The following is a 100,498-nucleotide window of genomic DNA, read 5'->3' as shown; positions in this document are numbered from 1 at the left end:
GGGGGGAAGAACTGCGGCGGTGGGGTTTTTGGGGGGGGTTTTTTCTGTTCCAAACCAAAACCCCCACCCACGACCAACCCGACCGAAGCCCAGCCCGACCGAAGCCACACCGGACGGCGCTACGGCTCACTTCCGCCAGAACTTGATCCCGCTCCAGGTCACTTTCACCGGACCGGCGCCACTGGCCGTCCGGTAGGCGCCGAACTTGTCGTAGTAGCTACCGCCGCTGCTGCTCACGGTCTGCTTCAGCGAGCCGTTGATGTACACCTTGTGCGTGCTCCCGACCTGGTGCACGGTGTTGACCCGCACCGACGTCCCGACGGTCGCCCCGCTGCCCAGCGTCTCCCCGCCGTGGACCGCGTAGAGCCGCCCGCCGCGTTCGACCGCGAGCATGAAGTACGGTCCGGCGGTCGGCGCGTCACGGAAGGTCTGTTTCAGGCTGATCCGGGTGCCCGCCATGCTGGTGATCCGGAACGAACCCTCGAACTGCCGGGTCCCGCCGGTGTAGGTCACGTAGCGCCGTTCGGCCCGCTGGTCACCGCTCCCGGTCGAGCAGGTCAGTTCGAAGTCGAGCCCGTCGACGTTGCCGCAGCCGCGTTCCTGGACGTTGAACGAGGGGTTCTCCGCCGTCCACGGCCCGGTTCCGACCTGGGCGTTCGCCGGCATCGCCGACGCCACCAGGCCGAGAGCGGCCGCCGCGACCACCCCTGCGGTCCGAAGTCGTCTCCGCATCCTGCCTCCTGCACACTCAGGGCGGCGGTGGTCCAGACCAGGACCAGGCTGCGACTGTACGAGCACGAACCGTCATCGGACAAGATGTTGACGCTCCGCCGTCCCGCTGATTGGGTAACGACGGTGATCCTCTCCATGACGGTCCTCGAAGGACTGGCGGCCGGGACGATCGACCTGGCGTTCCGGCGCTGGTCGAAACAGAACGTCCATCCCGGTGACGTCATGCGGTTGGAGGCCGGGGTGATCGAGGTCGATTCGGTCGAGATCGTCGATCCGGCCACCATCACCGACGCCGACGCCCGCCGCTCCGGGGCGGACTCGGCGAACGCGGTCCGCGGGACTCTGCGCGGCCCCGCGGACGCCCCGGTCCACCGCATCCGCTTGCGCTATCTCGGCCCCGATCCGCGGCGCGCGCTCAGCGCGGAGACCGAACTGTCCGAAAAGGACACCGAGGCCATCGGCAAACGACTGGCCAAGATGGACAGGCGCCGCTCATGGACCCGCGAAACCCTGCGGCTCATCAACGACAACCCCGGGCGCCGGGCCCAGGAGCTCGCCGGCCTTCTCGGCCGTGAGAAGGAAGCGTTGAAGGTCGACATCCGCAAACTCAAGGACCTCGGCCTGACGCTCAGCCTCGAAGTCGGCTACCGGATCTCCCCTCGCGGCGCGGCCTACCTGCGGCTCACCGAGGATCGCGGTAGAACGCGCTGAGTTCCGGGACGAGCCGCTCCGGCGGGACACTGTGGAACTCGCCGTCCAGCTCCACTTGCCTCGCTCCGGGGATCGCTTTCGTGACGGCGAGCGCGGCGGCCTTCAGCCAGTCCGTGCTGCCGTTGCTGTTCACCACGAGAACCGGTGCCGTGACCGACTCCAGCCCGCCCGGCACCTTCGAATCGCCCATCACCCGGGCGTCGTGGACCAGAGTCGGCGCGAACGACCGGAGCTCGGCCCACATCGGTGTCGCCTTCGCCTCGGCGACGGCCTCCGCGGGCGAGCCGACCGCGGACGTCATGAACAGCGCGACGGCGTCGTCCCACCGGTCCGCCGCGACCAGGTCGCGCATCTCGTCGGCGTATCCCTCGGGGACATCTTCCGCTTCGCCGCGATACGGCGGCTCGAAGACCGAAAGCCGTGCCATCGGCACTCCCGCCGCGGCGGCGAGGAAGGCCAGCGCGCCGCCGGACGAGATGCCGTGCACGATCACCGGCTCACCGAGCGAAGCCACGACCGCGGCAAGGTCTTCGATCTCGCGCTCGACCGCGTACGGCTCGACGTTCCCGCTGTCGCCCCGGCCCCGCCGGTCGTAGGTCACCACGGAGTACTCGGCCGTCAGCTCCGCGACCAGCGGCTCGTCGCCGTGACGATCGTTGGCCGCGCCTGCCACGACGACGACCGGCGGACCCGCCCCGCGCCGTTCGAGCGCGATCGGCGTTCCATCCGCGGACGTGACTGTGTCGATCATGGGGACCATCGTGCCCCGCCTTCCCGGCGGGCGCAGGTCAGTTTTTCCCGGCCGGGTCCTCTCGCGCCGCGACGCTCCGGGCTTGCCCTTCGTGGATGTCGCTCACCCACTCCCAGCCGGGCTCGGCCGAGGAGCCGATACGCGGGTCATCGGGTGTCCGGGCGTCACGCAGGGCGTGCACGTACGCCCGGTCCTGCTCGATCCGCGCGCGTACCTGGTCACCCCTGCCGACGGATCCGTGGCCGGGAACCACGACGGCCACGTCGTCCGCTATTTCTTCGAGCAGCCGCAGCCCGACGAGATACTCCTCGACCGGGTCATTGGTGCTCTTGAAGTTGTCGAGCATCGGGACGAAGACATCGGAGAGCATGTCGCCGGCGGCAAGCACCCCGCGTTCCACGATCAGCAGCGCCGCGTGGCCCGGGGAATGCGCCGGATGTTCGACGATCCGGGTTTCCGGGCCGTTCCAAGGAATTCGCGCGGTTCCGGCGGGCAGACCGGTGATGAGGCCGAACAGGTCCAGCGGCGTCTCCCCGGCGATTTCCGGTGGCAATCCCTCGGCCGCGCGAGCCTTCCAGTCCGCGTCCGACCGCAGATCGCGCATGTCGGCGGCGCAGCGGGCCGTGCCGTAACGAGGCACATCGCCGAGTTCGGCATGCCAGAGCACGTGATCCCAGTCGGGATGCGTCGAGAAACCCGCCACGACGGGCTGGCCCAACTCACGAAGATCATTCGCCAGACAGACCATTTCCCCGCCGGTTATCCCGGCATCGACGAGCAGCACACCATCCTCGCCCTGCACGACAACGGTGTTGTTCCGGAGCAGTTCGCTCTGGTGGACCAGCACGCCGTCCGCGACCCGCTCAAGCATGGGACTCCCCCCGTTCGTGATCGGAGGCCGGAGCTTAGCGTATTCACCCGGCTGTCAACCGGCGAAAGACGGTGGCGTGCCCTGAACCCTCGTTGCAAACTGTCGCGTTGAGGTGAGCCATGACCGAGAACGACGAATTCGCCGAGGCTCTGCGGACAGGGCCGTTCTGCCGCGCGTTGTCGATGGCGGTGCAGGCCCGAGGCCTCAGCCTCCGGCAGTTGAACTACCGCCTCCGTGCCCGAGGCGCCTCGGTGAGCGCGATGACGCTGAGCCATTGGCAGAGCGGCCGGAGCGTGCCGGAACGCGAGGAATCGCTTCGAGCGGTGGAAATCCTGGAAGAAGTGCTCGCCTTGCAAACGGGCTCCTTGCGCAGGCTGGTCGGTTCCCGGCGACCACGAGGTCGCGGTGTGCGATCCGCGGTACCGCTCCATCGACGGCATCGGGCGTGGGGACATCCGGCCTTTCTGCCGCCCTTGCTCGAAGAATTCCGGGACAGCCTGATGAAGCCGGTCCGCAAGATCGAATTGCACGAGACGTTCCATGTGCGGCCGGACAGGTGTACCGGCCGCCTCGTGGTGCGGGAGCTCGTCGAGGCCAGACAGGATCGGACGCGCACGATGATCTTCGCGGCCAGAAGCATGCCGGGCGTTGCGCCGCCTCTGGTGGTCGAGGGCAGCGGTTGCCGTCCCGGTACGGTGCTCACACTCGACGAAGAGGGCTTCTCGCTGACGGAATTGGTGCTGGACAGGACTTTACGATGCGGTGAACGGCTGGCCATCGGCTTCGTCCAGGAGTATCCGCAGCCGATCGTCGCCGAGAACCACCACCGCAGGATCGCGGAATCCGTGGGTCACTACCACGGTGAAGTCGTCTTCGCCCCCGGAGCGGAGCCGGTCTCATGCCGGACTTGGCGGGCCCGCACGCCCGAAAACCGGACCACCGGGTGGACCACCGTGCGGCCCGACGCCAGGCGCACCGTCCACGTGTCGCGGCGGAACGCGGCACCCGGAATCCACGGTCTCCACTGGACCTGGGAATAGCGTTTCTCTGTTTACGGATTCTTTCGCCGAGGGTTTCCCACAAGGAGCCGTCTCGTTATGTTCGAGACACACAGTTCTTGTGCCACAGGAAAACCGCGACGAAAGAAGGTCCACAGTGAACAGCAGAACCACCCGCGTCCTGGCTGTCGCCGCCCTCACCGGCGCGGCGTTCGGCATCGCGGCTCCGAGCGCTTCCGCGAGCGCGGTACCGAGCTACCGGACCTGGCTGTCCGACGTGCACACGGCGATGCAGGGCGGCACGGCGTACCTCGATGAGCGGATCGCCAAGGGTGGCTCGAAACTGGCCGTCGTCACCGACATCGACAACACCGCGCTCGAGACCTACTACAACCCCGGCGAGCCGACCGCGGACGTGCTCGCTTTCATCGAGCACGCCAAGGAAAAGGGTGTCTCGGTACTGGTGGCCAGCTACCGCTCCAGCGCGAGCGGCGCGAAGGAGGCGCTCACCGACGCCGGATACCCGGTGGACCGCGTCTGCGTGCGCAAGAGCTCCGAATCCCACGCGACCGACACGAAACAGCGCTGCCGCAAGGAGTACGCCGCCGCCGGGTACACCATCATCGCCAACGTCGGGAACCGTCCCGGCGACCTCACCGGCGGCAACTACGAAAAGGGCTTCAAGCTGCCCGACTACAACGAGCAGCTTTCCTAGCCGGTCGACGATCGGCGTGAGGGCCCGCACGCCGATCGAACAGGCGTTCGACAAATGCCGGAAGCCGGGGTAGGTTCGGTTGCCATGACCCCCGCGCTTCAAGCCTCGCTCTTCGACGAGTGCGCCGCCCTCGGGCTCGGCTCGCTCGACGGTCTCCGGCGCACCGAACTGACCCAGGGTGCCTGGATCGACGTGCTGCCGGGTTGGCTCACCGGCGCGGACGAACTGTTCACCCGGCTCGCCGAAGACGTGCCGTGGCATGCCGAACGACGGCAGATGTACGACCGTGTCGTCGCCGTTCCCCGGCTGCTGAGCCACTACGGCGAGGGCATGCCGCTCCCCCACCCGATCCTCACCGAAGCGCGGGAGACGCTCTCGGCGCATTACGCGGACGAGCTCGGCGAGCCGTTCGTGACCTCCGGTCTGTGCTTCTACCGGGACGGGCGTGACAGCGTCGCCTGGCACGGCGACGACACCGGCCGCTCCCGCACCGAAGACACCATGATCGCGATCGTCTCGGTCGGCGCGGCCCGGCAGCTGGCGCTGCGCCCTCGTGGCGGAGGCGAGACCGTCCGGCACGCCCTCGGCCACGGCGATCTGATCGTCATGGGCGGCAGTTGCCAGCGGACCTGGGAACACGCCGTCCCCAAGACCGCCAAACCGGTCGGGCCGAGGATCAGCGTCCAGTTCCGTCCGAGAGGGGTCGCCTGAGACTCAATCCAGCAGCACGGGCAGCGCGTCGACGCCGTAGACGATCGAGACCTTCCGGAAGCCCACCTCGTCCGGGTCGATCGCCAGCCGCATCTCCGGGAACCGGCGGATCAGCGCGGGATACGCGGTGCGCAGTTCCATCCTGGCCAGTTCGGCACCGATGCACCGGTGGATGCCCCAGCCGAAGGCGAGATGGGACGTCGGCTCGCGGGTCGCGTCGAACTTCTCCATGTCCTCGCCGAGGACACCGTCACGGTTCGCGACGCTGAGCGAGACCAGCACGATGTCGCCCTTCGCGATCCGGACGCCCGCGATCTCCATGTCCTCCTTGGCGAAACGCGGGAAGGCCATCTGCACGACGGTCAGGTACCGCAGCAGTTCCTCGACGAACTTGTGGACGGCCTCGTCGTCACCGCGCACGGTCTCGAAAAGCGATCGGTCCTTCAGCAACACGAGTGCGCCGAGCGCGAGCATGCTCGCCGTGGTCTCGAGCCCGCCGGTGAGCACACCGTCGGCGAGGCCCGCGAGTTCGCGGTCGTCGATCTCGTCGCCGTGCTCCTTGATGAGCATGCCGAGCAAGCCGTCGCCCGGGTTCTCGCGCTGCTTCTTGATGATGTCGTCCAGATAGGACAGTGACTCGGTCATCGCGCCGAGTGACGCGCCCGCCCCGCCGAAGAGGTCGAACCGCGCGGTGCTCAGCCGCTGGAACTCGTCGCGGTCCTCGTACGGGACGCCCAGCAGCTCGCAGATCGTCAGCGACGGGATCGGCAGCGCGAAGGCCTCCCACAGGTCGACAGGACCGTCCGCCTTCTCCATCGCGTCGAGCTGGTCGGCGACGATCTCGTCGATCCGCGGCGTCAGCCGCGAAAGCCGCCGCATGGTGAACTCCGGCGTGAGCAGCCGCCGCAGCCTGGTGTGCACCGGCGGATCGGCGAACCCGAGCCCGCCGGGGTTCTGGTCCTCGGTCACCCCCGCGCTGCCGACCAGGTTCGTGAAGTCGCTGCTGAACTCGGTCACCTTGCCGAGGACGGCCTTCGCCTCGTCGTAGCCGGTGACCAGCCAGCCACTCATCCCGAACGGCAGGTCCAGCCTGCTGATCGGCTCCTCCGCGCGGGTCCGGCCCAGCTCGGCAACCGGATCGAGACCGTCGCGTTTCAGCGGCGTCAGGAGGTTGTCCGGGATGATCGACATCTTGGACAGGTCGAAACCGTTCTTCTGCTGGCGCGCGAGGTAGCGACGACCGATCCATGCCAGCACGCGCGAGCGAATGCTCCCCATACTTCGCACCCTACTCCAGCCGCCGACCACCTGACCTGGCACAACAGGCCGCTTCCGGCCGGCGGGACAGGAATTTCGACGGCCGTTCACCCGTCGTCCCACTCGATTCGTCACGTCCAGAAGGTCGGATTCGGGCCGGGCGCGGTTCCCAGCGAGTGGGAGACGTCGGTCACCGTCGGTCACGACGAACATCGAGTAACGCCTGACAAGCGGCCTGCGTCGTGAAACTGTCGGACCTTACTGGGAGGATTCGGACATGCCAGCCTCGCTCATCGGACGCGACCATCCCGCGGGTGTGCTCCGCGCGGAGACAGCCCGTGCCGCCGAAAGCCATGGCGGCCTGGTGCTGGTCACCGGCGAGGCCGGGATCGGCAAGACCACGCTCGTCACCGGCGCCGCCGAAGAGGCGAAGCGCCTCGGCGCACTGGTGCTCAACGGGTCGTGCTGGGACTCGGCCAGCGCGCCGGGCTACTGGCCGTGGACGCAGGTGATCCGCGGGCTGCGGCGCTCGGTCGAGCCGGGCCGGTGGGCCGCGATGGCGGACAGTGAACTGGACGTCCTGCTCGGCGAGGCCCGCGGCGACGGCGCGGCCGACGGCTTCCGCCTCTACGACGCGGTCACGAGCGCGCTGGTGGCCGCGTCCCAGGAACGCCCGGTCGTGGTGGTACTCGACGATCTGCACTGGGCCGACCCGGCGTCGCTGCGGCTGCTCGAGTTCGCCGCGCAGCACACCTGGTTCGAACGGCTGCTGCTGATCGGCACGTACCGGGACGTCGAGGTCGAGACGACCGATCACCCGCTACGCTCGCTCATGCTGCCGTTGCTCGCGAAGGCCACTTCGGTGACGCTCACCGGTCTCGAACCGGACGAGGTCAGCACGCTCATGGCCAGGACGGCGGGCACGGAACCGGACGACGCGCTGGTCTCCGAGGTCCATCGCCGCACCGGCGGCAACCCTTTCTTCGTCGAGCAGACGGCGCGGCTGTGGCACAGCGGCGGCTCCGCCGAGACGATCGCGCCCGGCGTCGCCGACGCCCTGCAGAGACGGCTTTCCCTGCTCCCCCGGCCGGTTCTCGATCTGCTGACCACCGCGTCCGTACTCGGCAGGGAGTTCCACCGCAAGCTGCTCGCCGGGGTGGCGTCGGCACCCGTTCCCCAGGTGGACCGGCTGCTCGACCAGGCCGTCGCGGCACGACTGGCCGTGGTGCAGGGGCAGGGCCGGTTCGCGTTCGCCCACGACCTCGTCCGCGAGACGCTGTACGCGAACCTGTCCGAAGCGGAGCGCCGGAAGCAGCACGCCGCGGTCGTCGCGGCCGTCCGCGAGATGCCGACGTCACCGGACCGGATCTTTCCCGCGGACCTGGCCCGGCACGCGCTGCTCGCCGGCCGGGAGCTCGATCCGAATCTGGCCGTCGAACTGTTGCTGGCCGCGGCGATCGACGCCACCGGCCGGATGGCGGCCGAGGAGGCGGCCACGCATTACCGGCGGGCGATGGAGGTCGCCGAGGATCGACGGCGACGGGCGGTCATCGCACTCGAACTGGGCGCGCATCTGGCCCGTCACCACGAAACCGACGAGAGCAGGCAAGTTTTCGACGAGGTCTCCGCGCACATCCACGAACTCGACGACGACGACCTCCTCGCCCGCCTGGCGCTGACCCTGATCCGCGCCGATCACAAGGGACTGCGGGTCGACGAGACCATCCTGGTGCTCACCGAAGCGCACAGACGGCTCTGCGGCCGCGAGCCGGGTCAGGAACTCACCGTCCAGGAAATGACGCAGGAACTGACCGCGCACTTCATGATGACCGCCCGCGACGATCAGGACGATTCCGCGCTGCTGTTCGGTTTGTGGGCCCGCCACGACGCGATCTGGGGGCCGGGCAGCGCCGCGGAACGGGAACGGCTCACCGACGAACTGGTCGTGGTCGGCCGCCGGACGTCGAACCCGGAACTGGAGCACTACGCGGCGTCGTTCAAATGGGTGGCGCTGCTCGAACGGGGCGATCCCCGCTATTTCGAGCAGTACCAGGAGTTCGTCGCCTTGGCGAGCACCGGCCGGGCGCCGAGTTCGCAGCTGGCCTCCCGGATCGACCAGAGCATCATCGCCACGCTCCAAGGCCGGTTCGCCGAAGCCGAGACGTTGATCCAGCAGGTGATCTCCTGTCACGAGGGAGACGAGCATCCCCATTTCGGCGATCTGAGCCAGTTGCAGCGCTGGACGCGATGGTGTCTCGAGGGCCGCTTCGATGATCTCGCCGGATTACACCGCGAGATTCACGACGGCGGGTACGCCTACGGCCGGGTGTTGGAGGCGATCACCGCAGCCCAGCGGGGGGACGCCGCGGAAGCCGTGCGGCTCACCGATCTCGCCGCCGACGCGAAACCGTACCCCCGCGATCTGGAAGCGCTGTGGTTGCGCTGCCAGGCGCATACGGCGGCGGTCTCGCGCGACCCCGAACGCTGCGAAGCGGCGCGTGCGCTTCTCGCGCCCTACAGCGGGGAATGGCTGGTTTCCCTGTACGGCTGCGAAATCTCCGGCCCGGTCGACCTCTGGCTCGGCAGGCTGGACCTGGCGCAGGAACGCTGGGCCGACGCGGCGACCAGGCTGCGTGACGCCGCGCTCTCCGCGGACCGGCTGAGGACCACGGTCTGGGCGATCGAGGCCAAGTCCTGGCTGGCGATGGCCTTGCTCGGCCGCAATCACGAAGGGGACGCGATCACCGCGGCCACCTTACTGTCCGAAGTGGACAGAGAGGCCACCGCGATCGGCATGCGGCAGGTCGTGGCCAGGGTCGCCGAACTGCGGGATCGCACGCGGGTCCCGGCCGCCCCGCTCGCCGAGTTCCGTCGCGACGAAGCCGTGTGGACCTTGCACTTCGACGGCGTCACCGCACATCTTCCGGATTCGAAAGGCTTGCGGGACCTGCATTTCCTGCTCGGCAGGCCGGGTTCGGAAGTGGCGGCCGTCCGGCTGCTCGACCCCGAGGGCGGCGAGGTGGTCGTCGCCGCCAAGAGCCTCGGCGGGGACGCCGTCCTGGATGACGAGGCGAAGGCCCGGTATCGCGCCCGGCTGGACGAACTCGACGACCTGATCGACACCGCGACCGGGCTGGGCCAAGACACCCGCGCCGCCGCTTTGGACCGCGAGCGGGACGCGCTGCTGGCGGAACTGCGGTCCGCCGCCGGGCTCGGCGGCCGCACCCGGCGGCTCGGCGACGAGGCCGAACGCGCCCGCAAGACGGTGACCGCCCGGATCCGGGACACCCTGCGCAAACTCGACGACCAGCATCCGGCGCTGGCCGCGCACCTGCGCGCGTCGGTCACCACCGGGTCTTCGTGCCGCTACGCACCGGACGGCAAGGTCCCCTGGCGGCTGTGAGCCGCCAGGGGACCTTGTCACCCCCAGTTCACTTACGGTTGTAGAGGCGCATCGTGAGCGTGCCGAAGATCGCGAGGATGACCCCGCCCGCGATCAGCACCCAGGTGATCTCGCCGCCGTCCCAGTTGCCGTCCATCATCGAGCGGACCGCCGCGACCACGTGGGTCACCGGGTTGACGTTGACGAAGGCCTGCAGCCAGCCCGGCATCGTCTCCGGGTTGACGTAGATGTTGCTGAGGAAGGTCAGCGGGAACAGCACCATCATGCTGACCCCCATCACCGACTTCTCACTGCGCAGCAGCAGGCCGAACATCGTCCAGATCCACGAGAACGCGAACGAGAACGCCAGCAGCAGGAGGATCGCGGCGGCCACGCCGCCGACCCCGCCGCCGGGACGGAAGCCCATGATCAGCCCGACGCCGAGGATCACCACCGACGCGATGAGGTAGCGCAGCATGTCGCCGAGGAGGTATCCGACCATCGCCGCCGGCCGCCAGATCGGCAGCGTGCGGAACCGGTCGAACACGCCCTTCTCGATGTCGGTGTTCACCGAGATGCCGGTGTACATGGTGATCATCAGGATGCTGCTCGCCATGATGCCCGGCAGCACGAACTGCAGGTACTCCGTCGGCGAGCCGGACAGCGCGCCGCCGAACAGATACGTGAACATCAGCGTCATCATGATCGGGAACGCGGTGACGTCGAACAGCTGCTCCGGCACGTGCTTGATCTTCAACATCGCACGCCACCCGAAGGTGACCGAAGCCGACAGCGCGGTGGGGCGCTGCGGACGGTTCTTCGCGATCAGAACGGCGGCGAGATCCTCCGCCTTCGGTGCCGCGAGAACGGGTTCGTTTTCTTTGACTGCCGTAGTGCTCAAGCTGCACTCTCCTCAGGCGTGACGGTGCGGTCGGTGAGGGCCAGGAAGACCTCGTCGAGGCTCGGCTGGCCGAGGGAGAAGGTGTCGACGACGATCCCCGCGCGGGCGAGTTCGGCCAGTGCGCGGGCGGCGTGTTCGGCGGCGCCTTGTTCGGTGCTGTCACCCGAAAGGCGGGCCGTCAGCGCGAGCGGGTCCGATTCGAGCTGGACCTGCGCCTCCAGGATGCGGACGAGCAGCGCTTCGGCCTCCGGACGCTGATCGGCATCGCGCAGCCGGACGTGGACCGCGCCCGCGCCGACCGATGCCTTCAGCTGGCCCTTGGTGCCTTCGGCGATGACCTTGCCGCGGTCGATGACCGCGATCCGGGAGGCCAGCTGATCGGCCTCGTCGAGGTACTGCGTGGTCAGCAGGACGGTGGTGCCGTGCTGCACGATCGCACGCACGATGTCCCAGACCTGGTTGCGGCTGCGGGGATCGAGCCCGGTCGTCGGCTCGTCGAGGAAGAGCACGTCCGGGGTGTTGAGGATGCTCGCGGCGATGTCGATCCGCCGTCGCATCCCGCCGGAGTAGTTCTTCACCTGCCGCCCCGCGGCCTCGGACAGGCCGAACGCCGCCAGCAGCTCCTCCGCGCGGGCACGGGCCGCCGGTTTGCGGTGCCCGGTCAGCCTGCCGATCAGCACCAGGTTCTCGGTCCCGGTCAGATCCTCGTCGACCGAGGCGTACTGCCCGGTCAGGCTCACCATGGACCGGACAGCGTCCGCCTCGCGGACGACGTCCTTGCCGAAGACGCGAGCCTCACCGCCGTTGGGGCGGAGCAGGGTCGCGAGCATCTTCACCGCGGTGGTCTTGCCGGCGCCGTTGGGCCCGAGGACGCCGTACACGGTGCCCGCGGGGACCTTCAGGTCGATCCCGTCGACCGCCCGGTTCTCCCCGAACACCTTGACCAGCCCCGAGGCTTCGATGGCCAGTTCACTCATTTTCCTTGTTCCTTTCAGAAGCTTTCAGCAGACGTAGGGACGGGCGGTGCGTGCTTCGCGCAGGGCGAGGCCCCACCAGACGAGTTCGTCGAGCAAGGTGGTCACGGCCTGTCCTTGCCCGTCGTCGTCGATGGGGGCGCCGTCGCGGGCGAAGGTGCCGTCGAGGAGGTTGAAGGCGACCGTGTCCCGCATGGTCACGGTGTGCAGCTCGGTGAAGATCGAGCGAAGCTGCTCCACCGCGTAAAGGCCCTGCGAGCGGTAGCCGTACGAAACGAAACCCACCGGCTTCGCGCGCCACTCGTCGTAAGCGCAGTCGATCGCCTGCTTGAGCGACGCCGGGAAGCTGCGGTTGTACTCCGGGGTGACGACGACGAACGCCTCCGCGTCGTCGATCCGCGCGATGAACCGCTTCATCTCCGGGGTCGCCTGCTCCGGCAGCCCGGCGGGCAGGCCGAAGTCGATCAGGTCGAGGACGTCGAGAACGAGGTCGTCCCGGTCTTCCGCGCGACCGGTGAACCATTTGGCGACGGCATCCCCCACCCGTCCTTCCCGGGTACTGCCGATGATCACCGCGACCCGCAGCGGGCTGCAGTTCATGACCGACCTCCTCTCGCCTCACCCCCTGGGCGCGAGAAAGCCGCCGGGGTTCGCTAGATCGGATCTAGCGAAAGCCCGGCGGCTTCGGTCGGTGATCTCGCTACGCGTCCAGCGCGATCGCGATCGCGCCCAGCAGGGACGCGTCCTGGTCGAACTTCGCCGACACCAGCTCGGGCGGGAACGGCACCGCCTGCGCGAGCCGCTCCCGCAGCGCGGGCAGCAGGACGTCGGCCGAGCGGACCAGTCCCCCGCCGACGGCGATCCGCTGCGGGTCGAGCGCGATGGCGAGGTTCGCGACGTGCATCGACAGTTCGTCGAGCGCCGCACGGACCAGTTCCTTGGCCTGCGCGTTCTCCCTGGCGAGGCCGAACAGCTCGCCCGCGGTTACCGGGCGGCCGAGCGATTCACTCGCCCGGCCGCCCAGCCCACGCCCACCGACGACCTCCTCCAGCGGCGCCGCTCCGCTGGCGAACCCGTCGGTGTCCTGCGGCGAGCGGAGGTTGTAGCCGATCTCGCCCGCAGCTCCGTTGGCGCCGGCCAGCAGCCGGCCGCCGACCAGGACCGCCGCCGCGATCCCGGTCCCCAAGGACAGGAACACCGCCGGATCGGTGTCCGCCAGCGCCCCCCACCGCCATTCCGCGAGCGCCGCCGCCTTGGCGTCGGTGCCCACGGAGATCGGGACGCCGCCGAACTCGTCGGCGACGAGTTCCCGCAGCCGCAGTTCCTCCCAGCCCGGCACGTTGGGGGCCAGCAGGATGCGGTCCTCCAGCACGATGCCGGGGCTGACGACGCCGATCGCGACGAGCTCGTCGGCGGCGCCTTCGTCCGCGAGCAGTTTCCGTGAGGCGGCGAGCGCGCGGCTCACCACCTGTTCGGCGCCCGCTTGCGCGTCGGTGTCGAGCCGCCGGGTGACCAGCAGGCTCCCGGTTCTGTCCGCCAGACCGATCGCGACCTTCGTCCCGCCGAAGTCGATCCCCAGGATCAGTTCTTCCCCCGTCACTTCCCGTTCCCCTCTGCCGCCCCCGCGAACGATTCCTGAACACCCTTGGGCCCGAACGGCCAGACGCGCTCCGCCTTCGCGTAGGCGAGGAACGCCGCCACCCCGAGCGCGATCCATCCCACCGAAAGCCCGATCGAGAGCCAGGTGGCCGAGAAGTAGATGTAGACCCAGCCGAGCAACGCGATGATCGTCGGGATCGGGTAGAGCCACTGCCGGTACGGCCGGTCCAGTTCCGGACGCCGTCGCCGCAGCACCACGATCGCCGCGACCTGCGCGAGCGACTGGACGATCACCAGCACCGTCACCGCCGCGTTGATCACCGCGGTCAGCGTGAACAGCGACCCGACCGCGGCGATGAGGCCCATCGTCAGCACACCGGCGGTCGGCAGGTTCAGCTTCGGGTGCAGTTTGGCGAACACCGGCAGGAACACCTTGTCGCGCGCGGCCTCGAACGGGACCCGCGAGCCACCGAGCAGGCCGGCGAACACCGAGCCGATCGCGGCGATCACGATGAACACGGTGATGATCTTGGCCGCGCCCGTGCCCCACGCCTGTTCCAGCACGGTGGAGGCGACCGACGTGGCGCTCTTCAGCTCCTCCAACGGGATCGAGCCCAGCACGCCGAGCTGCAGCAGGAAGTACAGGCTCATGATGCCGAGGATCGAGAAGATGATCGACCGCGGCAGCGTCCGGCCCGGGTCACGCACCTCGCCGCCGAGGTACGCGCTGGTGTTGTAGCCGAGGTAGTCGTAGATCGCGATGATCAGGCCCGCGCCGAGCCCGGCCCAGAACGCGCCGCCGCCGAACGAGAACGCGCCCGGCGTGAAGGCGAACGCTTGCGCGCCGTCGAAATGCGTGAAGGCCGCGACGATCACCGAAAGCGCGGCGAACAGCATGATCGCGAACAGGACGGTGGTCAGTTTCCCGATCTCGCCGATCCGCCGGAACAGCGCCAGCACGACGAGCACGATGACGCCGAGCCCGATGACCTTGCCGAGCCCGGTCGTCCCCGCCTCGTCCGACACCCCCGGGATCAAGTACCCGAGGTACTGGACGAGCCCGATGACGCCGGTGGACATGATCAGCGGGATGAACAGGACCGCGCTCCAGGCGAACAGGAACGGCATGAGCCTGCCGGTACGGGCGCCGAACGCCTCGCGCAGGTAGACGTAGGTGCCGCCGGCGCCGGGGAGGGCCGCGCCGAGTTCGGCCCAGATCAGGCCGTCGGCCAGCGCGATGACCGCGCCGATGAGCCAGCCGAACATGGCCTGGGGGCCGCCGAGGGTCGCCACCATCGCGGGGATGGTGACGAACGGGCCGATCCCGCACATCTGGGTCATGTTGATGGCGGTCGCCTGCAGCGGCCCGATCTTCCGCTCGAGCCCCGGCTGCGGGGGTGAACTCAAAACGCGCCTCCCTGTTAGTTAGTAAAGTTTCTTAACATATTTTCGGGCGTGTCGGAAGGCCGGGCGGCGAAGTTGTCGCGCACCGGTCCACCCGGAATTGCCCGAAAGGGCGGATTCAGCGAAATACCCCCGAACGGACCAATCCGGGACGTATCAGGGAGCGGTCATTCCGCGTCCTTACCCAGAAGGGCGTCTTCCAAGGACGGTGAGGTCCATGAAACGGCTGTTCAGCGCGGCGATGGCGATCGCCGCCCTCGGGTTCGCAGCGGGCTGCGGTGGAGCGTCCGCGCCCCGCGACACCGCTCCGGCAGACCAGACCAGTGGCGGTGTGACGACGGAGATCGCCCCGACCGCGTCGGCGGGCTCGGCGTCTTCCGCGTCGTCCGGCGGGGGCGGCGGCCACACCGAGGATTCGAAGCCGCCGGGAGTGCCCGGCAGCCCGATCATCTACGACCACACCCGCCTCGGCGCCGCCCCCGCGATCGCCCGGTCGGACATCCAGGGCGACATCAGGAAGGCCTGCGGCCCGAACCTGTGCGGCGTGAAGGTCGTCGTCGTCGGTGAGGGCGAGTGCACCGCGAGCATCACCCACTCCCCGGTCAAACCCGGCGGGACGGTGACGATCAAGGCCAAGGCGTGCCCGCCCGAGGTCACCGAGGAGACCACGACCTCGGAAAGCCCGGCGTCCACCAGCGAGCAACCCACCGAGACCACGTCGGGATGACCGCGCGGCGCGGCCTGCGGCGGCCGGTACCGACGGCCGCCGAGACCGACCCCGGGCCGCCACAGGCGCTCAAGCTGGTCGGTGCGGTACTGGCCAACACCACGCTGCTCACCGCGCTGTTGTACTTCTTCGGGCTCGTCGAGACGCAGGTGCTCTTCGCGTACTTCCGCGTGCACTACACGCTTCTCGCCCAGACCCCGGACGAGATCTTCGCGCGCGGCGTCGACGGCCTGTACTTGCCGTTGGCGGGCGCCGCGGGGGCGGTGCTCGGTTTCGTGATCGCCGTCCGGATCCTGCGGTTGCGGCTGACCGAGCGTTCGTGGGCCCGGCTGCTCCGGATCTGCGCCCCGGTCGCGGCCGGACTCGGTGCCCTGCTGGTCTGTGCGACCGTGTTCGTCACGCTGAACCCGGAGCCGTTCCGCGACCGCCCGGGCCTGCCGGGACTCGGCTTCGCACTCGGCGTGCTGATGCTGCTGTTCGCTTGGCGGCACTGGGCTTCGGCGCTGCGATCGAGCCTGCTGGAGCTCGTCCTCGGGTACGCACTGGTCAGCATCGGGCTGTTCTGGGCCGTCAGCGACTACTCGGCCGCCATCGGCGTCCGGCGCGGATTCGAGGTCGCGGCGCAGCTCCCCGCACGCCCCGCCGCGACGCTCTACAGCGCCGAAAGCCTCAACCTCACCTCCGGCGGTGTCCTCCAGGTGAAATGCGCGGATCCCGACGCCGCCTACAAATACCGGTACACCGGGCTGAAACTGCTGCTCCAGTCCGGTGGCCAGTACGTGTTCGTGCCGTCGGACTGGCGGGCGAACAGCGGCGTCGCGTTCGTGATCCCCAAGACCGACAAACTCCGGCTGGAATTCGGCCCCGCCCGGTCGGCGCCGCCCGCTGGTTGCTAGCCCAGGTGGCGCACCAGCCATTCGGTGACCGCGTCGTCGACCACCTTCGCGATCGGCAGCTGCGGCGCGGGTTCGATCCCCGGGTCTTCGGCCAGCGGGTGCGCGAGACCGGGCACTCCGGTCAGGCGGACGTCGTCCGGCTCGGCGTACTGCCCGCACAATCCCTCGACGAGTTCGCCGGCGTCCGTGCGGAAAGCGGGGAAATCCTCTTCGCCGCTGACCACCAGCAACGGAACCTGCGTGTCCCTGGCCGAAATTTCACCCGATCGTGCGACGAAGTCGAGTCGATCCGCCGCCTGATTCGCCTCGTCGTTCCACGGATAAGGCTGCTCCAGCATGCCTTCCACCACGCCGATCACCGAACGCGCCCGCACCGCGGGGTTGATCAGGGCCGCCGCGCGGACCGGGATCTCCCGCGTGGTCAGGATCGTCAGCGCCACGGCACCGCCCAGCGAACCGCCGACGACGGCCATCCGGGAAGTGTCGAAACCGAAGCGTTCGCGCAGTTCGGCCAGGGCGGCGGGGAACTCCAGCGCCGCCTGCGCGGCGATGGGATCGATGTAGGCGAGCATCGCGTCACGGAGGGCCCGCTCCACGAGCGCGTCCATGCTTCCGTCGACCATTCTCGCGCCGCACAAGGGCATTCCGAGGTACACGCGCCACGCGGGCACCCCCGCCAGCGGCAACGCGGCCGCGAACGCGGCGTCGGAGCGGGGCGCGTCGATCATGTGCCAGGCGACGACCACCGGCGCGGGGCCGCTGACCTCGGCCGATGGCGGCAAGACCGTGAACGGCACCCCCGCGGCCGTGCCGGTAATCGGTTCTCCCACGGGTGTCCTTCCTCGTACGCTGTCGATCTCCACGATATCCAGGACGCGCCGGAGGCGGACCTCGTTCCGCCACAGGCGAAACAGTATGCCCGCGAGGTCACCCCGACGCGCCGCGGAGGTGGTTGCGGGTGACCGGCGGCGGCCGAATAGTGTTGCGGCCCGGCCCTTTGGAGGTGAACCGCCCGTGCCAGCTGTCGACTACTACGAAGTGCTCGGCGTGGGCAAGGCCGCCTCGGTCAACGAGATCAAGACCGCGTACCGGCGGCTGGCGAAGTCGCATCACCCGGACGCCGGTGGTTCCGCGCTCACGTTCCAGCTGGTCCGCGAGGCCTACGACACGCTCAGCGATCCGCTGCGGCGCGCGGGCTACGACGCGGGCGGGCGCTCCGTGCGCGCACCGATCCGGCCGCGGCCGAGACGTCGCTTCGGCGACGAACCGGGCTACGAACCCGAACAGGTCGTGATCGACCCGGACAACCTCGAATGGTGGGAATTCGCCGCGCAGGACGAGCGCGTGCGCCACGGACGGCGGCGCGGCCCCGGCCACACCCCGGTCGTGGCTGCGGTCGGCGGGATGGTGCTGGTCCTGCTGCCGGTGCTGACCGGCGTCGGCTTCTCCGCGCCCACGCTGATCATCTGGCTGATCCTGACCGCCGGAACGGCCCTGCTGGTGCAGCGGCTCGCCCGCGGTTACCTCGCCGCCTCACGCGCCAAGAACCGGTTCGCCGCCGAATTCGGCGGGAAGCGCGTGTTCGGCACCCCCGGCACCGAGTCCGACGAACTCGCCGAGCGGCTCACCGCCGACCTGCTCGAGCGCTACCTGACCCGGCTGCCCGGCGCCCGCATCTTCCACGGCCTCTCGTGGCCGGACTCGGTGTTCGCCGACGTCGACCACGCGGTGCTGTGCGGGAAGCGGCTCGTGCTCATCGAATCGAAGCTGTGGCTGCCGGGGCACTACGAAACCGGCGACGACGACCGCCTGCTGCGCAACGGCCGCGCCTTCCGCGGCGGCGGGAGCAGGCTGACCGAAAGCCTCGCCGAGTACCGGCGGATCCTGCCGGGCGTCACCTTGCGCGGGGCGATGGTCGTGTACCCGAGCCGGACCGGCGAGATCACCACCGAGCACGACGATCCCTCCCCAGCGCCGCCGATGACGCCGGAGCAGTTCCTGCACGAGATCGGCGGCTGGCTGGCGGCAGAGCCGTCCACTGTGGACTCACCGACGATGCGGGTGGTGCGGGACCGGGTGGTCGGCACCCTCTGAGGACCCGGTCCCCGGTGCCACCCAGACCCCGATGCGCGTGAAGGCCCCCTTCCCTCGGCTGAGCCGAGGGAAGGGGGCCTTCACGCGCTGACTACTGACTACCGGCCCGAGCGCTCCTTCTTGGCGCGCGCGGAACGGGTGCAGACCTCACCGACGTCGACCGTCTGGCCGCGGTCGATGTAGACGTCCGCCAGCCCGACGAGCTTGCCCTTCGGCGACGTACAGGTCAGCTGGTACGCCTCCTTGGGTCCGTAGGTCGGCGGGATCGGCGACTGGAACGACACGCCGCCGGTCCAGTCGTCCACAGTGGACGGGTTGGCCTGGGCGTAGTTGACCAGCACGGCCCGGTAGTCCCCGGCGGGCGGGTCGAACAGGGTCGCGTGCTCCTCCGTGGTCCCGCCGTTCGCCGACGACGACACCATGTTGCCCGCGGCGTCGAAGACGTACAGGTCCCAGTCGGTGTCCGGGCTGGCCCACTTGACGTCGACGCTGAACTTCCCGTTGTCCACCTTGGGGAGCCCGTCCACGTGGAACGTGAAGCTCTCCGAGGCCGGATCGGCCGGGTAGTTGGTGTTGATCGCCGGCACGCCCGCCGGGTTCGTCACCGCGATGTTCGCCTGCGCCGGGCCCTGCGGCTCGCGGCCGTAGCGGCCCGCGACGTAGGGCCGGGTGGACGGGTTGATCGACCACGCGAACCGGCCGCCGGTCGAGGACAGCGACGAGTTCAGGTTGTCGGTCACGTAGATCGGCGGCTTCGTCGAACCGTCCGGCTGCACGACCGGCGACGTCGGCGTCTGGAACGTCTTGTGCAGCTTCAGCTGGTAACCCTTCGGCGCCGTACCGATCAGCGTCGAGTGGGCCGCCGGGTCGGCGGTGTTGGCCAGCATGTCGATGAAGGCACCGCGGTTGCCGCCCTTGCCCGCGCCAGCGGCGGGGGCGACGCCGGTGTACTCGGCGACGACACCGGCCTGGAACGGCGGGTGGAACTCGGTGTTGCCGATCTCGAAGGTGAAGCCCCAGCCACCAGTGGCCCAGTACGACCAGTCCTCGGTCGAGCCGGTCGTGTCGTAGAGCGCCCACGACGGCTGGCTGGTGTACCCGTTGCGCGAGGCCATCTTGTCGCCGAGGGCCTTGTACGCCGGCTCGTCGAGCGGCGGGCGGACGGCGGCGACACCCGGGACACGCAGCACCAGGTTGGAGAAGGTGTGCAGCGTGATCAGGTTGGTCACCTGGCGGTTGGACACGATCGAGCGGATGTTCTGCGTCTCCGGCTCGGAGAACGGCCCTGCCCCGCGGAAGGTGTCGTTGCGCCACACGGTCGACGCGCCGGCGCCGCCCCAGAAGCCCGCGTAGTTGCGGTTCGGGTCGGTGCCGCGTTCACGGCCGCCGGGGTTCGCCTTGCAGACGCCGGTCGCGAACTCCTTGGGCGAGTCGTTGACGTTGCAGTTCTTGCGCTTCATCTCGTAGTCGAAGCGCGAGAAGTCGCCCTTGGGCTCGGCTTCACGGGAGATTTCGAAGCCGTCCGGGTTGACGATCGGCACGACGATGTTGCGCGTCCGGCCGACCAGGCCGCGGATTTCGGCGTTGTTGCCGGTGTAGCCCTTGACCAGTTCGTGCGCCCATTCCATGGCGTGCTCGCCCGCGGGCCACTCCCGGGCGTGGTGCACACCCATGGTGAAGTTGACGGGCTTGCCGTCCGTGATGTTCTTGACGTCGCTCGCGATCTCGAGGCCGATGACGTCGCGGCCTTCCCAGGTCGGCTGCGGCAGCGTGAACGCCGTGACGAGTTTGGGGTTCTTGCGGGCCAGTTCCTTGGCCTCGAACTGGTAGTCGTAGAGGTGCCGGTAGCTCGTGCGCCCGGACGGCAGCATGGAGCCCGGCGTCTTCGCGGCGTACTCACGGTCGGTCTTGGCGTTCTGGATCGACCGGGCCGAGAGGTCGGCGTCGACGACCTTGGACTTGAAGCCGTTGTCGGCCAGCGTCTTCCGGTCGGCGTCGTTGGCGAGGACGACCTCGACGCCGGTGGCGTCGGCCTTCTCGGTGACGTCCAGGCCGAGCCGGAGCAGCTTGTCCTTGTCCTGCTTGGCCGGGGTCTCGACCCGGACCAGTTCGGCGCGCTGTGGCGGAGGCGCGGCGCCGGTCGGTGTTCCCTGCGGCGTGAGCGCGAGGAAGTCGACCCCCAGGACAGCGTCGCGTGTCTGCCCGTCGTACCGGCAGGTCTGCACGATCAGTTTCTGGTCCTTCTTCACGAAGCCTTCGGCGAGCTCGTGGCTGCGCAACGCGGCGGACGCGGCGACCACGGCGCCGGTGGCCTTGTCGAAGACGGCGAGATCCCAGTCACCCTCGTTGCCGCCGCGCGGCGCGAGACGTGCCTGGAGCAGACCGTCCACAGTGGACGTGAACTCCCGGCGATCGGTGCCGGACGTACCCGGCTTCTGCAACGCGGCGAAACAGGACCGCTGCACGGCCTGATTGGCTCGCACGACGTTGTCCGCGGCCCCCGCCGTCGTGGCCGACGGAAGTGCCACGAAGGTGCCGGCGAGCACCAGTGTCGCCGCCGTCCATCCCGCTCTTCGCCGGTTTGGTGAATACCCCACAGACTGACCTCCTTGGACAGTCCGGTGACCGGGTGAGGTCACCGGTAGCGAGACCCTAGACCCGGGACCCCACCTGAGGGACCCGCCACAAGTCGCCTGCACCCCTTTCGGCCCAACGATCTCACCGACCGTGCCGGAACGATCACCACGACGTGCACCGTAGAATGGGACTTTCCTGTCGATTCCGACAGGTCGGCCTAAGAAAACCTTCAGGTTGGGTGGTTACCTTTCAACCATGACGACGTCCCAGGTCACCGCCAGATCCCCGCTGGCCCTGCTCGCCGCCGTGGTCTCGGTCGCCGGTGGCGCGCTGCTGATCCTGCTTCTGCAGGTCCTCCCCGCCACCAGCGACATCAGCCCGGTCCGCCGCACCATCAGCGAATACGCGCTGAGCGAGAACAAGTGGATCTTCGACGTCGCGGTCCTGCTGGTCGCGTTCGGTTCGGCGATCGGCTTCGGCGCGCTGATCCGCCGCAGGCATCTTCCGCCGCTGTCCGCGGCGTCGGTCTTCTGCGCGCTCTGGACGTTGAGCCTGGTGGTGATCGTGGCGTTCCCCAAGAACAACTGGGCGATCGGGCCGAGCACCGGCGGGACCGTGCACCGGATCGCGAGCGTGGTGGCCTTCGTCTGCCTGCCGCTGGCCGTGTGGTTCGCCGCGAAGGCCGTCTTCCCCACTTCCCCCGCGCGCCGCGCCGTGACGCGGGTGCTCGCGGTGGCGGCGCTGGCCTGGTTCGGCGTGATCCTCGGGGCGATCGTGGTGTCGATGAACGGCGGCAGGCCGTGGTGGCAGGCGATCCCGCTGGGGCTGGTCGAACGCGCGATGGCGCTGACCGGGCTGATCGCGCTGGCGTCGCTCCTGATCCCGGCCCGGGTGGTCGCCACCGAGACCGAGGCCTTGCAGGTCGCGTCCTGACCGCCGGAGGCCTCGCCAGGGGATGGGACGAAGCCGCCGAGGGGTACGAGGCCTACTACGTCCCCCGGTTCGCGCCCTGGGTCGCCGCGGCGGTGCGGGCCCTCCCCCAGACCTTGCCCGACGGCCCCGTTCTCGTCCCCTGCTGCGGGACCTTCCCGGAACTGGATCTGCTCACCGAGCGGCTGCCCGGCCGCGAAATCATCGGTATCGACCTGTCGGCCGGCATGACCGCGCTGGCCCGGCGCCGGGCGGCGGGCAACCCGCTCGTGCGCGTCGTCGAAGGCGACGCCTCGGCACTCGACCTCCCTGCCGCGGCCGTCGTATCGGTCTTCGGCCTGCAGCAACTCCCCGAACCCGACGCCGCGCTCCGATCCTGGGCAGGCGCGCTGCGGCCGGGCGGATGGCTTTCGGTCGTCTACTGGCCGCGCAGCACCGAGCCGGACGGGCCGTTCACGGTGCTGTCCGACGTCCTGCGGGAGCACGTCCCCGCCGGGGACCGCTCCTGGGAAGACCGGCTCCTACCCGCGCTGGAAGACGCCGTGCTCGAACGGGAGGAGCCGTTGTCGTTCCCGATGGTCCATCCCGACGCGGACACGTTCTTCACCGCGCACACCCGCTCCGGCCCGATGCGGCCGCTGGCGAACGCGCGCGGTGAAGCGTTCATCGCCGCGCTGCGCGAGGAATTCCTGCGACGTGCCCCGGCAGGGGAATGGCGGCACCGGCCGCTTGCCCGGCATATCGTCGCGCGGGCGGCAGACCGGGCGTGAGCTCGAAGCCGTCCTCGTCCGCGTCCTTGCGCAACCGCGCCGTGCAGACCGAAAGGTGCACCACGTTGGCCCGCTTGTGATGGCGGTACACGTGGACGTCGGTGGCGAAGCACGCCGCGGCGAGGAGTGCCCGCCGCTGCTCGATGCGCTCGTAGCCGACCCCCGCCGGGCAGAACAGGGTGACCTCGACTTCGTCGCCCCTCGGTTTGGTCCACAGGATCACCGGCAGCTTGCCGTCGAGCGTGCACACCCGCGCCCGGGCGAACCCGGTCCGCAACCGGTGCTGCACGACGACCGACCGGAGCCGGTCACGAACGAAGCGTCGCGCCGATTTCCAGTAGAACAGCCAGTTGGCGACGCCGAACAGCACGACCGCGGTCCAGATCGGGCCGACGGCCTGGAACAGGGAGAACAGCGCGTACGGGAGGACGATCAGCGCGCCGATCTCGTACCGCCAGTGATAGAGGGCGGTGAACGGGTTGGGCCTCCTGACCACCGTGACCTCCCTGGCCAGTTCGGCGATCGCCTGTGGTTCCTGCCAGCGGTTCATGACCTTCCTCCTGTCCGTCCGGCGATTTGCTCGGCGGCCACCGCCGCCGCGGGAATGGAGCGGACGACACCGACGCCGGCGCAGTCGGGGCAAACGGCGTCCTCGTAGGGCCACCACCCCGTGCCCCCGCACGATTCGCACGCGTGCACGGTGTCCCAGCGAGGGTCGCGGTAGATACGCCGCCTGCCTTTCGACACGCGGGTCACCTGCCAGCCACGCTCGGCGGCTCTGGCGTCTTCGCCGGTCGCGAAAAGCCATTCGTGGAAGCGATCGGCAAGCCGATCGAACCAAGTTCGGGATGCTGACGTGTGGTTTTCGTGGTGGGTCATGGGGTTCACCCCCGATGCTGCGAAGCGCGGACTCGGGTCGGCACACACGACGCCTACTGCGGCATTCGTGTGGCCCGCAGACGGCTCGAGCCGGTTCGGATGCGCAGCGTCACATTCACATGGCTGACAGCATCCGCTTTCCGGTCGCGCCCGGGTCATACCGGCCCTGGTCGCCGGGTGGGTCACGAACCCCAGGACCTGGTAGAACAGGTCCCGGTGCGGCATTTCGCACGTTGTGACACGACGTTGACCAACGCGCCATCGCGGTCCGATTCGCTTGCTGTACTCTCCCCGTTGTGTGCACGTTCAGTCACCGCCCTACATTGCCTACCAGAGGTAGGTAAGCCCGTGTCTAGTGCCTACATGAAGCCTACATCGGCCGGGGACCAGCCGGTAAGCCCTGATGCGGAAACCGTTACCGCGTCGGGTGTCGGACGTGAGCTGCGACGGTTGCGCAAGGCCGCGGGCGAAACGCAGGCGGAGACCGCCAGGATCATCGGCGTCACCCGGGCGAACCTGACCCAGTGGGAGACCGGCAAATACCTGCCGTCCGCGCACAACGCCCGCCAGCTCGACGACCACTTCCGTGCCGCGAACGCGCTGGTCACGCTGGTGGAGAGGGCCCGATCCCCCCAGGACCACACCCCGCCCGCGATCGGCGAAGCGGGCGCCGTGGACACCTCCCGTTCGCTGCTGCAGGTCTTCCACACCGTCGGCGCCAAACTCGCCGGGCATCTGATCCGCGACGCCGAGGGCAAACCACTCGGCTGGCGGCACAACCTGCAGAAGAACACCGGCCCGAAGGCGCTGAGCACCGCGTACGGGATCAACGCGATGCTCGTGGTAGGCGATCCCTACATCGACCTACATACGCTCGCCGAAGATCTCTACACACTGCAGTCGGAGCACGGCTGGCGGGGCCGCGCAGGCGGCAAGCGGCCGGAGACCACCGCGTCGGTGGTGGACGCGCTGTTCCGCACCAGCACCATGTCCGCCGACGAAGGGCTGGGCCTGCTCGAGGGGTCGCTCGACCCGTACAGCAGGACCCGTCCGTACCTGTTGTCCGCCGTCTTGCACACGGCGGTCCGGCTGCGGCCGGACGCCCCGCTGACCGACCGGCTGATCGACGCCCTCCTGGCGGCCCGGCTCGACTTCGACGGCTCACGGCTGTGGCCGGAGAAGAACGAAGCAGGCCTCGTCGCCCCGGAGGCTTCGGTGGTCCACACCGCGCGATCGGTCGTCGCCCTTCGGGACGTTCTGCGCAGCCGTGAAGATCGCAACGACGTCCGGGACGCCGCCGACGAAGCCACACAATGGCTCATCGAGCGGTCACACCCGGACGACGGCGTGGCCGAAGATCTCGAGAGGCCCCGCCCCGACGGAGAAGGAACCACCCGGATCATCATCCGGCACTTCACCGCCGCCTGGGTCGTCCAAGCGCTCGCCACCGCCCCGCTCCTGCCACTCCCCCGGCTCAACCGGGCGCTCGGAACCCTCTGGGAGCGCTATGACGCCGAACAAGGGCTGTGGGCCTGGGGAAGCGGGGATCTACCCATCTGGCAGACGCTCGACGCCGTCACCTCCCTTCGCGCGGCCGCGCTCGCCGTCGCCGCGCCCCCGCTCAGCCCTCCAGGAACCCCAGGTACTTGATGATCGACACTCCGCCCGCGTTCCTCCGCGGTGTCACCGGCACACGACCCGGCGACGGCGACGCGGACCTGCCCTGGCTGCGCTCGGTGGCGCACCGGATCCAGGACGCTCCCGGTACTTTCCTTTCGTGGCTCGAAGAAATCCTCGATGACGAAGAAGCCGTCCGAGCCGCGGCGAAGCGTTCCTACTGGCACCCCAACGGGTTCGCCAAAATGGTGCTCCACGCCTCCGCCGATTTCCGGATCCGGCTCCACGTCTGGCCGGAGTCCGCGGAACCGTCGCGCGGCGAATCCAATCCGCACAGCCACCGGTGGGAATTCGCCTCGACCATCATCGCCGGGGAAGGCCTGCACATGGCCGAGTTCCGCGAAACCACCGAAGGCGGCAAGACGCACGACCGATACCGCTACGGTGCCGATCCGGCGAATCCGGCCGCCTTGCTCGCGGACGGCGAAGCCCGCCTCGAAGTGGAGAACACCCCGAGCGTCCGGCGCGGCGACGTCTACTCGTGCGACACCGGGATCGTGCACACCGTCCGGCCGATCGACGCGGGCTTGACCGCGACGGTGGTGATCCAGGGCCCGCATCGCACCAGCACGACCGTCGTCTACTGCGAACCCGGCCAGACCGAAGACCAGCCCAACGGCGAACTGACCGAGACCGATTTCCGGCTGCTCGTCGGTTCCGTCGCGAAAGCGGTGGCGTCATGCCGCTGACCTGGCCCGTCCACCGGCGCGGGGTGCTGACCGACAAGGCGATCAAACGCGCGCACCGGACCGGGGAACTCACCGTCACCCCGTTCGAACCGGACCTCGTCCGGCCCGCCGCGATCAGCCTGCGGCTCGGCGACGAGGCGTTCGCGCTGGACTCCACCGGCACCGTCGACATCGCCGACCGGAGCACTTATCCGGACCTCCGGAAGAAGGAACTCGACGCAGACGGCAGGCTGCGCGTCGAACCCGGCGAGGTCGTTCTCGCGCCGACACTGGAGAAAATCGGGCTCTCGGAGAAACTCGCCGGGATCGTCGACGGTACGAGCGACTACGCGAGGCTCGGTATCAGCGTCGTCCTGTGCGGGCAGGTCAGTCCCGGTTTCGGCCGCGAGAAGGGCGCCGTGCTGACCCTGGAGATCGTGAACCACCTGCGGCATCCAGTACTCCTGCACCCCGGCACGCGGATCTGCAACCTCATGCTGTTCGCCACCACCGGCAGCGACCAGCCCTACGGCACGCTGCCGCACAACTACTCCAGCGACCACTCCGTGGCCCCGTCCCGATTGGCGGATCATGTCGGGCGTAACTGAACTCTCGCCCGTCGGCGACCACGTCCGCCTGGGCGACCTCGGCGAGCACGCGATCCTCGAGCACCTCCTGCGGCCGCGCTACGGCGGTGTCCGCGGATTCGGTGACGACTGCGCCGTCCTCGACGCCTCGGAAGGGCTTCGCGGCGAACTGGTCGCCACCACGGACAGCTGCCCCACCCCGCTGGTCACCATCCTGGGTGAAACGGATCCGTATCACGCGGGCTGGCTGCTCGCGACGATCAACCTGTCCGATCTCGCGGCGGCCGGCGCCACCCCGCTCGGGCTGGTCGTCAACTACACGCTGCCGAAGACCACCACGGCCGACGAGTTCCGGCGACTGCTCGACGGCGTGGACGACTGCACCGCGATGCACGGGACCAAGGTCGTCGGCGGCGATCTCCGGGACGGCCCGGTCCGGCAGCTCACCGCGACCGCGATCGGCCGGTGCGTCCCCGGGAGCAGGCTCGGGCGCGCGGGCGCGGAAGTCGGCGACCGGCTGCTGCTGGTCGGTTCGCCCGGTTACCTCTGGTCGTACGCGTTGCTCGTCGAAAAGCAGGCGCGGCTTCCCGAGTCCGTCGTCGCCGAAATCCGGAAACGTGCCTGCCGCCCCATGGCACAGGTGACCGCCGGGAGGACGCTCGCCACGGCAGGGCTGGCACGCGCGGCGATGGACGTGTCCGACGGGCTTTTCCCCACGGTGCGGTCCCTTTGCGGCGCCAACGGTCTCGGCGCGCGCGTCACGACGGATCTCCATCTGGACGAGGCGCTCGTCGACGTCTGCAAGCAGTCGGGGCTTGGCCGGTTCGAGCTCGCGCAGGCTTGGGGCGACTGGACGCTCGTGGTCGCCGTGCGGCCGCAGGACGTCGAGCTCGCCAAGAAAACCCTTGCGGGGGAAGGCGTCGCGGCGCAGGAGATCGGCACTCTCGTGCCCCGCGAGGAGGGCATCTCGCTGGACGACGGTGAGCCTTGGGAAGGCATCGCGCAGGAGCGGTTCTCGCCCAGTTCGTGGCACGGCGGCGAGCTGCCGAAGCTGATCACCGAGGTCCTGGGCAGGCGCGCGGGCTGAACGCTCGTGAGTGCTCGTGAGTGGTAAGGACGGTTATTGACCGGTAGGTCGAATGTGGCGTGCTCATGCCGTCCTTCGGTGTCGGTCCGGGCCAACGCCGGACCGCGTGGCTTGGGTTGGTCGTGAGTGGTGATTCGGGTTAGAACCCGAATCGCCACTCACGACTGAGGAGCCACTGGTCCCGGCCACCATGAGCGCCGCACCGACCTTCCGGGTGTCGCGAAAGCCACGTTCAGGACATCAGACGTCCCGAAAGTGGCTTTCGCGACACGCCCGCTGGGCCTTCACAGCCCGAACTCACGAGCCACGGTCGCTTACCGCAGGCGGTAGGCGTTGACGATCGTCTGCGTCACCGAACCGCCGCCCGAATCCGTCGCGGAAAGCCGCAACGAGACGAAGGGCGACGAGCTGAACAGCGGCGCCACGACGAAAGCCTGCCGGTGCTCACCGCTCCCGACGACGGGCTGCCGATGCCAGCTCTTGCCCCCGTCGAAGGAGGCCTCGGCGGTGACCTGCCGGACGGTGCCCGTCACCCCGGCGGGGCGCTGGACCTCAATCGGCACGGCGAGCGGCAGCAAACGCCAGGCGTCGTTGGCCGAGCCGAGTGACGGAGTGGCCCTCAGCGCCATCAGCGGGAGCGGTTTCTCCCCCACGGCCCGTTGCGAGCGGAATTTCCACGACGTGACCACGTTGGCGGACAACTCGGCGTTGGAGCCTTCCGGCCGCTTCGCGTCGATGGTCAGCGTGTACTCGCCCGCTTCCGGCGGCACGGTGAAGGTCACCGGGCCGTTGTTCGGCCAAAGGTGGCCCGGCACCCGGGGCACGGAACCGATCTCCTTGCCGTCCCGCATGAGCCGGGTGGTGCCCTCCACCGCCGACAGGCTGACGTGGTCACCACTGGCCGCGAGCAGCGGGAACAGGAGACTGAAGGTGTCCCCGTCGCGCACCGTTTTGGTCAGTTTCGCCAGTGTCGGGCCGACGACCGCGCGGTTCCAGTCCTCTCGGGAGCGCTGGCCCGCCCGGTACTCGACGCCCGCCGCCGTTTCCTCGGTGTCGCTCCAAGTCCCGTTGGTACCGGCCCGGTCCACGAAGAGCCGCTTCAGCCACCGGATCTTCCCGGTGCTGTAGAACTCTTCCCGCGTCGAGGGCAACTGGGCCTGGGCGGTGAGGAACCAGGCGTTGCCGAGGGCGACTTCGTTGTCGTAGGGCGACGGCAGCACGTGCAGGTTGCCCCATTGCTTGCCGGTGGCGGCGTAGGTGGCGTTCACCTTGGCCAGTTCGTGATCACTCACCCGGTATCCGGAGACGTCGGGAACCCTGCCGTTGCTGGGGAATTGCAGGTTGTAGAGGTAGGGACTGTTCTCCGACCTGCCTTCGCCGGTCTGCTTGCTCATCATGGTCGTGACGAGGAAGTCGAAGTCGGGCACGTCGGTACGGGTGGGGGCGACGTAGGAGTACTGGTCGTCGCGGAAGAGCCTCGGCTGGTACCACGAGTGGCTCGTGACCCCCCGGCCCGCGACCCGTTCGGTGAAGGCGACGATCTGACCGTTCGAACTGGCGTCCCGGCGATCGGTCCGCACCGTCACGGGTTTCGCCAATCGCCCGTCCAGCACGACTTCCCGGTCTCGATCGAGTACGAAACCCGGTTCCGCGACCAAACTCGACCCCGGCGTCTCGTAGATCTCCGAGACGAACAGGTACCGGCCCTGCGGCAACCGGATCGGACCTCCGCCTTCCTGCGCGACGAAGATCTTCATGTCGCCACTGTCCAAATTGGTCACGATCAGCAGGCCGCTCGGCCCCTGCGGACCGGGGCCGTTGCCCTTGCGGTCGAAAAGCTTGACGTCGGCCGAAAAGACCTCGCGCTGCAGGTCCGCGCCGATCAGGCTGCGTACCTCGACACCGTCGGCGGAGGTGGCGAGCAGGGTGCCGCCGTAGGCAGCGCGGGGCTTCTGCCCGGGGTTCACCGTGATCGCCGCCGTCGCGGTCCCGCCCGCCGGCACCGTGACCTTCGGCCGGTCCACCGTGAACAGGCCGTCGGCCGCCGCTTTCCCGTTCTCGTCGCGGACGTCCAGCCGCAGGCCGAGATCGACGGGCTGGTCACCGCTGTTGCGGTAGGTGAGCTCGCGGGTCAGCGGTTTCGGGTCGGCCGCCGGGACGGTGCCGAAGGCCACCGTGGTGACATCGGCGTGCACCCGCTGCTTGACCGCCTTGGCGAGGTCGGTTCGTCCCGCTCCCTGTTGGAAGACGGTCGGCCCTTCGGCCGGTTTCGCGGTACTCGTGAGCCCGGCCTTGATCTGCTCGGGACGCCAGTCGGGGTGCTGCTGGACGAGCAGCGCCGCCGCTCCGGCGACATGGGGCGTCGCCATCGAGGTGCCCGACATGGGCTGGTAGTCGCCACCCGCCTTCGCCGCGACGATCCCCACGCCCGGCGCGGTGATCTCCGGCTTGACCGCGTTGTCCCCTCGTCGCGGTCCCTTGCCGGAGAACGACGCCAGCGCGTCGGCCCGGTCCACCGCGCCGACGGTGAGGGCCGCGTCGGCGCTGCCCGGGGAGCCCACCGTGCCCGCCCCGCGGTCCCCGTCGTTGCCGGCGGCGATCACGAACAGCACGCCGTTGTCCTTGGTGAGACGGTTCACCGCCGCCTCGAGAGGATCGACGTCCTCGGTGTCATCGCCGCCGAGGCTCAGATTGATCACCTTGGCGCCCTCGGCGACGGCCCATTCCATGCCGCTGATGATCTCCGACAAGCCGCCGCTGCCGTCGTCCCCGAGCACCTTGGCCGCGAGCAGCCCGGCGTCGGGAGCGACGCCCTTGAGCCGCCCGGCGGAAGCCGTGCCGGAGCCCAGGATCGTCGAGGCGACGTGGGTGCCGTGGCCGTGCCGGTCGGTGGGATCCCCGCCGCCCGAGAAGTCCTTGGCCGCGACCACCTTGCCCGCCAGATCCGGATGCTTGCCGTCGACACCGGTGTCCAGCACCGCGACCTTGACGTTCTTGCCGGTGAACCCGCTCCGCCACGCCTCCGGCGCACCGATCTGGGGCACACTGCGGTCGAGATTCGCCTTGACCTTCCGGTCCAGCCACACTTTCCGCACCGAAGCCGCGCCGGGACCGGTCAACGCGGACCAGAACTCCCCCGCGCGGTCCTTGGGTTGGGCGAACGCGGTCGCGCCGACGCTGTCCAGCCGTCGCACCGTTGTCGCGCCCGCGCCGGCCACCGCGCCTTCCTGCTGCACGATCAACGGCAGGGTCGGCCGCGCGCCGTCGTCGTAGCCGTCGGCGAGCAACCGGTCGATCCGGAACAGCCGCTCGTCCAGCACGCCCTTCGCCACCAGCGGGAGGGCGTCGGCGGGGAAGACCGACCAGCCGTTCTTGTCCTGGCTGCGTTGGAATCCCATCCGTTCCCGGCCGGGTCCCGGCTGCACCGAAAGCGCGGGCACGTCCCCCTGACGCTCCTGCACGGTGATCCGGTCGCCGGTGATCAGCGTGAGGGTGCGAGGCCCCGGCATCGCCGCGTTCTCCGGCGGTGCCGGGTCGGAAGCGGCCTGCGCGGTCTGTGCGCCGGTCACCCCGAGCATGGTCACCAGGAGCAGACTGGCCAGGACATGGGCTCTTCGGCGCATGTGGCACCTCCGTTTGCGCTCGTATCGGTGCGCCGAGGCTTTCGGAAGTGCAGGTCGGAGCGCCATACGTCGGGGCCGATCAGGTCGCCCGGAATAGCCGTTCGGGCACACGGTGATTACGGTCACATGCGGGCTAATCCTCCGCATGTCTACAGACCGACCGCTTAGTACGGCAGACTCCATGTCACTTCAACTCGACGACGAGGAGCAGACCCGTGACCGAACACCCCTCCCGCGTAGCGATCGTCACCGGAGCAGGCCGCGGCATCGGCGCGGCCGTGGCCAAGCGCCTCGCTTCCGACGGGTTCGCCGTCGGCCTGCTGGACCTCGACGAAGCGGGCGTCAAGCAGGTAGCCGAGGAGATCGTCGCCGAGGGCGGCAAGGCCGTCGGTGTCGCACTGGACGTCAACGACGCCGCGCAGGTCGAGGCGGCGGTGACCCGGGTGGCCGAGGAACTCGGCGCGCCGACCGTGCTGATCAACAACGCCGGCATCACCCGCGACAACCTGCTGTTCAAGATGACCGAGCAGGACTGGGACTCGGTGCTGGGCGTTCACCTGAAGGGGTCGTTCCTGATGACCCGTGAGGTGCAGAAGTACCAGACGCAGGAGAAGTGGGGCCGCATCGTCAACCTGTCCAGCACTTCGGCGCTGGGCAACCGCGGACAGGTCAACTACTCCGCGGCGAAGGCGGGCATGCAGGGCTTCACCAAGACCCTCGCGATCGAGCTGGGCAAGTTCAACGTCACCGCGAACGCCATCGCCCCCGGCTTCATCGCCACCGACATGACCGCGGCGACCGCCGAGCGGATCGGCATGTCCTTCGAGGACTTCAAGGCCGCGGCCGCGTCGCAGATCCCGGTCCAGCGCGTCGGCACGCCCGACGACATCGCCAACCTCGCGTCGTTCCTGGTGAGCGACGGCGCCGGATTCATCTCCGGCCAGGTCATCTACGTCGCCGGCGGACCGAAGGACTGAGTCATGCGCGAATTCGCCTCCCTGCAGGAGTTCGAGAACGCCGTCGGCGAGCACTTCGGCTACAGCGAATGGCTCACGCTCACCCAGGAACGGGTGAACCTGTTCGCCGACGCCACCGACGACCACCAGTGGATCCACGTCGACGTCGAGAAGGCGGCCGCGGGCCCGTTCGGGGCGCCGATCGCCCACGGTTTCCTGACGCTGTCGCTCATTTCGGGCTTCGTCGGGAAGCTCTACCGGGTCCACGGGCTCAAGATGGGCATCAACTACGGCCTCAACAAGGTCCGCTTCCCCCAGCCGGTCAAGGTGGGATCGAAGATCAGGGCGGGCGCCGAACTGGTCGAGGTCACCGACGTCACCGGTGGCAAGCAGGCCATCGTCCGGTGGACGATCGAGATCGACGGCGAGCCCAAACCGGCGTGTGTCGCGGAGATGGTCGTCCGGCTGATCGCCTGAGGAAGTGACCTCCGGCACCTCGCCGGACCTCCACTACCCGACATACCGACTGGTCGGTACTGTAACCGGAAAGCGAGACGCTGGAGGCACGATGAACCAGTCCGACCTGCCGGGCCTCGACCTGGCCAGGCTCAAGTCCCATCTGGACGAGCACCGGCCGGGTCTGGTCCAGGGCGACCTGAGCGGCCAGGTCGTGGAAGGGGGCCGGTCCAACCTCACCTACCTCGTGGGCGACGGCCGGTCCCGCTGGGTGGTCCGCCGCCCGCCGCTGGGCCACGTCCTGCCGACCGCGCACGACATGGGCCGCGAGTTCCGGGTGATCTCCGGCCTGCACGGCACGGCCGTCCCGGTGCCGGAAACCGTGCTGCTGTGCGAAGACACCGACGTCATCGGCTCGCGGTTCTACGTGATGGAGTTCGTCGAGGGCACGCCCTTCCGCTCGGACACCGAGCTGGCGGCGCTGGGACCGGCCAGGACTAAGGCCATCGCGGACGAACTGGTCGACACCCTGGTCGAGCTGCACGCTGTCGATCCGGAATCGGTGGGGCTGGGCGATTTCGGCCGTCCGGAGGGCTTCCTCGAACGCCAGTTGCGGCGCTGGAAGAAGCAGCTCGACGGCAACCGCAGCCGCGACCTCCCCGGCGTCGACGAACTGCATGAGCGGCTCGCCTCGACCGTGCCGGTTTCGGGCAGGCCGTCGATCGTCCACGGTGACTACCGGCTCGACAACGTGCTGGTGAACGCCGACGACCGGATCACCGCCGTGCTGGACTGGGAGATGTCCACCCTGGGAGACCCGCTGACCGACCTCGCGCTGCTGGTGGCCTACGCCGAGCGCGACAAGGTGTCACTGCAGTTCGTGTCCAACGCCAGTTCCGCACCGGGTTACCCACGCAACGACGAGGTCATCGCCCGGTACGCCGAGCGTTCGGGCCGCGACGTCTCCCGGCTCAACTGGTACGTGGGCTTCGCCTTCTTCAAACTCGCGGTGATCCTGGAAGGCATCCACCTCCGCTACAGCAAGGGCCAGACCGTCGGCGCCGGGTTCGACGGCATCGGCGCGGGCGTCGTCCCCCTGATCGCGCACGGCAACGAGACTCTCAAGGAAGAGGGATAACGGATGGACTTCGCCTTCGACGCGAAAACCGAGGAACTGCGGGGGAAACTCCTCGAGTTCATGGACTCGCACATCTACCCGGCCGAGGCCGTCTTCGAGCAGCAACTGGCCGAGCGCGACAGTGAGTGGTCGCAGCCGCCGATCGTCGAGGAACTCAAGGCCGAGGCCCGGAAACGCGGGCTGTGGAACTTCTTCCTTCCCGGTGACCACGGCGCCGGTTTGACGAACCTGCAGTACGCGCCGCTGGCCGAGATCACCGGCCGCAGCCTCCGGCTCGCCCCGACCGCGCTGAACTGCGCGGCGCCCGACACCGGGAACATGGAAGTCCTCACCATGTTCGGCACCGAGCAGCAGAAGAAGCAGTGGCTCCAGCCGTTGCTGGACGGCGAGATCCGGTCCGCGTTCGCGATGACCGAGCCCGACGTCGCCTCCTCCGACGCGCGCAACATCGCCACCAGCATCCGGCGCGACGGCGACCAGTACGTCATCAACGGCCGCAAGTGGTACATCTCCGGCGCGATGAACCCGAACTGCAAGATCTTCATCGTGATGGGCAAGACCGACCCGGACGGCCCGCCGCACAAGCAGCAGAGCATGATCCTGGTTCCCCGCGACACCCCGGGCATGACCGTCAAGCGCGGTATGCACGTGTTCGGCTACACCGACGGCGATCACGGTGGTCACGCCGAAGTAATCTTCGAGGACGCCCGCGTACCGGCGGAGAACCTGATCGCCGGTGAGGGCGACGGGTTCGCGGTCGCGCAGGCCCGCCTCGGACCGGGTCGGATCCACCACTGCATGCGCGCCATCGGTATGGCCGAACGCGCCCTCGAACTCATGTGCCGCCGGGCGCTTTCGCGCGAGACCTTCGGCAAGCCGATCGCCGAACAGGGCGTGGTGCAGGACTGGATCGCCGAAGCGCGGGTCAAGATCGAGCAGCAGCGGCTCCTGGTGCTCAAGACCGCTTGGCTGATGGACACCGTCGGCAACCAGGGCGCGCACACCGAGATCCAGGCGATCAAGATCTCCACCCCGATCACCGTCGAATGGATCCTCGACAAGGCCGTGCAGCTGTTCGGCGCGGGCGGGGTCAGCCAGGACTTCCCGGTCGCCGAGATGTGGGCACAGGTCCGGACACTGCGGCTGGCCGACGGCCCGGACGAGGTGCACAAGCGTTCGCTGGCGCACCGTGAACTGAAGAAGTACCGCACGGAGGCGTCGAAGTGACGACAGCACAGGACCTCAAGCAGCGCGTGGCCGACCTGCTGGCCGCGTACCCACCGGAAAGCACGCCACGCCAAGACTTCCTCGACGCGCGGTTCGACGCCGGGCTGGCGTGGATCCACTTCCCCGAAGGCCTGGGCGGCCTGAACGCGCCGCGCTCGCTTCAGTCCGTTGTGGACAAAGAGCTCGCGGCGGCGGGCGCGCCGGACAACGACAAACGACGGATCGGGATCGGTCTCGGCATGGCCGCGCCGACCATTCTCGCCTTCGGTACCCCGGAGCAGCATCAGCGCTTCCTGCGTCCACTGTGGACCGAGCGGGAGGTGTGGTGCCAGCTGTTCAGCGAGCCCGGCGCCGGCTCCGACCTCGCCGCGCTGGGCACCCGCGCGGTGCGCGACGGCGACGACTGGGTGGTCACCGGCCAGAAGGTCTGGACGTCGGGCGCGCACAAGTCGCAGTGGGCCATCCTGGTCACCCGCACCGATCCCGACGTGCCGAAGCACCGCGGCATGACGTACTTCGTCTGTGACATGACCGCGCCGGGCGTGGAGGTCCGGCCGCTGCGCCAGATCACCGGCGAGGCCGAGTTCAACGAGGTCTTCCTCAGCGAGGTCCGCATCCCCGACGCGCACCGCCTCGGCGCGGTCGGCGAGGGCTGGAAGGTCGCGCAGACCACGCTGATGAACGAGCGCGTCGCCATCGGCGGGGCCGAGTTCCCGCGTGACGGCGGAATGGTCGGCGTCGTCGCGGAAACCTGGCGTGAGCGCCCGGACCTGCGGACCTCCGAACTGCACGACCGCCTGCTGAAACTGTGGGTGGAGGGCGAAAGCCTGCGACTGGTGAGTTCGCGGCTGCGGCAGCAACTCGCCGCCGGAGCGCCCGGCCCGGAGGGTTCGGCGGTCAAGGTCGCGTTCTCCGAGCTGAACCAGGCGGCGTCCGGGCTGGAGATCGAACTGCTCGGCGACGAAGGCCTGCGCTACGACGACTGGACGATGCGGCGTCCCGACGGCGTGAACTTCCTCGGCCGCGAAGCCGGCTACCGCTATCTGCGCGCGAAGGGGAACTCGATCGAGGGCGGCACCTCGGAGGTCCTGCGCAACATCATCGCCGAACGCGTGCTGGGGCTGCCGTCCGAGCCGCGGATCGACAAGGACGTCGCCTGGAAGGACCTGCCCCGATGAGCGACCTGTTGTATTCCGAGGTCGAAGAGGACCTTCGCGCCAGTGTCCGCGACCTGTTCAAGGATCGCGCCGAACCGGCGGCCCTGATCGCCAGGACCGAGACGGCGGAACCGTACGACCTGACGTTGTGGCGCACGCTCGCCGCCGACCTCGGCGCGGCGGGCCTCGCCGTGCCGGAGGCGCTGGGCGGGCACGGCGCCTCGGCGCGTGAAGTCGCCGTCGTAATGGAGGAACTCGGGCGCAGCGTCGCCCCTGTCCCCTATCTCGGCAGTGCCGTGCTGGCGACGTCGGCCCTGCTGGCCACCGACACTTCGCAGGCGGAAGTGGTGGAGAAGCTCGGGAAACTGGCCGCGGGCGCGCTCGTCGGCTCGCTGGCCGTACCGCTGTCGACCGCGCCCGGCGCCGAGTTCCCCTCGACGGTCACCGCCGCCGCGGACGGCACGCTCAGCGGCCAGGTCCGCAGCGTCGTCGACGCTTCGGTGGCCGAACTGATCGTCGTCCCGGCGGTCGGGCCAGAGGGCCCCGGCCTCTACACGGTCGACGCGGCTTCGGCGGGAGTGACGGTCACCGAGGCGATTTCGCTGGACCTGACGCGGCGCATCGCCGACGTCACCTTGGAGAACGTGGCCGCGAAGCAGGTCGCAAGCTCCTCTGCGGCGGAGTCCGCGCTGAACACGGCACTCCTGACCGCGGCGGGACTGCTCGCTTCGGAACAACTCGGGATCGCCGAATGGGCGCTGACCGAAACGGTGCGGTATCTCAAGGAGCGCTACCAGTTCGGGCGTCAGGTCGGGTCTTTCCAGTCGCTGAAGCACCGGCTGGCGAACCTGTACACGGATCTGGTGAACGCCAGGGCGACCGCGCGCTACGCCGCCGACTGCCTGGCTTCCGGCGACGACATCGCGATCGCCGTCGCGGTGGCGCAGGCGCGCAACTCCCCCATCGCCGTCCACGCCGCCGAAGAGGCGATCCAGTTGCACGGCGGGATCGGCATGACCTGGGAGCACCCCGCGCACCTGTACCTGAAGCGCGCGAAGAGCGACGAGATCGCCTTGGGCACTCCTGGGCGGCATCGCGCGGCCCTCGCGCCGCTGATCGACCTGCCTGCCTGATTCTCCCGGCGGGGTCCGCACCGGAAAGTGTCGGACCCCGCCGGTATACCTGTTCGAACATCTGATCGAACAGGGAGTCATCATGAAACTGCTCGTGGCCACCTCGAAGACCCAGGGTGCGCGAGAAAACGACTTCAACCACTGCATCGAGGGCGAACTGATCTGGATCGCCCCGTGCTGCGACGACGGCGAAGACTCCCCCGATTCCGAATGCGGGTGCAGCCGGTCCTTCGCCGGGCTGAACTCGCACCACGGGACGACGACGGCACTCGTCGCGGAGCTACCCGACTTCACCTACTCCGACTACGCCGAAGCGTTGCGGTCGAGCCTGGCCGCCCAGGGCTGGCCCGCCGACGCCGACGAAGTGGCGACAGGACTGCTCGCCTTCACCGCCGGGTGGGACGTGGGAGCGGTGCTCGAACGCCGCAGCGAATGGTTCGCGGAACGGCTCGTGCCCGCACCACCAGGCTGAACCTATTCGGGTCGCAGCGCGGCCAGCAGGAGATCGGCGAAGTGGTCGCCGATCTGACGGGCCGAGAGCGCGCCACCGCGCCGGTACCAGGAACCGAGGTGGTGCACCGAGCCGAAGAAGAAGTCGACGATCACGTCGGCCGGTTTGTCCGCGCGGTATTCGCCGGACTCCTGGCCTTCTTCGATCAGCGTGCGGAAGCGCTCGTGGTACTTGCGCCGTTCCGCGCGGACGGCCTTCTGCTTCTCCACGCTGAGCTGGTGCATGGACTGCATGAAGATCGTGTTGTCGTCGAGGTTGTCGATCGTGCTGACGACCACGTCGGAAGCGGCGGAGCGCAACCGCTCCCGCAGCGGCGCCTCACTCGAGGCCACCTTTTCCAGTTGCTCGGTCTGCGCGCGCAGCACCCGGGCGTAGATCTCGTAAAGGAGGTCGTCCTTGGAGCCGAAGTAGTGGTACATCGCGCCCTTGGTGACCCCGGCCGCCTCGACGATCTCCTGCACGGAGGTGCGGTCGAAACCCTTCTTGGCGAAGAGCTTCGTGGCGTGCGACAGCAGACGGCGCGGCACGGCGGCCTGGTCGTCGCCGCTCGCCTCCACCGTCCCCGCCTTGCGGGTGGTCGCTCGTGTCATGGCCGGCTCCTTCTCGTGCGGACACTCAGCATACCGGCCGGTTTGTCGACGCCCCGGGAACCGCCGGTACCGGGCGGGAATTACCGGCCACTGGGAACTTGACACGGTCCCGACTGCCCGGTTCATACGGTTGGGTGACGGTCAGCCGGGCTCCGTCCTGGTGAACTGGGCGCATGAGCACCAGGCACACGGGCACCGGGACGGGTCTGCGGACGGACGTCCGCGTCGAGGAGGTGGAGGCCCTGCGGGACGACGCCGGTCTCGGCACGACCCCGCTCACGGTGCTCGCGGGCGAACCCGGTTGCGGTCGCGGCACGGTGCTCGACAGGCTCGCCGAGGAACTCACCCCGTCGGCCAAGGTGCTGGTGCTGCGGCTCGCCGAACTCGACCGGACACTCCCCTACGGCGCGATCTTCCGGCTTCTCGTCCTCCTCGGCGCGGACCGGGCCGAGGAGGAGCCCGCGCGGCGATCCGTGCTGGCCATGCTCGCCAGGGCGGGTGAAACCACGCCGACCCCGGAGACCGTCGCGAAGATCGCGACGGCCGTGTTCGCGCTCCTGCGGACCCAGACCCCGCTGGTGGTCCTGGTCGACGACGTCCAGTGGCTCGACGAGCACACCGCACGGCTGGTGAGCCCGCTGCTGCACCGGTGTTCGGCGGAGACGCCGATCAGCGTGGTGGCGACGCTGCGGATCGGCGCGGGGGACGACATGTCCGGGAGCCCCGCGCTGCGCGGCGCCTTCGCGCGGCTGCGGGCGGGTGGGCGCGCGAAGCTGCGGTTTCTCCGGCCGCTTTCGCGAGCCCAGTCGCGCTCCCTGCTGACCGGGCTGGTCTCGGCGCTGCCGAACGACGGGCTGGTGACCGAACTGCACGCCGCCGCCCGGGGCAACCCCGCCGCGCTGACCGCGCTCGTGCACGGTTACCGGTCCGCCGGGGCCCTGCGGATCGTCGACCGCACCGCGTACCGCGTCGAAAGGGTCGACGAACCGGTCGCCACCGTGGACCATCCGCTCCTGCGGGCGGTGACCGAGGCGGGCGGCGGAGTGCGGGAAGTGGCCGAGACGATGGCGATGCTCGGCCCGCTCGGCGCCTCCGCCACCGGACTGGCCGCGACCGCGCTGGAGTGGCGGGAGGACGACCTTCTCGGAGTGCTCGACAGGCTTGTCGCCGAACGCGTCCTGGTACGTGACCGGGACGGCGGATACCGGTTCCGGGTCCCCGCCGTCCGGGACGCCCTGCTGACCGGGATCGGGCCGTACGCCTTGCGAAGCCTGTCCGCGCAAGCGGTCCAAGCCGTGTGGTCGGGTTCCGCGACCGTCTCCGACCCGGATCTGGTGCTCGACTGGATCACCCAGGCCGGGTCGCTCGTCGACACGCGCCGCGCGTCGGCCGAACTCCTCGAGAACGGCAAACGTGTCCTGTTCACCGACGGCGCCAAGGCGGAACGCTGGCTCCACGCGACGTTGTCCTGGGTGACCGAACCGCCGGCGCGGACCGTCGTGCTGATGCTGCTGAGCGCGGCCAAGGCGTTGCACTACCGCGCCGCCGAGGCCGGGGAATGCGCGCGGCAGGTGCTCTGCAAACATCTCGGCCATCTGGAACCGGCGCAGGCGCAGGAACTCTCGACCGTGTTCATCACCGGGCTCGCGGCCCGCGGCGACCTCGGGGAGCTCGCCGAGATCGCCGCGGGCGCGTCCCCGGTGCTGCCGGACGACCCCGCCCTGATGGTGATCAACCGGGCGTACGCCCTGCTGCTGAGCCGTCGCTGGATCGAGGCCAGGGACCTGCTCGAACGGGAACGCGCGGTGTGGACCGGGAGCAACCACATCACCGCCGACTTCGGCACGATGTTCCTCGCGGCCTGCGGCGTCGTGCTCGGCGACACGTCCCAGCTGCACACCCTGGTCGCTCATCCGGAACTGTGGCGGTCGGGGCATCTGCCGCAGTACGGCATCGAACAGCGCCGGTTCGAAGTGGAAATGCTGCTGCAGCTGGGAGAACTCCAGCAGGCGCGGCGGCGGATCGCCGAGACCGGGATGACCCTCGACCAGCTCCCCGGGCCGAACCGGTTCGCGCTGAACTATCTGGGCGGGGACTGGCCGGAAGCGATGGAACTGGCCCGCCGCACGATGTTGGGCGGCACCGACCCCGCCCGGCCGCTGCACAGCCTGCTGACCCAGTGCGCGATCCGGATCCTCGGCGCGCAGGGCTGGCTCGCCAGGGCGCGGGCGCTGGCCGCCGACAGCCGTCGGTCCGGGATGCAGCACACGGTCGACCACGCCGAGTTCACCGTGCTCAGCCTCCTCGGCGACACCGAGGGCGCCGACGCGCTGCTGTACTCGGCCGCGCGCAGCGCCGACGCGGGCGGCTACCTGCTGGGCACCGAAGACCTCTGGGCCGACCTGGCCCGCTCGGCGCTGGTGCGGAACAAACAGCGCGAAGGGGAACATTGGGTGCGGCGCGCGGCGCGCACCGCGACCCAGCTCGACACCGCCCGCGCCCACCAGAACCACTACCTGGCGCGCGCGGCCGTCCATCGCGAGCCCGCCGCGGCCCGGCGTGCCGCCGCCATCGCGCGCGAACGCCGGGACGTCCCGTACGAGTCGGCGATGACGCTCCTGCGAGCGGGTCTCGCCGGGCACCGGCCGGAGCAGTCGTGGACCGAGGCGTACGAACTGTTCGGCGTGGTGGGAGCGTGGTTCTGGCGTGGCCGGGTGCGGAAACTGTTGCGCGACAACGGCTTCGCTGGGCCCGGCCGGACGGAGACCACAGCCGAGAACGAGCGGCTGCTGGCGATCCTCGTCGCCGAGGGCCTCACCAACCGGCAACTGGCGGTCGTCCTCGAAACCAGTGAGAAGAGCGTCGAGGGCAGGCTCAGCAGGCTGTTCTCCCGGACCGGGTACACGTCCCGTGTGGAGCTCGCGGCGGCGATCCTGACCGGCGAGTACCTGACCTGACCCCTCGGAGCCGGACCGCATTTAGAGGACTAAACGCGTGGGTACAGGTGGGCCGCGCGCGTCTAGCAGGTGAGAACGTCCACAGTCAACACATCGGGCGGTAACTGGCATCGTTCTCGGGTGCCACTGGCACCGAGCCAGTATCCGCGCCACACCGTTGTCGGGGGGTGGGGTGCGGGGCCACGGTGGAGATCGTCTTCGAAAGCTCCAAGCAAGGTGGTGACCCCGTGCGTTTCGACCTACTCGGCCCCTTCAACGTCGTGCACGACGGACGTCCGGTAGTGCTGCGCGGCGCGACCCAGCGAGCCGTGCTCGCCTATCTCCTGTTGCGCCACAACGAGGTCATCGCCACCAGCACCTTGTTGCAGGCGATCTGGGCGGACGAGATCCCCGCCACCGCGCGCAAGATGGTGCAGAACGCCGTTTCGGGGCTGCGCTCCACGCTGGCCCAGCGGACCGGCGCCACCGAGCAGGCGATGCTGCTCACCCACGCGCCCGGTTACCTGCTGCGCGTCGACGGCGACCAGGTCGACGCCGCCCGGTTCCGGCGGTTCGCGGCCGACGGCCGGACGGCGCAGGCGGGCGGTGACGTCGAGCGGGCCGTTTCGGCCTATCGGGAGGCGCTCGCGCTGTGGCGGGGCCCGGTGCTCGCCGATCTCACCGAGACCGGCGTGGTGTGGCCCGAGCTGGTCGCGCTGGAGGACCAGCGGATCGCCGTCCACGAAGATCTTTTCGGCCTGGAACTGGACCGCGGCCATCACCACGAAGTGCTCGCCGACCTGCGCGGGCTCGCCGAGGCCAACCCGAACCGCGAGCGGCTCAACGCCCAGCTGATGACCGCGCTCTACCGCTGCGGCCGTCACGTCGACGCGCTCGAGGTCTACCGGGCGACGCGGGCCAGTCTCGCCGAGGGTCTCGGCCTGGAGCCGGGCAAGGAACTGCGTGAGCTGGAACGCGCGATCCTCCAGCACGACGAAACCCTGCTCACCCGGCGGCCGGATCCGGCGCCGCGGCCCGAGCCCGCGGAAGAGCCTGCCCCGGTGGTCGCGCCGCTGCCGTTCACCCCGGCCCCGGTGATCGCCCTGCCCCGCACGGAGCCCGTCGAAAGCGAGCGGAAGCCGGTCGTCGCGATCGGTGTCGCCCTCGCCGCCACTCCGGACGACGATCCCGAGGAGGCCGTGGAGATCCAGGCACGGCTGCGGGACGTCGTCGAGGAGGAGGCCCTCGCCGCGGGCGCGCATCTGCCCGGCGATTCGGGCCCGGTCGTGCTCGCCTTGTTCGGCCTGCCCCGGACCGGTGACGACGACGCCGTCCACGCGACCCGGACCGCCCTGCGGATCCTCGACCGGCTGGCCACGGCCGGGATCGCCGGTCAGATCGGCGTCGACAGCGGCGACGTCCTCGTCGAGTTCACCGCCGCCGGTCCCGGCCAGGTGGCGGGCCCCGTGCTGGACCGCTGCGTCCGCTCGGCGCTGCGGGCACCCGAAGGCCGGATCCGGGTGTCGGACGCGGTACGCGAGGCCTCGGAGCCCGCCGTGGTGCACGAGGCTTCGGAGGACTCGCCCGGCTGGTGGCACGCCGTTTCGGCCCGTCAGCATCCGGTGGCCGAGCCCGCCGACCCCGGCGGTTTCGTCGGCCGTGACCACGACCGCGATCTGCTGAACCACCTTCTCGGCTTCGTCGAGCGCGGCGGCCGCCCGCATCGGGTGACGGTGCTCGGCGAGCCCGGAATCGGCAAGAGCCGCCTCCTCGCCGAGTTCGCCGAGACCTTGTCCGAGGAACCCCGCGTCCGGGTGCTGGACGCCGGGGCCGACGTCACCGAAGCGTTCGCCGTCGTTCCGGGACTGCTCCCCCAGACCGCCTCGCGGCTGCGCACCGAAGGCGGGGATTCGGCACTTCGAGCCGCCGCCACCGAGCTGACCGCCTACGGTCCCCTGGTGGTGCTGGCCGACGACCTGCATCGCGCCGACCACGAGACCCGCGACGCGGTCGCCAGGCTCGGGGAAGCCTGCGCGGGACTGCCGGTGCTGATCGTCGCGTCCGCCAGGCCCGGGCTGCTGGAGGCCGAACACGGCGAGCGATGCGGGACGACGGTGACCCTCGCCCCGCTTTCCGACGACGCCGTCGGCAAACTGCTCGACAAGCTGCTTCCCGGCACCGCCCGGCTCATCCGCGGCAGGCAGGAACTGATCGCCAAGATCGGCGGGAACCCCCGGTTCGCGCACGCGTACGCCCAGGGAGTGCACGGCCGCACCACCCCGTTTCCGGGACTGGGCCAGGCGATGACGCCGCCGCTGGTCCGCCGGACGCTCGCCGCGCAGCTCGACAACCTGCCCGCGGCCGAGAAATCCCTGCTGAAGGCGGCCAGTCTCACCGGGGACGCGTTCACCGCCGAGGACGTCGCCGCCGTCTGTGGCCGGGACACCGCCGAGATCGAAGGAACGCTGTCCCGGCTCGCGAGCCTCGCGGTGCTTCGGCGCGAGGACGACGACGCCGGCTACACGTTCCGCCGGGCGACTCTGCGAGAGCTGGTCTACCAGCGGATCCCGCGCGCGACCCGCACCGCGCTGCTGCGCCGCCCGGCTGTGCGCCGCATCGAAGCCCTCGCCTGACAAGGACCGTGAGTCTTGCTGCGACTGGACTATTACGGCCTGTTTAGTTCTCGCCGACCGGTGTCGGTGAGAACGTAGTAGGGCTGAGGTGAGGGCTCGTCGGGAGAGGGCTCGTCGCACCCGTCCACTATCCAGCCGCGTTCCAGCAGGCGCGTCAGCATCGGGTACAGCCGCTGGTTATGCACTTTCGTCGCACTTCGCAGATCCCCGGTGCGGAAGCGGGCTTCGACATCTCCCGCCAGGAACACCGCCGTCAGCCTGTGCATTTCCCGGGTCGACCGCATGGCCCGATTTTAGACCTCGTCGTCTTGCGCTGGAAGTTCCCGCGTCCGACTGCGTCGGTCCCGCCGACGTGGGCTCCGTTTCTCGGGCACGGGATTCTCCTAGCGCTGCGGTGGTTTCGGCTGAATGGGCCGAGGTTGTGGTCCGGGGTTGTCGCGTGTGGGCGAGCTGGGCCGATCCTTGCCTGGTCCCGGTCTCGTCGGTCCTGGTCCTGCGGGGTTTCGCGGCATCGAACCGTCCTCTGTGCCGATGCGAAGGACAGGTGGAACCCGGCCGCCGCACCGGGTCGGGCACCAGCGCGGCGGCCGGGAGATCAGGCATATGCGACCTGTGATCGAGCAGGGCTAGCCGACGCTCTGGTCGGCGAACACTGTCACTCCTCGTAAACTCGTAAACACATCTTGACAAGTTCTACGTCTCACGAGCACGCCAACTGGTCAAGACAAGCTTATGAGTGGGAGACTGGGGGCATGGTGGATCGCAGAAGCGGAGTTCCCGCGTTTCGGCAGGTCGCGTCCGACCTTCGGCGGAAGATCTCGGCAGGTACGTATTCGCCTGGCGATCAACTGCCGAGCGAACGTGAGCTGACCGAGGCTTACGACGTGTCACGGCCAACGGTCCGCGACGCCATCAACATGCTCAGGTCAGAGGGACTCGTCACCTCCGAGCACGGTCGCGGCGTCTTCGTACGGCCACCGGCCACGATCCAGCGCATCGCTCGTGCTCGCCTGTCCCGTGCCGCACGCGCCCAGAACAAGGGCGCCTTTCTCGCGGACGCGGCGACCCGCGGCTTCACACCTTCGACCTCGGTCAAGGTGCGGTTCGAGCAGGCCGATATCCGCGTCGCCGAACACCTCGTCATCGCCGAAGGCACTGAGATCACCGTGAGAGACCGGGTGATGCGTGCCGATGGGCTGGTGGTCCAACTCGCCGTGTCGCGTCTACCCCGTGACTTCACCCGTGGCACCGCGATCGAGGAAGTCGATACCGGAAGCGGTGGCACGTACGCGCGACTCGAAGAAGCCGGGCATGTGATCGGACGGTTCGTTGAGCACGTCGGTGCGCGGATGCCGACACCAGACGAAGCATCGCTGTTTCAGATCGCCGAAGGCGTCCCGGTTGTCACCGTTACCCGAGTCGCGCACAGCACCGAAGGCACGCCGCTGGAGATGAACGACATGATTCTGGCCGGTGATCGCTACGAACTGTCGTACGAGTGGTTGGCGGACTGACTCCCGTGCGCGACAAAGCCCCCGGTCGCCAAGCGACCAGGGGCATTCCCGCGCCACCGCTCAACCGGTGGGGCGCTGCATCACGTCCGACGTGTACTTCACCGAAGACGCCTCGTGCCGCGAAGTGAACGGGCACTTCCAGTCGTCTTCGGTCATCCGGCCCGCGAAGTGGCGGGACGGCATCTGGTACTCGTACGTGGTGAAACTCGGGTTGACCGAGCCGTTGTTGGTCGTCTCGCGTTTGCGGATCGCGTCCTGCATCGAGAAGAACTTGTCACCGAGCAACATGAACTGCATCAGCGAGTTGAACGCGATCGCCGGCCGGGGGAACCGGCGGCTCGCCCGTGACGCGCCCGGGTGCATGCCGACGACGAAGAACGAGTGCCCGGCGACGTGGAAGCCGAAGTTCGGTTCGTCGGGGTCGGACGTCGCGCCCTCGTCGAGGCCGTAGGTGCGGCTGTCGATGTCGTGCATGAGCTGGAGATGGTGCCACAGCAGGCGTTCGTGCTCTTCCTCGTCGAGGATCCCGCCTGGCTCCTCGAAGGTGGACACGAAGGTGCGGAAGCTCTTGTCCGACAACGTGGGCCGGATGTCGCGGGCGTAGCCGAGCATGTCGCGGTAATGGGCGCGCGCCGACTCCGGGTCACCCAGCGCCGGGTAGTGGCCGTGGACGATCGAGCCTTTCTTCAGCGCCGCGCGAGCGCCGAGACAGCTGAACTCCGTGGTCTGGATGAACGCTTCGAGCTCCGCCTTCGGGTCGCTCATTTCACTCCGCCTTTCCGGTGCTCCGCGGCCGGTCGCGGCCCGCCGGGGAGCCAGTCGAAGGCGCGCACGGTGACCGGGCGCGCCGGGACCGCCAGTGCGGCCGCGTTGCCCGCCCCGGCGTCCAGTTCCGTGATCGTCCACTCAGGACGGTCGTCGAGTGCGACGTCGCCGCCGGTGAGGGTGAAGGTGGGGCCCGGCAGTCCGGCGAGGCCGGTGCCTTCGGCCTTGAGGTAGGCCTCCTTGCAGGTCCAGTACCGGAAGAACGTCAGGGGTTCGCGGACGGCCGCGGCCTCTTCCGGGCGCAGCGTCCGCGCGGCCAGGCCGTCGTGGTCGACCTCTCGGACCTCTTCGACGTCCACGCCGATCCGGACCCCGGCGGCGACCGCGACCAGCGCCAGGTCGCCGGAGCGGGACAGGCTGAACTCGATCCCCGTCGCACCGGCCAGCGCCGGGCGGTCACCGTCGCGGGTGAACCGCAGCGCGGCCGGAGCGGTGCCCGTGTAGGAGGCGAGGATGTCGCGCAGGGCGACGTGCGAAGCCAGGAACCGGGCCCGTTCCTCGTCCACGGTGATGGCGGCCGCCCTGCGCAGCTCGTCTTCCGAGAGCGCGCCGAGCAGGGCGTACAGCTCGGACGAGCCGGGGGCGAGCACTCTGCCGAGGGGGACCCGCCACACGTGCGCGTCCCGGCAGGGCCGGAGCTGTTCGCCCAGCGCGCCCGAAGGCTGCTTCCAGGCCGGGAACCACTGCGTCGTCATCGGCCCAGCTTCCGGTGGATCACACCCAGGAGCTCCGGTACGCGCTGTTCGAGATAGAAGTGCCCGCCCGGGTAGGTGACCATCGTCGCGTCGGTGGCGAGTTCGAGCCACGCCGCCAGTTCGTCCAGATCGGCCCGCGGATCGTGATCGCCGCCGAACACGGTCAGCGGCACCGGCAGCGGGTCCCCCGGCGCGTGCCGGTAGGTCTCGTTGACCGCGAGGTCGGCCCGCATCAGGGGCAGGAACATCGCCAGCAGCTCCCGTTCCCGCCGCAGGACCTCCGGCAGCCCGCCGAGGGCGTGCAGTTCGGTGGCGAGCCGCTCGTCGGGCAGGCCTCGCAGCTGGAGCCGGGTGTCGGGCAGCTGCGGCGCGGCCCGTCCCGAGACGAACAGGTGTTTCGGCAGCGTGGCCCCGCGCTCGACGAGCCGCCGGGTGAGCAGGTACGCGGTCAGGGCGCCGACGCTGTGACCGAAGAACGCGAAGTCACCGGTCAGCGCGTCGCCGAGGCCGTCGATCGCCGCCTCGACAAGACTTTCGACGTCTTCGTGCGGCGTCTCGCGTCCGCGTTCGGCCCGGCCGGGCAGCTGGACCGGCAGGACGACCAGCTCGTCGCCCGCCGCCGGGATCCAGTCGCGGTAGACCGCCGCACTCGCTCCGGCGTGCGGGAAACAGAACAGCTTGGTCACCGCGCCCGGCGGGATCCCGCCGGGCAGCCAGGGCCGCGCCGTGATCGGCGCGGTCATCGCAGTTCCATCGTCAGATAGGACGGCGGCGGCTGGATCGTGCTCAGGTCGGACTCCAGGACGAGCCGGTCACCGTCGCGCGAGATCTCGGTGAAACCCGCGAACGCGTAGGTCACGTACATGACCCGGTTGCGCCCGGTCTCGACGAAGTCCGCGCGCAGCTTCGCGCCGTCTTCCTTCGCCAGCCCCATGATGTGGTTGAGCAGGACCGTGCCGACCCCGCGCGACATCACGCGGCACGACATCAGCATCATCCGCAGGTGCCAGGCCTCCGCGCCGCGTTCGGCCAGCGCCAGGCCGATCTTGCCGTAACCGCCGTACTTGTCCGAAAGGGACGCGACGAGCAGCACGTGGTCGGGCGAGGTCCGCAACTCGTCCAGTTCCTCGTACGAGTAGGTCCGGCCGGTCGAGTTGAGCTGGTTGGTGCGGACGGTCAGTTCCTCGGCCCGCTGCAGGTCTTCCCGCTGGGCACGGGCGATCGTGAACTTCATGTCCAAAGTGGACAGGAACTCCTCGCTGGTGCCCTCGTGGTCCTGTTCGACCTGCTCCCGTACGGCGGCCGCGCGGTAGAGGTCACGCCGCACTCGCGACTCGTCGGTGACGAACTTGGGCCGGAACTCCTCCGACGCCAGGGTCTCCCCCAGTTCCGCCACGTCGACGGTCTTGACCGACGGCAGCGCGTGCGCGACCTCGGCCAGTTCGAACGGCTGGTCGTCGACGAACGCGATCGCGTCGAGGCCGATGTTGAGCGCCTTCGCGATCCGTTCCACCGAGCCGGATTTGGGGTTCCAGGTGATCTGCGGGTACAGGAAGTATTCGTCGAGACCGGCCGCCTTCAGCCGCGCCATCGCCGCGTCGTGGTCGTTGCGGCTGGCCACCGAGTGCAGCACGCCCAGCTCGTCGAGGCGCCGGATCTCGGCGACCACGTCGGGGCGCACGGTCACCTCGCCGTCTTCGAGCAGGGTGCCGTCCCACACCGTGTTGTCCAGGTCCCACACCACGCATTTGATGCGGCCGCGCTTCGGTTTCTCCAAGACCTCGCTCATCCCGCCACCTCCCGGTACGCCTCGTCCGCGATGGTCAGCTCCTGGATCTGGGTGCTGCCCTCGATGATTTCCATGACCTTCGCGTCGCGGTAGAGCCGGGCCACCGGATAGTCCGGGCCGCAGCCGTTCGCGCCGTGGATCTGGACCGCGTCCGAAGCCGCCTTGGCCGCGGCGGTGGACGCGAAGTACTTGGCCACCCAGGTCGCCATGATGGTCGCCGGGTCGCCCGCGTCCTTGAGCCTGCCCGCCTTCTCGCACAGCAGCCGGGCGGCGTCGCGCGCGGTGACCATCTCGCTGATCTTGGCGCGGATCTGCGGCAGATCCCGCAGCAGCCCGCCCCCCGCCGAACGCGCCGACGTGTAGGCGGCCGACGCGGCCAACGCGGCCCGGATGATGCCGACCGAGCCGCACGCCACGCTGTAGCGCCCGAGGTCGAGCGCACCGGTCATCACCGTTCCCGCGGCCCAGCCCGGCGGGCCGACCAGCGCGGACGGGTCGAGCCGGACGTCGTCGAACTCGACGGTCGCCAGCATGCTCGCGGTGGTGCCGAGCATGTGCCGGACCGGGGTCACCGCGACCCCGGGATGGTCGGCGGGGACGAGGAACGCGCTCATCCCGGTCGCCGTGCCGGCGAACACCAACAGCAGCCCGGCGACCTGGCCGCCGGTGATCCAGGTCTTGCGGCCGCGCAGCGTCCAGACGCCGTTCTCGGCGACGGCCACGGTTCCCGCGGCCGTCGAGTCGCTTCCGCTGAAGTCCGGTTCGGTCAGGCAGAACGCGCCGAGGGTGGTGCCGTCGGACAGCACGGGCAGCCAGCGCTCACGCTGTTCGTCGTCACCCCAGCGCTGCACCGTCGCGGTCACCATCGCGTGCACGGTGAGCAGGCTCCGCAGCGACGAGCAGCCGCGGCCGACCTCCTCGTGCAGCCGTCCGAGGGTGACCATGTCCAGCCCTGCGCCGCCCGCCTCCGCGGGGAGGAACGGGGCCCACAGTCCCAGCTCCCCCACCCGCCGCAGCACGTCACCGGGGATGTTCTCGGCCCGGTCCCACGCGTCCGCGTGCGGGCCGACCTCCTCGTCGACGAAACGCCCGACCACCTCGGCTTCGGGGGTTTCGGGCCGTGTCCTCGCCCTCACGTTTACTCCCCGTTCAGTGCGCGGCCGCGGCGGTGCGCCGCTCGACCAGCTCGGTCATCCGCGTGACGGTGCGGAAGTTGTCCAGCTTCAGGTCCTCGTTGGGGATCCGCGTGGCGAACGCCTTCTCGATGAACATGACCAGCTCCATCGCGAACAGGGAGTTCACGAAACCCAGTGCGAAGATGTCCTGCTCGTCGGTGAACGACAGGCTGGGGAACTTCGCCCCGATGAAGGCGCGGATCTCGCCTCGGACGTCCTGCGACATGGTGGATGCCTTTCTCGTGGTACGGAAAGTGGGATGCGGCGAGCCTTCAGCCGCTGTAGTTGTAGAAACCCTTGCCACTCTTGCGACCGTGCAGTCCGGCGGCGGTCATCTGCTTGAGCAGCGGGCAGGGGCGGTACTTGCTGTCGCTGAACTCGTCGTAGAGCACTTCGACGCTGTAGAGGATCGTGTCGACGCCGATCAGGTCGGCGGTCTCCAGCGGGCCCATCGGATGCCCGAAGCAGCCGCGGAACACTTCGTCGACGGTCTCGGCGTCCGCGACTCCTTCGTGCACCAGGAAAGCGGCCTCGTTGACGGTGAGCATGAGCACGCGGTTGGAGACGAACCCGGAGGCGTCGTTGACCGGGATCGGCTTCTTCCCCATCGACAGCAGCAGTTCGCGCACGATGTCCTTGGTGGACTCGCTGGTGTGGTAGCCGGGGATGAACTCGCACGACGGCTTCATCGGCACGGGGTTCATGAAGTGCACGCCCATCACCTTGTCCGGCCGCCGGGTGAGCGCGGCGACCTTGGTGATCGGGATGGCGGAGGTGTTGACGACGAACACCGTGTCGGCCTTGCAGGCCTCGTCGAGTTTCGGGTACAGGCGGGACTTCAGGTCCCAGTTCTCGGTGATGTTCTCGATCACGACTTCGGCTTCGGCGAGCAGGTCGAGTTCGGTGCCGAAGGTGATCCGGCCGAGCACGGCGGCGGCGTCGATCTCCGGCCCGCCGAGCATGCGGCTCATCCGGCATTCGAGTTCGATCCGGTCGCGGGCGTCGGCGAGCTTGCCCGGGTCGACGTCGATGAGCACGGCCTCGTGCCCGCTGGTGGCGAGATTCTGCGCGACCCCGGTGCCCATCACACCGGCGCCGACGACTCCGACGAGGGTCATCGTTCCTCCTTGGCTGCGTTGCTCGTGGTCAGGTCCAGCACGCCGTCGAGCCGGCCGTGGGCGGCACGGACGGCGTCGGCGCCGCCGGGGTGCTCCTCGGCGAACACGACGGTCGCGCCCAGTTCGGCGCCCAGCCGGGCGGCCAGATCCCGGGCGGTGGTGTCGAGTTCGCCTTCGATCAGGTAGACCGGCCGCGCGGACCGGGCGCCGAGTGCGACGTCGGCGGCGGCCTGGGTCGGTTCGATCCAGTAGCGGTCGCGCTGGAACGGATAACCGGGCAACGTGGTCTTCCGCGGGTCACGGCCGTCGTGATAGGCCCGCCAGTCGATGTCCGCCCCGGACAGCCAGGCCCGGCCGAGCGCTTCGGTGAGCACGGCCGTGTCCTGGCGGGGGTCGGCCTCGCCGGGCAGGGTGGGTATCAGCAGCGGCCACGAGGTCTGCGGGAAATCGGGGTGGCCGCGGAACATCGAGCCGAGCGACTGCCCCGCTCCCAGTTCCAGCAACACGGTATCCGGGGAAGCACTGGCAATTTGCTCGATCATCGCGGCGAACCGCACCGGACGGCACATGTGCTCGGCCCAGTAGCCGGGGTCCTTCAGTTGCTTCGCGGTGATCGGCGCGCCGGTGACGTTCGAGAGGTACGGGACTTCCGGCTCGCGCGGGGTGAGGTTCTTCCGCGCCCACGCGGTCAGCTCGGCCGCGGCGGGGCGCAGGGCACGCGAGTGGAAGGCGTGCGTGGTGCGCAGCGGCCGGGCCGGGACGCCGTGTTCGGCGAGCGCGGCGGCCAGCTTCTCGACGCCGTCGCCCGCGCCGGACACCACGATCATCCGCGGCCCGTTCACCGCGGCGACGTCGACGCCGAACGCGGTCACGTCGCCCACCAGCGCGGTGAGTTCGGCCGCGCCGAGCGGCACCGCCGCCATCGCGCCGGTCGGCAGCTTTTCGATCAGCCGCGCGCGAGTGGCCACCAGCGCGGTGGCTTCTTCCAAAGTCAGGGCGCCCGCGAGCGCGGCGGCGGCGAACTCGCCGACGCTGTACCCGGCGAGCAGGGAGGGCTGGACGCCCCAGGCGCGCAGCAGACGGCCGAGCGCGTAGCCGAGGGTGAACACGGCGGGCTGGGTGACGGACGGCGCCGCGTCCTCGCTGTCGGTCGCGCGGCCCAGCAGACGGGCCAGATCTCCGCCGTCCGCACCACGAGCTCCGAGCAGGCTCTCCGTCGGGTCGGCGCCGAGATGGGACTTGAACAGCGCGGCGCATTCGTCGACGGCGGCCTTGAACTCGGGCTCGCTGTCGTACAGGCCTCCGGCCATTCCCCGGTACTGCTCGCCGACCCCGGCGAGCAGGAAGGCGGCCTTCCTCGGCTGCGTGTCCGTTTCGCCGACCACGCGGGTCTCGGACGCGAACGCGTCGGCGGCGTCGTCCACGGAGGACACGACGGTCATCCGGCGGTGGTCGAAGGCCTTCCGGCCGTTGTGCAGCGTGTAGGCGACGTCGGCCAGGTCCGTCCACTCAGGACGGTCCGCGGCCAGCCTGCCGGTCATCGCGTCGGCCGCCTCCGGGGTCCGCGCGGACCAGGCGAGCAGCTGATGCGGCCGGGCGGCCGGGCGCTCCGGGAAGTCCTCCGGCGCCTCCTCGATGACGACGTGGGCGTCGGTGCCGCCGAAGCCGTACGCGCTGACCCCGGCCAGCCGCGGCCGCTCGCCGCGCGGCCAGTCGGTCAGTTCCTTCTGCACCACCAGCTTGTCACCGCTGTGGGCCAGCTGCGGGTTCGGCTTCTCGAAGTTCACCGGCGGCGGCTGCTTCTCGTGGTGCAGCGCGAGCGCTGCCTTGATCAGCCTGGCGATCCCGCCGGCCTGGTTGATGTGCCCGAGGTTCGCGTCGATCGAGCCGAGCGTGATCCGCTCGACGCCGTCGACGTCGAAGATCTTCTGCAGTGCCGAAATCTCGGCGACGTCGCCGAACGGGGTGCCCAAGGTGGACACTTCGATGTGGTCGATCTCGGCGGGCTCGACGTCGGCGGCGGCCATCGCCTCGGCGACGACGGCGGCCTGGCCGGGTACGCCCGGCAGGTTGAAGCCCTGACGGGCGCGGTTGCCCTCGTGGTGGATGGCCCAGCCGCGGATCACCGCGTAGATCCGGTCGCCGTCGGCCTGCGCGTCCTCGAGCCGCCGCAGGACGACGACACCGAGGCCGTTGCCGGGGACCTTGCCGTTGGCACCCGCGTCGAGGATCCGGTTGATCCCGTCGGGCGCGAACCGGCTGCCCTCGCGGTAGAGGTAGCCCGGTTCCTGGGGCACGACAACGGAAACCGAGCCGGACACCACCAGGTCGGATTCGCCGGTGAGCAGGCTGGAGCAGCCCTGGGCGACCGCGGCGAGCGCGGTCGAGCTGCAGCTCTGGACGCTGACCGACGGACCGGTCAGGTCGAGCGAGTACGAGAGCCTGGACGCGATCAGGTCCTTTTCGTTCTGCAGGATCAGCTGGTCCGGGCCGACGGTCAGCGCGGTGACGTCGTTGGACAGCAGGTTCGACAGCAGGTAGGTGCTCGGGGCGCCGCCCGCGAACACGCCGGCCAGGCCCTCGATCCGGTCCGGGTCGACACCCGCGTCCTCCAACGCGTGCCACGCGCATTCGAGGAACAGCCGGTGCTGCGGGTCGAGCAGTTCGGCGTCGGTCCGGTTGTAGCCGAAGAAGTCGGCGTCGAAGCGGTCGATCCCGGGCAGCAACCCGGCCGCGGGGACGAACGCGGGGTCGTCGGCCACTTCGGCGGGGACTCCTGCGGCGAGCAGTTCGGCGCGGGTCATCCGGGTGATGCCGTCGCGGCCGACGCACAGATCGGCCCAGAACTTGCCGATGTCGGGCGCGCCGGGGAAGTTCCCGGCCATGCCGACGATCGCGATGTCGTCGCCGGTGTCCCGTTCTCGCGTGGTCATGGGGTGGTTCACCTTCCGGTCCGGCTCGGGCGCTTGCGGAGCTTCGCGGTGCGGGCGCGGCGGCGTTCGCCGCGGGCGGAGACGTCTTCGGCGGGCTCGGCCGTCACCTGCGGTGCGCCGGGTTCGCCGAGGAGCGTGACGAATTCGGCGATGGTCGGTTTCTCGAACAGGCTCGCCGGGGCCAGTTCGACACCGAATTCCTTGGCGACGCGGCCGATCAGCACCAGGCCGATCAGCGAAGTGCCGCCGAGGTCGAAGAACGGGTCGTGCACGCCGACCTCTTCCAGGCCGAGGCAGTCGCACCAGGCGGCGGCGACGCGTTCCTCCGCCGGAGTGCGCGGGGCGACGTACGCGGTGCGCAGTTCGGGCCGCGGGTACCGCTCCCCGGTGGGGATCGCGGCGTCGGCGCCGACCAGCGCGTCGACCGAGCCCATCCGGGCCAGCGCGGCCAGCACGTCGGTCAGCGGGAGCGGCAGCACGGTCACCAGCGGCTCGCCGGAGGCGACGATCCGCGAGAGCAGCTCGGTACCTTCTTCGGCACCGATGCCGAACTCCTCGCGGAACTTGCGCGACCCTTCCTGCGCTTCGGTGGAGCCGGATAGCCCGGACGACGTCCAGGCGTCCAGCTGCCAGGGACCCCACGCGACCGACACGACCTGTTTGGCCGGGCCTCGTCCGCCCGCGGCGGCGGAGGCGACACCGTCGAGGAAGGCGTTGGCCGCGGAGTAGTCGATCTCGCCGACGCCCACGGTGAGCGTCACCGTCGAGGAGTACAGGACCAGCAGATCGACCGGTTCGACGCGCAGCGCGTCGGTCAGGGCGAGGGTGCCGTCGATCTTCGGCGCCAGCACCGCGGCCGCCTGCTCACGGGTCTTGTTCTGCAGCAGGCCGCCACCGGCGATCCCGGCGGCGTGCACGACGCCGTCGAGGTACCCGAAGTAGCCGCGGACCTCGGCCAGCAGCGCGGCGGCCTCGCCGGGGGCGCTGACGTCGGCCCGCAGGGTCAGGACGTCGGCACCGAGGGCACGCAGGTCACGCACAGCCAGCAGTACTTCGCTCGTACGGTCGTCGACACCGTGGTCGGAGATCCAGTCGTCCCAGGTCTCCTCCGGCGGCAGTTCGGAGCGGCCTGCCAGCGCGAGGTTCACGCCCAGCGGCGCCAAGCGCTTGGCCAGGGCCAGGCCGAGGACACCGAGTCCGCCGGTGATCAGGTAGGTTCCGCCGGGCTTCCAGGCCAGTGCGTCGTCGGTCTCCGGCAGCTCGACGACGTCGAAGCCGCGCAGCCAGCGCCGTCCGCCGCGCCAGGCGGCGACCGCGACCCCGTCGACCGTGTCCACTGTGGACGCCGTGAGCAGGTCGAGCTCGTGGGTGGCCTGGACGACCTTGTCCCCGGTGCGGTCGAAGTCCGCGTACTGCGCGTGGACCGACGGGTACTCGGCGGCGATGGCGTCGGCCGTCGCGGCGATGGTCGGGGCGAAGGCGTCGGTGGCGTCCCCGCCGACGACGTCGAAGCCATTGTGTCCCAAGGCGAGCAGGTCGACGCGGCGCCCGGCGCATTCGGCGCCGATGGCCTTGCCGAGTTCCAGGAGGCTGTAGAAGCCGGATTCGAGGCCGCTCGCGGTGAGGCCGAGGGCGTGCACGATCCGCAGCGGTCCGTCACCGGCGAGCGCTTGGCGGTCCACATCGGACGCGACCGTGACGCGGTGCCCGGCGGCTTCCGCGGCGACCGCGAAGCCGTCGGCGAACGCGCCCGGTTCGGCGAACAGAACCAGGTCGCCCGGGGTCGCGGGCACCCGGCGGGTGGTGTCCCGGTGCCAGGTCGGCGTGTGCGCGGCGAGGCCCGAACGGACCGGGGTCTCGGCCGCGGGCTCACCGGCCGACATCTGCGTCAGCGACCAGCCGTTGCCCCTCGACGCGACCTCCGGCCAGTAGCGGGTCCGCTGGAAGCGGTACCCGGGCAGGGAAACGAACCGGCGGTCCGGCCCCGCGCCCTCCGCCCAGCCGATCTGGACGCCGTGCTCCCAGAGCGCGCCGAGCGCGGTCAGCCAGGCACGCCGTCCGGCCCCGGCCACCGGCTCCGGCAGCAGCGAGACCACCGGAGTCTGCGGCAGGTAGCGGCCGGCCGCCTCGGCGACGTCGTCCCCGAGCCCGGCTTCGACCAGGACACCGGCGTACTTGGCCAGCGCCAGCAGACCGTCTTCGAAGCGGTCGTCCGCGATCCGCCAGTGCGCCGGATCCGCGGCCTCGGCGGCGGTGAGCACCGCGCCGGTGCGGGGCGAGATCACCGGTACCGTCGGCGTTCCCACCTTCGGAACCGACCCGCCGAGCGCGAGTTCGAGGCCCTCGGCGAGCCCGAACAGCCCACCCGCGACGGCGGCGACGCACTCGCCGGTCCCGCGGCCGAGCAGCACCGCCGGTTCGAGGCCCCACGCGGTCAGCAGCCGGGTGAGGGCGTACTCGACGGCGAAGACCACGGCCCGTTCGTCGGCCTCGGCGGTGCCGTAAAGCGCGCCGAGCAGATCCACGCGGCCGTCCAGCAGGGCCGCACAGTCGTCGATCGCGGCGCGGAAGGCGAGTTCGGTGCGGTAGAGCTCGTCGGTGGTGCCCTGCCAGGCTCGGCGGGTGCCGGGCAGCAGGAGACCGAAGCGCCGCTTGTCGGTGACGGCCGTGCCGCCGGTGACCGAGTTCAGCGCCGTGACAGCGTCGGCGGAGTCGCGGACCAGCACCGCCTTGCGGAGCGGAAGAGCGCTGCGTCCGGCCTGGGTGGTGAAGGCGACGTCGGCGAGTTCGACGTCTTCGGTCAAGTGGGCGGCGAGGGCTTCCGCGTTGGCGCGCAGCCCGGCTTCACTCTGCCCGGACAGCGTGAGCAGCTGCCATTCCCCGCCCGGGGTGGCGGCCGGGGCGGGCGCGGCCCGGTCGAGGACGAAGTGGACGTTCGAGCCGGACCAGCCGAACGAGCTGACGCCCGCGCGCAGGATCCCGTCCGCGTTGGCCGGGAACGGCCGCGCTTCGGGGACCGGGCGCACCGTGCCGTCCACGGTGACCACCGAGTTCGGCGTGCTCATGTGCAGGTTGCCCGGCAGGGTCCCGTTTTCCAGTGACAGCACCGTCTTGATCAGCCCGGCCATGCCCGCCGCGGCCAGCGTGTGCCCGACGTTCGTCTTGACCGCGCCGACGTAGAGCGGCTCGGGGGCGTTGCGTTCGCCGAAGATCTCGCCGAGCGCGGTGAACTCGATCGCGTCACCGAGCTGGGTGCCGGAGCCGTGCGCCTCGACGTAACCGATCTCGTCGGGAGCGACCCCGGCGTCGGCCAGCGCAGCGCGGATGACCGCGTTCTGCGCCGCGCGGTTCGGTGCGGTGAGGCCGTTGCTGCGGCCGTCCTGGTTGGTCGCGGTGCCGCGGATGACCGCCCGGGTCCGCCTGCCCGGGCCAACCTCGCCCGCCCGGCGGAGCACGACGACGCCGCCGCCCTCGCCGATGACGTAGCCGTCGGCGCTCTCGTCGAAGGTCTTGGTGCGGCCGTCGACCGCGAGCATGCTCATCTTGCAGGACTGGATGAAGACGTCCGGGTTGATCATCGCCGAGGCCGCGCCCACGATCGCGATGTCGCACTCGCCCCGGCGGAGGCTCTGCACGGCCAGGTGCGCCGCGCTCAGCGCCGACGAGCAGGCGGTGTCGACGGTCAGGCACGGTCCGCGCAGGTCGAGCAGATGCGCGATGCGCCCGGCGGCGGCGGAAAGCGAGCTGCCGAGCCCGAAGTAGGGGTCGTCGGCCGCGTCCATGCCGTCGGCTTCGAGCTGCCGCATGCTGTACTGCATGGTGTCGATCAGGCCCGCGAACACGCCGGTGCGGCTGCCGCGCAGTTCGTCCGCGGTGAGCCCGGCGTCCTCGATGCCCTCCCACACCAGCTCCATGAGCAGCCGGAACGTCGGGTCGAGCCGCCGCGCTTCCTGCGGTGACAGGCCGAAGAACGCGGCGTCCCAGCCGGCGATGTCGTCGACGAACGCGCCCTGCTGCGTGTACGCCTTGCCCGGCGCGGTGCGGTCGGGATCGTAGTAGTCGGCGGCGGTCCAGCGGTCCGGCGGCACCTCGCGCACGAGATCCTTGCCCTGGACCAGGTTCTCCCAGAACTTCTCCGGGGTGTCGCTGCCACCGGCGAACCGGCAGGACAGGCCGACGACGGCGACGTCCTGGCCCGCCGCGGCCGGGCCGGTGACGCTGGTCCGGGTCTCCGGCGCGACCGGGGTGAGCGCGGCCAGCAGATGCGCGGCGAGCGCGGCCGGGGTCGCGTGGTCGAACACCATCGTCGGCGGCAGCGCCAGCCCGGTCTCGGTGTTGATCCGGCCGCGCAGTTCGATGGCGGTGAGCGAATCGATGCCCAGTTTGGTGAACTGCTGCCCGGCCGGGACACCGTCGGTGTGCCCGAGGACGGCGGCGGTGTGGGTCAGGACCAGTTCGGTGACGACGCGTTCGCGTTCGGCCTCGGGCAGTCCGGCGAGCCGGGTGCGCCACGCGTCGGCGGCTTCCGCACCCTCGGCGGTCTGTGCGGCTTCGGCGGCGGCGATGGCGGCGACCTCGGGCAGGTCGGCCAGCAGCGGGCTGGGCCGCAGCGCGGCGAACGGCGGCGCGAACTTCTCCCAGGTCAGTTCGGCGACGGTCAGCGCGGTCTCGTCGCGGTCGAGCGCCTGGCCGAGCGCGACGAGCCCGGTTTCGGGTGCCATGGCCGGAACGCCGAGTCCGCTGAGCATTTCGTCGAGGTCCGCGCCGACCCCCATGCCGACCCGGCCCCAGCGGCCCCACGCGATCGACGTCGCGGGCAGGCCGTGCGCCCGGCGCCGCTGCGCGACCGCTTCGAGGTGCGCGTTCGCGGCGCCGTAAGCACTCTGGACCGCGTTGCCGATGGAAGCGGCGATCGACGAGAACAGCACGAAGGCGTCGAGGTCGAGTCCTTCGGTGAGTTCTTCGAGGTTGCGCGTCCCGGCCACCTTGGGGCGCAGGACGTCGGCGTAGCGCTCGCGGTCCATCGTCTCGATGAGGCCGAGTTCGAGCACCCCGGCGAGGTGGAACACGGCGCGGAGGTCGCCGCGGACCGGCTGGACGACAGCGGCCAGCGCGTCCCTGTCCGCGACGTCGCAGGCCGCGATGGTGACGCGGGTTCCCAGGTCACCGGCCAGTTCGGCGGCGCCGGGAGCGTCTTCTCCCTGGCGTGACACCAGGACGACGTGTTCGGCGCCGTGTTCGACCAGCCACCGGGCGACGATCCCGCCCAGGCCGCCGGTGCCACCGGTGACGAGTACGGTGCCGCGCGGCTTCCAGGACCGCTTGGGCTCGGCGGGTTCGGCGTGCGCGAGCCGCCTGCCGAAAGCGCCGGTCGCGCGGACGGCGACCTGGTCTTCGCCGCGCGGGCCGGTGAGGACGCCGCGCAGCAGGGCGACCACCCGCTCCCCCGGCTCGGCCGGGACGTCGACGAGCCCGCCCCACGCTTGGGGGTTCTCCAGCGCGGCCGCGCGGCCGAAGCCCCACAGCTGGGACTGCGCGGGCGCGTCCGGCGCGTCGTGGGCACCGGTCGAGACCGCGCCGCGGGTCAGTGTCCACAGTGGACCTTGAGGATCACGCGCGGCCAGTTCCCGCACCAGCGTCATGGTGGCCTCGGCGCCGAAGGACAGTCCGTCGCTCTCGGTTTCGTCCAAGGCCAGCAAGGACAGGATGCCGTCGAAAGACTCGGCGGGCAGTTCCACGCGACCGGGCCGCTCGACGACGAGCCGCCGCACCTCGGCTCCCGCCAAGACCTCGGCCGCGGTCTCGATCCACGGGTGCTCTTTTGCCGAAGTGACGAGCAGCCAGCGGCCGGTGGCCGTGGTCGTCGCGGGAGTGAAGGGCTGCCACCGAACGTGATAGGCCAGCGAAGCCGCTTCGGCCGCCAGCGACCGGGCACGGCGGTAGCGCGACAGGGCGGGCAGGACCGTGCCGAGCGGGGCTTCGACGTCGGACAGCTTCAGCTCGGCGGCGAACTCGCCGACATCGCCTCCCTCGACGACCGACCAGAACCGGCCGTCCTCGGCCGCGGCAGGCGCGCCCGCACCCGGATCCTCCAGCCAGAAGCGCTTGCGCTGGAACGGATAGGTCGGCAACGTGACCGTGCGGGCGCCGCTGCCACCCAGGTAGGCGGCCCAGTCGACCCGGGCACCGTTGGCGTGCGCGAGCCCGAGCGCGGTGACGAGCGTGGCCGCTTGGTCGCGGTCCTTGCGCTGGGTGGCGGCGAAGACAGCGCCGTCCGGGCGGACCGAGCGGCCCATCGGGGTCAGGCCTGCGTCCGGGCCGAGTTCGAGGAACGTCGTGACACCTTGGCCGTGCAGGGTTTCCACCGCCTCGGCGAACCGGACGGTGCCGCGGACGTGCTCGGCCCAGTACTCCGGATCGGTGAGCCTGCCCGCGGTTTCCCCGGTCAGCGTCGAGACGACCGGGATCGTCGGCTCGCGGTAGGTCAGGGTGCGCGCGACCGCGGCGAACTCGGCCAGCATCGGCTCCATCAGCGCCGAGTGGAAGGCGTGGGACACCGAGAGCCGGGTGGTGCGGCGGCCCGGGAAGCGTTCGGCGACAGCGGTCGCCGCCGCCTCGGCGCCGGAAAGGACGACAGCGCGGGGTCCGTTGACCGCCGCGAGCGCGACGTCCTCGGACAGGTACGGACGCACCTCGTCCTCGGTCGCCTCGAGCGCGATCATCGCGCCGCCCTCGGGCAACGCCTGCATCAGCCTGCCGCGGGCCAGAACCAGCTTCGCCGTGTCCTCCAGGGAAAGCACCCCGGCGACATGCGCGGCCGCGAGCTCGCCGACCGAGTGCCCGGCGAGGAAGTCCGGGGTGACCCCCCAGGACGCCACGAGCCGGAAGAGCGCGACCTCGAAGGCGAACAGGGCGGGCTGGGCGAATTCGGTGCGGTCGAGGCGCGCGGCGTCGGTGCCGAACACGACGTCCCGGACGCCGGGCAGCCGCGCGCAGACCTCGTCGAAGGCGTCGGCGAACACCGGGAAGCACTCGTGGAGACGGCGGCCCATGCCGAGCCGCTGCGATCCCTGGCCGGTGAACAGCACGGCCAGCCGTCCGGCGGTGTCGCTGCCGGTGACCGTGCCCGCTTCGCCGCCCGCGAGGGCGCGGAGACCGGCGGCCAGTTCGGTACGGTCGGCGCCGGTGACGACGGCGCGGTGTTCCATCCCGGCCCGGGTGATGGCCAGCGACAAGGCCACATCGACGGGCTCGGCACCGGACTCGTCCACAGTGGACAACAGCGCGGCGGCCTGTGCGCGGACGGCGGCGGGAGAAGCGCCGGACAGGACGTAGGGAACCACCGGCGGAGCGACGATTTCGCGGTCCGCGGCGGGTTCGTCCGACGGCTGTTCCAGGACGACGTGCGCGTTGGTGCCGCTGATCCCGAACGAGGACACCCCCGCGCGGCGCGGCCGGTCCGTGGCGGTCCACGGGCGAGCCTTGTCGAGCAGTTCCACGGAACCGGCCGACCAGTCGACGTGCGGGGACGGCGCGTCGACGTGCAGGGTCGCGGGCAACGTGCCGTGACGCATCGCCTCGACCAGCTTGACGATCCCGGCGAGCCCGGCGGCGGCCTGGGTGTGGCCGATGTTCGACTTCACGGAACCGAGCCACAGCGGGGTTTCCCGGTCGCGGCCGTAGGTGGCCAGCAAGGCCTGCGCCTCGATCGGGTCGCCCAGCGCGGTACCGGTGCCGTGCGCCTCGACGACGTCCACAGTGGACGCGTCGATCCCGGCGTTCGCCAGCGCCGCGCGGATCACGCGCTGCTGCGAGGGGCCGTTCGGGGCGGTCAGGCCGCTGGAGGCGCCGTCGGAGTTGACCGCGCTGCCGCGAACGAGCGCGAGGACCGGATGGCCGTTGCGGTGGGCGTCGGAAAGGCGTTCCAGCACCAGCATCCCGGCACCCTCGGCCCAGTTCGTGCCGTCGGCGGCCGCCGCGAAGGGCTTGCAGCGGCCGTCCGGCGCGAGCCCCCGCTGCCGCGAGAACTCGACGAACGCGCCCGGCGTCGCCATCACCGTGACACCGCCGGCCAGGGCGAGCGTGCACTCTCCCGACCGCAGAGCGCGGGCCGCGAGGTGGACCGCGACCAGCGAAGATGAACACGCCGTGTCGATCGACACCGACGGTCCTTCGAGGCCGAGCGCGTAGGAAACCCGGCCGGACACCACACTGCCGGAGGTGCCGATGCCCAAGTAGCCTTCGTGTTCCTCGGGCAGGGCGGTCAGCCGCGAGGCGTAGTCGGTGAACCCGACCCCGGCGAACACACCGGTGGCGCTGCCTTTGAGCGAGAGCGGGTCGATCCCGGCCCGCTCGACGGCTTCCCACGCGGTCTCGAGCAGAAGCCGCTGCTGCGGATCGGTCGCCTCGGCCTCCCGCGGCGAGATGCCGAACAGTTCGTTGTCGAACTCGGCGGCGTCGTGCAGGAAGCCGCCTTCACGGACGTAACTGGTGCCTGGGACGGACGCGTCGAGGTCGTGGATCGCGTCGGTGTCCCAGCCGCGGTCGACGGGGAACGGCGAGATCGCGTCGGCGCCCGAATCGACCAGGTCCCACAGCTGTTCCGGGGTGCGGACACCGCCGGGGAACCGGCAGCTCATCGCGACGATCGCGATGGGCTCGGTTTCCTTCTCCCGCGCGTCCGCCAGCTCGCGGCGGCTCTCACGCAGGTCGGCCGCCATCCGCTTGAGGTAGTCGACGTACTGCTCTTCCGAAGGCATGGGTCACGGCTCCTGAGGGTCTGTCGCGGGTCAGCGCGGGCCGAACTCGTTGTCGATCAGCGCGAGGAGGTCGTCCGGGGAAGCGGCTTCGAGGTCGGCGGTGGCGTGCGCGGGCTTCTTCGCCGCCCAGGCCGACACCAGCCGCTTCAGCCGTCCGTCGATCTCCGCGTCGCCGGGGTCGGCGCCGTCGAGCAGGGCTTCGAGCCGGGTGATCTGTTCGGTCACCGCGGCACCGGCGCTGGTCTCGGGGGCGAGTTCGGTCTGGAGGTACTTGGCCAGCGCGTCCGGCGCCGGGTAGTCGAAGACGACCGTCGTGGGCAGGGTGAGCCCGGTCGCCGCGGCCAGCGCGGTCCGGAACTCGACCGCGGTGAGCGAGTCGAAACCGAGGTCGAGGAAGCCGCGCCCGGGGGCGATCGCGGCCGCCCCGGCGTGCCCGAGCACGGCCGCGGCCTGCCCGCGCACCAGGTCGAGCAACGCGCGTTCCTGCTCCGCTTCGGCCAGCCCGGCGAGTTTGAGCCGCAACTCGCCCGCATCGGCCGCCGCGGCCCGGCGCCGCACGGCGGGAACCAGATCGCGCAGCACCGGCGGGAGCTGTCCGGCCGCGGCGAGCCCGGCTCGATCGAGCTTCACCGGGACCGACGCCGCCAGGTCCGTGGCCAGCGCCGCGTCGAACAGTGCCAAGCCTTCTTCGGTGCTCAGCGCGGGGAAACCGTTGCGGCTCAGCCGTTGTCCGGCTTGCTCGCCGAGCGCGCCGCCCATGCCGTCGGCCCAGCGGCCCCAGGCCAGCGAGCGGGCGGGCAGGCCGAGAGCCCGGCGGTGCACGGCGAGACCGTCGAGGAACGCGTTGGCGGCGGCGTAGTTGCCCTGCCCGGCGTTGCCGAGCACACCGGCGGCGGAGGAGAACAGGACGAACACCGCGAGTTCGCGGCCCTTCGTCAGTTCGTGCAGATGCCAGGCCGCGGCGGCCTTGGGACCGAACACGGTCGCGAGCCGCTCCGGGGTGAGCGTGTCGACGAGGCCGTCGTCGAGAACACCCGCCGCGTGCACGATCCCGGTCAGTCCGGGGATTCCGGCCAGCAGGGTTTCGACGGCGGCGCGGTCGGCGACGTCGCAGGCCTCGACCCGGACGTGGGCGCCGAGCTCGGTCAGTTCGGCGGTCAGCTCCGCCGCACCCGGGGCGTCCGGGCCGCGTCGGCTGGTGAGAACCAGTTCGCGGACCCCGTGCGTCTTCACCAGATGCCGCGCGAGGTGGGCACCGAGCCCACCGGTGCCGCCGGTGACGAGCATCGTTCCGCCTGCCAGCTCAGGTGCTTCGGCGGCGGAGTCACGCACCTGCGCGAGCCTTGGCGCGTACAGCTTGCCGTCGCGCAGCAGCAGTTGGTCCTCGCCGGTGGCCAGCGCCTTGCCGAGAATCGTCGTGTCGCCGTCGCCGTCGACGAGGACGAACCGGCCGGGGTTCTCCGACTGCGCGGCACGCACCAGGCCCCAGACCGCGGCGGCCGCGGGATCGGCACCGTCCTCTTCGGACAGTGCGACCGCTCCGGCGGTCAGGACGACCAAGCGGGTGTCCGTGTACTTCGGGTCCTGGAGCGCGGCGAGCACGGTCGCGGTCGCCGCCCGGGCCGCGTCGGCGACATCGCCGTCGGGCTCGGCGAGTTCCAGCACGACGGCGTCGGGCAGGTCCGCACCGCCGTCGCCCGCCGGGACCGGTGTCCAGACGATCCGGTGCAGCGACTCGCTCGGCGCCGTCACGGCCGCCGGGCGTTCCCCGAAGGTCACCTCGGCGGACAGCACCGGGGCACCGGCGAGGTCGAAGACCGCCAGCTCCCCCGCCGGGCTCAGGCTCGCCCGGACGGTGGTGGCGCCGGTGGCGTGCAGGGTCACGTTCCGCCAGGCGACCGGCCAGCCGTGCTCGGCCAGGACCGGGTCGAGCAAGTCCGGGTGCAGGCCGTACAGCTGCGCGGTGTCGTCCGGCACGGTCAGTTCGGTCAGGGTGCCTTCCGGGGCCGACGGCGCCGGAACCGGTGTGGTCACCAGGAATCCGGTGCCGTGCCGCTGCCAGTCCTTCCCGGCGCGGGTGTGGATCGAGACCGGGCGGCGGCCGCCGTCGTCGGGACCGACGGCGGCCTGGACCTCGCGGTCCCCGGTCAGCGGCGCCTCGACGGCGAACTCCGCGAGGGTGCCCGTGCCGGCCTCGTCACCGGCGCGGATCGCGAGTTCGACAAGCAGCGTGTCCGAGGGGTCGGACGGCAGGACTCCGGTGCACAGGACCGAACCATCGCCCGCCGAGGTGACCGCGGAGGCCAGGACCGGATGGCGCAGGCCGCCGGCGACCCGCGCCACGGCCGGTTCGCGCAGCCAGTACCGCTCGTGCTGGAAGGCGTAGGTCGGCAGGTCGATCACGCGTGGTTTCGCGGGGGCGAAGAACGCGGGCCAGTCGACGCCGATCCCGCGGACGTGCAGCCGGGCCAGTGCGGTCACCACCGTGGTGGGCTCGTCCCGATCGTCGCGCAGGGCGGGGATCGCTTCACCGGAACCCGCCGCCAGTGCCGAAAGCACCGCCGCCGGGCCGATCTCGAGGAAGGTCGTCGCGCCTTCGCCCGCCAGGAAGCCGAGTGCGTCGGCGAACCGGACCGGTTCCCGCACGTGCCGCACCCAGTACGCGGGATCGGTCAGCTCGGTGGCGACGGCGCCGGTGACGGCCGAGACGACCGGGATCTTCGGCTCGGCGTAGGTCAGGCTCCGCGCCACTTCGGCGAAGTCTTCGAGCATGGGGTCCATCAGCGGCGAGTGGAACGCGTGGGAGACGTCGAGGCGCTTCACCTTGCGGCCACGGGCTTCCAGCGCCGACGCGGCGGCCAGCACCGGTTCCTCCGCGCCCGAGAGCACGATGGCGTCGGGCCCGTTGACCGCGGCGACGGCGACCCCGTCGAACTCGGTGGCCTCGTCCTCGGTCGCCTGCACGGCGATCATCGCGCCGCCTTCGGGCAGTGCCTCCATGAGCCTGCCGCGGGCTTCGATCAGTTTCGCCGCGTCCTCCAGGGAGAAAACGCCCGCGACGTACGCGGCAGCGATCTCGCCGATCGAGTGCCCGGCGAGGTAGGCAGGACGCACGCCCCACGATTCGAAGAGCCGATAGAGCGCGACTTCCAGGGCGAAGATGGCGGGCTGGGCGGTCCCGGTCCGGCTGAGATCGCCATCGATCGGGAGAAGCGCGGCGATCTCGTCGTAAGCCTTCGCGAAGGCGGGGAAGGCTTCGTACAGGCCGCGACCCATTCCGGCGCGCTGCGAACCCTGTCCGGTGAACAGGAACGCGAGCCTGCCGGTCGCGGGTTCGCCGGTGACGACGCCTCCCGCCGATCCGCCGGAGGCCAGTGCCCGCAGTCCGGCGCCGGGTTCGCCGACGACGACCGCGCGGTACCCGTGGTGGGTCCGGGTGGTCGCCAGCGAGAAACCGGCGTCGACCGAAACATCCACAGTAGACAGACGAGAAGCCTGAGCGGCCAGGGCATCCGGCGTACGCCCGGAGAGCACCAAGGGCAGGACAGGCAGCGATCCCGAAGGCTCGGGCTCGGCTTCGGCCGGAGCCTGTTCGAGGACGATGTGGGCGTTCGTGCCGCTGATACCGAACGAAGACACCCCGGCGCGGCGCGGCTGTCCGGTCTCCGGCCACGGCGTCTGCGCGGTGAGCAGGGAGATGTCGCCGGTGGTCCAGTCGACGTGCGGGGTCGGCTCGTCCACGTGCAGGCTCGCCGGGACGACACCGTGGTTCATCGCCTCGACCATCTTGATGATCCCGGCGACCCCGGCGGCGGCCTGGGTGTGGCCGATGTTCGACTTCACCGAACCGAGCAGCAGGGGCCGCTCGCGGTCACGGCCGTAGGTCGCCAGCAGTGCTTGCGCCTCGATCGGGTCGCCCAGCGGCGTGCCGGTACCGTGTGCCTCGACGACGTCCACAGTGGACGCTTCGACGCCCGCGTTCGCCAGCGCCGAGCGGATCACCCGCTGCTGCGAGGGACCGTTGGGCGCGGTGAGGCCGTTGGACGCGCCGTCCTGGTTGACCGCCGAGCCCTTGACCACCGCGAGGACCCGGTGGCCGTTGCGGCGCGCGTCGGAAAGGCGTTCCAGCACCAGGATTCCGACGCCTTCGGCCCAGTTCGTGCCGTCGGCGGCCCCGGCGAACGGCTTGCAGCGCCCGTCCGGTGCCAATCCGCGCTGGCGGGAGAACTCGACGAACATGTCGGGCGAGGCCATCACGTTGACACCGCCCGCCAGTGCCAGCGAGCACTCCCCCGACCGCAGCGACTGCGCGGCCAGGTGCACGGCCACCAGGGACGAAGAGCAGGCGGTGTCGACGGAAACGGCCGGGCCTTCCAGTCCCAGTGCGTAGGCGACCCGGCCGGAGACGACACTGCTGAAGGACGCGGTGCCGAGGAAACCTTCGACCTGCTCGGGAATCGCGCTCAGCCGCGAGATGTAGTCGTTGGACAGCGCACCGGCGAACACGCCGGTGCTGGTGCCGCGCAGGGAACCGGGCTCGATACCCGCGCGCTCCAGCGCCTCCCACGCGGTCTCGAGGACCTGGCGTTGCTGCGGGTCGATCGCCAGCGCCTCACGCGGCGAGATCCCGAAGAACTCGGCGTCGAAATCTCCCGCGTTGTACAGGAAAGCGCCTTCGGAGGCGTAGGTGGTGCCGCGGTGGTCGGGGTCCGGGTGGAACAACGAGTCCAGGGGCCAGTCGCGGTCGGCCGGGAAGTCTCCGACGCCGTCGCGACCTTCGGCGACCAGCTGCCAGAGCTCGGCGGGCGAAGTGACCTCGCCGGGGTACCGGCAGCCCATGCCGACGATGACGACCGGGTCGTCGTGGATACCGGCCCCGGCCGTGGCGGGGGGTACCACGACCGGGGCCGGCGTTTCGTCCCCGACGAGCTCGCCGCGCAGGAAGACCTTCAGCGCGTCCGGTGTCGGGTGGTCGAAGACGAGCGTGGCGGGCAACCGGAGACCGGTCGCGGCGCCGAGACGGTTGCGCAGTTCGACCGCGGTGAGCGAGTCGAAGCCGATTTCGTTGAACGCGCGGGTCGCGGCGATCCCGGCCGCGTCGGTGTGGCCGAGCACCAGCGCGACCTCGCGGCGCACCAGGTCCAGCAGCAGCTCGTCCCGGTCCGGCGCGGGCAGCCCGGCGAGTTTGCGCCGCAGTTCGCCCGCTTGTTCGGCACTGGCCGTCTTGGCCTTGGCACGGCCGAAGCCGCCGACGAGCGCGCGGATCAGCGGCGAGATCGGGGCGTCGCTGCCGCGCACGGTCGCGCGGTCGAACTTGAGGCCCAGCAGGACGGCGTGGTCGAGGCCGACCGCGCGGTCGAACATCGCCAGGCCCTCTTCGGGGTCGATCGGCGGGAAACCGCTGCGGCGCATGCGTTCTTCGCCCGCGTCGCCGAGTTCGCCCTTCATGCCGCCGGACCAGAGGCCCCAGGCGACCGACTGCGCCGCGAGACCTTCGGCGCGACGGCGAGTGGCGAGGCCGTCGAGGAAGGCGTTGGCGGCGGCGTAGTTTCCCTGGCCCGGGTTGCCGAGCACACCGGCCGCCGAGGAGAACTGGACGAACCAGCGCAGCGGGAGCCCTGCGGTCAGCTCGTGCAGGTGCCAGGCCGCGTCCGCCTTGGGAGCCAGGACACGGTCGAGACGTTCGGGGTTGAGCGCGTCGATCGGGGCGTCGTCGAGGACACCGGCCGCGTGGACGACGCCGGTAAGCGGGTGCTCTTCGGGGATCGAGGCCAGCAGCGCGGCGACGGCGTCGCGGTCCGCGCTGTCGCAGGCGGCGATGGTGACGGTCGCGCCCAAAGCCTTCAACTCGCGGGAAAGTTCGGTCGCGCCGGGTGCGTCCGGGCCCCGGCGGCTGGTCAGCAGCAGATGCCGGACGCCGTACTCCGTGATGAGGTGCTTGGCGAGCATCGCGCCGAGACCACCGGTACCGCCGGTGATCAGGACCGTGCCCTCGGGCTCCGGGCCGCGCGGAATGGTGAGCACGACCTTGCCGATGTGCTTGGCCTGGCTCAGCAACCGGAACGCCTCCGGTGCCCGGCGGACGTCCCAGACGCGGCGCGGCAACGGCTTCAGGACCCCGTCGGCGAACAGTTGCAGCACTTCGGCCCACATGCGGGAGAACTGCTCGGGGCCCGCTTCGATCAGGTCGTAGGGCCGGTACTCGACACCGGGGTGCCGGGCGGCGACCTCTTCGGGATCGCGCAGCCCCGCCTTGCCCATCTCCAGGAACCGGCCGCCGCGCGGCAGCAGCCGCAGGGAGGCGTCCACGAAGTCGCCGGTGAGCGCGTCGAGGACGACGTCCACCCCGCGTCCTTCGCTGGTGGCGAGGAAGTGCTGTTCGAAGTCGAGGGTGCGGGAGTTGGCGATGTGGGCGTCGTCGAGCCCGGCCTCGCGCAGCACGTGCTGCTTGGCGGGGCTGGCGGTGCTGTAGACCTCGGCGCCGAGATGCCGCGCGATCTGGATCGCGGCCATGCCGACGCCACCGGCACCGGCGTGGACGAGCACGGACTCCCCCGCCTTCAGGCCGGTGAGTTCCTTGAGCCCGAAGTACGCGGTGAGGAACACCAGCGGCACGGACGCGGCTTCTTCGTCCGTCCAGCCGTCGGGGATCCGCGCGCACATCGACCGCTGCGCGGTGGTGATGGAGCCGATGCCGCCGATCGCGACACCCATCACGCGGTCGCCGGGTTTGAGATCGCCTGTGCCTTCAACGTCGGACCCGGTTTCCAGCACCACACCGGCGATCTCGTTGCCGAGCGGGCCGGGTTCGCCTTCGAACATGCCGAGGACGTTGAGCGCGTCGCGGAAGTTGAGTCCCGCGGCGGCGACGGCGACCCGGATGTGCCCGGGCGCCAACGGTTCCAGGGCTTGTGGGCAGGGCTCCAGGCGCAGTTCTTCCAGGGTGCCGCGCGTGGCCATGCCGAGGCGCCACGCGGGTTCGGCGGGCGGGCTCAGTTCGTCGGTTCCCGGGACGGGGCCGAGGCGCAGTACGGCGAAAGCGCTGTCGCGCAGGGTGAGCTGGGGTTCTCCGGTCGCCAGCGCGGCGGCGAGTTCGGTGTCGGAGAGGTCGCCGGTCTCGGTGTCGACGAGGACGACACGGCCCGGGAGTTCGCTTTGCGCGGAGCGGCCGAGTCCCCAGACCGCGGCGGCGGCCGGGTCGACCTTGCCCGGTCCGATCGCCGCGCAGGTGACGATGACGAGTTTCGCGTCGGCGAACCGGTCTTCGGTGGAGAACTGCTGCAGAACGGCGAGGACCTCGCGGGTGGCGATCCGGGCGCCCGCCGGGTCGGTGAAGACCGGGAGCACGACCACCGGCGGCACGGCGCCGCCGCCGATCCGCCCGTGGTAGGCCCATTCGGCCGGTGCCGGATCGGCCGGGGTGGGGATCGGGGTCCAGTCGAGGCGGAACAGCGAGTCGAGACCAGGGGTCGCCGAGGTGACCGGGGCTAGTTCATGCAGGGTCAGGGAACCGATGGTGACGACAGGAGCACCGGTCCCGTCGGCGGCGAGCAGGGTCACGGCGCCGGACGCGGCAGGCGTGAGCTTCAGCCGCAGCGCGGACGCGCCGGTGGCGTGCAGGGTGACGTCCTGCCAGAGGAACGGCAGCTTCGCGCCGCCTGGTTCGTCGGCCAGCAGGCCGATCGCGTGCAGACCGGCGTCCAGCAGGGCGGGGTGCAGGCCGAATCGCTCGATGTCGGCCTTCGCGGTGTCTTCCGGCAGCGCGGTCTCGGCGAAGATCTCCTCGCCGAGGCGCCAAGCCGCCTTGAGTCCCCGGAAAACCGGGCCGTACTCGAGACCCGCGGCGGCGAACACCGGGTAGACCTCGGTGACGTCGATCGCCACAGCGTCGCGCGGCGGCCATTCGGCGAGGTCGAAGCCCGCGGCGGGAGCCTGCGGGGCAAGCGTTCCCGAGCCGTGCAGCGTCCAGGCGCCTTCACCGGCGCGGGAGTAGACGGCGACGGCGCGGCGGGCGCTCTCGTCCGGTGCCGCCAGGACGACCTGGACGTCGAGCGGGCCCGCCAGGACCATCGGCTCGCGCAGGGTGAGTTCTTCCAGGTGCGCGCAGCCGGCCTCGTCACCGGCCCGCAGCGCCAGTTCGACCAGTGCGGTGCCGGGGACGAGGACGGTGCCCGCGACCGCGTGGTCGGAAAGCCAGGGGTGGGTGGACGGCGAGATCCGGCCGGTGAGGACGATCCCGGCACCGTCGGCGAGCGGGACGGACGCGCCCAGCAGCGGGTGGGCGGCGTCGGCGAGGCCGAGCCCGCCGGGGTCGCCCGCGCCGAGTCCGCCGCGCAGCCAGTAGTTCTCGCGCTGGAACGGGTAGGTGGGCAGATCGATCGTGCGGGCGCCGGTGCCGTCGTGGAACGTGGTCCAGTCGACGCGGGCGCCGCGGACGTGCAGCTCGGCGAGCGCGGTCATCGCCGTCCGTGCCTCGGGGCGGTCCTTGCGCAGCACCGGGACGGTGAGGATGCCTTCGGGCGGCAGTGTCCGCGCGACCATCCCCGCCAGCACCGAATCCGGGCCGATCTCGACGAAGCGGGAAACGCCTTCACCGCGCAGGAAACCGATCCCGTCGGCGAACCGGACGGGCTGCCGGACGTGCCGCGGCCAGTAGCCGGGCACGGTGACCTCATCGGGTCCGGCGAGACGGCCGGTCACGTTGGACACCACCGGGATCGACGGTGTCCCGTGCGGGATTTCTTCGGCGATCGCGCCGAATTCGGCGAGCATGCCGTCCATCCGCGCGGAATGCGACGCGTGGGAAATGTTGAGCCGCTTGATCTTCCGGCCGCGTTCGGCGAACTTCGCGGCCAGTGCCTCGGCGGCGGCCTCCTCGCCGGAGACGACGACCGAGTCGGGCGCGTTGAGCGCGCCGATGGCGAGGCCGTCGGTCAGTTCGGCCGAGACCTCCTCTTCGGTGGCCTGGATGCCGATCATCGCGCCGCCCGGCGGCTGGGCCTCCATCAGGCGGCCGCGCGCGGTGATCATCCGCGCGGCACCGGCGAGGTCCCAGACCCCGGCGACGTGGGCCGCGGCAAGTTCACCCGCGGAGTGGCCGACGACGTAGTCCGGCCGGGCGCCCCACGACTCCAGCAGCCGGAAGAGCGCGACCTGCAGGGCGAACATCGCGGGCTGCGCGTAGGTCATCCGGTCGAGCAGCTTCTGGTCGTCGCCGAAGACGACCTCGGCCAGCGGGCGGTCGAGGTGCGTGTCGAGGGCGGCGCACGCCTCGTCGAAGGCCGCGCGATAGGCGGGGAAGGTGTCGTACAGCTCGCGGCCCATGCCGCAGCGCTGCGCGCCCATCCCGGAGAACAGGAACGCGGTGCGCCCGAGCAGCGGTTCGCCGGTGACGACGCCGGGGGCGGGTTCGCCCGCGGCGAGGGCGGTCAGTCCCGCTTTGAGGTCTTCGGGGGTACTGCCGACGATCGCGGCACGCGACTCCAGCGCGGTCCGGGTGGTGGCCAGTGACCAGCCGAGGTCGAGCGGGTCGACGTGGTCCGAATTGGACACAGTGGACAGGAGGTCGGCCGCGGCGGCCTTGAGCGCGGCGGGTCCGCGGGCCGACAGCGGCCAGGTCTGGACGGCGGGCGGGATCCGCTCCGGCTCGGTGTCCTCGCTTTCGGGGGCCTGCTCCAGGATGACGTGCGCGTTGGTGCCGCTCATGCCGAAGGACGACACCCCGGCCCGGCGGGGCCGGTCGCCGGTGTCCCACGGCTTCGGTTCGGTGAGCAGTTCGACGGCGCCCGCCGTCCAGTCGACGTGCGGGGAAGGCTCGTCCACGTGCAGGGTGCGCGGCAGGACACCGCGGCGCATGGCCTCGACCATCTTGATGATCCCGGCGGCGCCCGCGGCGGCCTGGGTGTGCCCGATGTTCGACTTGATCGACCCGAGCCACAGCGGGTTTTCCCGTTCGCGGCCGTAGGTCGCCAAAAGCGCCTGTGCCTCGATCGGGTCGCCGAGGGTGGTGCCGGTGCCGTGCGCCTCGACGGCGTCGACGTCGGCGGCGGTCAGCTTCGCGTTCTTCAGCGCGGCGCGGATGACGCGCTGCTGGGCCGGGCCGTTGGGCGCGGTCAGGCCGTTGGACGCGCCGTCCTGGTTGACCGCGGATCCCTTGAGGACGGCGAGGATCCGGTGCCCGTTGCGGCGGGCGTCGGACAGTCGCTCCAGCAGGAGCATGCCCGCGCCCTCGGACCAGCCGGTGCCGTCGGCTCCGGCGGCGAACGCCTTGCAGCGCCCGTCCGGCGCCATCCCGCGCTGCCGCGAGAACTCGACGAACGTCTCCGGCGTGGCCATCACCGTGACCCCGCCCGCCAGCGCGAGCGAGCACTCCCCCGACCGCAGCGCGTGCGCCGCGAGGTGGACCGCGACCAGCGAAGACGAGCACGCCGTGTCGATCGTGATCGCCGGCCCCTCCAACCCGAGGGTGTAGGCGAGCCTGCCCGACAGCACGCTGTTGGACGAGCCGGTGCCGAGAAACCCTTCGACCTCTTCGGATCCGCCGTCGAACCCGGAGACGTACTCGCTGCGCATCGCACCGGCGAACACCCCGGTGGCACTGCCCTTCAACGCGGCCGTGTCCAGCCCCGCCCGTTCGAACGTCTCCCAGGTGACCTCCAGCAGCAGCCGCTGTTGGGGGTCCATCGCCAGGGCTTCCCGCGGCGAGATGCCGAAGAAGCCCGCGTCGAACTCCCCGGCGTCGTGGAGGAATCCGCCCTGATCGCTGTAGCTGGTGCCCCGGTGTTCCGGGTCCGGGTGGTACAGCCCGTCGGTGTCCCAGCCCCGGTTCACCGGGAATCCCGTCATCCCGTCCCCGCCGCCGTCGACGAGGTCCCACAGTCCTTCCGGCGAGGTGACCCCGCCCGGGAACCGGCAGGCCATGCCGATCACGGCCAGCGGCTCGGAGCCGCTCTCCTCGGCTTCTCGCAGACGGCGCCGCGTCTCACGCAGTTCGGCGGTCAGTCGCTTGAGGTAGTCGAGCGTCCGCTCGTCGGTGGTCATGACGGTGGTCCTCCTCGCGGCGCCGGGCCGGGGTCAGAGTTCGTTGTCCAGCAGGGCGAACATGTCGTCGATGGTGTCCACTTCCAGATCCGCGTCGCCGCCGGACGGCCGGACCCGGTCCTGCCACAGGGCGACCAGGTTCCGCAGCTTCGCCTCGACCTCGGCACCGTCCGCGGCCGTGATGTCCACTGTGGACAGCTCGGCGGCGAGCCGGTCGATACCGGACGCCAGGCCGGTTTCCTCGGCCGGAACCGCAGGAACTACCTCGGACTGCAGGTACTTGGCGAGGTCGTCCGGGGTCGGGTAGTCGAAGATCAGCGTCGCGGGCAGGCGCAGCCCGGTGGCCGCGTCGAGCCCGTTGCGCAGCTCGACCGCGGTGAGCGAGTCGAAGCCCAGTTCGGTGAACGCCCGGCCCGGCTCGATCGAGTCCGCGCCGTCGTGCCCGAGGGCCGCCGCGGCCTGACCGCGCACCACCCCGAGCAGCACCAGTTCGGCGTCCGCCTGCGAAAGCCCGGCGAGCCGTCGCTTGAGCCCGTCGGCCTGCGCCGCCGCGTCCACCGGTGCGGCGCGCCGCACCGAACCGCGGACGAGACCGCGCAGCAGCGGCGGTACCGGTCCGGTCATCGTGCGGAGCCCCGCGACGTCGAGCTTGACCGGCACCGAGACCGGCTCGGCCAGGCCGGTGGCCAGGTCGAACAGCTCCAGTCCTTCGACCGGGTCGAAACTGCCGACCCCGTCGCGGCCCATCCGGTCCGCGTCCGCCGCGCCGCCCATCCCGTCGGCCCAGAGGCCGAAGGCGAGCGACGTCGCGGGCAGCCCGAGGCCGCGGCGGTGGTGCGCCAGCCCGTCGAGGAACGTGTTGGCCGCGGCGTAGTTCGCCTGCCCCGGCGCGCCGAGCACCCCGGCGGCCGAGGAGAACAGGACGAACATCGTCAGGTCGTGGCCGCGGGTCAGCTCGTGCAGGTTCCACGCCGCGTCCACCTTGGGCCGCAGCACCTTCTCGAGCCGCTCGGGGGTGAGCGCGGTCAGCAGTCCGTCGTCGAGGACGCCTGCAGCGTGCACCACACCGGTGAGGTCCGGAGTGCGGTCCAGGACCGCGGCGAGCGCGTCGCGGTCGGCGGCGTCGCACGCCTCGATCCGCACGGTGGCGCCCAGCGCGGTCAAGTCGGCCGTCAGTTCGGCCGCGCCGGGCGCGTCCGGACCGCGACGGCTGGTGAGCACCAGGCTGGTGACGCCGTGCTCGGTGACCAGATGCCTGGCCAGCACCGCGCCGAGGCCGCCGGTACCGCCGGTGACGAGCACCGTGCCGCCGATCGGGCGGCGCGGCACGGTCAGTACGACCTTGCCGACGTGCTTGGCCTGCGACAGGAAGCGCAGCGCCTCCGGTGCCCGGCGCAGATCCCAGGTGCGGACCGGCAGCGGGGTGAGCGCGCCCTGGTCGAACAAGACGATCAGCTCCTCCCATATCTGCGCGATCCGGCGGTTGCCCGCTTCGATCACGTCGAACGCCTGGTAAGTCACACCGGGATGGTGCCCCGCGGCGCCGCCGTCCGGACGGACGTCGGTCTTCCCCATTTCCACGAACCGCCCACCGCGCGGTAACAGGCGCATCGAGGCGTCGATGAAGTCGCCGGTCAGCGCGTTGAGGACGACGTCCACCCCGTTCCCGCCGGTGGTTTCGCGGAACCGTTCCTCGAAGTCGAGCGTCCGCGACGACGCGATGTGGTCGTCGTCCAGCCCGGCCGCGCGCAGGACGTCCCACTTGCCCTCGCTCGCGGTGCCGAACACCTCGGCGCCGACGTGCCGGGCGAGCTGCGTGGCGGCCATCCCGACACCGCCGGCCGCGGCGTGGATCAGCACCGACTCGCCCTTCTTCAACGCGCCGAGGTCGGTCAGCGCGTAGTAGGCGGTGAGGAACACCAGCGGCACGGACGCGGCTTCTTCGAACGTCCAGCCCTCGGGCATCTTGGCCACCAGATCGCGGTCGGCGAAGGTGAGCGGGCCGAACCCGCCGTGCACCAGGCCCATCACCCGGTCTCCGACGGCGAGATCGTCCACTTCGGACCCGACGTCGGTGACGACACCGGCGGCCTCGTACCCGATCCGGCCCGCGTCTCCCGGGTACATGCCGAGCACGTTGAGCACGTCGCGGAAGTTCGTCCCGGCCGCGCGGGTGGCGATCCGGACCTCACGCGGCAGCAACGGTTCGAGCACGTCCGGGTACGGCTCGAAGGAGAGCCTGTCGAGCGTTCCCTTGACGACGCTGTCGAGACGCCAGGCCGGTTCGTGCCACGGCGGCACGAGGTCCGGCGACGACGCCGCGGTCAGCAGCCGGGCGGCATGGACGACGCCGTCGCGCACAGCGAGCTGGGTTTCGTCGCCCAGCACCGCCAGCGCGGTGTCGACGTCGGCCTCGGCCGCGTCGAGCAGCACCAGACGGCCGGGATGTTCCGACTGAGCACTGCGGACCAGACCCCAGACCGCGGCCGAAGCCGGGTCGACACTGTCCGAAGTAGACACGGCGACACCGTTCTCGGTACGCACCACGAGCGTGGTGTCCTTCTCCTCGGCCAGCCACTCCTGCAGTTTCGCCAGCGTGCTCAGCAGCAGCGCATGCGTGGCCGCCGGGGTGTCCCCGGCCTCCGGCACCGCCGGCAGGATCTCCGTCGGTGTCGCCGGGGCCTCGTTCGTCACCTGCGCCCAGCCGAGCCGGAACAGCGAGTCCGAAGTGGACGGAGCGGCCGGGCCGAGGTCGGCGACCTCGCGCAGCAGCAGCGCTCCCACCGTCAGCACCGGGGCGCCGGCGCCGTCGGTGAGCTCCAGGCGGACCGAGTCGGTGCCGGTGGCGGAGACCCGGACGCGGGCGGCGGTGGCGCCCGCCGCGTGCAGGACGACGTCGCGCCAGAGGAACGGCAGCCGGGTGGTCGTGGTGTCCCCGGTGGGCAGCAGGCCGATCGCGTGCAGCGCGGCGTCGAGCAGCGCCGGGTGCAGGCCGAACTTCCCTGCGTCGCCGTGGGCGGCGGCGGGCAGTTCGAGATCGGCGCAGACGTCGTCGCCCACCCGCCACGCGGCGGTGAGGCCCTGGAACACCGGCCCGTACTGCAGGCCCGCTTCGGCGAGACCCGGGTAGAGCTCGGTTACGTCGAGGGCTTCGGCCCCGGCGGGCGGCCACACGGTCTCCTTGGCCGCCGGGTAGGCGTCCCCGGGGGCGAGCAGGCCGGTCGCGTGCTCGGTCCACGGCGCCTCGCCGAGGCGGGAGTGGATCGACACCGGACGCCGTCCGTCGTCGTCCGGGGCACCGAGGACGACCTGAACGGCGAGCCCACCGGTCTCCGGCAGCACCATCGGCGCGGCCAGGGTCAGTTCGGCGACGCGGGCGCAGCCGAGTTCGTCGCCCACCCGGACGACGAGTTCGACCAGTGCCGCGCCGGGGACCAGCACGGTGCCGAGCACCGCGTGGTCGGCCAGCCACGGCTGCGAGGCGCGGGACAACCGGCCGTAGCCGACCAGCCCGTCCTCGCCCGCCGTCGGCACGGTCGCGCCGAGCAGCGGATGCCCGGCCGCGGCCAAGCCCAGCCCGGCGGCGTCGCCCGCGGTGGCGGGCGGGTCGAGCCAGAACCGCTCACGCTGGAACGCGTAGGTCGGCAGTGCCGCGGCGCGGGCGTCCGTGCCGTCGAAGAACGCCGTCCAGTCGACGTCGGTACCCGCCGCAACCAGTCGGCTAAACGCGAGCGAGGCGGTCTGCCGTTCGTCACGGTCCTTGCGCAGGAGCGGGACGAACACCGCGTCCGGGGCGCTGTCCGCGCCCATCGCCGAGAGCACGCCGTCCGGGCCCAGCTCCGCGAACCGGGTGACCCCGGCGGCGGCGAGCGCGGCGACACCGTCGGCGAACCGGACCGGCTCACGGACATGCCGCACCCAGTAGGCCGGGTCGGTCAAATCCGCCGATGCGGTCACGGTGGAGACGATCGGGATCCGCGGTTCGGCGTAGCTCAGGCTTTCCGCCACTTCGGCGAATTCCGCGAGCATCGGCTCCATCAGCGCCGAGTGGAACGCGTGCGAAACGACCAGGGCCTTGGTGCGGCGTCCCTCCCCGGCGAACCGGGCGGCGACCTCGCGGACCGGACCGTCCACACCGGACAGGACGATCGCCTGCGGTCCGTTGACCGCGGCCAGGCAGACGTCGTCGGACAGATGCTCGCGCACCTCGTCCTCGGTCGCCTGGACCGCGACCATCGCGCCGCCTTCCGGCAGCGCCTCCATCAGCCGTCCTCGTGCCTCGACCAGTTTCGCCGCGTCCTCCAGGGAGAACACGCCCGCCACGTGGGCGGCCGCGATCTCGCCGATCGAGTGACCGGCCAGGAAATCGGGCCGGATCCCCCACGACTCCACGAGCCGTGACAACGCCACTTCGAGGGCGAAGATCGCGGGCTGGGCGGTGCCGGTCCGGTTGAGATCACCATCGAGGGGCAGCAGCGCGGCGACCTCGTCGTATGCCTCGGCGAACACCGGGAAAGCGGCGTAGAGCCCTTCGCCCATGCCGAGCCGCTGGGAACCCTGGCCGGTGAACAGCATCGCGAGTTTGCCTTCGGCCGCGCGGCCGGTGACGACCTCCGGGGTGGTCCGGCCACCGGCGAGCGCGGCCAGACCGGCGCGCAGCGCGTCGGCGTCGCCGGTGAGCACCGCCCGCCGTTCGAACGCGGTCCGGGTGGTCGCCAGCGCGTAGCCGATGTCCAGCGGGTCGGCGAATCCGACGGTGCCGAGCAGTCGCCCGGCCTGGGCTCGCAGCGCGTCTTCGGTGCGGGCGCTCAGCACCCACGGCAGGAGCGACGGCGGCGCCGGAGTCCTGGCGGGAGCCGCCGGTTCCGGGACCTGTTCGAGGATGACGTGCGCGTTGGTCCCGCTGATGCCGAACGCCGACACCGCCGCGCGCCGCGGTCGTCCGGCCTCGGGCCACGGCCGCGCCTCGGTGAGCAGCCGGACCTCACCCTCGCTCCAGTCGACATGCGGTGACGGCTCGTCGACGTGCAGGGTCGCGGGCAGCACGCCGTGCCGCATCGCCTCGACCATCTTGATGATCCCGGCGAGTCCGGCGGCGGCCTGGGTGTGGCCGATGTTGGACTTCACCGAGCCGAGCCACAGCGGCTCCTCGCGGTCCTGGCCGTAGGTGGCCAGAAGCGCTTGCGCCTCGATCGGGTCGCCCAGCGCCGTACCGGTGCCGTGCGCCTCGACGATGTCCACAGTGGACGATTCGACGCCCGCCGCGGCCAGGGCACGCCGGATGACCCGCTGCTGCGAGGGGCCGTTGGGCGCGGTCATGCCGTTGGACGCGCCGTCCTGGTTGACCGCCGACCCCTTGACGACGGCCAGTATGCGACGTCCGTTGCGGCGCGCGTCGGAAAGCCTTTCCAGGAGCAGGAAACCGGCGCCCTCGGCCCAGGCTGTGCCGTCGGCCGCCGCCGCGAACGGCTTGCAGCGGCCGTCGGCGGCCAGGCCGCGCTGACGGGAGAACTCGATGAACGGGTTGGGGCTGGCCATCACGGTCGCGCCGCCGACCAGCGCCAGGCCGCATTCACCCGAACGCAGCGCTTGCGCCGCCCAGTGCAGGGCGACCAGCGAAGACGAGCACGCCGTGTCGACCGACACCGCCGGGCCTTCGAGCCCGAAGGTGTAGGCGACCCGGCCGGTCAGCACGCTGCTCGCGCTGCCGGTGCCGAGCAGACCCTCCATCCCCTCCGGGGTGGCGGCCAGCCGGGAGGCGTAGTCGTCGTACATCACACCGGCGAACACACCGGTGGCGCTGCCGCGCAGCGAGACCGGGTCGATCCCGGCGCGTTCGAACGCCTCCTGCGCGGTCTCCAGCAGCAACCGCTGCTGCGGGTCGACGGTGACCGCTTCCCGCGGCGAGATGCCGAAGAACTCCGCGTCGAAGTCGGCGGCGTCGTGCAGGAAACCGCCCTCGCGGGCGTAACTGGTGCCGGGGTGGTCGGGGTCCGGGTGGTACAGCCCGTCGAGATCCCAGCCTCGGTCGGACGGGAACGGCGTGATCGCGTCGGTCCCTTCGGAGACCAAGCGCCACAGCTCCTCCGGCGAGCTGACGCCGCCCGGGAACCGGCAGCTCATCGCGACGATCGCGATCGGCTCGTCCGGTTCGGCCACGCGGACCGGCTCGATGTCTACAGTGGACTCGTCACCGGCCAGCTCGGACCGGATGTGGGCGGCGAGCGCCGCCGGGGTCGGATGGTCGAACACCAGCGTGGCGGGCAGCCTCAGGCCGGTCGCCTCGCCGAGCCGGTTCCGCAGTTCGACAGCGGTGAGGGAGTCGAAGCCGAGTTCCGTGAACGCGCGTCCGGCCTCGACCGACGTCGCCGTGCCGTGTCCGAGCACGTCGGCGACGTGACCCCGGACCAGATCGACCAGATGCGAGAGCTGGTCGGCGGGCGAAAGCCGGGTCAGCGTCGCGGTCAGCCCGGCGGCGGCCGCGGCGTTGGCCGCGCCACGCCGCTTCGGCATCCGGACCAGTCCGCGCAGGGCGGGTGCGGGCTCGCTGGTGCGGGCCAACGTGCGCAGCGTCGCCAGATCGAGCTTCACCGGGACCGGAACCGGCGTCGAGGCGGCCACTGCGGCGTCGAACAACGCCAGGCCCTCTTCGTCGGTCAGCGCGCCGAACCCGGCGCGAGCGAGACGGTCCACATCGGACTGTCCGCCCATGCCGTTGGCCCACAGGCCGTACGCCAGCGAACGGGCGGGCAGCCCCTCCGCGTGCCGTCGGCGCGCGAGGTCGTCGAGCAGGGCGTTGGCCGCGGCGTAGCTGGCCTGCCCCGGACCGCCGAGGATCCCGGACACCGAGGACACCAGGACGAACTGGGTCAGCGGCTTGCCGAGGGTGAGTTCGTGGAGCGCGAGCGCCGCGTCGGACTTGGGCCGCAGCACGGTGTCGAAGCGCTCCGGGGTCAGTTCGGTGACGACGCCGTCGTCGAGCACGCCGGCGGCGTGCACGATCCCGGTGAGGTCTTCGATCCCGTCGAGCAGCGCGGCGAGCGCGGCGCGGTCGGTGACGTCGCAGGCGACGACCTCTGCGCCGAGTTCTTCCGCCAGCTCCGGGGCGCCGGGCGCGTCGAGGCCGCGGCGGCTGGTGAGAACCAGCCTCGTGACCTGCGGCGCGAGGTGCCGGGCGAGCGCGGCCCCGACCCCGCCGGTACCGCCGGTGACGAGAACCGTGCCCTCACCCCAAATCGCGGCTTCTCCCGGCGTCGCCCGGGTCAGGCGCGGGACCTCCGCCACGCCGTCGCGGATCCGGACCTGCGGTTCGCCGGTGGCCAGCGCCAGGCCGACGTCGTCCCCTTCGAGGACGACGAACCGGTCCGGGTGTTCCGAAGCGGCGGTGCGGGCGAGACCGCGGACGGCGGCCCCCGCCGGGGTGTCGCCGGTGCGCACCACCAGACGTGTCCCGCCGCCGGCCAGGAACTCCTGGATCGCCGTGAGGGTCGCGGCCAGCGCGTCGCGCGGCTCGCCGTCCGGTGCGGTGAAGACCTGGACGTCCTCGGCGACCTCGCCGTCGGCGGGCACCTCGACCCAGGTCAGCTCGTACAGCGAGTCGGTGCCGCGCGGCCCCGGGGCCTCCGCGGTCCGGACGGCGACCGTGCCGAGGGTGGCGACCGGCGCGCCGGTGGTGTCGGTGACCAGCAAGGACACCCCGGATCCGGCGGGCGTGACCCGGACGCGCAGCGCGGTGGCGCCGGTGGCGTACAGGGTGACGTCGCCGAAGAGGAACGGCAGCCGGGTGCCCTCACCGGGGAGCAGGCCCAAGGTGTGGAGCGCCGCGTCGAGCAGCGCCGGGTGCAGCCCGAAGCCGTCGACTTCGGTGCCCTCGGGCAGTTCCACCTCGGCGAACACGGTGTCCTCGTCGCGCCAGGCGGTGGTGAGGCCGCGGAACGGCGGCCCGTAGTCGAGACCCGCGGCCGCCAGGTCGGCGTAGAGCCCGTCGAGCGGGACGGGTTCCGCGGCGGGCGGCCATTCGGTCAGCCCGGACGGCACGGTGGCCGTTTCCGGGACGAGGGTCCCGGCGGCGTGCTCGGTCCACTCCCCCTGCGGGGCACGCGAGTGCACGGAAACCGGCCGTCGCCCGCCCGTGCCCTCCGCTCCGACGAGCACCTGGACGTCGAGCGCGCCGTGCGGTGGCAGCACCAGCGGTGCGGCGAGGGTCAGTTCCTCCACTCCCGCGCACCCGGCTTCGTCACCCGCGCGGACGGCGAGTTCGAGCAGCCCGGTGCCGGGGACGAGGACCTCGCCGAACGCGGCGTGCCCGGCCAGCCACGGATGCGTGGCGACCGAAAGCCGTCCGGTGAGGACCCAGCCGTCGCCGTCGGCGAACGGCACCGCGGCGCCCAGCAGCGGGTGCCCGGCGGCCTGGAGCCCCGCCGTGGTGACGTCGCCCGCACCGGCTCCGGCGGCGAGCCAGAAGCGGCGGCGGTCGAACACCGACGTCGGCAGGTCGACGACGCGGGCGCCGGTCGGGCGGAACACCGCGGCCCAGTCGACTCCGGCACCGCGGGTGTACGCGGCGGCCAGCGTGGTGAGCGCGGTCTCCGCCTCGTCACGGTCGGCGCGCAGGAACGACGCCGCGAAGGTGTCCGGGCCGTCGTCGGCGAGCGCGGTCAGGACGGCGGCCGGGCCCAGTTCCACGAACCGGGTCACGCCCGCCTCGCGCAGCCACGCCAGCCCGGCGGCGAACCGGACGGTGGCGCGGACGTGCTCCACCCAGTACTCCGGCTCGGCGACCCGCGCCGTGCGCTCGCCGTCCACAGTGGACACGAACGGGATGGCCGGGTCCTTGAAGTCCAGTTCCCGCACCACGGCGGCGAACTCGTCGAGCATCGGTTCCATCAGGGCCGAGTGGAAGGCGTGTGACACCTCCAGCCGCTTGGTGCGGCGGCCGAGCTTTTCGAACTTCTTGGCCAGCTTCAGCGTCGGTGAGGCGGCCCCCGAAAGAACGACCGCGTTCGGGCCGTTGACGGCGGCCAGCGAGACCTTGGGCGTCAGGTGCTCGCGCACCTCGTCCTCGCTCGCCTGCACGGCGACCATCGCGCCGCCCTCGGGCAGCGCCTCCATCAACCGGCCGCGCGCCTCGACGAGTTTGGCCGCGTCCTCCAGGGAAAGAACCCCGGCCACGTGAGCGGCCGCGATCTCACCGATCGAGTGCCCGGCCACGAAGTCGGGGACGACGCCCCAGGATTCGGCGAGCCGGTACAGCGCGACTTCCAGCGCGAAGATCGCCGGCTGCGCGGCGCCGGTGCGGTTCAAATCGCCCCCGGCCGGGAGCAGCGCGGTGACCTCGTCATAGGCGGCGGCGAACACGGGGAACGCGGCGTAGAGCCCTTCGCCCATGCCGAGCCGTTGCGATCCCTGTCCGGTGAACAGGAACGCCGTCCGGCCGGACAGGACGCGGCCGGTGACGACCGACGGGGTCGCCGTGCCCCCGGCGAGGGACTCCAGTCCCGTGCGGAGATCCGCGTCCGTGGCACCGAGCACGACGGCACGCCGCTCGTGCGCGGTACGGGTGGTGGCGAGCGCGAAGCCGACGTCGACCGGCTCGCCGTCACGGCCGAGCAGACGCCCGGCCTGCTCCCGGAGAGTGTCTTCGGCGCGGCCGGAGAGCACCCACGGCACGAGAGCCGGAGCGACGACCTCGCGCGGGGCCAGGGTTTCGGCCGGTGGCTGCTCGAGGATGACGTGCGCGTTGGTCCCGCTGATCCCGAACGACGACACGGCGGATCGCCGCGGCCGCCCGGTTTCCGGCCAGCCCCGGCCCTCGGCGAGCAGTTCGACGTCACCGGCTTCCCAGTCGACGTGCGGAGTCGCCTCGCCCAGGTGCAACGTCTTCGGCAGGACACCGTGGCGCATCGCCTGGACCATCTTGATGATCCCGGCGACGCCCGCGGCGGCCTGCGTGTGACCGAAGTTGGACTTCACGGAGCCGAGGTACAGCGGTTCGCCGTCGCGCTCGCGGCCATAGGTGGCCAGGAGTGCCTGCGCCTCGATCGGGTCACCCAGCGTCGTACCGGTGCCGTGCGCCTCGACAGCGTCCACAGTGGACGACGGGACACCGGCGGCGGCCAGCGCTTGGCGGATCACCCGCTGCTGCGAGGGACCGTTGGGCGCGGTGAGCCCGTTGGACGCGCCGTCGGAGTTGACCGCCGAGCCCTTGACCACCGCCAGCACGCGGTGCCCGTTGCGGCGCGCGTCGGAAAGCCTTTCCAGCACGAGCATCCCGGCACCTTCGGCCCAGCCGGTTCCGTCGGCGTCGGACGAGAAGGACTTGCAGCGGCCGTCGGCGGCGAGGCCACGCTGACGGGAGAAGCCGATGAACGTCTCCGGCGTCGCCATCACCGTGACCCCACCGGCCAGCGCCAGCGAGCACTCCCCCGACCGCAACGCCTGCGTCGCCCAGTGCAGGGCGACCAGCGACGAGGAGCAGGCCGTGTCGACCGACACCGCGGGCCCCTCCAGGCCCAGGGTGTAGGCCACGCGGCCGGACAGCACGCTGCCCGAGGTGCCGGTGCCGAGGAACCCTTCGACGTCGTCGGGGACGTCGTTGCCGAGCCGGGTGCCGTAGTCGTGGTACATGACTCCGGCGAACACCCCGGTCGGGCTGCCCTTGAGTGACGTCGGGTCGGTCCCGGAGCGCTCCAGGGCTTCCCAGGCGACTTCGAGCAGCAACCGCTGCTGCGGATCCATCGCGAGCGCTTCCCGGGGCGAGATCCCGAAGAACTCAGGGTCGAAGTCGCCCGCGTCGTGCAGGAACCCGCCTTCGCGGGTGTAGGTCTTGCCCGGCCGGTCGGGGTCGGGGTCGTAGATGCCGTCGACGTCCCAGCCGCGGTCCTCGGGGAACCGGGTCACGCCGTCCTTGCCGCCGGAAACGAGCTCCCACAGCTCTTCCGGTGACGTCACGCCGCCCGGGTAGCGGCAGGCCATGCCGACGATGACGATCGGGTCGCCGTCGGCGCGGGCCGCGGTGAAGACCGGCGTCGCCTCACCGGGTTCGTCGAGCAGTTCGGCGAGCAGGAATTCGGCCAGCGCGAGGGGGGTCGGGTGATCGAAGGTCAGCGTCGCGGGCAGGCGCAACCCGGTGACCGTGCCGAGGCGGTTGCGGAACTCGACCGCGGTGAGCGAGTCGAACCCGAGGTCACCGAAGGCGCGGTCGGCCTCGACGGCGTCGGGGCTGGTGTGGCTGAGGACGTGCGCCGCCTCGGTGCGGACCAGTTCGGTCAGCAGCCGCACGCGTTCGGTGGCGGGCACCCCCGCGAGCCGCTGCCGCAGCCCGGCCGCTTCCGCTTCCTCCGCCGCACGACGGCGCCGTGGCCGGACCAGGCTCCGCAGCACGTGCGGGACCTCGGCTTCGGCACGCAGCGCGGCCAGGTCGAGCTTGGTCGCGACGGGACGCGGGTCGTCGCCGAAGGCCAGCAGGTCGAACAGTTCCAGCCCGGCTTCGACGGGCAGCGCCGCTCCACCGCGGCCTTCACCCATGCCGGTTTCCCAGAGGCCGAAGGCGATAGAGGTGCCGGGGAGGCCCTGGGCACGCCGGGAGGCGGCGAGTCCGTCGAGGTAGCCGTTGGCCGCGGCGTAGTTCGCCTGGCCGGGTGCGCCGAGGGCGCCGGCGATCGAGGAGAACGTGACGAACAGCTTGAGGCCGCTGGTCAGTTCGTGCAGATGCCGCGCGGCCTCGGACTTGGGGCCCGCGACGGCGGCGAGCCGTTCGGGGGTCATCGCGGAGAGGACGCCGTCGTCGAGGACGCCCGCGGCGTGCACCACGCCACTCAGCGGCTCCTCCGCGAGAGCGAGCACGGACTCGAGCTGGGAACGGTCGGCGACGTCGCACGCGGCGATCGTCACCTCTGCGCCGAGCGCGACCAGGTCCTCTCGCAGGGCTTCGGCACCGGGGGCGTCGGCGCCGCGACGTCCGACGAGCAGCAGGTGCCGGACGCCGTGGCGCTCGACGAGCCGCCGGGCGACGTGCGCGCCGAGTCCGCCGGTACCGCCGGTGACCAGCACGGTGCCGTCGAGGGTCCAGTCCGGGTCGGCGGTGGCGCGGGACCGGGTCAACCGGGGGACGCGCAGACCGTCTTCGGTGAGCGCGACCTCGGGTTCACCGGTCGCCGCCGCGATCTTGGCGTCTCCGGTGCCGTGGACCAGGACGAACTTGTCCGGGTACTCGGCCTGCGCGCTGCGCACCAGTCCGGCGACGGCGGCGTGCTCCGGGCTGTCACCGGTGAGGTGCACGACGAGCCGGTCTTCGGCCGTCTGCAACGCATCGAGCGCGGCCTCGACCGACGAGGCTTCGGACACGGCGACGTCTTCGCTCTCCGAAGGCGTCGCGACGGGGATCCAGTCGATGCCGAACAGCGCGTCGGTGGTGGCGCTGGGCAGCGGCCCGTCGCCCACCGGACGCAGGCTCAGCGAGCCGACCGAGAGCACCGGAGCACCGGTGCCGTCGGTGACACGCAAGGAAACGGCGTCCGGACTGGCCGGGGTGAGCCGGGCCCGCACCGTGGTCGCACCGGTGGCGTGCAACGCCAACCCGGCCCACGAGAACGGCAGCCGGGCCGGGCCGCCGGTCAGGCCGACGGCGTGCAGGACCGCGTCGAGCAGGGCCGGATGCAGCCCGAACCCGCGGACGTCGGTGCCCTCGGGCAGCGCGACTTCCGCGAAGATCTCGTCACCCTGGCGCCAGGCCGCGCGCAGACCGCGGAACGGGTCCGCGTAGGTGAGCCCGGCTTCGGCGAGGGTCGCGTAGAAGCCTTCCAGGTCAACGGATTCAGCGCCGGTCGGCGGCCATGCAGGCTCGGCCGCGGGCTCGGTGTCCGTCGCGATCAGCGAACCGGTGGCATGCAGCGTCCATTCGCCGTCTTGAGGACGCGAGTGCACCGCCAGCGTACGGTGGCCGTCACCGTCCGAAAGGGACACTCGCAGCTGGACCGGCGCCGCGGTGAGCACCAGCGGTGCCTGCAGCGTCAGTTCCTCGACGGTGCCGCAACCGACCTCGTCGCCCGCCCGGACGGCCAGTTCGGCGAACGCGGTCCCCGGCAGCAGGACGGCGTCGCGGACGCGGTGCCCGGCCAGCCACGGCTGTTCGTCGAGCGACAACCGCCCGGTGAGGACCAGCCCGCCGCGTTCGGGCAGCGCGACGGCGGCGCCCAGCAGCGGGTGGTCGAGCGCGCCGAGACCCAGCGCGGTGGCGTCGCCGGAACCCGGCGGCGCCAGCAGCCAGAAACGGCGGCGCTGGAACGGATAGGTGGGCAGGTTCGCGGGCCGCGCGCCACTGCCGTCGAAGAAGCGGTCCCAGTCGACGGGAGCGCCCGCCGCGTGCACCGCGCCCAGCGCGGTCATCGCGGACCGGGCCTCGTCGGAGTCCTTGCGCAGGGCGGAGACGAAGACGCCGTCGGTACCCATCGCGGAGAGCACGGCGTCGGGGCCGAGTTCGAGGAACGCCGTGACGCCCTCGGCGGTCAGCGCCGCGAGGCCGTCGGCGAACCGCACGGTCTCGCGGACGTGGCGCACCCAATAACCCGGGTCGGTCAGATCGGCCGATCCGCTCACCGTGGACACGATCGGGATCCGCGGCTCGGCGTACTCCAGCGACTCCGCGACCTCGGCGAACTCCGCCAGCATCGGCTCCATCAGCGCCGAGTGGAACGCGTGCGACACCACGAGATGCTTGGTACGACGCCCGTCCTGCGCGAACCTGGCGGCGACCGCGCGGACCGGACCGTCCACACCGGACAGGACGACCGCGTCGGGCCCGTTGACGGCGGCGAGGCTCACCTCGTCGGTCAGGAACTCGCGCACCTCGTCTTCGGACGCCTGGACCGCGACCATCGCGCCGCCCTCGGGCAGCGCCTCCATCAACCGGCCGCGTGCCTCGACGAGCTTCGCGGCGTCCTCCAGGGAAAGCACGCCCGCCACGTGCGCCGCCGCGATCTCACCGATCGAGTGCCCGGCCAGGAAGTCCGGGGTCACGCCCCAGGACTCGTAGAGCCGGAACAGCGCCACTTCCAGGGCGAAGATCGCGGGCTGCGCGGTGCCGGTGCGGTCGATGTCGCCGTCGAGGGGCAGCAGCGCGGCGACCTCGTCGTAAGCCGCCGCGAAGGCGGGGAAGGTCTCGTAAAGGCCTTGGCCCATGCCGGTTCGCTGGGAACCCTGACCGGTGAACAGGAACGCGAGCCGTCCGGTGACCGCGCGGCCGGAGACGACGTTGACCGCCCGGCCGGTGTCGGCGAACGCGGCCAGCCCGGCCCGCAGGACGGACGGATCGGTCCCGACGACGACGGCGCGCCGCTCGTGCGCGGTGCGGGCGGTGGCCAGCGACCAGGCGACGTCGAGCGGGTCGGCCGTCAGGTCGGCGAGCCGCGCGGCCTGTGCCCGCAGGGCTTCCTCGGAGCGGCCGGACAGCACCCACGGCAGCAGCGCGGGCCGGGCGGCCGGTCCTTCCGTGCTTTCTTCTGTGGGGACGTGTTCGAGGACAACGTGCGCGTTGGTCCCGCTGAACCCGAACGAGGACACCCCCGCCCGGCGCGGACGGCCGGTCTCCGGCCAGTCCGCGGCCTCGGTGGCCACGCGGATCGCGCCCGCCTCCCAGTCGACCTGGGCCGACGGCGCGTCGACGTGCAGCGTCGCGGGGACGACACCGTGCCGCATCGCCTCGATCATCTTGATCACCCCGGCCACTCCGGCGGCGGCCTGGGTGTGCCCGAAGTTCGACTTCACCGAGCCGAGCAGCAACGGCTCTTCGCGGTCCTGGCCGTAGGTGGCCAGCAGCGCCTGTGCCTCGATCGGGTCGCCCAGCCTGGTTCCGGTGCCGTGCGCCTCGACGACGTCGATGTCCGAAGTGGACAGTCTGGCGTTGGCGAGCGCCTGCCGGATCACGCGTTGCTGCGACGGTCCGTTCGGGGCGGTGAGCCCGCTGGACGCGCCGTCCTGGTTGATCGCGGATCCCTTGAGCAGGGCGAGAACCGGGTGACCGTTGCGGCGCGCGTCGGACAGCTTCTCCAGCAGGACGAACCCGGCGCCCTCACCCCAGCTGACGCCGTCGGCGCCGTTGGCGAAGGCCTTGCAGCGGCCGTCGACCGCCATCGCGTTCTGCTTGCTGAAGTCGACGAACGGGTCGGGGTTGGCCATCACGGTGACGCCGCCCGCCAGCGCGAGGGAGCATTCCCCCGAACGCAGGGCTTGGCTCGCCAGATGCATCGCGACCAGCGAGGACGAGCACGCCGTGTCCACCGACACGGCAGGTCCCTCGAACCCGAAGGTGTAGGAGACGCGGCCGGACATCATCGCGCCGGACGTGCCGGTGCCGAGGAAACCTTCGACCTCCTCCGGGATCTTCGTCAGCCTGGACGCGTATTCGTGGTAGATCGCGCCGGTGAAAACACCGGTGTCGCTGCCGCGCAAGGTGCCGGGCGGGATGCCCGCGCGCTCGAAGGCCTCCCACGCGATCTCCAGCAGCAACCGCTGCTGCGGGTCCATGGCGAGGGCTTCGCGGGGCGAGATGCCGAAGAACTCCGGGTCGAAGTCCCCCGCGTCGGGCAGGAAACCGCCGGTGCGGGTGTTCGACACGCCCTGTTTGCCCGGGGTCGTGTCGAACAGCGCGGCAAGGTCCCAGCCGCGATCGGCCGGGAAGTCCGTCAGGCCTTCGCGGCCTTCGGAAACGAGGCGCCACAGGTCTTCCGGCGTGTTGACGTCGCCGGGGAACCGGCAGCTGGTCGCGACGATCGCGATCGGCTCACCGGCGTCGACGACGCGGGCACGGGCGCGAGGCCCGGCGGTGAGATCGCCGAGCAGTTCCGAGCGGACGTAACCGGCGAGGGCGACCGGGGTCGGGTGGTCGAAGATCACCGTCGACGGCAGCCGCAGCCCGGTCACGGAACCGAGGCGGTTGCGCAGTTCGACCGCGGTCAGCGAGTCGAAGCCGAGGTCCATGAAGCCGCGGCCGGGTTCGACCGTGGCCGCGTTGACGTGCCCGAGCACCAGGGCGACCTGGGTGCGGACGAGGTCCAGCAGTTCGCGGTCCTGGTCGGCTTCGGTCAGTCCGGCGAGCCGCCTCGCCAGCGAGGAGTCCTGGCCACCGCCCGATTTCGCGGTCCGGCGGCCGGGTTTGACCAGCGTATCCAGCAGTGGTGGGAGCGGGCCGGACGCGGCGAGCACCGGCAGGTCCAGCTGAACGGGGACGGCGAGCGGCGCTCCGGCGGCGATGGCCGCGTCGAACAGCGCGAGGCCGTCCTCGACGGCGAGCGCGGGAGTGCCACCGGCGCGCAGCCGCGCCAGGTGGGCTTCACCGAGCGTCTCCGCCATGCCCGCGGCCCACGGGCCCCAGGCCAGCGATTGCCCGGCCAGGCCGAGCGAGCGGCGGTGGGCGGCGAGCCCGTCGAGGTAGCCGTTGGCCGCCGCGTAGTTGCCCTGCCCCGGGGCGCCGAGCACCCCGGCGGCCGAGGAGAACGTGACGAACAGGTCCGGGTCGCCGGACAGTTCGTGCAGATGGCGGGCCGCGTCGGCCTTCGGGCCGAGTACGAAGTCGAGCCGCTCCTGGGTGAGCGCGTCGATGGTGCCGTCGTCCAGCACACCGGCGGCGTGCACGACACCGGTCAGGTCGACGCCGTCCAGCAGCGCCACCACGGCTTCGCGATCGGAGACGTCGCAAGCGACGACCCGGACTTCGGCGTCGAGTTCTTCCACCAGCTCCGCCGCTCCGGGCGCGTCGAGCCCCCGGCGGCTGGTGAGCAGGAGCTTCCGGGCTCCGTGCTTGGTCACCAGATGACGGGCGACCAAGGCGCCGAGACCACCCGTGCCGCCGGTGATCAGCACCGTCCGGTCCGGGTCGAGTGTCCTCGGCATGGTGAGCGCGACCTTGCCGATGTGCTTGGCCTGGCCGAGGAACCGGAACGCTTCCCGGGCCTCGCGGACGTCCCAGGTCCGGGTCGGCAGCGGGGCGAGCGCGCCGGACTCGAACAGATCGGTCAGCGCGTCCCACAGCTGGGCGGTCCGCTCCGGCCCGGCGTCGATCAGGTCGAAGGCGCGGTAGTGGACGCCTTCGGGCTCGCGGATGTCGGTCTTGCCCATCTCCAGGAACCGGCCGCCCGGCGCCATCGTCCGGATCGAGGCGTCGATGAAGTCCCCGGCGAGGGCGTTCAGGACGACGTCGATACCGCTGAACCGCTCCTCGAACTCCAACGTGCGGCTCGAGGCGATGTGCGCGTCGTCGAGTCCGGCGTCGCGCAGCACGTACTGCTTGCCTTCGCTCGCGGTGCCGTACACCTCGGCGCCCAGATGACGCGCGAGCTGCGTCGCGGCCATCCCCACCCCGCCGGCGGCGGCGTGGATCAGGATCGACTCGCCCGCTTTGAGCCCGGCCAGGTCGACCAGCGCGTAGTACGCGGTCAGGAACACCAACGGCGTCGAGGCCGCCTGCTCGTAGGTCCAGTCCGCGGGTTTGCGGGTGATCATCGGCCGCTCGGCGATCGCGATCGGCCCGGCGCCACCGGAGACGAGGCCCATCACCTGGTCGCCGGGGCTCAGGTCGGTGACGTCGGCGCCGACTTCGAGGACGGTCCCGGCGAACTCGCTGCCGAGCAGTCCGGCCTCACCGGGGTACATGCCGAGCGCGTTGAGCACGTCGCGGAAGTTGAGACCGGCGGCGCGGACGGAAACCCGGACGCCCAGCGGCCCGAGCGGCTCGTCGGGCAGCGGTTCCAGGGTCAGGTGGTCGAAGGTGCCCTTGCCGGACAGGCCGAGCCGCCAGTTGCCCGGCGGCGGGAGCAGGCGTCCGGTGGATTCGGGCGTGACCAGGCGCGGGACGCGCAGTTCGCCCTCACGAACGGCGATTTGCGGCTCCCCTGCGGCCAGTACCGCGTCGGTGAGTTCGTCGGCGTCGGCGAGCAGGAACCGGTCCGGGTGCTCGGACTGCGCACTGCGCACCAGTCCCCACACCGCGGCCGACACCGGGTCCACATCGGACTGTCCAGTGTGGACTAGCAGTTTCGCCTCGGCGAAGCGGTCTTCGGCGAGGAAGGTCCGGAGCACGTCGAGGGTCGCGCCGGTGACGGCGTGCACGTCGTCACCTTCCGCGCGGTACACGACGACCTCGGGTGCCTCATCGGTGACGTCGGCGAACCTCGCCCAGCGCGGGACTTCGCCATCCGGTGTGGCGATCGGCCGCCAAGCCAGTTCGTACAGTCCCTCGCGAGTGGTCGCGGGACGCAGCTGCCCGGCCGAAACCGGGCGGACGACCAGGGAGCCGACGGTGGCGACCGGCGCACCGGTCCCGTCGGCGACGCGCAAGGTGACCGCGTCGGTGCCGGCCGGGGTGAGCCGGACGCGCAGTTCGGCCGCGCCGGAGGCGTGCAGAACGACGTCGCTCCAGGCGAAGGGCAGCCGGGCGGGGCCGTCACCGTCGGCGGCGAGCGCGTGCAGCGCCGCGTCGAGCAGCGCCGGGTGCAGGCCGAATCGAGCCGCCTGGTCGCGGGCGTCGTCGGGCAGTGAGACCTCGGCGTACGTGTGCTCGCCGTCGCGCCACAAAGTCCGCAAGCCCTGGAAGATCTCGCCGTATTCCAGGCCGAGCGCGGCCAGTTCCGGGTAGCGGCCTTCGAGGGAGACGGCCTCGGCGCCGGGCGGCGGCCACTCGGCCAGGTCCCAGTCGGGTGCGGGCGAGGACGGGGCGAGCGCGCCGGTGGCGTGCAGCGTCCACTCCCCCGCGCCGTGGGGACGCGAGTGCACGGTGAGCGGTCGGTGGCCGGTTTCCTCCGGCGTCCCGGCCCACAGCTGGACCTGGACCGCGCCGCTCTCGGGGAGCACCAGCGGCGTCTGCAGCGTCAGCTCTTCCAGTACCGCCAGGCCGGTTTCGTCGGCGGCTCGGACGGCCAGTTCGACCAGCGCGGTACCGGGTACGACGACCTGGCCGTGCACCACGTGCTCGGCGAGCCACGGATGCGTCCGCAGCGAAAGGCTTCCGGTGAACAGGAATCCGCCCGCGTCGGCGACCGAAACGGCGGCGCCGAGCAGCGGATGGTCGAGCGAACCGAGGCCGAGGCCCGCCGCGTCACCGGCGGCGTGCGTGGCGGGAAGCCAGTAGAACTCGCGCTGGAACGGGTACGTGGGCAGCTCGACCGGCCGCGCGCCGTCGAACGCGGCGGCCCAGCCGACCTTGCCGCCGTCGGCGTACACGGCGGCCAGCGCGGCGACGAAGGTCTCGGGTTCGGGCCGGTCACGGCGCAGGGCCGGGACGAACAGGCCGTCCGCGCTTTCCTGCCCAGCCGCGGAAAGGACGCCGTCCGGGCCCAGTTCGAGGAAACGGGTGACGCCTGCCTCGGCCAGCGCGCCGACGCCGTCCGCGAACCGCACGGCCTCGCGCACGTGCCGGACCCAGTAGGCCGGGTCGAGGATCTCGGCGGTCTCGGCGATGCGGCCGGTGACGTTCGAAACCAAGGCGATCTTCGGCGTCTTGTAGGTGACTCGGCGGGCGACGGCGGCGAAGTCGTCGAGCATGCCGTCCATCAGCGCCGAGTGGAACGCGTGGGAGACGGAGAGGTTCTTGGTCCGGCGGCCCTGCTCGGTGAACACGGCGGCGACGATCCGCACGGCGTCCTCGGTACCGGAGACGACGATCGCGCGCGGACCGTTGACGGCCGCGATGTCCGCACCTGTCACCAGGGCGGCGCGAACCTCGTCCTCGGCGGCTTCGATGGCGCACATCGCGCCCCCGCGCGGCAAAGCGCTCATCAGGCGGCCGCGTGCCGCGACAAGTTCGGCCGCGTCGTCCAGTGACCAGATGCCGGCGACGTGCGCCGCGGCGAGTTCACCGACGGAATGACCGATCAGGAAATCCGGGACTACACCCCAGGATTCGACCAGTCGGTAGAGCGAGACCTCCAGCGCGAACAGCGCGGGCTGGGCGTTCCCGGTGTCGTTCAAGGCTTCGGCGTCCTCGCCGAAGACGACCTCGCGCACGCCGGGCAGCAGCTCGCAGACCTCGTCGAACGCGGTGGCGAAGGCCGGGTACGCCTCGTACAGCTCGCGGCCCATGCCGAGTCGCTGCGAGCCCTGGCCGGTGAAGCACACCGCGAGGGCGCCGTCGGTCGCTTCGCCGACGGTGACGCTCGAATCCCCCTCCGCGACCGCCGTCAGCCCGGCGCGCAGTGTGGCTTCGTCGCGGCCGGTGACGACGGCACGGTGCTCGAAGGCGGACCGGGTCGCGGCCAGCGACCAGCCGATGTCGGCCGGGTGGCCCTCGACGTCCAGCAGCGCGCGGGCCTGGGCGCGCAACGCCGCCGGGGTACGGCCGGACAGCACCCACGGGATCACCGGCGGAGTAGCCGCGTCCACTGTGGACGGCTCGACGGCGGGCGCCTGCTCCAGCAGCACATGGGAGTTGGTCCCGCTGATGCCGAACGACGAGACACCCGCCCGGCGGGTCTCCCCCTCCGGCCAAGGACGCGCCGAAGCCAGCAGCTCGATCGTTCCCGGCGACCAGTCGACCTGGGGACTCGGCGCGTCGATGTGCAGGCTCGCCGGCAGGATTCCGTTGCGCAGGGCCAAAACCATCTTGATGATCCCGGCGACCCCCGCCGCGGCCTGGGTGTGGCCGATGTTCGTCTTCACCGAACCGAGCAGCAACGGCCCCCGCTCGCCGCGGTCGCGGCCGTAGGTGGCCTGGAGGGCCTGGACCTCGATCGGGTCGCCCAGCGTCGTCCCGGTGCCGTGCGCCTCGACGACGTCGACGTCCTTCGTCGACAGACGAGCGTCGGCGAGCGCCTGGCGGATGACGCGCTGCTGCGAAGGACCGTTGGGGGCGGTGAGGCCGTTGGACGCGCCGTCCTGGTTGACCGCGGAGCCGCGCACGACGGCCAGCACGGGGTGGCCGTTGCGCTGGGCGTCGGACAGCCGCTCCAGCACGATCATGCCGGCGCCCTCGCCCCACGCGGTGCCGTCGGCCCCGGCGGCGAACGCCTTGACCAGGCCGTCACGGGCGAGGCCGCGCTGGCGGGAGAACTCGATGAAGGCGTCCGGGCTCGCCATCACGGTGGCACCACCCGAGAGCGCGAGGTCGCACTCCCCCGCCCGCAAGGCGCGGACGGCCAGGTGGAGCGTGACCAGCGACGCCGAGCACGCCGTGTCGACGGTGACCGACGGGCCTTCCAGCCCGAGGACGTACGAGATCCGTCCGGAAAGGACACTGCCGGAGATCCCGGTGCCGAGGTAGCCCTCGACACCTTCGACACCCTTGGGCAAGTCACGGCCGTAGTCCTGGCCGTTGGTGCCGACGAAGACCCCGGCGCGGCTGCCGGACAGCGACGCGGGGTCGATCCCGCCGCGCTCCAGCGCCTCCCACGACGTCTCCAGCAGCAACCGTTGCTGCGGGTCCATCGAGACGGCCTCGCGCGGCGAGATGCCGAAGAACTCGGGGTCGAAGTCCCCGGCGCCGTCGACGAAACCGCCTCGGTCGACGTAGCTGGTGCCGAGGTGGTCCGGGTCCGGGTCGACGAGCGCGCCGACGTCCCAGCCGCGGTCGTCCGGGAACCCGGTGATCCCGTGGTCCCCGGCGGTCAGCAGTTCCCAGAACCGCTCCGGCGACCGGACGCCGCCCGGGAAGCGGCAGCCCATGCCGACGATGGCGATCGGTTCGGCGGCGCGGTCTTCCAGCGCGGCGAGCCTGCCGCGCGTGCGCTGCAGTTCGCCGGTGACTCGCGTCAGGTAGTCGCGAAGCTTGTCGTTCTCACCCACGGTGTCCCCACTCATCGGTCGAGGTCGCGTGCACTCGGGCTCAAGCACCGAGTTGCTGGTCAATGAAGGCGAAGAGTTCGTCGTCCGAAGACGGCGTGAAGCCGGGCCCGTCCAGGCGCTCGGCGAGTTTCCGCAGCCGCTCGCCCGCCCTGGCGTGCTCTTCGCCGCCGGGATCGAGACGGCCCAGCGCGGCTTCCAGCCCGTCGAGCAGGTCGCCGACGTCGGCGGTGTCAGCGCTGTGCGCCGCGGCGAGTTCCTGCCAGAGGTAGGCGGCGAGGGCCTGCGGCGTCGGATGGTCGAAGACGAGCGTCGCGGGCACGGCGAGGCCGGTCGCGGCGTCGAGCCGGTTGCGCAGTTCGACCGCGGTGAGCGAGTCGAACCCGAGTTCGGTGAACGCGCGGTCCGGTCCGATCGCCGACGTGTCCGGATGGCCGAGCACGCGGGCCACGGTCTCGCGGGCGACCTTCAGCAGCAGCCGCCGCTGTTCGGGCTCGATCAGCCCGGCCAGCCGGGACCGCAGATCCGCCACCGGCGCCTCGGCCGCCGCGGTTTCCGGCCGGGGCAGTTCGGCGAGCATGGGAGCGGCCCGGAAGTCCTCGAAGAACGACGACCAGTCGAAGTCGGCGACGGTGACACAGGTGTCGTCCGCGGCGATCGCCCGGACGAACTCCTCCGCCGCCGACTCCGGCGTCATCGGGCGCAAACCCTTGCGACGGACGGCTTCGTCGACGTCCTCGGCCATCCCGCCCTCGGCCCACGGGCCCCAGGCGATCGACAGCGCCTTGACCCCCTCGGCCCGCCACTGGGCCGCGAGCGCGTCGAGTTCCGCGTTCGCGGCGGCGTAGGCGGCCTGGCCACCGTTGCCGAGCACTCCGGCGACCGAGGAGAACAGTACGAAGGCGTCGAGGTCCTTCGTGAGTTCGCGCAGGTGCCGCGCGGCGGTCACCTTGGGGCGGGCGACGGCTTCGAACCGTTCCGGGGTCGCGTCGTCGAGCAGGGCGTCGTCGAGGACCCCGGCGGTGTGCACGACCACCCTGAGATCCTCCAGGCCGGTGACCACTGTGGACAGTGCGTCGCGGTCGGCGGCGTCGCAGGCGTGGATGTCGACGCGGGCGCCGAGACCTTCCAGCCGTTCACGCAGTTCCGCCGCACCCGGTGCGTCCTCACCGCGGCGCGACAGGAGCACGACGTGGTCCGTCCCGGCGCGGATCAGCCGTTCGGCCACCAGCGCGCCCAGCGCCCCGGTGCCGCCGGTGACCAGCGCGGTGCCGGAAGTGGTCCACGGGGTGGCCGGCGCGGGAGCGGCGGGGACGAACCGGCGGGCGAAGATCCCGTCCTCGCGGATCGCGACCTCGTCTTCCGGACCGCCGAGCACTTCGCGCAGCCGGGCGACCACGCCGTCGTCCGGCTGATCGGGCAGCGTCACGCAGCCACCCCAGCGGCGGGGCTGCTCGATCGCCGCGACCCGCGCGACCGCGGCGACACCGGGGTCGCCGGTGGCGCACCAGATCCTCGCCGGGGTGTCCCGCAGGAGCGCGGCGAGCGCGGCACCGTCCGCCGGGAAGGCGAGGACAGGCCCGGTGTCGGGCACTTCCGTGACCAGGGGCGCGTCGAGTGCCTTCGCGGCGGCTTCGGCCCAAGCGCTGGATTCGGGGGCGTAGACGGTCCACGCTTCCGACGTCTGGGCTGGTTCGACCGGGCGCCACACGATTTCGTAACGCCGGGCCGGTGGCGTGCTGCGGTCGGCGGCGGCGAGCCAGAAGCGGTCCCGCCGGAAGGGATACGTCGGCAAGTCGACACGGGTGCCGCCGCCGAGGATCCCGGCCCAGTCGAGCCGGACCCCGGCGGTGAACAGCCTCGCCCGCGCCAGATCGGCGGCGGCCGCCTCGTCGCGGTCTTTCCGTTGCGTGGCGATGAAAGTGCCGTCGCTGACGCAGTCCGCGCCGAGCGCGGTCAGCGAAGCGTCCGGGCCGATCTCGACGAAGCGCCGGGCGCCGCGCGCGTGCAGGGTCGCGATGCCGTCGGCGAACCGGACGGGCTCGCGCACCTGCCGTACCCAGTACTCCGGGTCGCGAACGTCCCCGGAGGCGAGCGGGATCCGCGGTTCGGCATACGTCACGCTCTCGGCGACCTCGCGGAAGTCGTCGAGCATCCCGTCCATCATCGCGGAGTGGAAGGCATGACTGACCGAAAGCCGTTTGGTGCGGCGGCCCGGGAAGGCTTCGAGCAGGGCGGTGACCGCGGCTTCCTCGCCGGAGAGCACGACGGACGAAGGACCGTTGATCGCGGCGATGCTGACGCCGCCGGGCAGGTCCAGTTCCGCTTCGGTGGCCTGCAGCGCGACCATCACCCCGCCGGAAGGCTGTGCCTGCATCAACCGGCCGCGGGCGGCGACCAGCCGGGCGGCGTCGTCGAGCGACCACACGCCGGCGAGGTACGCGGCGGTGAGCTCGCCGATCGAATGCCCCAGCAGGAAGTCGGGTTCGACGCCCCAGGACCGCACCAACCCGGCCATCGCGACCTCGAAGGCGAACAACGCGGGCTGCGCCACGTCGGTCCGGTCGATCCGCGTCTGGTCTTCGCAGGACAGGATTTCGGCGAGTGTGAAGCCGGTGTGCGCGTCGAGCCGTTCCGCGACGCGGGCGAAGGCCTCGCCGAAGACGGGGAACGCCGAAGAAAGCGTGGTGCCCATCGCGAGCCGCTGCGCGCCTTGCCCGGTACACAGGAACGCCAGCTTGCCGCTGCCCGCCCGGCCGGTGACAACGCCGGGCGCGGACTCGCCGCGGGCCAAGGCGCCGAGTCCGGCGAGGAGTTCTTCTTCGTCGGCGCCGGTGACGACCGCGCGGTACGGCAGCGCGGCCCTTCCGGTGGCCAGCGACCAGGCGAGGTCGGCGGGGTCTCCCCCGGTCTGGCGCAGCCGGTCCGCCAGCTCGGGCAGCGCGGCCTCGGACCGCGCGGACAGCACCCACGGGACGCGGGTTCGCTCGGCGCTCACGGTCTCGGCGGGCGCCGGTTCCGGGGCCTGGCGGAGGATGACGTGCGAGTTGGTGCCGCTGATCCCGAACGACGACACCGCGGCCGCGCGCGGACGGCCGGTCTCGGGCCAGGGCCGGTGCTCGGTGAGAAGTTCGACCGCGCCGGAATCCCAGGCGACGTGCGGGGACGGCTCGTCGGCGTGCAGCGTGCGCGGCAGTTCGCCGCGGCGCAGTGCCTCGACCATCTTGATGATCCCGGCGACCCCCGCCGCAGCCTGCGTGTGCCCGAGGTTCGACTTGACCGAACCGAGGTACAGCGGGACGTCGCGGTCGCGTCCGTAGGTGGCCAGCAGAGTGTCGGCCTCGATCGGGTCACCGAGTTTCGTGCCCGTGCCGTGCGCTTCGACGACGTCGATGTCCGAAGTGGACAGATCGGCGCCCGCCAGCGCGGCGCGGATCACGCGTTGCTGCGACGGGCCGTTCGGCGCGGTGAGCCCGTTCGACGCCCCGTCGGAGTTGACCGCGGAACCCTGCACGACGGCGAGCACCCGGTGTCCGTTCCGGACGGCGTCGGACAGCTTCTCCAGCACCAGAACCCCGGCGCCCTCACCCCAGCCGGTACCGTCTGCGCCCGCGCCGAACGATTTGCAGCGTCCGTCCGGGGCGAGCCCGCGCTGGCGGGAGAATTCGACGAAGGTGTCCGGGACGGCCATCACGGTCGCGCCACCGGCCAGGGCGAGCGAGCACTCCCCCGCCCGGAGCGCCTGCGCGGCGAGGTGCACGGCCACCAGCGACGACGAGCACGCGGTGTCGACCGAAACGGCCGGGCCCTCGAAACCGAAGGTGTACGCGACACGGCCGGAAAGCACGCTGCCCGCCGTCCCGGTGCCGAGGAAGCCTTCGACGCCCTCCGGCAACTCGGTGACGCCGGATCCGTAGTCGTGGTACATGATCCCGGCGAACACACCGGTCGCGCTGCCCTTCAACGCCGAGGCGTCGAGCCCGGCGCGCTCGATCGCTTCCCAGCTGATCTGGAGCAGGAGCCGCTGCTGCGGATCCATCGCGAGCGCCTCACGCGGCGAGATGCCGAAGAACTCGGGGTCGAATTCGGCGGCCTCGTGGAGGAATCCCCCTTCCCGGGCGTAGGACGTGCCGGGATGATCGGGATCGGGGTGGAACAGCTCGGCGAGGTTCCAGCCGCGATCGGCGGGGAACTCCGAGACCGCGTCGCGGCCTTCGGCCACCAGCTCCCACAGCGCTTCGGGCGAGTCGGCCCCGCCGGGGTAGCGGCATCCCATGCCGATGATCGCGACCGGTTCCCGCGCCGCTTCGGCGAGTTCGCGGTTACGCGCGGCCAGCCTGCTGTTCTCCTTGACCGATTCCCGCAGCGCGGTCACCAGTTCTTCGGGTGTCGCCATCAGATTCTCCGGACCGGACGAGACGGGCGCAGCTCGGGCATGGCCTCATCCTGGGCGCGGCCGCCGCTCCCCCCGCGCGGTCTTTGCCACCCCGGCCCCATTCCCCGGTAACCGAAGACCCACCCAAGTACGTGAAGGCCCCTTGCGCCGTGGGGGGGGGGGGGGGAGGGGGGGGGGGGGGGGGGGGGGGGAGGGGGGGGGGGGGGGGGAAGAAAGGGGGGGGGGGGGGGG

At 71.1% G+C, this 100,498-nt stretch carries 51 protein-coding genes and 1 pseudogene; 24 read left to right on the top strand and 28 right to left on the bottom strand.

The window, feature by feature from the left end:
* Nucleotides 1-126: 126 nt before the first annotated feature.
* Nucleotides 127-732, bottom strand: coding sequence for a hypothetical protein (locus tag ACZ5IK_RS25640; protein WP_465489990.1), 606 nt, complete (start codon nucleotides 730-732; stop codon nucleotides 127-129).
* A gap of 27 nt (nucleotides 733-759) precedes the next feature.
* Here ACZ5IK_RS25640 and ACZ5IK_RS25635 point away from each other — a divergent pair, with 27 nt between their 5' ends.
* The gene (locus tag ACZ5IK_RS25635; RefSeq protein WP_465489989.1) at nucleotides 760-1,443 is read left to right on the top strand and encodes an ASCH domain-containing protein; all 684 of its coding nucleotides are present in this window, start codon (nucleotides 760-762) and stop codon (nucleotides 1,441-1,443) included.
* Here the strand turns inward: ACZ5IK_RS25635 and ACZ5IK_RS25630 are convergent.
* Together ACZ5IK_RS25630 and ACZ5IK_RS25625 are read right to left on the bottom strand one after the other, a co-directional pair.
* Entirely contained in the window at nucleotides 1,415-2,194 is a 780-nt protein-coding gene (locus tag ACZ5IK_RS25630; RefSeq protein ID WP_465489988.1) for an alpha/beta fold hydrolase, read from the bottom strand. The two genes, ACZ5IK_RS25635 and ACZ5IK_RS25630, sit on opposite strands and share 29 nt — an antisense overlap.
* 37 nt (nucleotides 2,195-2,231) lie before the next feature.
* Complete coding sequence (locus ACZ5IK_RS25625) at nucleotides 2,232-3,065, bottom strand: MBL fold metallo-hydrolase (RefSeq protein ID WP_465489987.1); 834 nt, start codon at nucleotides 3,063-3,065, stop codon at nucleotides 2,232-2,234.
* 119 nt (nucleotides 3,066-3,184) lie between these two features.
* Between ACZ5IK_RS25625 and ACZ5IK_RS25620 the strand changes: the two genes are divergently transcribed.
* The 3 genes from ACZ5IK_RS25620 to ACZ5IK_RS25610 all read left to right on the top strand — a co-directional run bounded on the left by ACZ5IK_RS25620 (nucleotide 3,185) and on the right by ACZ5IK_RS25610 (nucleotide 5,489).
* Nucleotides 3,185-4,105: a hypothetical protein gene (locus tag ACZ5IK_RS25620; protein WP_465489986.1), complete on the top strand. Its 921-nt coding sequence runs from the start codon at nucleotides 3,185-3,187 to the stop codon at nucleotides 4,103-4,105.
* 115 nt (nucleotides 4,106-4,220) lie between these two features.
* Nucleotides 4,221-4,778, top strand: a complete 558-nt coding sequence (locus ACZ5IK_RS25615) for an HAD family acid phosphatase (RefSeq protein WP_465489985.1) — start codon at nucleotides 4,221-4,223, stop codon at nucleotides 4,776-4,778.
* Nucleotides 4,779-4,862: 84 nt separating this feature from the next.
* A complete protein-coding gene (locus tag ACZ5IK_RS25610) occupies nucleotides 4,863-5,489 on the top strand; it encodes an alpha-ketoglutarate-dependent dioxygenase AlkB (RefSeq protein ID WP_465489984.1) in 627 nt (208 codons plus the stop codon).
* A 3-nt stretch (nucleotides 5,490-5,492) separates the two neighbouring features.
* On the opposite strand, the gene ACZ5IK_RS25605 is transcribed toward ACZ5IK_RS25610, so the two are convergent.
* Nucleotides 5,493-6,767, bottom strand: a complete 1,275-nt coding sequence (locus ACZ5IK_RS25605; protein ID WP_465489983.1) for a cytochrome P450 — start codon at nucleotides 6,765-6,767, stop codon at nucleotides 5,493-5,495.
* Between the two features lie 256 nt (nucleotides 6,768-7,023).
* Between ACZ5IK_RS25605 and ACZ5IK_RS25600 the strand changes: the two genes are divergently transcribed.
* On the top strand, nucleotides 7,024-10,149 hold the full coding sequence (locus ACZ5IK_RS25600) for an ATP-binding protein (protein WP_465489982.1): 3,126 nt from the start codon (nucleotides 7,024-7,026) through the stop codon (nucleotides 10,147-10,149).
* Between the two features lie 28 nt (nucleotides 10,150-10,177).
* Here ACZ5IK_RS25600 and ACZ5IK_RS25595 read toward each other — a convergent pair whose 3' ends face one another.
* The 5 genes from ACZ5IK_RS25595 to ACZ5IK_RS25575 form a co-directional block, all read right to left on the bottom strand.
* Nucleotides 10,178-11,029 carry an ABC transporter permease gene (locus ACZ5IK_RS25595; RefSeq protein ID WP_410604632.1) on the bottom strand — a complete coding sequence of 284 codons (852 nt, stop codon included), beginning with the start codon at nucleotides 11,027-11,029 and terminating at the stop codon, nucleotides 10,178-10,180.
* Nucleotides 11,026-12,006: an ATP-binding cassette domain-containing protein gene (locus ACZ5IK_RS25590; protein WP_465489981.1), complete on the bottom strand. Its 981-nt coding sequence runs from the start codon at nucleotides 12,004-12,006 to the stop codon at nucleotides 11,026-11,028. The genes ACZ5IK_RS25595 and ACZ5IK_RS25590 overlap by 4 nt, the downstream gene beginning before the upstream one ends.
* Nucleotides 12,007-12,030: 24 nt before the next feature.
* Entirely contained in the window at nucleotides 12,031-12,603 is a 573-nt protein-coding gene (locus ACZ5IK_RS25585) for an NADPH-dependent FMN reductase (RefSeq protein WP_465489980.1), read from the bottom strand.
* 100 nt (nucleotides 12,604-12,703) lie between these two features.
* Nucleotides 12,704-13,603 (bottom strand): ROK family protein, encoded by a 900-nt coding sequence (locus ACZ5IK_RS25580; RefSeq protein ID WP_465489979.1) that lies wholly within the window; start codon nucleotides 13,601-13,603, stop codon nucleotides 12,704-12,706.
* Nucleotides 13,600-15,009 carry an APC family permease gene (locus ACZ5IK_RS25575; RefSeq protein ID WP_465489978.1) on the bottom strand — a complete coding sequence of 470 codons (1,410 nt, stop codon included), beginning with the start codon at nucleotides 15,007-15,009 and terminating at the stop codon, nucleotides 13,600-13,602. The genes ACZ5IK_RS25580 and ACZ5IK_RS25575 overlap by 4 nt, the downstream gene beginning before the upstream one ends.
* 214 nt (nucleotides 15,010-15,223) lie before the next feature.
* On the opposite strand from ACZ5IK_RS25575, the gene ACZ5IK_RS25570 reads away from it, so the two are divergent.
* Nucleotides 15,224-15,733, top strand: a complete 510-nt coding sequence (locus ACZ5IK_RS25570) for a hypothetical protein (RefSeq protein WP_465489977.1) — start codon at nucleotides 15,224-15,226, stop codon at nucleotides 15,731-15,733.
* Nucleotides 15,730-16,629, top strand: a complete 900-nt coding sequence (locus tag ACZ5IK_RS25565) for a hypothetical protein (RefSeq protein WP_465489976.1) — start codon at nucleotides 15,730-15,732, stop codon at nucleotides 16,627-16,629. Before ACZ5IK_RS25570 ends, ACZ5IK_RS25565 begins: the two co-directional genes overlap by 4 nt.
* Here ACZ5IK_RS25565 and ACZ5IK_RS25560 read toward each other — a convergent pair.
* Nucleotides 16,626-17,459, bottom strand: coding sequence for an alpha/beta hydrolase family protein (locus ACZ5IK_RS25560; RefSeq protein ID WP_465489975.1), 834 nt, complete (start codon nucleotides 17,457-17,459; stop codon nucleotides 16,626-16,628). The two genes, ACZ5IK_RS25565 and ACZ5IK_RS25560, sit on opposite strands and share 4 nt — an antisense overlap.
* A 184-nt stretch (nucleotides 17,460-17,643) precedes the next feature.
* Here ACZ5IK_RS25560 and ACZ5IK_RS25555 point away from each other — a divergent pair, with 184 nt between their 5' ends.
* Complete coding sequence (locus ACZ5IK_RS25555) at nucleotides 17,644-18,723, top strand: J domain-containing protein (RefSeq protein ID WP_465489974.1); 1,080 nt, start codon at nucleotides 17,644-17,646, stop codon at nucleotides 18,721-18,723.
* Nucleotides 18,724-18,821: 98 nt separating this feature from the next.
* Here ACZ5IK_RS25555 and ACZ5IK_RS25550 read toward each other — a convergent pair whose 3' ends face one another.
* Nucleotides 18,822-21,320 (bottom strand): M14 family zinc carboxypeptidase, encoded by a 2,499-nt coding sequence (locus ACZ5IK_RS25550; protein ID WP_465489973.1) that lies wholly within the window; start codon nucleotides 21,318-21,320, stop codon nucleotides 18,822-18,824.
* A 235-nt stretch (nucleotides 21,321-21,555) separates the two neighbouring features.
* On the opposite strand from ACZ5IK_RS25550, the gene ACZ5IK_RS25545 reads away from it, so the two are divergent.
* Both ACZ5IK_RS25545 and ACZ5IK_RS25540 read left to right on the top strand, forming a co-directional pair.
* Entirely contained in the window at nucleotides 21,556-22,233 is a 678-nt protein-coding gene (locus ACZ5IK_RS25545) for a DUF998 domain-containing protein (protein WP_465489972.1), read from the top strand.
* 92 nt (nucleotides 22,234-22,325) lie between these two features.
* Complete coding sequence (locus tag ACZ5IK_RS25540) at nucleotides 22,326-23,000, top strand: class I SAM-dependent methyltransferase (protein ID WP_465489971.1); 675 nt, start codon at nucleotides 22,326-22,328, stop codon at nucleotides 22,998-23,000.
* Here the strand turns inward: ACZ5IK_RS25540 and ACZ5IK_RS25535 are convergent.
* Both ACZ5IK_RS25535 and ACZ5IK_RS25530 read right to left on the bottom strand, forming a co-directional pair.
* Nucleotides 22,894-23,550: a hypothetical protein gene (locus tag ACZ5IK_RS25535; RefSeq protein WP_465489970.1), complete on the bottom strand. Its 657-nt coding sequence runs from the start codon at nucleotides 23,548-23,550 to the stop codon at nucleotides 22,894-22,896. The two genes, ACZ5IK_RS25540 and ACZ5IK_RS25535, sit on opposite strands and share 107 nt — an antisense overlap.
* Nucleotides 23,547-23,879, bottom strand: coding sequence for a hypothetical protein (locus ACZ5IK_RS25530; RefSeq protein ID WP_465489969.1), 333 nt, complete (start codon nucleotides 23,877-23,879; stop codon nucleotides 23,547-23,549). The genes ACZ5IK_RS25535 and ACZ5IK_RS25530 overlap by 4 nt, the downstream gene beginning before the upstream one ends.
* 363 nt (nucleotides 23,880-24,242) lie before the next feature.
* Between ACZ5IK_RS25530 and ACZ5IK_RS25525 the strand changes: the two genes are divergently transcribed.
* Genes ACZ5IK_RS25525 through ACZ5IK_RS25510 form a run of 4 tightly spaced genes read left to right on the top strand, consistent with a single transcriptional unit; the run spans nucleotide 24,243 to nucleotide 27,898 of the window.
* Entirely contained in the window at nucleotides 24,243-25,529 is a 1,287-nt protein-coding gene (locus ACZ5IK_RS25525) for a helix-turn-helix transcriptional regulator (RefSeq protein ID WP_465489968.1), read from the top strand.
* Entirely contained in the window at nucleotides 25,529-26,245 is a 717-nt protein-coding gene (locus ACZ5IK_RS25520) for a hypothetical protein (RefSeq protein WP_465489967.1), read from the top strand. Before ACZ5IK_RS25525 ends, ACZ5IK_RS25520 begins: the two co-directional genes overlap by 1 nt.
* The gene (gene dcd, locus ACZ5IK_RS25515; RefSeq protein ID WP_465489966.1) at nucleotides 26,236-26,832 is read left to right on the top strand and encodes a dCTP deaminase; all 597 of its coding nucleotides are present in this window, start codon (nucleotides 26,236-26,238) and stop codon (nucleotides 26,830-26,832) included. The genes ACZ5IK_RS25520 and dcd overlap by 10 nt, the downstream gene beginning before the upstream one ends.
* Nucleotides 26,816-27,898 carry a thiamine-phosphate kinase gene (locus ACZ5IK_RS25510; protein ID WP_465489965.1) on the top strand — a complete coding sequence of 361 codons (1,083 nt, stop codon included), beginning with the start codon at nucleotides 26,816-26,818 and terminating at the stop codon, nucleotides 27,896-27,898. The genes dcd and ACZ5IK_RS25510 overlap by 17 nt, the downstream gene beginning before the upstream one ends.
* Nucleotides 27,899-28,212: 314 nt before the next feature.
* On the opposite strand, the gene ACZ5IK_RS25505 is transcribed toward ACZ5IK_RS25510, so the two are convergent.
* Nucleotides 28,213-31,521: a S8 family peptidase gene (locus ACZ5IK_RS25505; RefSeq protein ID WP_465489964.1), complete on the bottom strand. Its 3,309-nt coding sequence runs from the start codon at nucleotides 31,519-31,521 to the stop codon at nucleotides 28,213-28,215.
* Between the two features lie 215 nt (nucleotides 31,522-31,736).
* Between ACZ5IK_RS25505 and fabG the strand changes: the two genes are divergently transcribed.
* The 7 genes from fabG (at nucleotide 31,737) to ACZ5IK_RS25470 (ending at nucleotide 38,060) form a co-directional block, all read left to right on the top strand.
* Entirely contained in the window at nucleotides 31,737-32,498 is a 762-nt protein-coding gene (fabG, locus tag ACZ5IK_RS25500; RefSeq protein ID WP_465489963.1) for a 3-oxoacyl-ACP reductase FabG, read from the top strand.
* A 3-nt stretch (nucleotides 32,499-32,501) separates the two neighbouring features.
* Nucleotides 32,502-32,954, top strand: coding sequence for a MaoC family dehydratase (locus tag ACZ5IK_RS25495; RefSeq protein WP_101606892.1), 453 nt, complete (start codon nucleotides 32,502-32,504; stop codon nucleotides 32,952-32,954).
* Between the two features lie 91 nt (nucleotides 32,955-33,045).
* Nucleotides 33,046-34,071, top strand: coding sequence for a phosphotransferase family protein (locus ACZ5IK_RS25490; protein WP_465489962.1), 1,026 nt, complete (start codon nucleotides 33,046-33,048; stop codon nucleotides 34,069-34,071).
* A gap of 3 nt (nucleotides 34,072-34,074) precedes the next feature.
* Nucleotides 34,075-35,298, top strand: coding sequence for an acyl-CoA dehydrogenase family protein (locus tag ACZ5IK_RS25485; protein WP_465489961.1), 1,224 nt, complete (start codon nucleotides 34,075-34,077; stop codon nucleotides 35,296-35,298).
* The gene (locus ACZ5IK_RS25480; RefSeq protein WP_465489960.1) at nucleotides 35,295-36,476 is read left to right on the top strand and encodes an acyl-CoA dehydrogenase family protein; all 1,182 of its coding nucleotides are present in this window, start codon (nucleotides 35,295-35,297) and stop codon (nucleotides 36,474-36,476) included. The genes ACZ5IK_RS25485 and ACZ5IK_RS25480 overlap by 4 nt, the downstream gene beginning before the upstream one ends.
* Nucleotides 36,473-37,588, top strand: a complete 1,116-nt coding sequence (locus ACZ5IK_RS25475) for an acyl-CoA dehydrogenase family protein (RefSeq protein ID WP_465489959.1) — start codon at nucleotides 36,473-36,475, stop codon at nucleotides 37,586-37,588. Before ACZ5IK_RS25480 ends, ACZ5IK_RS25475 begins: the two co-directional genes overlap by 4 nt.
* A gap of 82 nt (nucleotides 37,589-37,670) precedes the next feature.
* Entirely contained in the window at nucleotides 37,671-38,060 is a 390-nt protein-coding gene (locus ACZ5IK_RS25470) for a DUF7715 family protein (protein ID WP_101606887.1), read from the top strand.
* A 2-nt stretch (nucleotides 38,061-38,062) separates the two neighbouring features.
* Here ACZ5IK_RS25470 and ACZ5IK_RS25465 read toward each other — a convergent pair whose 3' ends face one another.
* The gene (locus ACZ5IK_RS25465) at nucleotides 38,063-38,689 is read right to left on the bottom strand and encodes a TetR/AcrR family transcriptional regulator (protein ID WP_465489958.1); all 627 of its coding nucleotides are present in this window, start codon (nucleotides 38,687-38,689) and stop codon (nucleotides 38,063-38,065) included.
* Between the two features lie 173 nt (nucleotides 38,690-38,862).
* Here ACZ5IK_RS25465 and ACZ5IK_RS25460 point away from each other — a divergent pair, with 173 nt between their 5' ends.
* Both ACZ5IK_RS25460 and ACZ5IK_RS25455 read left to right on the top strand, forming a co-directional pair.
* Nucleotides 38,863-41,646: an AAA family ATPase gene (locus ACZ5IK_RS25460; protein ID WP_465489957.1), complete on the top strand. Its 2,784-nt coding sequence runs from the start codon at nucleotides 38,863-38,865 to the stop codon at nucleotides 41,644-41,646.
* A gap of 227 nt (nucleotides 41,647-41,873) precedes the next feature.
* The gene (locus ACZ5IK_RS25455; RefSeq protein ID WP_465489956.1) at nucleotides 41,874-44,258 is read left to right on the top strand and encodes a BTAD domain-containing putative transcriptional regulator; all 2,385 of its coding nucleotides are present in this window, start codon (nucleotides 41,874-41,876) and stop codon (nucleotides 44,256-44,258) included.
* 32 nt (nucleotides 44,259-44,290) lie between these two features.
* On the opposite strand, the gene ACZ5IK_RS25450 is transcribed toward ACZ5IK_RS25455, so the two are convergent.
* On the bottom strand, nucleotides 44,291-44,542 hold the full coding sequence (locus ACZ5IK_RS25450; RefSeq protein WP_465489955.1) for a helix-turn-helix transcriptional regulator: 252 nt from the start codon (nucleotides 44,540-44,542) through the stop codon (nucleotides 44,291-44,293).
* A gap of 468 nt (nucleotides 44,543-45,010) precedes the next feature.
* On the opposite strand from ACZ5IK_RS25450, the gene ACZ5IK_RS25445 reads away from it, so the two are divergent.
* A complete protein-coding gene (locus ACZ5IK_RS25445) occupies nucleotides 45,011-45,772 on the top strand; it encodes a GntR family transcriptional regulator (RefSeq protein ID WP_465489954.1) in 762 nt (253 codons plus the stop codon).
* Nucleotides 45,773-45,832: 60 nt separating this feature from the next.
* Here the strand turns inward: ACZ5IK_RS25445 and gntA are convergent, their stop codons facing one another.
* The 12 genes and pseudogenes from gntA to ACZ5IK_RS25385 all read right to left on the bottom strand — a co-directional run.
* Nucleotides 45,833-46,537, bottom strand: coding sequence for a guanitoxin biosynthesis heme-dependent pre-guanitoxin N-hydroxylase GntA (gene gntA / locus ACZ5IK_RS25440; RefSeq protein ID WP_465489953.1), 705 nt, complete (start codon nucleotides 46,535-46,537; stop codon nucleotides 45,833-45,835).
* Nucleotides 46,534-47,292, bottom strand: a complete 759-nt coding sequence (locus tag ACZ5IK_RS25435; protein WP_465489952.1) for a 4'-phosphopantetheinyl transferase family protein — start codon at nucleotides 47,290-47,292, stop codon at nucleotides 46,534-46,536. The genes gntA and ACZ5IK_RS25435 overlap by 4 nt, the downstream gene beginning before the upstream one ends.
* The gene (locus ACZ5IK_RS25430; RefSeq protein ID WP_465489951.1) at nucleotides 47,289-48,035 is read right to left on the bottom strand and encodes a thioesterase II family protein; all 747 of its coding nucleotides are present in this window, start codon (nucleotides 48,033-48,035) and stop codon (nucleotides 47,289-47,291) included. Before ACZ5IK_RS25430 ends, ACZ5IK_RS25435 begins: the two co-directional genes overlap by 4 nt.
* On the bottom strand, nucleotides 48,032-49,081 hold the full coding sequence (locus ACZ5IK_RS25425; protein ID WP_465489950.1) for an HAD-IIIC family phosphatase: 1,050 nt from the start codon (nucleotides 49,079-49,081) through the stop codon (nucleotides 48,032-48,034). The genes ACZ5IK_RS25430 and ACZ5IK_RS25425 overlap by 4 nt, the downstream gene beginning before the upstream one ends.
* Nucleotides 49,078-50,217, bottom strand: coding sequence for an acyl-CoA dehydrogenase family protein (locus tag ACZ5IK_RS25420; protein ID WP_465489949.1), 1,140 nt, complete (start codon nucleotides 50,215-50,217; stop codon nucleotides 49,078-49,080). Before ACZ5IK_RS25420 ends, ACZ5IK_RS25425 begins: the two co-directional genes overlap by 4 nt.
* Nucleotides 50,218-50,230: 13 nt before the next feature.
* Nucleotides 50,231-50,482, bottom strand: a complete 252-nt coding sequence (locus tag ACZ5IK_RS25415; protein WP_101606877.1) for an acyl carrier protein — start codon at nucleotides 50,480-50,482, stop codon at nucleotides 50,231-50,233.
* A gap of 46 nt (nucleotides 50,483-50,528) precedes the next feature.
* Nucleotides 50,529-51,374, bottom strand: a complete 846-nt coding sequence (locus tag ACZ5IK_RS25410) for a 3-hydroxyacyl-CoA dehydrogenase family protein (RefSeq protein ID WP_465489948.1) — start codon at nucleotides 51,372-51,374, stop codon at nucleotides 50,529-50,531.
* Entirely contained in the window at nucleotides 51,371-54,307 is a 2,937-nt protein-coding gene (locus ACZ5IK_RS25405) for a type I polyketide synthase (RefSeq protein WP_465489947.1), read from the bottom strand. Before ACZ5IK_RS25405 ends, ACZ5IK_RS25410 begins: the two co-directional genes overlap by 4 nt.
* Nucleotides 54,308-54,315: 8 nt before the next feature.
* A complete protein-coding gene (locus ACZ5IK_RS25400; RefSeq protein WP_465489946.1) occupies nucleotides 54,316-63,066 on the bottom strand; it encodes a type I polyketide synthase in 8,751 nt (2,916 codons plus the stop codon).
* 30 nt (nucleotides 63,067-63,096) lie between these two features.
* Nucleotides 63,097-74,106: an SDR family NAD(P)-dependent oxidoreductase gene (locus tag ACZ5IK_RS25395; protein WP_465489945.1), complete on the bottom strand. Its 11,010-nt coding sequence runs from the start codon at nucleotides 74,104-74,106 to the stop codon at nucleotides 63,097-63,099.
* A 33-nt stretch (nucleotides 74,107-74,139) separates the two neighbouring features.
* Nucleotides 74,140-95,874, bottom strand: coding sequence for an SDR family NAD(P)-dependent oxidoreductase (locus ACZ5IK_RS25390; protein WP_465489944.1), 21,735 nt, complete (start codon nucleotides 95,872-95,874; stop codon nucleotides 74,140-74,142).
* A gap of 40 nt (nucleotides 95,875-95,914) precedes the next feature.
* Nucleotides 95,915-100,267: pseudogene (locus ACZ5IK_RS25385) on the bottom strand (type I polyketide synthase); the annotation flags it as partial.
* Nucleotides 100,268-100,498 lie beyond the last annotated feature (231 nt).

This window comes from Amycolatopsis sp. NPDC031561 (assembly GCF_055580625.1).
Note: the sequence above shows the minus strand (reverse complement) of the source record. Positions and strands in the feature narration are given on the sequence as shown.

Bases quoted from the DNA above. Each gene is read 5' to 3' on its own strand.
- ACZ5IK_RS25640 (WP_465489990.1), bottom strand. From the start codon at position 732: ATGCGGAGACGACTTCGGACCGCAGGGGTGGTCGCGGCGGCCGCTCTC.
- ACZ5IK_RS25630 (WP_465489988.1), bottom strand. From the start codon at position 2,194: ATGATCGACACAGTCACGTCCGCGGATGGAACGCCGATCGCGCTCGAA.
- ACZ5IK_RS25625 (WP_465489987.1), bottom strand. From the start codon at position 3,065: ATGCTTGAGCGGGTCGCGGACGGCGTGCTGGTCCACCAGAGCGAACTG.
- ACZ5IK_RS25620 (WP_465489986.1), top strand. From the start codon at position 3,185: ATGACCGAGAACGACGAATTCGCCGAGGCTCTGCGGACAGGGCCGTTC.
- ACZ5IK_RS25610 (WP_465489984.1), top strand. From the start codon at position 4,863: ATGACCCCCGCGCTTCAAGCCTCGCTCTTCGACGAGTGCGCCGCCCTC.
- ACZ5IK_RS25605 (WP_465489983.1), bottom strand. From the start codon at position 6,767: ATGGGGAGCATTCGCTCGCGCGTGCTGGCATGGATCGGTCGTCGCTAC.
- ACZ5IK_RS25600 (WP_465489982.1), top strand. From the start codon at position 7,024: ATGCCAGCCTCGCTCATCGGACGCGACCATCCCGCGGGTGTGCTCCGC.
- ACZ5IK_RS25590 (WP_465489981.1), bottom strand. From the start codon at position 12,006: ATGAGTGAACTGGCCATCGAAGCCTCGGGGCTGGTCAAGGTGTTCGGG.
- ACZ5IK_RS25585 (WP_465489980.1), bottom strand. From the start codon at position 12,603: ATGAACTGCAGCCCGCTGCGGGTCGCGGTGATCATCGGCAGTACCCGG.
- ACZ5IK_RS25570 (WP_465489977.1), top strand. From the start codon at position 15,224: ATGAAACGGCTGTTCAGCGCGGCGATGGCGATCGCCGCCCTCGGGTTC.
- ACZ5IK_RS25565 (WP_465489976.1), top strand. From the start codon at position 15,730: ATGACCGCGCGGCGCGGCCTGCGGCGGCCGGTACCGACGGCCGCCGAG.
- ACZ5IK_RS25545 (WP_465489972.1), top strand. From the start codon at position 21,556: ATGACGACGTCCCAGGTCACCGCCAGATCCCCGCTGGCCCTGCTCGCC.
- ACZ5IK_RS25535 (WP_465489970.1), bottom strand. From the start codon at position 23,550: ATGAACCGCTGGCAGGAACCACAGGCGATCGCCGAACTGGCCAGGGAG.
- ACZ5IK_RS25530 (WP_465489969.1), bottom strand. From the start codon at position 23,879: ATGACCCACCACGAAAACCACACGTCAGCATCCCGAACTTGGTTCGAT.
- ACZ5IK_RS25525 (WP_465489968.1), top strand. From the start codon at position 24,243: ATGAAGCCTACATCGGCCGGGGACCAGCCGGTAAGCCCTGATGCGGAA.
- ACZ5IK_RS25520 (WP_465489967.1), top strand. From the start codon at position 25,529: ATGATCGACACTCCGCCCGCGTTCCTCCGCGGTGTCACCGGCACACGA.
- dcd (WP_465489966.1), top strand. From the start codon at position 26,236: ATGCCGCTGACCTGGCCCGTCCACCGGCGCGGGGTGCTGACCGACAAG.
- ACZ5IK_RS25510 (WP_465489965.1), top strand. From the start codon at position 26,816: ATGTCGGGCGTAACTGAACTCTCGCCCGTCGGCGACCACGTCCGCCTG.
- ACZ5IK_RS25505 (WP_465489964.1), bottom strand. From the start codon at position 31,521: ATGCGCCGAAGAGCCCATGTCCTGGCCAGTCTGCTCCTGGTGACCATG.
- ACZ5IK_RS25495 (WP_101606892.1), top strand. From the start codon at position 32,502: ATGCGCGAATTCGCCTCCCTGCAGGAGTTCGAGAACGCCGTCGGCGAG.
- ACZ5IK_RS25490 (WP_465489962.1), top strand. From the start codon at position 33,046: ATGAACCAGTCCGACCTGCCGGGCCTCGACCTGGCCAGGCTCAAGTCC.
- ACZ5IK_RS25485 (WP_465489961.1), top strand. From the start codon at position 34,075: ATGGACTTCGCCTTCGACGCGAAAACCGAGGAACTGCGGGGGAAACTC.
- ACZ5IK_RS25475 (WP_465489959.1), top strand. From the start codon at position 36,473: ATGAGCGACCTGTTGTATTCCGAGGTCGAAGAGGACCTTCGCGCCAGT.
- ACZ5IK_RS25470 (WP_101606887.1), top strand. From the start codon at position 37,671: ATGAAACTGCTCGTGGCCACCTCGAAGACCCAGGGTGCGCGAGAAAAC.
- ACZ5IK_RS25465 (WP_465489958.1), bottom strand. From the start codon at position 38,689: ATGACACGAGCGACCACCCGCAAGGCGGGGACGGTGGAGGCGAGCGGC.
- ACZ5IK_RS25460 (WP_465489957.1), top strand. From the start codon at position 38,863: ATGAGCACCAGGCACACGGGCACCGGGACGGGTCTGCGGACGGACGTC.
- ACZ5IK_RS25450 (WP_465489955.1), bottom strand. From the start codon at position 44,542: ATGCGGTCGACCCGGGAAATGCACAGGCTGACGGCGGTGTTCCTGGCG.
- ACZ5IK_RS25445 (WP_465489954.1), top strand. From the start codon at position 45,011: ATGGTGGATCGCAGAAGCGGAGTTCCCGCGTTTCGGCAGGTCGCGTCC.
- gntA (WP_465489953.1), bottom strand. From the start codon at position 46,537: ATGAGCGACCCGAAGGCGGAGCTCGAAGCGTTCATCCAGACCACGGAG.
- ACZ5IK_RS25435 (WP_465489952.1), bottom strand. From the start codon at position 47,292: ATGACGACGCAGTGGTTCCCGGCCTGGAAGCAGCCTTCGGGCGCGCTG.
- ACZ5IK_RS25430 (WP_465489951.1), bottom strand. From the start codon at position 48,035: ATGACCGCGCCGATCACGGCGCGGCCCTGGCTGCCCGGCGGGATCCCG.
- ACZ5IK_RS25425 (WP_465489950.1), bottom strand. From the start codon at position 49,081: ATGAGCGAGGTCTTGGAGAAACCGAAGCGCGGCCGCATCAAATGCGTG.
- ACZ5IK_RS25415 (WP_101606877.1), bottom strand. From the start codon at position 50,482: ATGTCGCAGGACGTCCGAGGCGAGATCCGCGCCTTCATCGGGGCGAAG.
- ACZ5IK_RS25410 (WP_465489948.1), bottom strand. From the start codon at position 51,374: ATGACCCTCGTCGGAGTCGTCGGCGCCGGTGTGATGGGCACCGGGGTC.
- ACZ5IK_RS25405 (WP_465489947.1), bottom strand. From the start codon at position 54,307: ATGACCACGCGAGAACGGGACACCGGCGACGACATCGCGATCGTCGGC.
- ACZ5IK_RS25400 (WP_465489946.1), bottom strand. From the start codon at position 63,066: ATGCCTTCGGAAGAGCAGTACGTCGACTACCTCAAGCGGATGGCGGCC.
- ACZ5IK_RS25395 (WP_465489945.1), bottom strand. From the start codon at position 74,106: ATGACCACCGACGAGCGGACGCTCGACTACCTCAAGCGACTGACCGCC.